The organism is Mycobacterium sp. H4Y (assembly GCF_000364405.1).
GTDB classification, from domain to species: Bacteria; Actinomycetota; Actinomycetes; order Mycobacteriales; family Mycobacteriaceae; genus Mycobacterium; species Mycobacterium intracellulare.
In genome coordinates this window covers 1,253,142-1,368,484 of record NZ_AKIG01000002.1, presented here as the reverse complement: position 1 = coordinate 1,368,484, position 115,343 = coordinate 1,253,142, and the positions used below count along the sequence as shown (strand labels likewise).

101 protein-coding genes and 1 pseudogene (2 of these 102 cut by a window edge) are annotated in these 115,343 nt (G+C 69.2%); 55 read left to right on the top strand and 47 right to left on the bottom strand.

Annotated features, from left to right (window positions below; genetic code table 11):
• Positions 1-271: the 3' portion of a dihydrodipicolinate reductase N-terminus domain-containing protein gene (locus tag W7U_RS20265; RefSeq protein WP_008261939.1), read on the top strand. Its footprint begins 863 nt before the window's first position; 271 of the gene's 1,134 nt are visible here — the last part of the coding sequence; its start codon lies beyond the left edge, outside the window; its stop codon occupies positions 269-271.
• Between the two features lie 37 nt (positions 272-308).
• On the opposite strand, the gene W7U_RS20260 is transcribed toward W7U_RS20265, so the two are convergent.
• Positions 309-1,721: an alpha/beta hydrolase domain-containing protein gene (locus W7U_RS20260; protein ID WP_008261937.1), complete on the bottom strand. Its 1,413-nt coding sequence runs from the start codon at positions 1,719-1,721 to the stop codon at positions 309-311.
• 13 nt (positions 1,722-1,734) lie between these two features.
• A pseudogene (locus W7U_RS20255) lies at positions 1,735-2,791 on the bottom strand (sigma-70 family RNA polymerase sigma factor).
• Between the two features lie 31 nt (positions 2,792-2,822).
• On the opposite strand from W7U_RS20255, the gene W7U_RS20250 reads away from it, so the two are divergent.
• The 4 genes from W7U_RS20250 to W7U_RS20235 all read left to right on the top strand — a co-directional run bounded on the left by W7U_RS20250 (position 2,823) and on the right by W7U_RS20235 (position 7,173).
• The gene (locus W7U_RS20250) at positions 2,823-3,656 is read left to right on the top strand and encodes an alpha/beta hydrolase (protein ID WP_008261933.1); all 834 of its coding nucleotides are present in this window, start codon (positions 2,823-2,825) and stop codon (positions 3,654-3,656) included.
• Between the two features lie 144 nt (positions 3,657-3,800).
• Positions 3,801-4,550 carry a DUF2786 domain-containing protein gene (locus W7U_RS20245; protein WP_008261931.1) on the top strand — a complete coding sequence of 250 codons (750 nt, stop codon included), beginning with the start codon at positions 3,801-3,803 and terminating at the stop codon, positions 4,548-4,550.
• On the top strand, positions 4,547-5,059 hold the full coding sequence (locus tag W7U_RS20240) for a TIGR04338 family metallohydrolase (protein WP_014386021.1): 513 nt from the start codon (positions 4,547-4,549) through the stop codon (positions 5,057-5,059). The genes W7U_RS20245 and W7U_RS20240 overlap by 4 nt, the downstream gene beginning before the upstream one ends.
• A complete protein-coding gene (locus W7U_RS20235; RefSeq protein ID WP_036429559.1) occupies positions 5,056-7,173 on the top strand; it encodes a beta-glucosidase in 2,118 nt (705 codons plus the stop codon). The genes W7U_RS20240 and W7U_RS20235 overlap by 4 nt, the downstream gene beginning before the upstream one ends.
• Positions 7,174-7,215: 42 nt before the next feature.
• On the opposite strand, the gene mymT is transcribed toward W7U_RS20235, so the two are convergent.
• Positions 7,216-7,362, bottom strand: coding sequence for a metallothionein MymT (gene mymT, locus W7U_RS25780; protein ID WP_008261926.1), 147 nt, complete (start codon positions 7,360-7,362; stop codon positions 7,216-7,218).
• Between the two features lie 158 nt (positions 7,363-7,520).
• Between mymT and W7U_RS20230 the strand changes: the two genes are divergently transcribed.
• On the top strand, positions 7,521-8,177 hold the full coding sequence (locus W7U_RS20230) for an O-methyltransferase (RefSeq protein WP_008261924.1): 657 nt from the start codon (positions 7,521-7,523) through the stop codon (positions 8,175-8,177).
• A gap of 1 nt (position 8,178) precedes the next feature.
• On the opposite strand, the gene W7U_RS20225 is transcribed toward W7U_RS20230, so the two are convergent.
• The gene (locus W7U_RS20225) at positions 8,179-9,162 is read right to left on the bottom strand and encodes a nitronate monooxygenase (protein ID WP_008261922.1); all 984 of its coding nucleotides are present in this window, start codon (positions 9,160-9,162) and stop codon (positions 8,179-8,181) included.
• 116 nt (positions 9,163-9,278) lie between these two features.
• Here W7U_RS20225 and W7U_RS20220 point away from each other — a divergent pair, with 116 nt between their 5' ends.
• A complete protein-coding gene (locus tag W7U_RS20220) occupies positions 9,279-9,719 on the top strand; it encodes an SPW repeat protein (protein ID WP_008261919.1) in 441 nt (146 codons plus the stop codon).
• 64 nt (positions 9,720-9,783) lie between these two features.
• Here W7U_RS20220 and ilvD read toward each other — a convergent pair whose 3' ends face one another.
• The gene (gene ilvD, locus W7U_RS20215; protein ID WP_008261918.1) at positions 9,784-11,496 is read right to left on the bottom strand and encodes a dihydroxy-acid dehydratase; all 1,713 of its coding nucleotides are present in this window, start codon (positions 11,494-11,496) and stop codon (positions 9,784-9,786) included.
• Positions 11,497-11,603: 107 nt separating this feature from the next.
• Between ilvD and W7U_RS20210 the strand changes: the two genes are divergently transcribed.
• The 6 genes from W7U_RS20210 (at position 11,604) to W7U_RS20185 (ending at position 18,542) form a co-directional block, all read left to right on the top strand.
• A complete protein-coding gene (locus W7U_RS20210) occupies positions 11,604-11,894 on the top strand; it encodes a metal-sensitive transcriptional regulator (RefSeq protein WP_008261917.1) in 291 nt (96 codons plus the stop codon).
• Positions 11,895-12,013: 119 nt separating this feature from the next.
• Positions 12,014-13,258: an MFS transporter gene (locus tag W7U_RS20205; protein ID WP_008261916.1), complete on the top strand. Its 1,245-nt coding sequence runs from the start codon at positions 12,014-12,016 to the stop codon at positions 13,256-13,258.
• 118 nt (positions 13,259-13,376) lie between these two features.
• A complete protein-coding gene (locus tag W7U_RS20200; protein ID WP_008261915.1) occupies positions 13,377-14,417 on the top strand; it encodes a L,D-transpeptidase in 1,041 nt (346 codons plus the stop codon).
• Positions 14,418-14,460: 43 nt separating this feature from the next.
• The gene (locus W7U_RS20195) at positions 14,461-15,546 is read left to right on the top strand and encodes an IS630 family transposase (protein WP_036429555.1); all 1,086 of its coding nucleotides are present in this window, start codon (positions 14,461-14,463) and stop codon (positions 15,544-15,546) included.
• 147 nt (positions 15,547-15,693) lie between these two features.
• Complete coding sequence (locus W7U_RS20190) at positions 15,694-16,293, top strand: TetR/AcrR family transcriptional regulator (RefSeq protein ID WP_008261912.1); 600 nt, start codon at positions 15,694-15,696, stop codon at positions 16,291-16,293.
• The gene (locus W7U_RS20185) at positions 16,290-18,542 is read left to right on the top strand and encodes a molybdopterin-dependent oxidoreductase (protein WP_008261911.1); all 2,253 of its coding nucleotides are present in this window, start codon (positions 16,290-16,292) and stop codon (positions 18,540-18,542) included. The genes W7U_RS20190 and W7U_RS20185 overlap by 4 nt, the downstream gene beginning before the upstream one ends.
• Here the strand turns inward: W7U_RS20185 and W7U_RS20180 are convergent.
• Entirely contained in the window at positions 18,526-20,514 is a 1,989-nt protein-coding gene (locus W7U_RS20180) for a M13 family metallopeptidase (protein WP_008261910.1), read from the bottom strand. The two genes, W7U_RS20185 and W7U_RS20180, sit on opposite strands and share 17 nt — an antisense overlap.
• Positions 20,515-20,555: 41 nt before the next feature.
• Between W7U_RS20180 and W7U_RS20175 the strand changes: the two genes are divergently transcribed.
• Together W7U_RS20175 and W7U_RS20170 are read left to right on the top strand one after the other, a co-directional pair.
• A complete protein-coding gene (locus W7U_RS20175; protein ID WP_008261909.1) occupies positions 20,556-21,251 on the top strand; it encodes a hypothetical protein in 696 nt (231 codons plus the stop codon).
• Entirely contained in the window at positions 21,248-21,931 is a 684-nt protein-coding gene (locus W7U_RS20170; protein ID WP_008261908.1) for a hypothetical protein, read from the top strand. The genes W7U_RS20175 and W7U_RS20170 overlap by 4 nt, the downstream gene beginning before the upstream one ends.
• A gap of 1 nt (position 21,932) precedes the next feature.
• Here W7U_RS20170 and W7U_RS20165 read toward each other — a convergent pair whose 3' ends face one another.
• A complete protein-coding gene (locus W7U_RS20165) occupies positions 21,933-22,481 on the bottom strand; it encodes a helix-turn-helix transcriptional regulator (protein WP_008261906.1) in 549 nt (182 codons plus the stop codon).
• Positions 22,478-25,534, bottom strand: a complete 3,057-nt coding sequence (locus W7U_RS20160) for an MMPL family transporter (protein ID WP_008261904.1) — start codon at positions 25,532-25,534, stop codon at positions 22,478-22,480. Before W7U_RS20160 ends, W7U_RS20165 begins: the two co-directional genes overlap by 4 nt.
• Positions 25,535-25,875: 341 nt before the next feature.
• On the opposite strand from W7U_RS20160, the gene W7U_RS20155 reads away from it, so the two are divergent.
• Complete coding sequence (locus tag W7U_RS20155; RefSeq protein WP_008261902.1) at positions 25,876-26,427, top strand: hemophore; 552 nt, start codon at positions 25,876-25,878, stop codon at positions 26,425-26,427.
• Here the strand turns inward: W7U_RS20155 and W7U_RS20150 are convergent.
• Complete coding sequence (locus W7U_RS20150) at positions 26,424-27,602, bottom strand: YbhN family protein (RefSeq protein WP_008261900.1); 1,179 nt, start codon at positions 27,600-27,602, stop codon at positions 26,424-26,426. The genes W7U_RS20155 and W7U_RS20150 overlap by 4 nt on opposite strands.
• A gap of 167 nt (positions 27,603-27,769) precedes the next feature.
• Here W7U_RS20150 and W7U_RS20145 point away from each other — a divergent pair, with 167 nt between their 5' ends.
• Complete coding sequence (locus W7U_RS20145; RefSeq protein ID WP_008261889.1) at positions 27,770-28,912, top strand: AI-2E family transporter; 1,143 nt, start codon at positions 27,770-27,772, stop codon at positions 28,910-28,912.
• A 31-nt stretch (positions 28,913-28,943) separates the two neighbouring features.
• Here the strand turns inward: W7U_RS20145 and W7U_RS20140 are convergent, their stop codons facing one another.
• Genes W7U_RS20140 through trmB form a run of 3 tightly spaced genes read right to left on the bottom strand, consistent with a single transcriptional unit; the run spans position 28,944 to position 33,374 of the window.
• A complete protein-coding gene (locus tag W7U_RS20140; protein ID WP_008261885.1) occupies positions 28,944-31,796 on the bottom strand; it encodes an MMPL family transporter in 2,853 nt (950 codons plus the stop codon).
• Between the two features lie 58 nt (positions 31,797-31,854).
• The gene (locus tag W7U_RS20135; RefSeq protein ID WP_008261879.1) at positions 31,855-32,577 is read right to left on the bottom strand and encodes an NYN domain-containing protein; all 723 of its coding nucleotides are present in this window, start codon (positions 32,575-32,577) and stop codon (positions 31,855-31,857) included.
• Between the two features lie 14 nt (positions 32,578-32,591).
• Positions 32,592-33,374: a tRNA (guanosine(46)-N7)-methyltransferase TrmB gene (trmB, locus tag W7U_RS20130; RefSeq protein ID WP_170320636.1), complete on the bottom strand. Its 783-nt coding sequence runs from the start codon at positions 33,372-33,374 to the stop codon at positions 32,592-32,594.
• Between the two features lie 156 nt (positions 33,375-33,530).
• On the opposite strand from trmB, the gene W7U_RS20125 reads away from it, so the two are divergent.
• From W7U_RS20125 to W7U_RS20115, 3 genes are all read left to right on the top strand, one after another.
• Complete coding sequence (locus W7U_RS20125; RefSeq protein ID WP_008261876.1) at positions 33,531-34,631, top strand: hypothetical protein; 1,101 nt, start codon at positions 33,531-33,533, stop codon at positions 34,629-34,631.
• Positions 34,628-36,184, top strand: coding sequence for a hypothetical protein (locus W7U_RS20120; protein WP_014383464.1), 1,557 nt, complete (start codon positions 34,628-34,630; stop codon positions 36,182-36,184). The genes W7U_RS20125 and W7U_RS20120 overlap by 4 nt, the downstream gene beginning before the upstream one ends.
• Positions 36,185-36,323: 139 nt before the next feature.
• Positions 36,324-38,150 (top strand): phosphoenolpyruvate carboxykinase (GTP), encoded by a 1,827-nt coding sequence (locus tag W7U_RS20115; protein ID WP_008261874.1) that lies wholly within the window; start codon positions 36,324-36,326, stop codon positions 38,148-38,150.
• On the opposite strand, the gene W7U_RS20110 is transcribed toward W7U_RS20115, so the two are convergent.
• Positions 38,151-39,236, bottom strand: a complete 1,086-nt coding sequence (locus W7U_RS20110; RefSeq protein WP_008261873.1) for a sensor domain-containing diguanylate cyclase — start codon at positions 39,234-39,236, stop codon at positions 38,151-38,153.
• Between the two features lie 191 nt (positions 39,237-39,427).
• On the opposite strand from W7U_RS20110, the gene fadD4 reads away from it, so the two are divergent.
• Together fadD4 and W7U_RS20100 are read left to right on the top strand one after the other, a co-directional pair.
• A complete protein-coding gene (fadD4, locus tag W7U_RS20105; RefSeq protein WP_008261872.1) occupies positions 39,428-40,957 on the top strand; it encodes a fatty-acid--CoA ligase FadD4 in 1,530 nt (509 codons plus the stop codon).
• A gap of 3 nt (positions 40,958-40,960) precedes the next feature.
• A complete protein-coding gene (locus tag W7U_RS20100; RefSeq protein ID WP_008261871.1) occupies positions 40,961-41,902 on the top strand; it encodes an enoyl-CoA hydratase/isomerase family protein in 942 nt (313 codons plus the stop codon).
• Between the two features lie 40 nt (positions 41,903-41,942).
• On the opposite strand, the gene W7U_RS20095 is transcribed toward W7U_RS20100, so the two are convergent.
• Complete coding sequence (locus tag W7U_RS20095) at positions 41,943-42,440, bottom strand: CD225/dispanin family protein (RefSeq protein WP_008261870.1); 498 nt, start codon at positions 42,438-42,440, stop codon at positions 41,943-41,945.
• Between the two features lie 85 nt (positions 42,441-42,525).
• Entirely contained in the window at positions 42,526-43,671 is a 1,146-nt protein-coding gene (locus tag W7U_RS20090; protein ID WP_008261869.1) for an acyl-CoA dehydrogenase family protein, read from the bottom strand.
• 124 nt (positions 43,672-43,795) lie between these two features.
• Between W7U_RS20090 and W7U_RS20085 the strand changes: the two genes are divergently transcribed.
• The 3 genes from W7U_RS20085 to W7U_RS20075 are packed head-to-tail and all read left to right on the top strand — an operon-like array spanning position 43,796 to position 47,333.
• A complete protein-coding gene (locus tag W7U_RS20085; RefSeq protein WP_008261868.1) occupies positions 43,796-44,812 on the top strand; it encodes a MaoC family dehydratase in 1,017 nt (338 codons plus the stop codon).
• A gap of 23 nt (positions 44,813-44,835) precedes the next feature.
• Complete coding sequence (locus W7U_RS20080) at positions 44,836-46,026, top strand: CoA transferase (protein WP_008261867.1); 1,191 nt, start codon at positions 44,836-44,838, stop codon at positions 46,024-46,026.
• Positions 46,020-47,333, top strand: coding sequence for an amidohydrolase family protein (locus W7U_RS20075; protein WP_008261866.1), 1,314 nt, complete (start codon positions 46,020-46,022; stop codon positions 47,331-47,333). Before W7U_RS20080 ends, W7U_RS20075 begins: the two co-directional genes overlap by 7 nt.
• An 8-nt stretch (positions 47,334-47,341) precedes the next feature.
• On the opposite strand, the gene W7U_RS20070 is transcribed toward W7U_RS20075, so the two are convergent.
• Complete coding sequence (locus W7U_RS20070) at positions 47,342-48,241, bottom strand: alpha/beta hydrolase (protein ID WP_008261865.1); 900 nt, start codon at positions 48,239-48,241, stop codon at positions 47,342-47,344.
• A 129-nt stretch (positions 48,242-48,370) separates the two neighbouring features.
• Here W7U_RS20070 and W7U_RS20065 point away from each other — a divergent pair, with 129 nt between their 5' ends.
• The 5 genes from W7U_RS20065 (at position 48,371) to W7U_RS20045 (ending at position 53,764) form a co-directional block, all read left to right on the top strand.
• Positions 48,371-49,144 (top strand): alpha/beta hydrolase, encoded by a 774-nt coding sequence (locus tag W7U_RS20065; protein ID WP_071196530.1) that lies wholly within the window; start codon positions 48,371-48,373, stop codon positions 49,142-49,144.
• Between the two features lie 226 nt (positions 49,145-49,370).
• The gene (locus tag W7U_RS20060; protein ID WP_008261863.1) at positions 49,371-50,033 is read left to right on the top strand and encodes an SAM-dependent methyltransferase; all 663 of its coding nucleotides are present in this window, start codon (positions 49,371-49,373) and stop codon (positions 50,031-50,033) included.
• 168 nt (positions 50,034-50,201) lie between these two features.
• A complete protein-coding gene (locus W7U_RS20055; RefSeq protein WP_014385999.1) occupies positions 50,202-51,407 on the top strand; it encodes an alpha/beta hydrolase in 1,206 nt (401 codons plus the stop codon).
• 44 nt (positions 51,408-51,451) lie between these two features.
• The gene (locus W7U_RS20050; protein WP_008261856.1) at positions 51,452-52,861 is read left to right on the top strand and encodes a wax ester/triacylglycerol synthase family O-acyltransferase; all 1,410 of its coding nucleotides are present in this window, start codon (positions 51,452-51,454) and stop codon (positions 52,859-52,861) included.
• A gap of 126 nt (positions 52,862-52,987) precedes the next feature.
• Complete coding sequence (locus W7U_RS20045; RefSeq protein ID WP_008261853.1) at positions 52,988-53,764, top strand: crotonase/enoyl-CoA hydratase family protein; 777 nt, start codon at positions 52,988-52,990, stop codon at positions 53,762-53,764.
• Here W7U_RS20045 and W7U_RS20040 read toward each other — a convergent pair.
• The gene (locus W7U_RS20040) at positions 53,761-54,351 is read right to left on the bottom strand and encodes a TetR family transcriptional regulator (RefSeq protein WP_008261850.1); all 591 of its coding nucleotides are present in this window, start codon (positions 54,349-54,351) and stop codon (positions 53,761-53,763) included. The genes W7U_RS20045 and W7U_RS20040 overlap by 4 nt on opposite strands.
• Positions 54,352-54,449: 98 nt before the next feature.
• Between W7U_RS20040 and W7U_RS20035 the strand changes: the two genes are divergently transcribed.
• The 3 genes from W7U_RS20035 to W7U_RS20025 all read left to right on the top strand — a co-directional run bounded on the left by W7U_RS20035 (position 54,450) and on the right by W7U_RS20025 (position 57,005).
• On the top strand, positions 54,450-54,992 hold the full coding sequence (locus tag W7U_RS20035; protein WP_008261849.1) for an isoprenylcysteine carboxylmethyltransferase family protein: 543 nt from the start codon (positions 54,450-54,452) through the stop codon (positions 54,990-54,992).
• A 178-nt stretch (positions 54,993-55,170) separates the two neighbouring features.
• The gene (locus W7U_RS20030; protein WP_008261848.1) at positions 55,171-56,688 is read left to right on the top strand and encodes a fatty acid--CoA ligase family protein; all 1,518 of its coding nucleotides are present in this window, start codon (positions 55,171-55,173) and stop codon (positions 56,686-56,688) included.
• Positions 56,689-56,708: 20 nt separating this feature from the next.
• Complete coding sequence (locus tag W7U_RS20025; RefSeq protein WP_008261847.1) at positions 56,709-57,005, top strand: hypothetical protein; 297 nt, start codon at positions 56,709-56,711, stop codon at positions 57,003-57,005.
• Between the two features lie 5 nt (positions 57,006-57,010).
• Here the strand turns inward: W7U_RS20025 and W7U_RS20020 are convergent, their stop codons facing one another.
• The 3 genes from W7U_RS20020 to W7U_RS20010 all read right to left on the bottom strand — a co-directional run bounded on the left by W7U_RS20020 (position 57,011) and on the right by W7U_RS20010 (position 60,425).
• Positions 57,011-57,676 (bottom strand): TetR/AcrR family transcriptional regulator, encoded by a 666-nt coding sequence (locus W7U_RS20020; protein WP_172417544.1) that lies wholly within the window; start codon positions 57,674-57,676, stop codon positions 57,011-57,013.
• 405 nt (positions 57,677-58,081) lie between these two features.
• Positions 58,082-59,551 (bottom strand): aldehyde dehydrogenase, encoded by a 1,470-nt coding sequence (locus tag W7U_RS20015; protein WP_008261845.1) that lies wholly within the window; start codon positions 59,549-59,551, stop codon positions 58,082-58,084.
• Between the two features lie 103 nt (positions 59,552-59,654).
• Positions 59,655-60,425 (bottom strand): class I SAM-dependent methyltransferase, encoded by a 771-nt coding sequence (locus W7U_RS20010; protein WP_008261844.1) that lies wholly within the window; start codon positions 60,423-60,425, stop codon positions 59,655-59,657.
• A gap of 117 nt (positions 60,426-60,542) precedes the next feature.
• On the opposite strand from W7U_RS20010, the gene W7U_RS20005 reads away from it, so the two are divergent.
• The 3 genes from W7U_RS20005 to W7U_RS19995 are packed head-to-tail and all read left to right on the top strand — an operon-like array spanning position 60,543 to position 63,638.
• Positions 60,543-61,772, top strand: a complete 1,230-nt coding sequence (locus W7U_RS20005; protein WP_008261842.1) for a TerC family protein — start codon at positions 60,543-60,545, stop codon at positions 61,770-61,772.
• A gap of 41 nt (positions 61,773-61,813) precedes the next feature.
• The gene (locus tag W7U_RS20000; protein ID WP_008261841.1) at positions 61,814-62,425 is read left to right on the top strand and encodes a DedA family protein; all 612 of its coding nucleotides are present in this window, start codon (positions 61,814-61,816) and stop codon (positions 62,423-62,425) included.
• 46 nt (positions 62,426-62,471) lie between these two features.
• Positions 62,472-63,638, top strand: coding sequence for a glycosyltransferase family 4 protein (locus W7U_RS19995; RefSeq protein WP_008261840.1), 1,167 nt, complete (start codon positions 62,472-62,474; stop codon positions 63,636-63,638).
• Here W7U_RS19995 and W7U_RS19990 read toward each other — a convergent pair.
• Positions 63,622-65,340, bottom strand: a complete 1,719-nt coding sequence (locus W7U_RS19990) for a hypothetical protein (protein WP_008261839.1) — start codon at positions 65,338-65,340, stop codon at positions 63,622-63,624. The genes W7U_RS19995 and W7U_RS19990 overlap by 17 nt on opposite strands.
• A gap of 20 nt (positions 65,341-65,360) precedes the next feature.
• Entirely contained in the window at positions 65,361-66,674 is a 1,314-nt protein-coding gene (locus tag W7U_RS19985) for a porin PorA family protein (RefSeq protein WP_157884951.1), read from the bottom strand.
• Between the two features lie 119 nt (positions 66,675-66,793).
• On the opposite strand from W7U_RS19985, the gene W7U_RS19980 reads away from it, so the two are divergent.
• Positions 66,794-68,029 carry an acyltransferase gene (locus W7U_RS19980; RefSeq protein ID WP_085976860.1) on the top strand — a complete coding sequence of 412 codons (1,236 nt, stop codon included), beginning with the start codon at positions 66,794-66,796 and terminating at the stop codon, positions 68,027-68,029.
• Positions 68,030-68,117: 88 nt separating this feature from the next.
• Positions 68,118-68,561: a hypothetical protein gene (locus W7U_RS19975; protein ID WP_008261835.1), complete on the top strand. Its 444-nt coding sequence runs from the start codon at positions 68,118-68,120 to the stop codon at positions 68,559-68,561.
• Positions 68,562-68,614: 53 nt separating this feature from the next.
• Here W7U_RS19975 and W7U_RS19970 read toward each other — a convergent pair whose 3' ends face one another.
• The 3 genes from W7U_RS19970 to W7U_RS19960 form a co-directional block, all read right to left on the bottom strand.
• Positions 68,615-69,637, bottom strand: coding sequence for a methyltransferase (locus tag W7U_RS19970; RefSeq protein ID WP_008261834.1), 1,023 nt, complete (start codon positions 69,635-69,637; stop codon positions 68,615-68,617).
• A 192-nt stretch (positions 69,638-69,829) separates the two neighbouring features.
• The gene (locus tag W7U_RS19965) at positions 69,830-71,311 is read right to left on the bottom strand and encodes an AMP-binding protein (RefSeq protein WP_008261833.1); all 1,482 of its coding nucleotides are present in this window, start codon (positions 71,309-71,311) and stop codon (positions 69,830-69,832) included.
• Positions 71,304-72,284, bottom strand: a complete 981-nt coding sequence (locus W7U_RS19960; protein WP_008261832.1) for a phosphotriesterase — start codon at positions 72,282-72,284, stop codon at positions 71,304-71,306. Before W7U_RS19960 ends, W7U_RS19965 begins: the two co-directional genes overlap by 8 nt.
• A gap of 124 nt (positions 72,285-72,408) precedes the next feature.
• Here W7U_RS19960 and W7U_RS19955 point away from each other — a divergent pair, with 124 nt between their 5' ends.
• The 3 genes from W7U_RS19955 (at position 72,409) to W7U_RS19945 (ending at position 75,932) form a co-directional block, all read left to right on the top strand.
• Entirely contained in the window at positions 72,409-74,118 is a 1,710-nt protein-coding gene (locus W7U_RS19955; protein ID WP_008261831.1) for an acyl-CoA dehydrogenase family protein, read from the top strand.
• Positions 74,119-74,307: 189 nt separating this feature from the next.
• Positions 74,308-74,994 carry a TetR/AcrR family transcriptional regulator gene (locus W7U_RS19950; protein WP_008261830.1) on the top strand — a complete coding sequence of 229 codons (687 nt, stop codon included), beginning with the start codon at positions 74,308-74,310 and terminating at the stop codon, positions 74,992-74,994.
• The gene (locus tag W7U_RS19945; protein ID WP_008261828.1) at positions 74,991-75,932 is read left to right on the top strand and encodes a R2-like ligand-binding oxidase; all 942 of its coding nucleotides are present in this window, start codon (positions 74,991-74,993) and stop codon (positions 75,930-75,932) included. The genes W7U_RS19950 and W7U_RS19945 overlap by 4 nt, the downstream gene beginning before the upstream one ends.
• A gap of 4 nt (positions 75,933-75,936) precedes the next feature.
• Here the strand turns inward: W7U_RS19945 and W7U_RS19940 are convergent, their stop codons facing one another.
• Positions 75,937-77,355, bottom strand: a complete 1,419-nt coding sequence (locus tag W7U_RS19940) for an NADP-dependent succinic semialdehyde dehydrogenase (protein WP_036429637.1) — start codon at positions 77,353-77,355, stop codon at positions 75,937-75,939.
• Between the two features lie 80 nt (positions 77,356-77,435).
• Here W7U_RS19940 and W7U_RS19935 point away from each other — a divergent pair, with 80 nt between their 5' ends.
• Positions 77,436-79,085: an acetolactate synthase large subunit gene (locus W7U_RS19935; RefSeq protein ID WP_008261824.1), complete on the top strand. Its 1,650-nt coding sequence runs from the start codon at positions 77,436-77,438 to the stop codon at positions 79,083-79,085.
• Between the two features lie 18 nt (positions 79,086-79,103).
• Complete coding sequence (locus W7U_RS19930) at positions 79,104-79,577, top strand: DUF309 domain-containing protein (RefSeq protein WP_008261822.1); 474 nt, start codon at positions 79,104-79,106, stop codon at positions 79,575-79,577.
• A 35-nt stretch (positions 79,578-79,612) separates the two neighbouring features.
• Here W7U_RS19930 and usfY read toward each other — a convergent pair whose 3' ends face one another.
• Together usfY and W7U_RS19920 are read right to left on the bottom strand one after the other, a co-directional pair.
• On the bottom strand, positions 79,613-79,888 hold the full coding sequence (gene usfY / locus W7U_RS19925; RefSeq protein WP_008261820.1) for a protein UsfY: 276 nt from the start codon (positions 79,886-79,888) through the stop codon (positions 79,613-79,615).
• Positions 79,889-79,904: 16 nt separating this feature from the next.
• Positions 79,905-80,309: a hypothetical protein gene (locus W7U_RS19920; protein ID WP_008261818.1), complete on the bottom strand. Its 405-nt coding sequence runs from the start codon at positions 80,307-80,309 to the stop codon at positions 79,905-79,907.
• Positions 80,310-80,509: 200 nt separating this feature from the next.
• Here W7U_RS19920 and W7U_RS19915 point away from each other — a divergent pair, with 200 nt between their 5' ends.
• Entirely contained in the window at positions 80,510-81,214 is a 705-nt protein-coding gene (locus tag W7U_RS19915) for a helix-turn-helix domain-containing protein (RefSeq protein ID WP_008261816.1), read from the top strand.
• Positions 81,215-81,259: 45 nt separating this feature from the next.
• Here the strand turns inward: W7U_RS19915 and W7U_RS19910 are convergent, their stop codons facing one another.
• Both W7U_RS19910 and W7U_RS19905 read right to left on the bottom strand, forming a co-directional pair.
• Positions 81,260-81,817 carry a DUF488 domain-containing protein gene (locus tag W7U_RS19910; RefSeq protein WP_008261815.1) on the bottom strand — a complete coding sequence of 186 codons (558 nt, stop codon included), beginning with the start codon at positions 81,815-81,817 and terminating at the stop codon, positions 81,260-81,262.
• A gap of 19 nt (positions 81,818-81,836) precedes the next feature.
• Complete coding sequence (locus W7U_RS19905) at positions 81,837-82,049, bottom strand: DUF2945 domain-containing protein (RefSeq protein ID WP_008261813.1); 213 nt, start codon at positions 82,047-82,049, stop codon at positions 81,837-81,839.
• Positions 82,050-82,137: 88 nt separating this feature from the next.
• On the opposite strand from W7U_RS19905, the gene W7U_RS19900 reads away from it, so the two are divergent.
• Together W7U_RS19900 and W7U_RS19895 are read left to right on the top strand one after the other, a co-directional pair.
• Positions 82,138-83,049: a LysR family transcriptional regulator gene (locus tag W7U_RS19900; RefSeq protein ID WP_008261812.1), complete on the top strand. Its 912-nt coding sequence runs from the start codon at positions 82,138-82,140 to the stop codon at positions 83,047-83,049.
• 109 nt (positions 83,050-83,158) lie between these two features.
• Positions 83,159-84,313, top strand: coding sequence for an NAD-dependent formate dehydrogenase (locus W7U_RS19895; RefSeq protein ID WP_008261811.1), 1,155 nt, complete (start codon positions 83,159-83,161; stop codon positions 84,311-84,313).
• A gap of 24 nt (positions 84,314-84,337) precedes the next feature.
• Here the strand turns inward: W7U_RS19895 and W7U_RS19890 are convergent, their stop codons facing one another.
• The 8 genes from W7U_RS19890 to W7U_RS19860 form a co-directional block, all read right to left on the bottom strand.
• Positions 84,338-84,688 (bottom strand): DUF732 domain-containing protein, encoded by a 351-nt coding sequence (locus W7U_RS19890; protein ID WP_008261810.1) that lies wholly within the window; start codon positions 84,686-84,688, stop codon positions 84,338-84,340.
• A gap of 19 nt (positions 84,689-84,707) precedes the next feature.
• A complete protein-coding gene (locus W7U_RS19885) occupies positions 84,708-86,078 on the bottom strand; it encodes a PPE family protein (RefSeq protein ID WP_008261809.1) in 1,371 nt (456 codons plus the stop codon).
• Positions 86,079-86,092: 14 nt separating this feature from the next.
• Complete coding sequence (locus tag W7U_RS19880) at positions 86,093-87,343, bottom strand: PPE family protein (RefSeq protein WP_008261808.1); 1,251 nt, start codon at positions 87,341-87,343, stop codon at positions 86,093-86,095.
• 622 nt (positions 87,344-87,965) lie between these two features.
• Positions 87,966-88,970: an ABC transporter substrate-binding protein gene (locus tag W7U_RS19875; protein ID WP_008261807.1), complete on the bottom strand. Its 1,005-nt coding sequence runs from the start codon at positions 88,968-88,970 to the stop codon at positions 87,966-87,968.
• Positions 88,971-89,208: 238 nt separating this feature from the next.
• Entirely contained in the window at positions 89,209-90,657 is a 1,449-nt protein-coding gene (locus tag W7U_RS19870) for a lipase maturation factor family protein (RefSeq protein WP_008261794.1), read from the bottom strand.
• 98 nt (positions 90,658-90,755) lie between these two features.
• A complete protein-coding gene (locus tag W7U_RS19865) occupies positions 90,756-94,964 on the bottom strand; it encodes an alpha-(1->3)-arabinofuranosyltransferase family protein (protein ID WP_008261791.1) in 4,209 nt (1,402 codons plus the stop codon).
• A 58-nt stretch (positions 94,965-95,022) separates the two neighbouring features.
• Entirely contained in the window at positions 95,023-95,196 is a 174-nt protein-coding gene (locus W7U_RS25100) for a DUF2613 domain-containing protein (protein ID WP_007769006.1), read from the bottom strand.
• Positions 95,197-95,282: 86 nt separating this feature from the next.
• Positions 95,283-95,477, bottom strand: a complete 195-nt coding sequence (locus tag W7U_RS19860) for a DUF2613 family protein (protein WP_008261786.1) — start codon at positions 95,475-95,477, stop codon at positions 95,283-95,285.
• 87 nt (positions 95,478-95,564) lie between these two features.
• Here W7U_RS19860 and W7U_RS19855 point away from each other — a divergent pair, with 87 nt between their 5' ends.
• From W7U_RS19855 to W7U_RS19845, 3 genes are all read left to right on the top strand, one after another.
• The gene (locus W7U_RS19855) at positions 95,565-96,716 is read left to right on the top strand and encodes a glycoside hydrolase family 3 N-terminal domain-containing protein (protein ID WP_008261785.1); all 1,152 of its coding nucleotides are present in this window, start codon (positions 95,565-95,567) and stop codon (positions 96,714-96,716) included.
• A 365-nt stretch (positions 96,717-97,081) separates the two neighbouring features.
• Positions 97,082-97,726, top strand: coding sequence for a TetR/AcrR family transcriptional regulator (locus W7U_RS19850; protein WP_008261784.1), 645 nt, complete (start codon positions 97,082-97,084; stop codon positions 97,724-97,726).
• A 25-nt stretch (positions 97,727-97,751) separates the two neighbouring features.
• Positions 97,752-99,005 carry a chloride channel protein gene (locus W7U_RS19845; protein WP_008261783.1) on the top strand — a complete coding sequence of 418 codons (1,254 nt, stop codon included), beginning with the start codon at positions 97,752-97,754 and terminating at the stop codon, positions 99,003-99,005.
• 20 nt (positions 99,006-99,025) lie between these two features.
• On the opposite strand, the gene W7U_RS19840 is transcribed toward W7U_RS19845, so the two are convergent.
• Both W7U_RS19840 and W7U_RS19835 read right to left on the bottom strand, forming a co-directional pair.
• Positions 99,026-99,868 carry a MaoC/PaaZ C-terminal domain-containing protein gene (locus W7U_RS19840; RefSeq protein ID WP_008261782.1) on the bottom strand — a complete coding sequence of 281 codons (843 nt, stop codon included), beginning with the start codon at positions 99,866-99,868 and terminating at the stop codon, positions 99,026-99,028.
• Positions 99,869-99,877: 9 nt separating this feature from the next.
• Positions 99,878-101,242: a 3-oxoacyl-ACP reductase gene (locus tag W7U_RS19835; protein WP_008261780.1), complete on the bottom strand. Its 1,365-nt coding sequence runs from the start codon at positions 101,240-101,242 to the stop codon at positions 99,878-99,880.
• 151 nt (positions 101,243-101,393) lie between these two features.
• Here W7U_RS19835 and W7U_RS19830 point away from each other — a divergent pair, with 151 nt between their 5' ends.
• Positions 101,394-102,740, top strand: coding sequence for an acetyl-CoA C-acetyltransferase (locus W7U_RS19830; protein ID WP_008261765.1), 1,347 nt, complete (start codon positions 101,394-101,396; stop codon positions 102,738-102,740).
• Between the two features lie 287 nt (positions 102,741-103,027).
• Here W7U_RS19830 and W7U_RS19825 read toward each other — a convergent pair whose 3' ends face one another.
• On the bottom strand, positions 103,028-104,863 hold the full coding sequence (locus tag W7U_RS19825; protein WP_008261764.1) for an acyl-CoA dehydrogenase: 1,836 nt from the start codon (positions 104,861-104,863) through the stop codon (positions 103,028-103,030).
• Positions 104,864-105,023: 160 nt separating this feature from the next.
• Between W7U_RS19825 and W7U_RS19820 the strand changes: the two genes are divergently transcribed.
• Together W7U_RS19820 and W7U_RS19815 are read left to right on the top strand one after the other, a co-directional pair.
• On the top strand, positions 105,024-106,085 hold the full coding sequence (locus tag W7U_RS19820; RefSeq protein ID WP_170320617.1) for a 2-oxoglutarate and iron-dependent oxygenase domain-containing protein: 1,062 nt from the start codon (positions 105,024-105,026) through the stop codon (positions 106,083-106,085).
• Between the two features lie 81 nt (positions 106,086-106,166).
• The gene (locus tag W7U_RS19815; protein WP_008261762.1) at positions 106,167-106,655 is read left to right on the top strand and encodes a flavin reductase family protein; all 489 of its coding nucleotides are present in this window, start codon (positions 106,167-106,169) and stop codon (positions 106,653-106,655) included.
• 20 nt (positions 106,656-106,675) lie between these two features.
• Here W7U_RS19815 and W7U_RS26545 read toward each other — a convergent pair whose 3' ends face one another.
• From W7U_RS26545 to W7U_RS19795, 5 genes are all read right to left on the bottom strand, one after another.
• Positions 106,676-106,840 carry a hypothetical protein gene (locus tag W7U_RS26545; RefSeq protein WP_008261761.1) on the bottom strand — a complete coding sequence of 55 codons (165 nt, stop codon included), beginning with the start codon at positions 106,838-106,840 and terminating at the stop codon, positions 106,676-106,678.
• Positions 106,841-106,964: 124 nt separating this feature from the next.
• Positions 106,965-107,711: a succinate dehydrogenase/fumarate reductase iron-sulfur subunit gene (locus tag W7U_RS19810; RefSeq protein WP_003874034.1), complete on the bottom strand. Its 747-nt coding sequence runs from the start codon at positions 107,709-107,711 to the stop codon at positions 106,965-106,967.
• Positions 107,712-109,655 (bottom strand): fumarate reductase/succinate dehydrogenase flavoprotein subunit, encoded by a 1,944-nt coding sequence (locus W7U_RS19805; RefSeq protein WP_008261758.1) that lies wholly within the window; start codon positions 109,653-109,655, stop codon positions 107,712-107,714.
• 46 nt (positions 109,656-109,701) lie between these two features.
• Positions 109,702-110,529 carry a hypothetical protein gene (locus W7U_RS19800; protein WP_008261757.1) on the bottom strand — a complete coding sequence of 276 codons (828 nt, stop codon included), beginning with the start codon at positions 110,527-110,529 and terminating at the stop codon, positions 109,702-109,704.
• 95 nt (positions 110,530-110,624) lie between these two features.
• Positions 110,625-110,930 (bottom strand): hypothetical protein, encoded by a 306-nt coding sequence (locus W7U_RS19795; RefSeq protein WP_008261755.1) that lies wholly within the window; start codon positions 110,928-110,930, stop codon positions 110,625-110,627.
• Between the two features lie 105 nt (positions 110,931-111,035).
• On the opposite strand from W7U_RS19795, the gene W7U_RS19790 reads away from it, so the two are divergent.
• A complete protein-coding gene (locus W7U_RS19790; RefSeq protein WP_008261753.1) occupies positions 111,036-111,809 on the top strand; it encodes an isocitrate lyase/phosphoenolpyruvate mutase family protein in 774 nt (257 codons plus the stop codon).
• Positions 111,810-111,874: 65 nt separating this feature from the next.
• Here W7U_RS19790 and W7U_RS19785 read toward each other — a convergent pair whose 3' ends face one another.
• Entirely contained in the window at positions 111,875-112,315 is a 441-nt protein-coding gene (locus W7U_RS19785) for an Hsp20/alpha crystallin family protein (RefSeq protein WP_008261751.1), read from the bottom strand.
• A gap of 228 nt (positions 112,316-112,543) precedes the next feature.
• Here W7U_RS19785 and nirB point away from each other — a divergent pair, with 228 nt between their 5' ends.
• Positions 112,544-115,138, top strand: coding sequence for a nitrite reductase large subunit NirB (gene nirB, locus W7U_RS19780; RefSeq protein ID WP_081490142.1), 2,595 nt, complete (start codon positions 112,544-112,546; stop codon positions 115,136-115,138).
• Positions 115,135-115,343, top strand: the 5' portion of a protein-coding gene (gene nirD, locus W7U_RS19775; RefSeq protein ID WP_008261748.1) for a nitrite reductase small subunit NirD. The gene runs 160 nt beyond the window's last position; only the first 209 of its 369 coding nucleotides appear in the window; it begins with the start codon at positions 115,135-115,137; its stop codon lies beyond the right edge, outside the window. The genes nirB and nirD overlap by 4 nt, the downstream gene beginning before the upstream one ends.

The following is a 115,343-nucleotide window of genomic DNA, read 5'->3' as shown; positions in this document are numbered from 1 at the left end:
GGACCTCGGTTACGGCCCGGCGTCCGGCCGCGGGTTGTACCGCGTGGAGATCGAGGGTTCTCCGAGCATGCGCTGCGAATTCGAGATGGCCGAAGACCACGACCACGATCTGGGGGCGCGCATCGCGGGCTCCTCGAGGATGGTCAACGCCATCCCCGCCGTGTGCGCCGCCGCGCCCGGGCTGCTCTCCGCGCTGGATCTGCCGCTGATCACCGGGAACGGCCTGGTGCGTCCGGTGCCGGGCCCGCCGCCCGACAGCCGGCTGTTCTAGTTGGTGACGGCGCGAGTGAGGAGGCGGGCAATCTTGCCTAGGACCGCGCGCCGGGGTACGTCGCGGCGGCGAGCTCCAGGATCTCGGCGCGGTCGGCCGCCAGAATGAATCCGGAGCGGATCGCCGCGTCGAGCGCGCCGGTGAAGCGCTCCAGGTATTCCGTGTTCCCGCCGGGATAGAGCCGGCGCAGCGTGGCGGCGTCGAAAAGCTCGCCGGAGCCGAAGATCATGGACATGATGCTTTCCTCGCCACCCAGCCCCGACGTCCGGGCGACCGGCACGTCCACCCAGGGGGTCCTGAGCCCTCCGCGGGCGAGGCCGTTGCCATCCAGAACCGGTTGCGGCCCTTCGGTTTCCCGGGCCTCAAGGGGTTCCGCGCTCGGCGCCGGCTCGCCGCTGGCGACCCACGTGTTGAGGGCGGTGAGCGCGGCCTGCACCACATAGTGGTGTTGCGGCCCGAAGTTGATGCAGTGCGCCAACTGCTGGCCCATCAGCATGTTGGTCGGCGTGTAGGCGGCGGCGATGTCCGCGAGCGGCGCCGACCCGCTGTCGATGAACGCGACCTGGATGGTGTAGTTGTCGGCGTGGGCGGCGCCGGCGATCTCCCAGACCCGCAGGTATTGGTTGTCGGGCTGGCGGGCGAAGTAGTAGCCCTGCCGGGCTCCGCCGAACACGTCGGTTTCCGTGACGACCGTCAGCAGCGGGACGCGCAGCTCCGGGCGGAACGCAACCCCTTGCGGCTCTTCGGTTTCCGCGAAGATCGAGGTTCCGTCGAGCGGGGCGGCTGAGCCGAAACGGGAATGGACGAGGAACCCGTCGTAGCTGCGGGCCAACGGGTCGACGGCGTTGATGTAGGTCGTGAGGAACATGGCCGATTGCGATTCGCCCAGAGCGATGACGCGCCGCACGGGCAGATCCCCCAGCAGGGCCCGGCCTTCGTCGCTTTTGAGCAGGCCGCCGATCTGGGAGAAGATGTCGTAGCAGAAGGCGTCGCCCGGGTGGTGTAGGGGCGCATACCGTTGTGGGTCCTGGGTTTTCAGCGACATGTCCGCGCCGAGCAGGCTGTCGCCGCCCTCGACCCCCACCCGCTGCGCCGAGACCCCGACGTAGGCGTAGCCCGACCGGATGATTTCGCGGTGCGCCATCATCCATACCGCGGGAGCGTCGATGCCGCCGCTCACGTTGAGCCATTCGACCAGCACTGTTCCGTTGAATCGGGCCGGATCGGTGGGTGTCAACACCACGATCCGCGTCGTGAAATCGGCGGAGCCCGAGGGTGTTACGTCCCAGCGGCCATCGGGTCCCAACTCGGTCACCGGGGTATAGGACGAGGCCGTCGCGGAAACGAAGAATTCCTTGACGCGGTAGCCCACGTCGGCGAGGTCATAGGCGCTCAGCAGCAGCAGCGGCTTTCCGGGCGCGGCTGTGACCAGGGCGGTGGAATTCGTCATGTGCGCAACCTTCTTACTCCTGACCGGCGGACAGTGAACCGGGCAGCCCGAACTTCGTGAACAACGTCTCATCGAGGAACGCCACCACGTGAGACACCTTCTCGCCGTGCACATCCAGCACATGCAACTGGAAGGGGACATGCACGTCGCCGGCGCGCATGTACATCGCGGCGGCGAGCTGACCGTTGGCGACCAGCGGCAGCAGCCGCATGTCTCCGCCCGCCTCGGCCGGGCATTGCTGGTGGATCAGGGTCACGATGTCCGCCGCGCCCCGATACCAGCCGGCGTACGGCGGCATTTCCCAGATCGCCTCCGCGGTGAACAACTCCACCAGGCGGTCGATGTCGTAGGTCTCGAACGCGGCGATGTAGCGGGCCAGCAGGTCTTGGGCCTCGGGCGAATCCGGCGGCGCCAGTTGGTCGTCGGCGCTGGGACCGACGGCATCCAGTTGCGACCGGGCCCGCTGCAGCAGGCTGTTGACGGCGGTCGTGGTGGTGCCGACCGCCTCGGCGACCTCGGCGGAGCGCCACTGCAGCACGTCGCGCAGCAGCAGCACCGCCCGCTGCCGCGGCGGAAGGTATTGCAGCGCAGCCACGAACGCCAGCCGTACCGACTCCCGCGACCCGACGACCACCGACGGGTCCGCCGGGTGATCGGTCAACTCCGGCAGCGGCTCGAGCCAGGGCACTTCGCGGCGCTCCACCAGCTCCGCGGTCGGGTCCGAGCTCGGGGCGCCCAGGCCCACCGGCAACGCCCTGCGCCCCTTGCCCTCCAGCGCGCTCAGGCAGGTGTTGGTGGCGATGCGGTGCAGCCAGGTCCGCAGCGAGGACTTGCCTTCGAAACGGTCGTAGGACTTCCAGGCCCGCAGCAACGTCTCCTGCACCAGATCTTCGGCGTCGTGCAGCGACCCGGTCATTCGATAGCAGTGGGCGAGCAGCTCGCGGCGATAGGGCTCGGCCTGGGCCGAGAAATCGGTCCCCAGCACCGCGTCGCCTTCGGGGTCTTGGGCGAGAAGACTCACGCGGATGAGCCTACGCAGTGTCCGCAACCCCGGCCGGGATCCCAGCCATTACGCTGCACCTCAATGACTAGGACCAGCCGATGAACCGCACCGAACGCAGTTTCGACGGATTCGGCGGTGTGCGTATCGTCTACGACGTCTGGACCCCCGACACGCCGCCACGGGCGGTCGTGGTGCTGGCGCACGGTCTCGGCGAGTACGCCCGCCGCTACGACCACGTCGCCCAGTGCTTCGGGGCGGCGGGCCTGGTCACCTACGCGCTGGACCATCGCGGGCACGGCCGCTCGGGCGGCAAACGGGCGGTGGTGCGTGACATCCACGAGTACACCACCGACTTCGACACCCTGGTCGGCATCGCCGCGCGCGAACACCACGGCCTCAAGTGCGTCGTGTTGGGCCACAGCATGGGCGGGGGGATCGTCTTCGCCTACGGCGTCGAGCGCCCGGACAACTACGACCTGATGGTGCTGTCGGGGCCCGCGGTGGCGGCCCAGGACCAGGTGTCACCGCTGCTGGCCCTGGCCGCCAAGGTGCTGGGGGCCCTCGTGCCCGGCCTGCCGGCGCAGGACCTCGACGTCGACGCCATCTCGCGCGATCCCGCGGTGGTGGCGGCCTACAAGAGCGATCCGCTGGTGTACCACGGCAAGGTTCCGGCCGGCATCGGCCGCGCGTTGCTGCAGGTCGGCGAGACGATGCCGCAGCGGGCGCCGGCGCTGACGGCGCCGTTGCTGGTGGTGCACGGGTCCGAGGACCGGTTGATTCCCGTCGCCGGCAGCCGTCGGCTCGTCGAGTGCGTCGGGTCCACCGACGTCGAGCTGAAGGTGTATCCCGGCCTGTATCACGAGGTCTTCAATGAGCCCGAGCGCGAGCAGGTGCTCGACGATGTCGTCTCCTGGATCACCGCTCGGCTGTGAGCGGGCGTGTCGGACCGCTCCCGTACGTTGGCGCTAATGACCCGCACGGGCGATGAGGCGCAGAGCGCAGCGATGAGGAGGAACGGCGCTAATGACTCGCGCCGGTGACGATGCAGAGCGCAGCGATGAGGAGGAACGGCGCTAATGACTGACGACAAGATGCTGGCGCGCATCGCCGCGCTGCTGCGTCAGGCCGAAGGCACCGACAACTCCCACGAGGCCGACGCGTTCATGTCGGCCGCGCAGCGGCTCGCGACGGCCGCGTCCATCGACCTCGCGGTGGCGCGCTCCCATTCGGCCCAGCGTTCGGCCGCGCAGGCCCCGACGCAGCGCACCATCACCATCGGCGCGGCGGGCACCAAGGGGTTGCGGACCTACGTTCAGCTCTTCGTGCTGATCGCCGCGGCCAACGACGTGCGGTGCGACGTCGCGTCCAATTCGACGTTCGTCTACGCCTACGGGTTTGCCGAGGACATCGACGCCAGCCACGCCCTGTACGCCGGCCTGGTCGTGCAAATGGTGCGCGCGTCGGACGCCTACCTCGCCTCGGGCGCGCACCGTCCCACGCCGACGATCACCGCCCGGCTCAACTTTCAGCTGGCCTTCGGGGCGCGCGTGGGCCAACGGCTGGCCGAGGCCCGCGACGAGGCCCGGCGGGAAGCCACCAAGGACCGGCAACGTGCGCCGGGAACCGCTATCGCCTTGCGGGACAAGGAGGTTGAGCTCGTGGACTACTACCGCGGTGCGTCCAAGGCGCGCGGCACCTGGCAGGCCAGTCGAGCCTCGGCCGGGTATTCCTCGGCGGCGCGGCGCGCGGGCGACCGGGCCGGCAAGCGAGCGCGGCTCGGCAACAGCCCGGAACTCCCCGGGGCGCGGAGCGCGCTGAGCGGGTGACTCCCGGGAACTTCCCGCGGCGGGATTCTCAACGCTCCAGGGTCTATGCGGCCGAGGAATTCGTCCGCACGTTGTTCGACCGCGCCGCCCAGCACGGTTCACCCGCCGTGGACTTCTTCGGCACACAATTGACGCTGCCGCCGGAGGGCCGCTTCGGCTCGGTGGCCTCCGCCCAGCGCTACGTGGACGACGTGCTGGCGCTGCCGGCGGTGCGCAGCCGGTGGCCGGGGGTGGCCCCGTTGCGGGTCCGGCCGCGCCGGGCCGCCACCGCCGCGCACTACGAAAACCAGGACGGCGCAGGCGTTATCGCGGTCCCCGACCGTGACACCGCCGACTGGGCGCTGCGTGAGCTGGTGATGTTGCACGAAGTGGCGCATCATTTGTGCCGGGCCGAGCCGCCGCACGGCCGCGAGTTCGTCGCGACGATCTGCGAGTTGACGGAGCTGGTGATGGGACCCGAAGTGGGGCATGTGCTGCGCGTCGTCTACGCCAAAGAGGGTGTGCGGTGAGCGATCCCGACGAGAGGGCCCGCGAGATCGAAGCCCAGATGACCGACGACGAGCGGTTCTCCCTGCTGGTCTCGGTGATGGGCGCCGGCGACCTGTGGCCGGTGCGCGACGAACGCATCCCGGCGGACACGCCGATGAGCGCGGGGTACGTGCCCGGGATTCCCCGCCTCGGGGTGCCGCCCCTGCGGATGAGCGATGCCGGCCTGGGCGTCACCAACCCCGGCTACCGTCCGGGCGACACGGCCACCGCGCTGCCCGCCGGGCTGGCGCTGGCCGCGGGTTTCGATCCGGCGCTGGCCCGGTCCGCAGGCGAAGTGATCGGCTCAGAGGCGCGCAGCCGCGGATTCAACGTGCAGCTCGCCGGGGCGATGAACCTCGCGCGCGACCCGCGCAACGGCCGCAACTTCGAATACCTTTCCGAGGACCCGCTTTTGACCGCCGCGATGATCGCGGAGTCGATCGACGGCATTCAGCGCCACGGCGTCATCTCGACGGTCAAGCACTACTCGCTGAACTGCAACGAGACCAATCGGCACTTCCTGGACGCGGTCATCGATCCCGACGCGCACCGCGAGTCCGACCTGCTCGCCTTCGAGATCGCGATCGAGCGGGCGCAACCGGGCGCCGTGATGACCGCCTACAACAAGGTCAACGGCGTCTACGCCGCGGCGAACGATGTCCTGATCAACGAGGTGCTCAAGGGCGCCTGGGCGTATCGCGGTTGGGTCATGTCCGACTGGGGCGCCACGCCGAGCTGGGAGTGCGCGCTGGCCGGCCTCGATCAGGAGTGCGGCGCCCAGATCGACGCGCTGCTGTGGCAGGCCGAGGCCTTCGGCGCGCCGCTGCGCGACGCGTACGCCGAGGGCAGGCTACCCAGGGAGCGGTTGTCGGACATGGTCCGACGGATCCTGCGGTCCATGTTCGCCGTCGGTATCGACCGCGACGCCGCGCCGCCGGAGCCGGATCGGGCCGCGCACAACGAGATTGCGCTGCGCATCGCCCGCCAGGGGGTCGTGTTGCTGACCAACCGGGGAGCGCTCCCGTTGACGCCCGAGCCGGGCACGCGCATCGCCGTCATCGGCGGATACGCGCACCTGGGCGTGCCGGCCGGTTATGGTTCGAGCACCGTCGTTCCCGACGGCGGCTACGCGGGCGTGGTCCCGATCGGCGGCGCGGGGCTGGAGGCCGGGCTGCGCAACCTGTACCTGCTGCCGTCGTCGCCGTTGCAGGAGTTGCGAAACCAGTTGCCGCGGGCGCAGATCGAATTCGACCCCGGCATCAGTCCGGCCGAGGCGGCGCTGGCGGCGCGGCTCGCCGATGTCGCGATCGTGTTCGCGGTGCGCGCGGAAGGGGAGGGATACGATCTCGCCGACCTGTCGCTGCCCTGGGGCCAGGACGAAATGATCGCGGCGGTGGCGGCGGCCAACCCCAATACCGTGGTGGTGCTCGAGACCGGCAACCCGGTGAGCATGCCGTGGCGCGACGCGGTGAATGCCGTTGTGCAGGCGTGGTATCCGGGTCAGGCCGGCGCCCGGGCGAGCGCCGAGATCCTCACCGGCCGGGTCAATCCTTCGGGCCGGCTTCCGATCACCTTTCCCGCCGATCTGGACCAGACGCCTCGCCCGCGGCTACCCGGTGTCGGCACGCCGTGGGGGACCGCGAGCACGATCGAATACTTCGAGGGCGCCGATGTCGGCTATCGATGGTATGCGGCCAACGGCCACGTCCCGATGTTTGCCTTCGGTCATGGCCTGTCCTACACCAGGTTTGACTACCGTGACCTGGTGGTCACCGGCGGGGAGACCATCACGGCCAGTTTCACCGTCGTCAATGCCGGCGACCGCGCCGGGGCCGACGTGCCGCAGCTGTATGTGACGGCGGAGCCCGGCGGACCGTGCCTGCGGCTGCTGGGATTCGAGCGGATCGAGTTAGAACCGGGCGCCAGCCGCCGGCTGAGGATCGAGGCCGATCCGCGCCTGCTCGCACGCTACGACGGCGGCGCCGGATGCTGGCGGATCGAGGCGGGCGATTACACGGCGGCCGTGGGCATTTCGGCGTTGGCCATGCGGCTCGCGGCGGGGGTCGAACTGACCGGCCGTACGTTCGGGCGATGACCCCCTCGGGCTGACGCCCGAACGTACGACCGGCCCGAGGCGTTACTCGACGGGGGTCAGCGCGTCGCCGCACGTGCAGCGGTAGCCCTCGCCGGCGCCCGAGCAATGGCAGGGCACCTCGATGCGGACACGGCAGCCGCAGCCTTCGTGACCGCACGTCAGCAGGGTCCCGGCTTCGTAAGTTGCCATTTGACTCACCCTTTTTCTCCTGGTGTGACTCGTGCGGCGCGGTTCGGCCGCACCCCCACTATATACCCCCCATGGGTATGCGTAAACGGTCGCGACGGGTTTCGTGGCGGGGACGGCTGTCGTGCGGGGGCCCGGCGGGCGCGGCTAGCGTTGACGTCATGAGCGAGAAACCGACCCCCCACGACGTCGACGCATTCCTGGACAGCACGGTGGTGGGCGACGATCCGTCCTTGACCGCGGCGCTCGAGGCCAGCAACGCGGCCGGCCTACCGCCGATCGCGGTGTCGGTGCAACAGGGAAAGTTCCTGAGCCTGCTCGCCGGCGCCATCGGCGCGCGGCGCATCCTCGAGATCGGCACCCTGGGCGGCTTCAGCACCATCTGGTTGGCGCGTGGCGCCGGGCCGCAGGGCCGCGTGGTGACGCTGGAGTACGAGCCGAAGCACGCCGAGGTGGCGCGGGGCAACTTGAAGCGCGCCGGCGTCGACGATCGGGTGGAGGTGATCGTCGGCGCGGCGCTGGATACACTGCCGACGGTCACCGGACCCTTCGATCTGATCTTCATCGACGCCGACAAGGAGAACAACCTGGCCTATGTGGAGTGGGCGGTCCGATTGGCCCGGCCCGGTGCGGTGGTGGTGGTGGACAACGTGATTCGCGACGGGCAGATTCTGCGGCCGCATTCCGACGATGCCAGGGTGCGGGCGACCCGCGAGACGCTGCAGGCGATGGGCGAGCACCCGCGGCTGGACACCGCGGTGATCCAGACGGTGGGGGCCAAGCACTGGGACGGCTTCGCCTTGGCGCTGGTGCAGTAGCTCAGCGCGGGGACAGGTCGGCGACCGCCTGCGCGGCGGAGGTGAGTTCGCCGATCCGCAGGGCGGCTTCACCGGCGTACAGGGCGGCGCCGTCCAGCCAGGAGTCGGGCACACCGGCCACCGGTGCCAGCGGCGTGAAGAACGGGAGGGCCGGCGACTGCAGGCGCATCAGTGCGCCCGCATCGAAATAGCCCAGCGCCGACAGGGGACGACTGGCCGCGTTGAGCGCCGCCGGCACCGCCTTGGCCCGCCCGTCGGCGCGGCACCACCGGCGCGTCGCCTCGTTGGGCACGACGCGGTGCCGTAGCGGCCAGCTCAGGCCGAACAGGTTTGTCTCGATCGTCCTGTCGGCCCGAAGGATTCGCCGCTGATACTCGCGGCTCGCGTTGGCCTCGTGCGTCAACAGGAATCGCGTGCCCGCGATGACACCGCTGGCGCCGCCGTCGAGCGCGGCGCGAGTGTCGGCGGCGGTGGCGACGCCGCCGGCCAGGAACACCGGTCGGTTCCCGGCCGCGCGCAGGGCGTGCGGGAGAAAATCCAGGGCCGGCACGGTCCCCACGAGGTGCCCGCCGGCCTCGCGCCCCTGAGCGATCAAACCGTCAGCGCCGCAGGCGATCGCGGCCCGAGCCTGCGCCTCGGTGCCCACCATCACGAAGACGAAGACCCCGGCGTCGCGCAGATGCTCGACGAGGCCCCGCTTGTCGCCGAACGCCAACACCACCGCGTCCACCCGGGCGTCGACGCAGGCCGCGACGTGATGGCGATGCACAAAGGGCAGCAACAGGTTTACCGCGACGGCACGACCCGGCGCCTGCTCGCGCACCTCGTCGATCGAGGCGCGCAGCCGGCGCGGGGTGTCGATGCCCAGCGTGCCGAGCCCGCCCGCGTTGGCGACCGCGGCCGCCAGGGCCGCCCCCGCAAGACCGCCGCCCATGCCGGCCTGTCCCACCGGGTGATCGAGCCGCAATCGATCCGCGAGGTCCATGCCTCAAGAGGCTACGCGGTTTCTCGAACTGGGCCGCGATCGAGCGTAATGTTGATCACAGATGGATGGGTGCAGCCCAGCTCAAAAGGCTTGCTGCATAACAGAAAGGTCACAAAATGAGTACAGTCCATTCATCAATCGATCACCACCCCGATTTGATGGCGTTGCGCGCCCGCTACGAGCGTGTCGCCGAGTCGATGAGTGCGCATTTCACCTTCGGCCTGGCGCTGCTGACGGGTCTGTATGTGGCCGCGTCGCCGTGGATCGTGGGGTTCAGCGCGACGAGGTCGCTCGCCACGTCTGACCTGATCGCCGGTATCGCGGTGGCGTTCCTGGCGTACGGGTTCGCCACGACGCTGGATCGCGCGCACGGCATGACATGGACGCTGCCGGTACTCGGCGCGTGGGTCATCGTGTCGACGTGGATCCTGCCGGACGTCACGCTGACCACCGGCATGACCTGGTCGAATGTCGTCGCGGGCGCGTTGCTGACCTTCCTGGGTCTCAACGCCACCTACTTCGGCATGCGCACGCGCGCCACGGGAACGCACGCCTAGCCCCGAACTCGGTTAGGGCACAGGTCGATTCGCCGCCTGGCCGGGCGATCCGGTCAGGCGGAGATCAACCGCAGACTGCGCCGATGGCGGCCGAGCTGACCAGCTTGACGTACTTGGCCAGCACCCCGGTCTTGTAGCGCGGCGGCGGCGGTGTGAAACCCTTTCGCCGCGAATCGAATTCAGCCGGATCGGCGAGCACGTCGAGCACCCGGTTGGCGACGTCCAGCCGGATGCGGTCGCCGTCGCGCAGAAACGCGATCGGTCCGGCGTCCACCGCCTCCGGGGCGATGTGACCGACGCACAGCCCCGTCGTCCCGCCGGAGAACCGGCCGTCGGTCAGCAACAGCACGTCCTTGCCGAGACCGGCGCCCTTGATCGCGCCGGTGATGGCGAGCATCTCGCGCATGCCGGGTCCGCCCTTCGGGCCCTCGTAGCGGATCACCACCGCGTCGCCCTTGGTGATGGTGCCGTCCTCGAGGGCATCGAGCGCGGCCCGTTCACCGTCGAAAACCCTTGCGGTGCCCTCGAACACGTCGGAATCGAAGCCGGCGGACTTCACCACCGCGCCCTCGGGAGCCAGCGATCCGCGCAGGATGGTGATGCCGCCGGTGGGGTGAATAGGATTGCTCAGGGCCCGCAGCACCTTGCCGTCGGGGTCGGGCGGGGCGATCTCGGCCAGGTTCTCGGCCACGGTCGCACCGGTGACCGTCAGGCAATCGCCGCGCAGTAGGCCGGCATCCAGCAACGCCTTCATCATCACCGGCACGCCGCCGATGTGGTCGACGTGCGACATCACGTGGCGGCCGAACGGCTTGACGTCGGCCAAATGCGGAACCTTCGACCCGATCCGGCTGAAGTCGTCGAGCGTCAGCGCGACGTCGGCCTCGTGGGCGATGGCCAGCAGGTGCAGCACCGCGTTGGTGGACCCGCCGAACGCCATCACCACCGCGATGGCGTTCTCGAACGCCTCCTTGGTGAGGATGTCGCGGGCGGTGATCCCGCGCCGCAGCAGTTCGACGACCGCCGCGCCGCTGCGCCGCGCGAACCCGTCGCGGCGGCGGTCGGTCGCCGGCGGCGCCGCGCTGCCCGGCAACGACATCCCGAGCGCCTCGGCGGCGCTGGCCATCGTGTTGGCGGTGTACATGCCGCCGCAGGCGCCCTCGCCGGGGCAGATCGCCCGCTCGATGGCGTCGACGTCCTCGCGCGGCATCAGCCCGCGGGCGCAGGCCCCCACCGCCTCGAACGCGTCGATGATGGTGACCTCGCGCTCGCTGCCGTCGGAGAGCTTGGCCACCCCCGGCAGGATCGAGCCCGCGTAGAGGAACACCGAGGCCAGGTCCAGCCGCGCGGCGGCCATCAGCATCCCGGGCAGCGACTTGTCGCAGCCGGCCAGCAGCACCGAGCCGTCGAGGCGTTCGGCCTGCATCACCGTCTCGACGCTGTCGGCGATCACTTCGCGCGACACCAGGGAGAAGTGCATCCCCTCGTGGCCCATCGAGATGCCGTCGGACACGGAGATGGTGCCGAACTCGAGGGGGTACCCGCCGGCCGAGAACACCCCCTCCTTGACGGCCTTGGCGAGCCGGTCCAGCGAGAGGTTGCACGGCGTGATCTCGTTCCAGGACGACGCGACGCCGATCTGCGGCTTGGCGAAGTCCTCGTCTCCCATGCCTACTGCCCGCAGCATGCCACGGGCGGCGGCCTTCTCCAGGCCGTCGGTGACGTCACGACTACGCGGCTTGATGTCGGCGGTCCGAGCCGAATCGGTGGTGGGCATCGTTCAAGTATGCGCTGGCCAGTCGCGATGCCCGTTCCCGGGGTGATACCCCGTCGGGGTATAAGCTGGGATGGGCGGGCCAGACGGAGCGGCAGGGTGAATCGACGATGACAGACGAACACGGGTACTCGCAGCAGAAGGACAACTACGCCAAGCGGCTGCGGCGCATCGAGGGCCAGGTGCGGGGCATCGCCCGCATGATCGAGGAAGACAAGTACTGCATCGACGTGCTGACCCAGATCAGCGCCGTCAACAGCGCGTTGCGGTCGGTCGCGCTGAATTTGCTCGACGAGCACCTGAGCCACTGCGTCACCCGGGCCGTTGCCGAGGGCGGCGACGAGGCCGACACGAAGCTCAGCGAGGCCTCCGCCGCGATCGCTCGCCTCGTCCGCTCCTGATCGCAGGGCGTGTTGCCGCGCCAAGTTGGAGGAACCGGTAGCCGGTGTGCGTACGGTATGGGGAGCGTGACCTCGGCGACGTTGCTCAGCCGATTGCGCACACCCAAGCGATGACTGTGATGACTGCCGAAACCGCCAACGCAGCCGCGCGAACGTGGACGCCACGGATCGCGGCTCAGCTCGCCATCCTCGCGGCCGCGGCCTTCACCTATGTCACCGCCGAGATCCTGCCGGTGGGGGCGCTGCCGGCGATCGCCCGCAACCTCAACGTCAGTTTGGTCCTGGTGGGGACCCTGCTGTCCTGGTACGCCCTGGTCGCGGCCCTGACGACGATCCCGCTGGTGCGCTGGACCGCGCACCTGCCGCGCCGCCGCGTGCTGGTCGCGAGCCTGACCTGCCTGACCGCCTCCCAGCTCATCTCGGCGCTGGCGCCCAACTTCGCGGTGCTGGCCGCCGGGCGGGTGCTGTGTGCGATCACCCACGGGCTGCTGTGGTCGGTCATCGCGCCGATCGCGACCCGGCTGGTGCCGCCCAGCCACGCCGGGCGAGCCACCACATCGATCTACGTCGGCACCAGCCTGGCGCTGGTCGTCGGCAGCCCGCTGACCGCGGCCCTGAGCCTGATGTGGGGATGGCGCCTGGCCGTCGTGTGCGTCACCGTCGCGGCCGCGCTCGTCACGGTCGCCGCCCGGCTGATGCTGCCGGAGATGGTGCTCACCGAGGATCAGCTGGCCCACGTCGGGCCCCGGTCCCGCCATCACCGCAACCCGCGGCTGATCATCGTGAGCGTGCTGGCGATGATCGCGGTCACCGGCCACTTCGTGTCCTACACGTTCATCGTCGAGCTCATCCGCAACGTCCTGGGCGTGCGTGGGCCGAACCTGGCCTGGGTGCTGGCCGCCTACGGGCTGGCCGGCCTGCTATCGGTGCCGCTGGTGGCGCGGCCCCTGGACCACCGCCCCAAGGGCGCCGTCATCCTGTGCATGACGGGTCTGACGGCCGCCTTCGTGGTGCTGACGGCGCTGGCGTTCGGCGGCCGGTCCGGCGCGACGACCGCGCTGATCGGCACCGCCGCCATCGTGCTGTGGGGGGCCATGGCCACCGCCGTATCGCCGATGATGCAATCCGCCGCCATGCGCAACGGGGCCGACGACCCCGACGGGGCCTCGGGCCTCTACGTGACGGCATTCCAGGTCGGCATCATGGCCGGCTCGCTGGCGGGCGGGCTGCTCTACGAGCACAGCGTCACGATGATGCTGATCGCTTCGGCGATCCTGATGGCGGTCGCGCTGGTCGGCATCGCCGCCAACCGGCGGATGCTCGACGTCCCCCCGCCGCGGCCGACAAGCTCACTCGATTCATAACCGTCCAGCTCAGAGGCGTGTTCTTGGCTGCTCCGGGGCAGCGGACGCCCGCCGGCGACGGTCGACGGCGCCCGCCCTATGCCAGACTGTGTCGGAGTAGACGAGTGGAGGTATGCATATGTCGGGCTGGACGAAGGCCTGGACTTTCAAGGGTCTCTTCGCCGCTCTGAACGTCACCGGCTGGGGCGCAGTGTTGACCCTGGCGCTGGTGCTGAGCGCCGCCCCCGCGCTGGCCGACCCGGACCCGGCTCCCGCCGACCCGGGCGCCGTCGCCGCCCCGCCCGGCCCGCCCGCGCCGCCGGATCCCTTCGCGCCGCCACCCCCGCCCGACCCGCTGGCACCGCCGCCCCCGCCCGACCCGGCGGCGGCGCCACCATGGCTCCCGCCGATGGCGGAACCCGCGGCGGCCTCGGCCGCCGGGCAGAACCCCACCCCGTTCACCGGGACGGCCCCGTTCGGGCCCCCCAAGATCCAGCCCGCCAACGGGTCGACCGTCGGCGTCGCCCAGCCGATCATCATCAACTTTCCGGGACGCGTCGACGACGCCGGCGCCGCGGAGGGCGCGGTCCACGTCTCGTCGGTGCCCGCGGTCCCGGGCAAGTTCTACTGGATGACCCCGACGCAGCTGCGCTGGCGGCCGTTGAGCTTCTGGCCCGCCCACACCGCGGTGACCGTCGACGCCGGGGGCACCGTGTCGAGCTTCCGCACCGGAGACACGCTGGTCGCCACGGCCGACGACGCCACGCATCAGCTGACCGTCACCCGCAACGGCACGGTGGAGAAGACGATCCCGATGTCGATGGGCATGACGTCCGGCAACCACCAAACCCCCAACGGCACCTACTACGTGCAGGACAAGAAGGCGTCGGTGGTGATGGATTCGTCCACCTATGGGGTCCCGGTCAACTCGACCTACGGCTACAAGGTGACGGTGGAGGACGCGGTCCGGTTCGACAACGTCGGCGACTACGTGCACAGCGCCCCCTGGTCGGTGGACGACCAGGGCAAGCGCGACGTCAGCCACGGCTGCATCAACATCAGCCCCTCCAACGCGAAGTGGTTTTTCGACAACTTCGGCGCGGGAGACCCGATCATCGTGAAGAACTCCACCGGCGGCAACTACAAGAAGAACGACGGCTCCGCCGACTGGATGAACTAGTGTCGTGAGTCGTTAATCCGCATCCGGATAGTAGACTTGGCCTGTGCCGGGTCCGATTGCTGTGCCTGTGGTGTTGTCCGATGAAGAACGCGATCAGTTGCGGGGATGGGCGCGCCGCCCGAAGAGCGCCCAGGCGCTGGCCCTGAGGTCACGGATCGTGCTTGCCTGCGAAGGGGATTCGAGTAATACCGCGATAGCACACGATCTGGGTATCACGCGGGGAATGGTGACCAAGTGGCGCAATCGATTCGCCACCGATCGCCTCGACGGGTTGCTCGACGAGCCGCGGCCGGGTCGGCCCCGGGTGGTCGGTGATGAGCGGATCGAAGCGTTGATCACCGCGACGCTGGAGACCGCGCCGCTCGATGCCACGCACTGGTCGACGCGGTCGATGGCCCAACATTTGGGGTTGAGCCAGTCGATGGTGTCGCGGGTGTGGCGGGCGTTCGGATTGGCTCCGCACAAACAGGATTCGTGGAAACTTTCCAAGGACCCGTTATTTGTCGACAAGGTGCGTGACGTCGTCGGGTTGTATCTGAACCCGCCCGAACGTGCGGTCGTGCTCTGCGTGGACGAGAAGACTCAGATCCAGGCGCTCAACCGCACCGCACCGGTGTTCCCGATGCTGCCCGGCACCCCGGCGCGGGCCAGCCACGACTATGTGCGCCACGGCACATCGAGCCTGTATGCCGCCCTGGATCTGGCCACCGGCCAGGTCATCGGCGCGCTGCACTCGCGTCACCGCGCCCAGGAATTTCTGGCCTTCCTGAAAAAGATCGACGCCGAAGTCCCCGCCGACCTCGACTGCCACGTCGTGCTGGACAACGCCTCCACGCACAAGACGCCCCAGGTCAAACGCTGGCTGACCGCCCATCCACGGTTCGTCCTGCACTTCACCCCGACCAGCTCGTCCTGGCTCAACCTCGTCGAGCGCTGGTTCGCCGAACTGACCACCAAGAAACTGCGCCGCGGCACCCACACCTCGGTACGCCAACTCAACACCGACATCCGCGCCTGGATCCAAAACTGGAACGACAACCCGCGCCCCTACGTCTGGACCAAAACCGCCGACCAAATCCTCGAATCCGTCGCCAACTACTGCAAGCGAATTAACGACTCGCGACACTAGCTGCCCGCGAGCAGTCGCAGAATCGCCCATTTCCCTGCGAAATCGGGCGATTTTGCGTCTGTTGGCCATCTCCTTGTCGAGGGGCCTTCCGCGGGCGCGGCGGTTATGTATAGCATCATATATAACTTCGGCCCCTGAGGAGCGGCGATGCGCGGTCCACGCGACCGGATGGTGGTATCTGCCGCCCTGCTGATCAGGGAGCGCGGCGCCCACGCCACCGCCATCTCCGACGTCCTCGAGCACAGCGGCGCGCCGCGCGGATCGGCCTACCACTACTTCCCGGGCGGGCGCACGCAACTGCTCTGCGAGGCCGTGGACTACGCCGCGGACCACGTCGCCGCGATCATCGCCGACGCCGCGAGCGGCCTCGACCTGATCGACACCCTGATCGACAAATTCCGCCAGCAGCTGCTCGACAGCGACTTCCGCGCCGGCTGCCCCATCGTCGCCGTGTCCGTGGAGGCGGGCGAGCAGGACGCCGAGCGCATGGCGCCGGTCGTCGAGCGCGCGGCGGCGGCGTTCGACCGCTGGACCGACCTGATCGCCCAGCGCTTCATCGCCGACGGCGTAGCCCGGGAACGGGCGGGCGAATTGGCGGTCCTGGCCACCACCGCGCTCGAGGGTGCGATCCTGTTGGCCCGGGTGCGCCGCGACCTGATGCCCCTCGACGTCGTCCGCCGCCAGGTGCGCGAACTGCTCTTGGCTACGTCGTCGTATCGGGTGACCGGAGAGGATGTCCCACAGTGACCACAGACACGACCGGTGAATGGCACTCCACCGCATGCATCCTGTGCGAATGCAACTGCGGCATCGTCGTTCAGCTCGACGATCGCCGGCTGGCCCGCATCCGCGGTGACAAGGCGCACCCGGCATCGCAGGGCTACACCTGCAACAAGGCGTTGCGGCTGGATCACTACCAGAACAGCCGCACCCGGCTGACCGCCCCGCTGCGCCGACGCGCCGACGGCAGCTACGAGGAAATCGACTGGGACACCGCGATCGTGGAGATCGCCGAGGGATTCAAGCACATCCGCGACACCTACGGCGGGGACAAGATCTTCTACTACGGCGGCGGCGGGCAGGGCAATCACCTGGGCGGGGCGTACAGCGGCGCCTTCCTGAAGGCGCTCGGCTCACGGTACCGCTCAAATGCGTTGGCGCAGGAGAAAACCGGCGAGTCCTGGGTCGACGGGCAGCTGTACGGCGGTCACACCAGGGGAGAGTTCGAGCACGCCGAGGTGGCGGTGTTCGTCGGCAAGAACCCGTGGATGTCGCAGAGCTTTCCGCGCGCCCGGGTGGTGCTGAACGACATCGCCAAGGATCCGGCCCGGTCGATGATCGTCATCGACCCCGTCGTCACCGACACCGCCAAGATGTCCGACTTCCACCTGCGGGTGCGGCCCGGCACCGACGGGTGGTGCCTGGCGGCGCTGGCCGCCGTCCTCGTCCAGGAAAACCTCTGCGACGAGACGTTTCTCGCCGAGCACGTGCGCGGCGCCGACACCGTCCGCGACGCGTTGCGCGACGTCGCGGTCGCCGACTACGCCCAACACTGCGGGGTCGACGAGGAACTGCTGCGCGCGGCGGCGCGGCGCATCGGCGCCGCGGCGAGCGTCTCGGTCTTCGAGGACCTCGGCGTGCAGCAGGCACCCAACAGCACGCTGTGCTCCTACCTGAACAAGCTGCTCTGGGTTCTCACCGGCAACTTCGCGAAAAAGGGCGGCCAGCACCTGCATTCGTCGTTCGCACCCCTGTTCGGGCAGTTCTCCGGCCGCACCCCGGTCACCGGCGCGCCCATCATCTCCGGGCTGGTGCCCAGCAACGTGGTCCCCGAGGAAATCCTGACCGACCATCCGGACCGCTTCCGCGTCATGATCGTGGAAAGCAGCAATCCCGCTCACTCGCTGGCCGATTCGACCGCCTGCCGCGAAGCCTTCCAGTCGCTGGAACTGATGGTGGTCATCGACGTCGCGATGACCGAGACCGCCAGGCTCGCCCATTATGTACTTCCGGCCGCATCCCAATTCGAGAAGCCGGAAGCCACCTTCTTCAACCTGGAGTTCCCGCACAACACTTTCCAATTGCGCCGTCCGCTGCTCGAGCCGTTGCCGGGAACACTGCCCGAGCCCGAGATCTGGGCCCGGTTGGTGCGGGCGCTCGGCGTGGTCGACGACGCGGATCTGCGGCCCCTGCGCGAAGCCGCCCAGCGGGGTCGGCAAGCGTACGCCGAGGCCTTCCTGTCCGCCGCCACCAATCCCACGGTGGCTCAGCTACTTCCGTACGTGCTCTACGAGACGCTCGGACCGACCTTGCCGGACGGGCTGCGCGGCGCGGCCGCCCTATGGGGCCTGGCCCAGAAGACCGCGATGAACTATCCCGACGCCGTGCGGCGCGCCGGTCACGCCGACGGCAACGCGCTGTTCGACGCGATCCTCGACAACCCCTCGGGCGTGACGTTCACCGTCCACAACTACGAGGACGACTTCGCGTTGATCAGCCACTCCGACCAGAAGATCGCGCTGGAAATCCCGTCGATGCTCGACGAATTGGCCGCGCTGGCCCGGACCCCGGCCGAGCTGACCACGCCCGATTTCCCGATCGTGCTGTCGGTGGGGGAGCGGCGCGCCTACACCGCCAACGACATCTTCCGCGACCCGTCCTGGCGCAAACGCGACGCCGACGGCGCGCTGCGGGTGAGCGTGGAAGACGCCCAGGCCCTAGGGCTCGTCGACGGATGCCGGGCCCGCATCAGCACCGCGGCCGGCAGCGCCGAGGCCACCGTCGAAATCACCGAGACCATGCTCGCCGGACATGCCGCCCTGCCCAACGGTTTTGGGCTCGACTATCTCGACGACGACGGTCACACCGTGGTGCCCGGAGTGGCCCCGAACGCCCTGACCTCGATCGGGTGGCGCGACCCCTACGCGGGCACGCCGTGGCACAAGCACGTGCCCGCGCGCATCGAGGCGCTGACGCCGGTCAGTTCCAGATCTTGACCCGGCGCTCCGGTTCCAGGAACAGCGCGCCGGTGTCGGCGCCGTCGAACGCGTCGTAGAAGGCGTCCATGTTGCGCAGCACGCCGTTGCAGCGGAATTCCGGTGGCGAGTGCGGGTCCACCGCCAGCCGCCGGATCGCTTCGGCCTCGCGGGATTTGGTGCGCCACACCTGGGCCCAGCCGTAGAACACGCGCTGCACGCCGGTCAAGCCGTCGATCACGGGGGCGGGTTGGCCGTTCAGTGACAGCTGATAGGCCAGCAGCGCGATCGACAACCCACCCAGATCCCCGATGTTCTCCCCGACAGTGAACGCGCCGTTCACGTGGTGGCCGCTCGACAGCCCCCTCGGGATGTACGTGTCGTACTGCGCGATGAGGGCCTTTGTGCGAGCACCGAATTCGGCGCGGTCGGCGTCGGTCCACCAGTCGACCAGGTTGCCGTCGCCGTCGTACTTGGCGCCCTGGTCGTCGAAGCCGTGACCGATCTCGTGCCCGATCACCGCGCCGATGCCGCCGTAGTTCGCGGCGTCATCGGCCTCGGCGTCGAAGAACGGCGGCTGCAAAATGGCCGCCGGGAAGACGATTTCGTTCATCCCCGGGTTGTAGTACGCGTTGACCGTCTGCGGGGTCATGAACCACTCGTCCTTGTCCACCGGGCCGCCGAGCTTGGCCAGCTCGCGGTCGTGGTTGACGGCGTACCCGCGCTGGTAGTTGCCGTAGAGGTCGTCGCGGTCGATCACCAGCGTGGAGTAGTCCCGCCATTTCGCCGGGTAGCCGACCTTGGCGGTGAACTTGTCGAGCTTGGCCAGCGCCCGCTCCCGCGTCTGGGGCGTCATCCACTCCAGGTCGTTGATGCTCATCCGGTAGGCCGCCTGCAGGTTGGCCACCAGCTCGTCGATGCGCGCCTTGGCGCCGGGCGGGAAATGCCGTTGCACGTACAGCTTTCCGACGGCGTCGCCCATCAGGCTCTCGACCAGCGAGACCGCCCGCTTCCACCGGTCCCGGATCTGCTCGGTGCCGGTCAACCGGCGGCCGTAGAAGTCGAAGTCCGCGGCCACCACCTCGTCGGTCAGCCAGGCGGCCCGCGCGCGGATCACCCGCCACCGCGCCCAGCTCTTCCACACCTCGAGGTCCTCGCTGCGCCACAGCTCGGCGAATGACCGAACGTAATCCGGTTGGCGCACAACGACTTCCGCGAGCGCTTCGGGCTGGGTGCCCAGCGCGGCGACCCACGTGCCCCAGGCGAAACCCACCGACTCGTCGCGCAGTTCGGCGAACGTGCGCAAGTTGTAGGTGAGGTCGGCGTCGCGGCGCTTGACCACATCCCAGTGCGCCTCGGCCAGCCGGGTCTCGAGCGCGACGATGCGCTCGGCGGTCCGGATGTGGCTTTCCGGGTCGCCGCCGAAGACCAGGCCGAACATCCGGGCGATGTGCCCGGGGTACGCCTCGAGCACCTCGGCGTGCTGTTCTTCGCGGTAATAGGACTCGTCGGGCAGCCCGAGTCCGGACTGGGTGAAGTGCACCAGGTAACGGGCCGAGTTCTTGGCGTCGGTGTCCACATACATCGCGACACCGCCGCCCACCCCGGTGCGCTGCAGGGCGCCGAGGGCGGCGGCCAGCGCGTCGGCGTCGGCCGCGTCGTCGATCACGGCCAGTTCGTCGAGCAGCGGGCGCACGCCGCGCCGCTGGACGGTCTCCTCGTCGAGAAAGCTCGCATACAGGTCGCCGATGCGTTGCGCGTCCGCGTCGCCGGCGGCCGCACCCCGCTCGCTGGCCTCGACGATCAGGTCCCGCACCTGCTCCTCGGCGCGGTCGTACAGCTGCCGGAAGGCGCCGTCGGTGGCCCGGTCCGCCGGTATCTCGTATTCGGCCAGCCAGCGGCCGTTGACGTGACCGAACAGGTCGTCTTGGGGGCGGATGCTGTCGTCTACGTAGCTCAGGTCGATGCCCGAGCGGAGGGCCGTATTCGTCACCCCGCCATCCTTCCATCTTTCCCGGGTGCGACGATCGGGCCATGTCCGAGGGCGCGCGCACCGAGCCACCTGCCGAAGAAGATGTCGTCGACGCCGGCGACGACGCCGAAGAGGGCGGCCACCCGACCGCCGACGACGCTGACGACGGCGAACCCGGCCCCGAATCCGACCCAGCGGTCTTCTCGCATTACGGGGTGGCGTCAACGGTTCTCGGCGTGCTGTCGGTGGCCGCGGTCGTGCTCGGGGTGATCATCTGGTCCGGCCACCGCGACCAGGTCGCCGAGCGCGGTTATCTGAGCCGCGTCATGCAGACCGCCGCCGGGTGGACCAACGTGCTGATCAACATGAACAGCGGCAACGTCGACGCCAGCCTGCAGCGGCTGCACGACGGCACGGTCGGCGAACTCAACACCTACTTCGATGCCGCCGTGCAGCCCTACCGGGCGGTGGTGGAAAAGCTGCAGTCCAAGAGCGCCGGGCGGATCGACGCGGTGGCGATCGAAACCGTGCACCACGAGCTGGACGCCCAGCCCGGCGCCGACAGGCCCCCGGGGTCGGAATCGGTGACGACCAAGCTGCCGCCGTTCGCCAGCCGGACCGACTCGGTGCTGCTGGTCGCCACGTCCGTCAGCGAAAACGCCGGCGCCAAGCCGCAGACCGTGCACTGGAACCTGCGGCTGGACGTGTCCGACGTCGACGGCAAGCTGATGATTTCCGGACTGAGTTCGATCCGATGAGAAACATCTGGCGACTGTTCGCATTCGACATCGCGGCCCCGCTGGCCGCGATCGCCGCGTTGGTGGCCATCGGGGTGGTGCTCGGCTGGCCGCTGTGGTGGGTGTCGGCCTGCTCGGTGCTGGTCCTGCTGACCCTCGAGGGCGTCGCGGTCAACTTCTGGCTGCTGCGCCGCGATTCGGTCAGCCTCGGCACCGACGACGACGCGCCGGGGCTGCGGTTGGCGGTGGCCCTGCTGTGCACGGCCGCCCTGGCGGCGGCCGTCGCGACCGGATACACGCACTGGACGAAGACGGACCGCGACTTCACCGACGACTCCCGCAAGGTCGTGCGGATCGCCACCGGCATGGCCGAGGCCATGGCGTCGTTCAGCCCCACCGCCCCGACCGATGCGATCGACCGGGCCACGGCCATGGTCGTCCCCGAGCATGCGGCGGCGTTCAAGGAGCAGTACACCAAGTCCAGCGCCGAGCTGGGCCAGCACAAGGTCACCGCCCAGGCCGCCACGGTCTCGGCCGGCGTCGAGGCGCTCGGGCCGACGGCGGCCAGCGTCGCGGTGATCCTGCGGGTGACCCAGAACGCGCCGGGCCAGCCACCCAGTCAGGTGGCGCCGGCGCTGCGGGTGACGCTGACCAAGCGCGGTAGCGACTGGCTGGTCGCCGACGTGCTGCCGATCAGGTAGCTCAGTTGGATTCGGCCGAGGGGCCGGACTTCACCTTCACGAACCGGTCCGACAACCGGCGGATGCGGATCATCAGTGCGGCCGTCGGGCTGGTGCTGCCGTCGAGGTAGCCGCCCAGCTCCTCGGGGCTGACCCCGATGCGGGACGCGAACTCCTGCTGCGCGAGTCCCGAGCGGTCGATCAGTAGCCGCACGTGGCGGGCCACCTCGGCGCGCTCGTTGGCGTCCAGGTGGGTGCGGGCGCGCTCGAGCACCTCCCACAGCGCCTTGGCGATGCCGTAGGGGCGGGTGCCGCCGAGGACCTCTTCGACCTGGCGGGCGGTGCGCCCGTACGGGTCGCGCTTCAACGCGCCGGCGATGCGCTTCCAGGTGGCGATGTCACCGCCCTGCAGGGCCGACCGGATGGCGGCGGTCGGCCAGAACTCCACCGGCTGGTCCAGGTCCGGAACGGATCCGGACGGCCCCTCGGACGGGCCACCGCCGCGGTTGCGCTGTTCGGGGGCCGGCCGGCGGGGCGGCGGTGGGGGGCGTCGGTCGGATGCCAACGTCACCTCGCCTCCTCCAGCATCGCTACCGCCACGGACAGGCAGCGTTCCCTGATCCCCTCCCAGTCCGAGTTCGCGTCGGCTTCCGACCCCTGGTCTTCCGGGTAGTCGCACGGATCGGGATCTGCGAGTCGACGGACCAACTGGGTGGCGATGCATTGCCGCCTGGACGATTCACAACAGTAATACCTGTCCATTCCGGCCAGCACCACCGCGGCGGTCTCGGGTTCCATCGCATCCACCATGTCTGCAAAGTCGGCATAATCGCGGCGACTGTTACGGCACATGATGAGGTAGCCCTTGAGCCGCAGGGTCTCCGCGCCGGTCGGGACCAGCAACCGGTCGCCGGTGGGCAGCTGCACATGGGTCGTCTCCACCGGGCTGCGCCGCGCGTACCTCGGACGGTCGGTGGCCCCCGCCGGTGCGGCGTCCGGGTCGGTCTCGAGCGCGTCGATCGCCACCGACAGGCGGCCCCGCCACAGCGTCACCGGATGAACGGGCCGGTCCGACCCGGAAATGGCCTTGGCGATCCCGTTGCGCGCCGCCAGCCCGCCGACGAGCTTCTTGGGGCCCGACGAACCGTTGGCATGGCCGTTGGTGGCGGTCTTCCTGTCGCCCGCGGTCACCCCGACGGCGACCTTCTCCTCGCCCAGCGCTACCTGGTGGGGGATCTGCCCGGGCCCCAGGCCGCGGGTGCGTTCCTCGTCGGGGCCCGACGAAGCCTGACCGCGGCCGCGACCGCAGCCGCTGAAGGCCAGTGGATCGGTCACGCAGATGGCGTCGGGCGCCAGGTGCTTGAGCTTGGCGGCGGACTTGAGCACCATCCGCAGGTCCGCGCTGGGCGCCACCAGCGCCGAGATGTCGTCGGGAATGACGACGACGTCGCCGAGGTCGACCTCCGGCAGCGGCCGGTCGAAGTCGACCGACGGCAGCACGCGGGACAGCCACGGCGGCAGCCACCAGTTCCACTGCGCGAACATCGCCATCAACGCCGGAACCATCACCAGCCGCACCACGGTGGCGTCCACCGCGATCGCCACGGCACAGGCCACGCCGATCTCGGCCACCAGCGGCATGCCGGCGAAGGCGAACCCGACGAACACCGCGATCATGATCAGCGCCGCGCTGGTGATGGTGCGGGCGCTGGTGCTGACGCCGTAGGCCACCGCGTCACGGGTGTTGCCCGAATGCAGGAACCGTTCCCGGATGCGGGTGAGCAGGAAGATCTCGTAGTCCATCGACAACCCGAAGGTCATCGCGAGCACCAACGGGGGAACCGTGCTGTCGATCGAGCTGATCTGGGCGAAGCCGAGATCCTTCAGCCATCCCCACTGGAACACCATCACCAAACTGCCGTAGGCGGCCGCGACCGACAGCAACGTCATCAAGACGCCCTTGAGCGCCAAGAACACCGAGTGGACGGACACCAACAGCATCACGAACGCGATCAGCGCGACGAAGCCCAGCACCAACGGTTCGGTCGCCGACACCTGGTCGTCGAAGTCCTTGATCAGCGCGGTCGGGCCGCCGACGTCCACGCGCGCGGTCCCCAACTGTTGGACCTTGGGGAGCTCCGCGCGCATCCAGCCCACGGTTTCGCGGGCCCGCATGTCCTCGGGGTCCACCGACAGCACCGCGGACAGCAGCGCGCTGCCGTTGTCCTCGGCGTACTGGGGCGGTGACACCGAGACGATGTTCGGCGCCTGCGTCATCCGCTGGCGGACCGCGCCGACGGTGTGGCTGTGCTCGGGCGAGGCCGCCCCGCCCTCGGGGAAGTTGATCAGCACCCGGATCGGCCCGAGCGCGCCCGGACCCAACGCCTGGGCGGCGGCGCCGACGCCGGCGCGGATCTCGTGGGACGAGTCGAACTGGCGTAACAGGCTGTTGCCCAACACCATTGACGCCGCGGGCGCGGCCATCACGAGCAGCACCAGCGACGCCGCCAGCGCGGACATCCACGGCCGGCGCATCACCCATCCGATCCACCGGTTCCAGAACCGCGACTGGGTGCTTTCGGGCCGACGGGACCAGTGCAGGAAGCCCGACCGCTTGGCGGCCGCCCGGCCGAACGTCGCCAGCGCCGCCGGTGTCAGGGTGGTCGAGGTCAGCATCGCGACGGCGACGGCCAGGATCGCGCCGGTGGCCATCGACTTCAGCGCCGGGGTGTTGATCACGTAGATCCCGGTGAGGGACGCGACGACGGTCGCGCCGGACAGCACCACGGCCAGCCCGGAGGTCGCCATCGCGGCGTCGACGGCCTCGCGGGGCTGGCGCCCGCTGCGCAGTTCCTCGCGGAAGCGCATCAAGATGAACAGCGAATAGTCCACGGCCAGCGCGATCCCGAACATCGACACCGTCGAGGTCACGAACACCGACATGGTGGTGTACGCGGAGAGCAGGTACACCAGGCCCATCGTCACCACGACCGTGCACACGCCCAGTGCCAGAGGGATCGCCGCGGCGGCCAGTGAGCCGAACACGGCGAGCAGGACGATGAGGATCACCGGCAGGTTCCACCGTTCCGCGGCGGCGATGTCGTGCTTGGTGTTGGCGGCCGCGGCGGCGCTCAGCGCGCCCTGGCCGATGACGTAGAGCCGCACCCGGCCGTTGGCGGTCTGGCCGGGCTGGTCGCCCTTGATGCCGACCTTCGTGCGGAGCTTCTTGGCGACGTCGCTGGTGTTGCGGGAATCGAGCCGCACCGACAGCACGTAGGGGCGGTCGGGTTGCGGCGGCCGCTGGGTGGGGTTGGGGATCTCCGAGGTGCCGGGGACCTCGGCGGTGAGCCGTCGCAACTGTGCGACCGCCTCGTTCATGTCCTGGTAGGTGGCGTCGGCGCGGGGCGCGGCCACCAGCGCCAGCGATGACCCGCCCTGGTCGTGGTAGAGCTCCTCGAGCTGGTCGTGGACCGCCAGCGATTGGGAACCGGCCACGTCGAAACCGCCGCCGGTGAGGTTGCCGGATTGCGTCAGCGCCAGGTAGACCGCAGGAACCAACGCCAGCAACCAGCCTGTGAAGACCAACCAGCGGTACTTACGCAGGCTGCGGCTGAGGCGCATCATCAACTGCTGGATTTTTCTCGCTCCCCGGTTCTCGCGTAACGCGTGCAGGCGAGGATACCGGAGCACGCTGTGGTTTATGTGGGGTTATGTAGTTCCTGAGCTGCGGTGACGGCGTCGTTGCCAAGAAGCTGCGGAGTCGTTGTGAACCGGTGACCAAGCGGGATCTCGGTCACATCCGCAGTTCGCGGCTGGCCGGGCGATATCGGCGGTGGCAGGATGTCGGTTGGCCTGGCGGGTCCTCGGGGGATTCAGGGGGACCCGGCCATCGGTAAGGCCGTCCATTGCAGCTGTTTGCGACGCGCTCATCCGTGGCGGTCCGCGCAAACTGTGAGGAGTTCTCGATGACGACAGGCAGCGCTGGACGGCGTGGCAAAATCTTGGCCGGCCTGATCGCCGCCGCCGCGCCCGGCGCCGCCCTCGCGGTGCTCGCCGGTCCGCCGGCGACCGGCGCCAACGATCCGTGCGCGGCCAGCGAGGTCGCCCGCACCATCGGCTCGGTCTCGAAGTCGATGGGTGACTATCTGGATTCGCACCCCGAGACCAACCAGACGATGACCTCGATGCTGCAGCAGCAGGCGGGGCCGCAGTCGCTGAGCGGGCTGAAGAGCTACTTCGACGCCAACCCGAAGGTCGCCGGGGACATGACGTCGATCGCGCAACCCCTGACCAGCCTGTCGCTGCAGTGCAAGCTGCCGATCTCGATCCCGCAGATGATGGGCATGATGCAGCAGGCGCAGGGGGCCGCGGGCGCCCTGCCCGCGCTTCCCGGTAACCCCCCGGGCGCCTCCCCGCTGGGCGGAACGGGCGCCCCGCCCGCCGCGCCGCAGCCCGCTCCTCTCCCTGCCGGCACCAACCCGCTCTCGGGCCCGCCGCGCGGAAACACCGTCGGCTAGGCGTCCCGGCCGTCGGTCTCCGGGTTTCGGTCGGGCGGCAGCGGCCCCTGCAGGGCGGCCTCGGTCGGGTCGGCGGAAGCGTCGCCCGGCTGCGGCACGATCGGCAGCGGACCGGTGATCGGGTCGTCGTCGGAGTCGTCGACGTTCTCGGTGCGGAACACGAAGAAGAACACCACCCAGCCGACCGCGGCGATGAGCAGCCAGCTGATCAGCCGGTAGATCAGCATGGCCGAGATCGCGCTCGACAGGGACATCCCGCTCGAGACCAGCCCCGGCACCAGCACCGCCTCGACGACCAGCAGCCCGCCGGGCATCAGCGGGATGGTGCCGACCGCGCGGGCCGCGGCGTAGGCGACGGTCAGCCCGGCCACCGACGCGTGATCCCCGGCGGCGTACGCGGCGAAGCCGAGGCAGGCGACGTCGGCGACCCAGTTGAACATCGACCACCCGAACGCCACCCCCAGGTCGCGGCGGCCCAGGCTCACCGATTCGAGCTGCATCAGCGTCTCGCGCCACTTGTCCAGGCCGGTGTCGGCGGGCTTTCCGCGCACCGAGTTGACCCACGTCAGGACCCGGCTGCCGATGCCTTCGATCAGCTCCGGCCGCGAGGCCACGGCCTGCGCCAGCAGCAGCAGGGCGACGAAACCGCCGAGCGTGAACAGCAACGAGAACGGGTTGTTCTTCGCGCCCAGCAGGAAAGCGCCGCCCAACCCGAGCAAAGCCAATCCCACCGCCTGCAGCACGCCCGACATCACCAGCTGCCACGACGCCACCACCGTCGAGGCACCCCAGAGCCGTTGCTGGCGGAACAGGAACGTCGCCGACAGCACGGGCCCGCCGGGCAGCGTGGTGCTCAGCGAGTTGGCCGCATAGAACGCGGCCTCCGAGCGCAGTTGCTTGACGTGCACCCCGGCCGACTTGAGCAGGGTGCGCTGGATCTGGGCAAAGCTGTGCATGGACGCGGCCGCCGCCACGACCGAGGCGAGCAACCACCACCAGTTCGCCTCGTACAGGCTCATCCACGCTTTGGCCAGCTGATCCCAGCCCAGGGAAACCTCGACGGCAAGCACGATGGCAACCATCCCCAGGATGACCCAGCGCACCCACCAGTACTTCCCGCGCGGGGTTTGTTCGCGCGGGAAGTCGAGATTGCGGGCGGGTGCGTCGTGCGACACGTGATTTAGGGTAACGGTGCAGGTGGCGCCGCGATCGCTGCGCGCCGCCGACTGTGTCGCCGTCGTAACCGGATCGTGCCGGCTCCGACGGCTGCGGGCGACGCGTAGGCCTTTGGCAGGCGCTGCGAACCGATTCGGGGCCGCGCCGCTACCGATAGGCTGGCCAGATGTCAGCAAACGTCGACGACGCGTCGGTTGAACCCGTAGTACGCAAGACCGCGGCCTGGGCGTGGCGTTTGCTCGTCATCCTGGCCGCCGCGGTCGCCCTGTTGTGGGTGGTCAAGAAGCTCGAAGTCATCGTCGTTCCGGTGCTGGTGGCGCTGCTGCTGAGCGCGCTGCTGGTGCCGGTGGTCGATTGGCTGGACCGGCGGGGCCTGCCCCGCGGCGGCGCGGTGGCGCTGGTGCTGCTGGGCGGCTTCGCGATCCTGGGCGGCATCCTGGCGTTCGTCATCCTGCAGTTCATCGACGGCCTGCCCGGCCTGACCGAACAGGTGACGCAGAGCATCGAGTCGACCCGCCGGTGGCTGATCAACGGGCCCGCGCATCTGCGCAGCGAACAGATCGACAGCGCGGGCAACGCCGCCATCGAGGCGCTGCACAACAACCAGGCCAAGCTGACCAGCGGCGCGCTGTCCACCGCGGCGACCGTCACCGAGCTGGTGACCGCGGCGGTGTTGGTGCTGTTCACGCTGATCTTCTTTCTCTACGGTGGCCGCAACATCTGGCGGTACGTGGTGCAGATCATCCCCGCCCACGTCCGCGACCGGGTGCACGAAGCCGGCAACGCCGGGTACGGGTCGCTGATCGGGTACGTGCGGGCCACCTTTCTGGTGGCGCTGACCGACGCGGCCGGGGTGGGCGCGGGCCTGGCGATCATGGGCATCCCGCTGGCGCTGCCGCTGGCCTCGCTGGTGTTTCTGGGTGCCTTCATCCCGCTGATCGGTGCGCTGATTTCCGGCCTGCTGGCCGTGGTGGTCGCCCTGTTGGCCAAGGGCATCGTGTACGCGCTCATCACGCTGGGGGTGTTGATCGCGGTCAACCAGATGGAGGCCCACCTGCTGCAACCGCTGGTGATGGGCCGCGCCGTCTCGATCCACCCGCTCGCCGTGGTGCTGGCCATTTCCACCGGCGGCGTGCTCGCCGGGATCGTCGGCGCCCTGCTGGCCGTCCCGACGGTCGCGTTCCTCAACAACGCGTTCCAGGTGCTGCTGGCGCCCAATCCCGAGGCGGAAGCCGAGAAGCAGACCGAGGAGGCGGACGAGAAGAACGCCATCCTGCAGGCCGAGCCGGACAAACCGGGCTCCGACTGATACCAGCGTCAGGGGGCGCCGGGGCGCTTTCCTATAACCGTCCCTCGCGGCGCAGCAGATCCGCCGCGGACAGCCCGCCGCCCGAGCGGCGCCGCTGCCGCGCCGGGTCGCCGTTCTCGCCCTGGCCGCGGGGGTTCACCGCGTTGCCGGGGGCGTCGTTGTCGGGGTCGTCGGGCCGGTTGCCGGGGACGGGGATGGCCCGGGTCTGATCGCCGGACGGCGGCGCCGTCGGCGGACGCTGGGGTGCCTGCGGGGCCGGCGGCGAGGGCTTGGCCGGGGGGCGCGGTTCGGCCGGCCGGTCCCGGCCCGGGGCGCCCTGCGCGGCGAAACGTGTGGTCTTGGCTTCGGTCGGCTGGTTCGGCCGCGCCGGGATGCGGGTGGTGTCCACGCTGTCGTCGGCCCGGGTGGTCGACGCGCTCGGGGTGGGTTCCTTTGCGGGCCTGGGTTCCGGCGCCGGGCGCGCCGGTCGCGACGGCTCCAGCGGCGCGGGGTGGGTGGGGTCGTGCGGCGGACGCGGCGCGGCGGCGACCAGGCTGGCCGCCACCGGCGGCCGCGCGGGGCGCCCGTTGAGCGTCGGCCGCTTGCGCTCGTCGGGCAGATCGATCTCGCCCAGCCCGATCTTGTTCTGCAGGCGCCGGGCCCAGCGCGGCGCCCACCAGCAGTCGTCGCCGAGCAACTTCATCACCGACGGCACCAGGAACATCCGGACGACCGTCGCGTCCAGCAGCAGCGCCGCCATCAGACCGAACGCCAGATACTTCATCAACACCAGGTCGGAGAACACGAACGAGCCCGCGACCACGGCCAGCACCAGCGCGGCGGCCGTGATCAGGCGGCCGGTGGTCGCGGTGCCGATCCGGATGGCCTCGGCGGTCGACATGCCGCGTTCGCGCGCCTCGACCATGCGCGAGACCAGGAACACCTCGTAGTCGGTGGCCAGGCCGAAACCGACGGCGACAACCAGCGCGATGACCACCACCATCAGCGGGGTCGGCGTGAAATTCAGCACCCCCGACAGGTGACCGTCGACGAAGATCCACGTCAGGATTCCCATCGTGGATCCCAGCGTGAGAGCGCTCATCACCGCGGCCTTGACGGGCAACACCACCGAGCCGAACGCCAGGAACATCAACAGCATGGTGGCGCCGAGCAACAGCACCAGCATCAGCGGAGCCTTGTCGAACAGGCTGTGGATGCTGTCCTGCTCCAGCGCCGGGGTGCCGCCTACATAGAGGTTCAGCCCCTTCGGGGGGTTGACCGCCCGCAGTTCGGTGATCTTCTTGGCGGCGTCATTCTTGTTGACCAGGCCGTTCTGGATCACCCGCACCGAGCCGTCCTTGGGCACCGTGGTGCCGTTCGGGCCGGCGACGCAGGGATTGCCGGCGATGGTCGGGCAGGCCCGCTCCTCCCATTGCTTGTCGGTGAACCCGCCGATCGAGGAGATCCTGTTGCGGATGTCGGCCACCTGCTGGTCGGTGACCTTGCTGTGGTTGTCGCTCTGGATCACCACCGTCAGCTGCTCGGTGCGGTAGCCGGGGAATCGCTTGTCGAAGTGTTCCTGCGCCAGGCGCACGGCGTTGTCGGGCGGCAGATACTTCTCGCTCATGCCGCCGAACGAGAGGTTGCCGAGCGGGATGACCAGCAGGATCATGCCGACGGCGATCGGGATGGCAAACGCCAACGGCCGCTTCATCACCCAGTTGACGAGTTTGCCCCAGAAGCCGGCCTCGACCTCCTCGCGGGTCTTGGTCTTCTGCAGCCGGTCGGCGAGCCAGTTCAGGTAGGCGCGTGAATACTTCCAGTTGCGCAGGAACGGCACCCGGAACGCGGTCCGCACGCCCAGCGCATCGACGTGGCGGCCGAGGATGCCCAGGCACGCGGGCAGGAACGTGATCGACAACAGCGCGGCAAGCCCTACCGCCGCGAAGATCGCGTAGGTCAGCGAATGCACGAAGCCCTGGGGCAACACCAGCAGGCTGGCGCTCGAGGCGATGATCAGCACCGCCGAGAACGTCACTGTGCGCCCGGCCGTCATCACGGTTCTTCGCACGGCGGCCTCGGTGTCGTAGCCCTCGGCGATCTCCTCGCGGAACCGGCTCACGACGAACAGCCCGTAGTCGATGGCGATACCCAGGCCGATCAGCGAGACCACCGGCTGGGCGAAGAAGTGGACCGGCCCGAACAGGGAGACGAGCCGCAGGATGCCCAGCGAGCCCGCAATGCTCAGCCCGCCGACGATGGCCGGCAGGCCGGCGGCGACCGCGCCGCCGAACACCAGGAACAGGACCACTGCCACCAGCGGCACCGCGAGGACCTCCATGCGGCGCTGGTCGGTCGCGATCGTGCCGGTCAGGGCGTTGGCGATTGGCTCGAGGCCGGCCAGCTCCACGTTGCCGCCGCCGAGCTTCTGCAGGCCGGGCGCGATGGCCTTGTAGTTGTTGAGGATGCTGTCGTCGTCGTCGCCCTTGAGCGGAACGCTGACGAAGGTGTGCTTCTTGTCCTCGCTGACCATCCCCTTGATCACGGGGTTGTCGCTATTGGGGGCCGCCAGCCAGCCCGCCCACCCGACGACCTGGTCGGGATGATCGGCCTTGAACTTGTTGAGCTCGGCGACGACCTTGTCCCGCCACGCCGGGTCCTCGACCGTCTTGCCGTCGGGGGCGGTGAACGTCGCGACCACGTGGCTGGTGCGGTCGCGGCCGTAGGTCTCGTCCCCCAGCACCGAGGCTTTGACGGATTGACTGCCGTCGTCGTAGAAGCCGCTCTGTGTAACATGCTTGCCCAGGCTGATGCCGAAGACGCCGCCGAGCAGACACAGAGCTACCGTGACCCCGATCACGATGTACCGATACCGGTACACAGTTCGACCCCACCAGGCGAACACGCAAGCTCCTTACTGGATCGTCTTAGTCGTCAACGACCCGCGCACTGGTTTTTCAGTGTCACACACGCGCGGTCAACAGCGCTGACAGCGGCCGGAATGGCTGCAGCCATGCGCCCTGGTCAGGCAGCGAATCTAGGCCGATCCGCGGCAATGGTTCCCGGAAGACGCCGGCGATCTCCTCCAGGTCAACGAAGTCCAAGGTATCCGACGCTAGCGCCCAACTCGCATGTTCGCGAAATCCGATCACTTGGACGCTGGTGCCGCTCCGGGCGATCTCCTCGAGCGGTTGGCGGAACGCCTGTCCGTCGGCCGAGGCCACCACCAGGGCCGCCAGCCCTTCGGTCCGCCGGAGTTCGATATGGGCCAGCATGTCGCGGTCGACGTCGCTGTCCTCATCGATCTTCGGCTTGGCGAACACCGCGAACCCAACGTTACGCAATGCGTCCACCCAAGGCCGGACGACGTCGGCGCTGCCCGGCGCGATGTTGGTGAACACGGTGGCCTCGGGCTCGACGACGACGCCCGGTCGCTGCGCGCTGATCTCGGCCGTGCGCGACAGCAGCCAGCGTCCCAGGGCGTCGAACCGCGGGCGTTCCAAGGCGGTCGGCCGGCGACCCAGGATCGAGCCCAGACCCATGTCGAGGTTGGGGGCGTCCCACACCAGCAACACGCGTCCGCCGGACGGCGAAAAGCCGCCCAGGGCGCCCACGCCGTCGTCCGGCAGCACCGCCGGCGGCGCGACGGGTTCCGCTCCGGCGTTGGTCGTCTCAGTCAGGCTCATCACTCATCGCCTACTCATCGTTTAAGCCAAACGAACTCGGTGACGGCGCTGCCCGCTTCTTGGGCTTTCGTCTCGTACTTGGTGGTCGGGCGGACAGTCGAGATGGGCAGCGGGGTTTCGGGCTCCGCCCGGCGCAACCGGGACTCGCCCGCGCCGACTTCGGCGATGTGCTCGGCGTAGCCGGCGTGGTCCGTCGCAACGTGGAGGACACCACCAGGGAGTAGCCGGTCGGCTATCAAGCCAACCGTGCCCGGCTGCAGGAACCGGCGCTTGTGGTGCCGCGCCTTGGGCCACGGATCGGGGAAGAAGACGCGGACCCCGGTCAGCGAAGCCGGGGCGATGAGCCGCTGCAGCACGTCGAGCGCGTTGCCGCGGACCAATCGGATGTTGGCCACCGCGTCGCGGTCGATCGCGCACAGCAACTGCGCCAGCCCCCGCCGGTAGATCTCGACCGCGATCACATCGACGTCGGGCTCGTCCTTGGCCATCGCCAGCGTCGATGTGCCGCTGCCACAACCGATTTCGAGCACCAGCGGCGCCTGGCGCCCGAACCACGAGCGGGTGTCCAGCGGCGGCTCGTCGCCGACGGTCCCGTCGGCGGGGGCGCCCACCGACAGGCCGAGGTCGGGCCAGCGCCGCTCCCACGTCTGGCGCTGCGCGTCGGACAGCGCGGATCGTCGCGACCGAAACGCCGTCGCGGGCAGGTAGCGCTGGTCGGGGCGGGCCGATTCCCCGATCGGCGTGTCGGCAGACATCGCCACCCCGCGCTGCGCATGCATTTGTCCATGGTGGCCTATAAACCTCGGATGTAGCCGCCCCTGGTCCGGATTGATACCCAACAGTTGCCTTGAACTGGTAACTGATTAACGGTGGCTCGCTTCTTGGCGACGTGAATGCCACCATTCGGTGGGACCGACGGGGCGATCGGGTCATTCGGACCGAACAGGCGGGGTATGAGGGGACAAGGACACCAGATTTTCGTCGACGAGCTGACGCGGTTTGCCGACGGCGTCGTCGATCCGCGCGTGACGGCGATCGCCAGGCGAACCGCCGCACCCCTGCGCGTCGTGGTTCGCGGCCGCCGGGGGGTCGGCCGCCGCACGGTGGCCCGCGCGCTGGACCGCGCGGGAACCGCGTCGGGGATCGCGGCCGACCTCCAGCTGAGCGCGTCGGCGCCCGATCCCGGCGCGGACGCGGTGGTCTACGTGGTCGCCGAGGTGGTCAAGCCCGAGGACGCCCACGCCATCGCGGCCGCCGCGCAGCCGGTGGTGGCGGTGCTGAACAAGGCCGACCTGTCGGGCCGGCGCGGCGACGGGCCGATCGCGGCGGCCCGGGCGCGGTGCGCCGATCTGTCGGCGCTGATCGGCGCTCCCATGGAACCGATGATCGGCCTGCTCGCGGTCGCGCTCGACGAACTCGACAAAGCCGACGACCACGCGCTGTGGGCGGCGCTGCACACGCTCGCCACGCACCCCGGTGCCGCGGCGTGCCTCGACGGCTCGTTCGCCGGGTTCCTGGCGGCGGACGGCCCGGTGCCGACCGGCGTGCGTCAGCGCCTGCTGGACACCCTCGACCTGTTCGGCACCGCGCTGGCCGTCGCCGCGATCCGCCAGGGCAGAACCCCGGCGCAGGTGCGCGCCCTGCTGCGCCGGATGAGCGGCGTCGACGCCGTCCTGGCCAAGGTCGGCGCGCTGGGCGCCGAGGTGCGCTACCAGCGGGTGCTCGGGGCCGTCGCGGAATTGGAGGCGCTGGCCGCCGGTGGCGGCCTACTCGGCGAGCGGATCGGCGGGTTCCTGTCCCGCGACGACACGGTGGTCGCCCGGATGGCGGCCGCGGTGGATCTGGCCGAGGCGGCCGGGCTGGACCCGGGCGGCCCCGGGCCGGCCGGCGTGGACCGCGACCCGTCCGCGCACCTGCCGCGCGCGGTGCGGTGGCAGCGCTACAGCCGCGCCTCGGCCAGCGAACTGCACCGCGCCTGCGGCGCGGACATCGCCCGCGGATCGCTGCGGCTGTGGTCGCAGGCCTGCGCGTCACTGCCGGGGGAATCCTGGTGAGCGGCGGCGATCCCATCGCCCAGGTGGACGCGCTGGTGGCCGCGGTCGCGCCGGACCTGGATCCGCCGGCCGTGCACCGCTGCGACGTGGTCCTGGTGACCGGCCCGTGGATGGCCGGGGTCAGCGCGGTGGCCACGGCGCTGCAAGGCCGCCTGCCGCAGCACAAGTTCGTGGAGTCGACGGACCTGGGACCCGGCGAGGTGCCGATGGCGGTGGTGTTCGTCGTGTCCGCGGCGGCCCACCTGACTGCCTCCGACTGCGCGCTGCTGGACGCCGCGACCGAGCACACCGACGCGGTGGTGGGGGTGGTGTCCAAGATCGACGTGCACCGGGGTTGGCGTGAGGTGGTCGACGCCAATCGCGAAGCGCTGGCCGCACATTCGCCGCGCTACGGCCGGGCGCCGTGGGTGGGCGCGGCCGCCCTGCCCGATGCCGGTGAGCCGGACGTCGACGCCCTGGTCGCCGCCGTTTCGGCGCAACTCGACGACCCCGACCTCGCCCGGCGAAACAGGTTGCGGGCGTGGGAATCTCGCCTACAGACGGTCAAACGGCGGTTCGACCGCGACGTCGAGGGATCCGGTCGTCGCGCGCGGGTCGAGGCGCTGCGCGAGGAACGCAGCACGGCGTTGCAGCGGCGGCGTCAGGCGAAGAGCGAACGCACCATCACCCTGCGGGGTCAGATCCAGCAGGCTCGGGTGCAGTTGTCGCACTCCGCGCGCAACCAATGCGCGACGGCGCGCACCGAGCTGCAGGAACACGCGGCCGGGTTGTCGCGGCGCGACATGTCCGGGTTCGAGGCGCACACCCGCGCCCGCCTCGACGAGGTGGTGGCCGAGGTCAGCGACGGCACGGACACGCAGCTGTCCGACGTCGCGCAGGCGGTGGGTGTGCCGGTGGACCTGCCGGCCCTCGAGAAGATGCCGGAGGTCGACGTCTCGGCGCCGCCGCTGAAGTCGCGCCGGCAGGAAACCTGGCTGATGATCGTGCTGGGCGTCGGCTTCGGGCTGGGGGTGGCGCTCACGCTGAGCCGGCTGATGAGCGGCGTGGTCTCGCGGCTCAACCCCGCGCTGGCGGTCGTCGCGGCGGTGGTGTGCGTGGCGATCTCGGTGGCGCTCACCTTCCTGGTGATCAACATTCGCGCCCTGCTGCATGACCGGGCGCTGCTGGACCGCTGGGCGGGCGACGCGACGGCATCGCTGCGCTCGGTGGTCGAGGAACTGGTCGCGACCCGGGTGCTGGTCGCCGAGTCGGTGCTCAGCAAAGCCTTGCTCGCCCACGACGAGGCCGAGAACGCGCAGGCGTCCGCCGCCGTCGGCGTCATCGACACCGAACTGCGCGAGCACGCCCTGGCCGCCGCGCGGGCCGCGGCCGCGCGGGATCGGGAGATGCCCGCGGTCGCCGCCGCCCTGCGGGCGGTGCGTGCAGAACTCGGAGAACCGGGTATACAACCGGCTGAAAGTCCCGCCGAAACCGGCGACGGTGACGAAACCGAAAAACCCGCTTCGAGGAGCGAAGATGGCGACCCGTCGGGAGCTTCTGAATCGTTGTTGTGAGAAGGCTTATACCTGCCCGAGACTTCCCCGACAAGTTCCTCACGATAACCTGTAGTTAACGCCACCAAGTCCTTAATTATGTGGGCGACGGCATACCGAGCAACACAAGCCCGATACGCAACGGATCCAGGAGAGTTCGATGACCTCAGCGACCATTCCCGGTTTGGACACAGCACCCACGAAGCACCAGGGCCTGCTGTCATGGGTGCAGGAGGTTGCCGAGCTCACCCAGCCCGACCGGGTGGTGTTCGCTGACGGCTCCGACGAGGAGTTCAACCGGCTGGCCGCGCAACTGGTCGAGGCCGGCACGCTGAAGAAGCTGAACGAGAAGAAGCACCCCAACTCCTACCTGGCGCTGTCCGACCCGTCCGACGTGGCGCGCGTGGAGTCGCGGACATTCATCTGCACCGAGCAGGAGAGCGGCGCCGGCCCGACCAACAACTGGATGGACCCGTCCGAAATGCGGTCCATCATGACCGACCTGTACCGCGGCTGCATGCGCGGCCGCACCATGTGGGTGGTGCCGTTCTGCATGGGCCCGCTCGGCGCCGACGACCCGAAGCTGGGTGTGGAGATCACCGACTCCGAGTACGTCGTCATCTCGATGAAGGTGATGACCCGGATGGGCAAGGCCGCGCTGGAGAAGATGGGCGACGACGGGTTCTTCGTCAAGGCGCTGCACTCGGTGGGGGCTCCGCTGGAGGAGGGCCAAAAGGACGTTCCGTGGCCGTGCAACGACACCAAATACATCACCCACTTCCCGGAGACCCGCGAGATCATGAGCTACGGCTCGGGTTACGGCGGTAACGCGCTGCTGGGCAAGAAGTGCTACTCGCTGCGGATCGCCTCGGCCATGGCCCACGACGAGGGCTGGCTGGCCGAGCACATGCTGATCCTCAAGCTCATCTCCCCGGAGAACAAGGCGTACTACTTCGCCGCGGCGTTCCCGTCGGCCTGCGGCAAGACCAACCTGGCCATGCTGCAGCCGACCATTCCGGGCTGGCGCGCCGAGACGCTCGGCGACGACATCGCCTGGATGCGGTTCGGCAAGGACGGCCGGCTGTACGCGGTCAACCCCGAGTTCGGTTTCTTCGGCGTCGCGCCCGGCACCAACTGGAAGTCCAACCCCAACGCCATGCGCACCATCGAGGCCGGCAACACCGTCTTCACCAACGTCGCGCTCACCGACGACAACGACGTGTGGTGGGAGGGCCTCGAGGGCGACCCGCAGCACCTGATCGACTGGAAGGGCCGCGACTGGACGCCGGACTCCGACGAGAAGGCCGCCCACCCGAACTCGCGCTACTGCACGCCGATGTCGCAGTGCCCGATCCTCGCGCCGGAGTGGGACGACCCGCAGGGCGTGCCGATCTCGGGCATCCTGTTCGGCGCCCGCCGCAAGACCACGGTCCCGCTGGTGACGCAGGCCCGCGACTGGCAGCACGGCGTGTTCATGGGTGCGACCATGGGCAGCGAGCAGACCGCCGCCGCCGAGGGCAAGGTCGGCACCGTCCGCCGCGACCCGATGGCCATGCTGCCGTTCCTGGGCTACCACGTCGGTGACTACTTCCAGCACTGGCTCGACCTGGGCAAGAACGCCGACGAGTCGAAGATGCCGAAGGTGTTCTTCGTCAACTGGTTCCGTCGCGGCGACGACGGCGGCTTCCTGTGGCCGGGCTTCGGCGAGAACAGCCGCGTGCTCAAGTGGATCGTCGACCGCATCGAGCACAAGGCCGGCGGTCAGGACACCCCGATCGGCATCGTGCCGAAGGCCGAGGACCTCGACCTGGACGGGCTCGACGCCAGCAGCGACGAGGTCGCCCAGGCGCTGGCGGTCAACCCGGCCGAGTGGCGCGAGGAACTGCCGCTGATCGAGGAGTGGTTCGAGTTCGTCGGCGACAAGCTGCCGACCGGCGTCCGCGACGAGTTCGAGGCGCTCAAGCAGCGGCTGTCCGAAGCGGGCTGATCAGCCCGCCAGCCGCGAATTGGGGCTGGCTTTCTTCTGCGCGTACATCAGCTCGTCGGCGCGGGCGAGTAGTTCGCCCACGTTCGCGGTGTCGGAAACCGGCGCCCGCACGAAGCCGATGCTGGCCGAGAGACGGTAGGGCCGCTCACTCGTCTTGTTGAAATTCCCGAACGCGAGCGCGAGCCGCTCCTCGAGCGACGGGGTGTCGCCGTCGCTTTCGGTGATCATCACACAGAATTCGTCGCCGCCGATGCGGGCGAGGATGTCGGACTCGCGCCGGATGGTGCGCAGCACCCCGGCGACGTCTTTGATCAGTTTGTCGCCCATGTCGTGGCCCAGCTCGTCGTTGACCTTTTTGAGGCCGTCGACGTCGAGAAAGGCGAGCACGCAATTGTGGCCGAGGTGGTGTGACCCGCGCAGTTTCTGCTCGGCCAGCAGGTAGAAGCCGCGACGGTTGTTCAACCCGGTCAGCTCGTCGGTGACCGACAGCCGGCGGATCTCCTCGTTGGCGTCCTCCAGGGCGGCGGTGCGGTCGCGCACCCGCCGTTCCAGCTCGGAGTACACCCGCACGTTCTCCATCGCGATCGACGTCGAGTCCGCCAGGGCCTGCAGCAGGTGGACCTCCTGGTCGGCCGGCTGGTGCCGGCTGGCCCAGTAATTGCCGATCGCGCCGATCGGCTCGAGCTTGCGGATGGGCACCATCACCAGGCTCTTGACGAAGGTGGGGCGGTACAGGGCGTGCGGGATGCGCGGGTCGCCGTAGATGTCGGGGATCACCGCCGCGTCGCGGTTGAGCATCGCCCAGCCGCTGATGCAGGACCCGATGGGGAAACGGCTGCCCTTCCACAGCGGGGCGATCGCGTCCTCGTCGGCGTAATAGCAGCTGTCGTTGTCGCGGAGCACGAACGTCGCGCCGTCACAACCGGTGAGCTCGCGCGCCGAGGAGCGGACGATGCGCTGCAGGTCGGGCAGGGTGCGCGCCAGCGACAGCTCCTGAATGGCGTGCACGAGCCGCTCCATGCCGTCGACATAGTCGGAATCGGCGAACGAAGATGCGGCAGGCTCCGATTCTTGCTCGGCGGTCATGCGCACCTCCGTGCGGCAGTGGCGTATCCCGCCGCGCGTTGCTGACCAAGGTCGGGTTCCAGGGCCCACGGCGCTCTACTTGACTGCATTATGGCTGGCGCCGCGCGCCCCGCGCCGGGATTGACGCAGAAACTCGCCGGGTCCACCCACCACTTAACACCCGTCAAGTTTGGCGGCGGTACAGTCTGCGCATGCAGATCCGCCCGTATATCGGCGCCGACAAACCTGCTGTCATCCTGTACCCGTCCGGCACGGTCGTCACCTTCGATGACCTCGAGGCCCGCGCCAATCGCCTGGCGCACCGGTTCCGTCAGGCGGGCCTGCGCGAGGGTGACACGGTCGCCATCCTGATGGAGAACAACGAGCACATCCACGCGGTGATGTGGGCTGCTCGCCGCAGCGGTTTGTACTACGTGCCCATCAACACCCATCTGACCGCGGCGGAGGCCGCCTACATCGTCGACAACAGCGCCGCCAAGGCGATCATCGGCTCGGCCGCGCTGCGCGAAACCTGCGCCGGCCTCGCCGAGCAGCTGCCGCGCGGGCTACCGGAACTGTTGCTGATCGCCGCCGAGAAGCAAGACGAGGGCCTGCCGGGCTGGGAGCGCTACCCGGAATGCGTTGCCGGCCAACCGGATACCCCGATCGACGACGAAATCGAGGGTGACCTGCTGCAGTACTCGTCCGGAACCACTGGCCGGCCCAAGGGCATCAAGCGCGAATTGCCGCACGTTCCCCCGGCCGACGCCCCCGGCATGATGTCGGCGCTGGTCGGCTTCTGGATGACGCCCGATTCGGTCTACCTGAGCCCCGCGCCGCTGTACCACACGGCGCCGTCGGTGTGGTCGATGAGCGCGCAGGCCGGCGGCATCACCACGGTGGTGATGGAGAAGTTCGACGCGGAGGGCTGCCTGGATGCCATCCAGCGGCACCGGGTCACCCACGGACAGTTCGTGCCGGCGATGTTCACCCGGATGCTGAAACTGCCTGATGCGGTGCGTCATTCGTACGACCTGAGCAGCCTGCAGCGGGTGATGCACGCCGCGGCGCCGTGCCCGGTGGAGATCAAGAAGCAGATGATCGACTGGTGGGGTCCGATCATCGACGAGTACTACGCCTCCTCCGAGGCACACGGGTCGACGCTGATCACCGCCGAAGATTGGCTGGCGCATCCGGGTTCGGTCGGCAAGCCCATGGGCGGCGCCGTGCACATCCTGGACGAGAACGGCGACGAGCTCCCGCCCGGCCAGGCCGGCGAGATCTACTTCGAGGGCGGGTATTCGTTCGAATACCTCAACGACCCAACGAAAACCGCGTCATCGCGCTCCAAGCACGGCTGGGCCACCGTCGGCGACATCGGCTACGTCGATGACGAGGGCTACCTGTACCTGACCGACCGGCGCCACCACATGATCATCTCCGGCGGGGTCAACATCTACCCACAAGAAGCCGAGAACCTTCTGGTCACCCACCCCAAGGTGATGGACGCGGCGGTGTTCGGCGTTCCCGACGACGAGATGGGCCAGCGCGTCACCGCGGTCGTGCAGACCGTCGACCCCGCGGACGCCACCGACGCGTTCGGCGATGAGCTGCTGGCCTGGCTGCGGGATCGCCTGGCGCACTACAAATGTCCGCGATCGATCGCCTTCGAAGCGCAGCTGCCGCGCACCGACACCGGCAAGCTCTACAAGAATGGGCTGATCGAGAAGTACTCGGTGTGACCGATGCTCCGGGTGGTCGACCTGTCGAGCGCGCCGGAGGACGGTCCGGCGTCGCCGCCCGGCGTGATCATCGCCGTCGGCTCGGCCGACGACATCGCTAGGGCCGGAACCTGGCTTGACGCAGCGACTTTCACGCTGACCGAGGACGCCTGCGCCGACCGCCGGGTCATCACCGTCGATTCCGTGTCCGACGCGCTGGTCGAGCTGACCGATCGCTGTCGACGTTGGCCGCACGCCGGCGGGATCTGTGACGACGTATTGCGCGCGGTGGATCCCGAGGGGCCGACGCTGGCCGGGGTGGTGGCCGAGTCGCTGGGGTATTCAACGCTGCAGTCCGGCCCGGAGTTCGCGCGGTGGCTACAGGAGCGCGGCCGGGTCCGCATGCCCGACATCGCCGACCCGGTACTGGCGGACCGTGACGGCGACATCCTGCGCATCGCCTTCAACCGGCCGCAGCGCCACAACGCGTTCTCCACCGACGCCCGCGCGGCGCTGTTGGAGGCGCTGTCCGTCGCGCAGCTGGATCCCTCGGTCACCGGCATCGTGTTGAGCGGCAACGGCCCATCGTTTTGCAGCGGTGGAGATCTCGCCGAATTCGGCACCTTCGCCGACCCGGCGAGTGCCCACCTCGCCCGCACCCGGCACAGCCCCGCCCTCGCGCTCGACGCGCTGACCGCGCGACTCGGCCGCGCGTGCCGCGCCGAGGTGCACGGCCGGGTGATGGGCAGCGGACTGGAGATGGCCGCGTTTTGCGGGTGGGTCACCGCCCGCGGCGACGCGGTGTTCGGGCTACCCGAATTGGCGCTCGGCCTGATCCCCGGCGCCGGCGGCACCGTCAGCGTCACCCGGCGGATAGGCCGGTGGCGCACGGCGTATCTCGTGCTGTCCGGCCACACCGTGGACGCCGAGACCGCGTTGGCCTGGGGGTTGGTGGACGAGGCCTAGCGACCGCGCCGCGGCACGCTCGACGTGGCCCGGGTCGGCGTCAGAAGCCCGAATACGTGGTCGTCGTCGTCGAGGGCAGATGGGAGACGACAAGCACCCCGGCGACGACGTAGATCAGCACGAAGATCACCGCCGCGACGACGCCCACGATGGCGCCGATGATGGCCCACTTCTTGGCGTTGTTGGCCGCCTCGTGCGCCTCGGCGTAGCGGCCCTGCGCCCACAGCCCGGAGACCTTGTTGGAGTACACAATCGAGACGATCCCCAGCGGCAGGCAGCACAGCACCGTGCACAGGATCGCCCAGACCAGATAGTTCTCGGGTTCCGGCTGGCCCTGCCAGCCCGGCTGGGCCGCGGGCCATCCCGCGGGCGGCTGACCCGGCCACGCCGGCGGCGGCTGCGGCGGATACCCCGGCGGCGGCTGACCTTGCCAGTCCGGCGGCGGTTGGCCTTGCCATTCCGGTTGTTGCCCTTGCCATTCCGGTTGTTGCCCGGGCCATTCAGGCGAACCGCCGGGCGGCGCGGGAGGATAACTCATGGCGGCTGCCTTTCCCTTTGGTTCGGAAGTCAGGCAAATATACTCCCAAACGCCGTTCTGCCGCCGCGCGATTGACAAGCCCGCGTCAGATCCCGCCGCGGGTCACCAGTTGCCGGGCGATCACATTGCGCTGGATCTCGTTGGTGCCTTCACCGACGATCATCAACGGCGCGTCCCGAAAGTAGCGTTCGACGTCGTACTCGGTGGAATAGCCGTAGCCGCCGTGGATTCGCACCGCGTTCAGCGCGATCTCCATCGCCACCTCGGAGGCGAACAGCTTGGCCATCCCGGCTTCCATGTCACAGCGTTCACCGCTGTCGTAGCGCTCGGCGGCGTAGCGGGTGAGCTGGCGGGCGGCGGTGAGTTTGGTCGCCATGTCGGCCAGGTAATTGCCCACCGACTGGTGCTGCCAGATCGGCTGCCCGAAGCTCTCCCGCTGCTGGGCGTAGGCCAGCGCATCCTCGAGCGCGGCGGTGGCCACGCCCAGGGCGCGCGCCGCCACCTGGATGCGGCCCGTCTCGAGTCCCTTCATCATCTGTGAAAAGCCCTCGCCCGCAACGCCACCCAGTATCGCCGTTTCCGGCACCCGGTAATTGTCGAAGGACAGCTCGCAGGACTCCACGCCCTTGTAGCCCAGCTTGGGCAGGTCCCGCGACACCGTCAGCCCCGGCCCGTGCTCGACGAGCACGATCGAGATGCCCGTGTGGCGCGGCTTGGCGTTCGGGTCGGTCTTGCACAACAGGGCGATCAGCCCGGAGCGGCGGGCGTTGCTGATCCAGGTCTTGGACCCGTTGATCACCAGGCCGCCCGCGTCGTCGCTCAGGGCGGTGGTCGCCATGTTCTGCAGGTCCGAGCCGCCGCCGGGCTCGGTCAATGCCATGGTGGCGCGCACCTCGCCGCCGGCCATCGGCGGCAGGTAGGTCCGTTTCTGCTCCTCGGTGCCGAACAGCGTCAGCAGCTTGGCGACCACGGTGTGCCCGCCCATCGCGCCGGCCAGGCTCATCCAGCCCCGCGCCAGTTCCTCGGTGACCCGGACGTAGCAGGGCATGGACACCGGCGAGCCGCCGTACTCCTCGGGCACGGCAAGCCCGTAGATGCCGATCCGCTTCATCTGCTCGATCCACGCCTCGGGATAGGTATTGGCGTGTTCGGTCTCGCGCACGCTCGGCTTGACCTCGCGGTCGATGAACGCCCGCACCGTCGCGACCAGCATGTCCTCTTCGTCGTTCACCTATGAGCACCTCGTCGATTCGCGCCGAACGTCGACTTGCTGGGGAAAATCGGCACCAGCAGGTCGACGTTGGGGCCTGATCCGGATTGACCCTCGATTCCACAGCCTGCCAGCATGTGGCGTTGTGACTAGTGACGGGTATGCGCGGATTCGCGAGGGTGGGCCGTACTTCGACGACCTCTCGGTGGGGCAGGTGTTCGACTGGGCGCCGTCGATGACGCTGTCGTCCGGCCTGGCGGGCGCGCACCAGGCGATCGTGGGCGACCGGCTGCGCCTGGCGCTCGACGCCGATCTGTGTGGGGCGGTGACGGGGCTGCCCGCCCCGCTGGCCCACCCGGGGTTGGTGTGTGACGTGGCGATCGGCCAGTCGACGCTGGTGACCCAGCGGGTCAAGGCCAACCTGTTCTATCGCGGCCTGGTGTTTCACCGGTTCCCCGTCATCGGCGATTCCCTCTACACCCGCACCGAAGTGGTTGGGCTGCAGGCCAATTCACCCAAGCCGGGCCGGGCCCCGACGGGCTTGGTGGCGCTGCGGATGATCACGATCGACCAGGCCGACCAGTTGGTACTCGACTTCTACCGTTGCGGGATGCTGCCCGCCGGACCGGATTTCGATGCCGACAACGCACCGCACGACGATCTGTCCACCATCGGCGCCGACGTGCCCGGCCCGGCCCACGATCCCACCGCGCAATGGGACGGTGAGGTTTTCCGCACCAAGGTGCCCGGGCCGCACTTCGATCCCGCTCTGGCGGGATCGGTGCTGCACAGCACCGCCGACGTCGTCACCAATGCCCCCGAGCTCGCCCGGCTCACCCTGAATAACGCTGCGACCCATCATGATTCGCGGGTCGGCGGGCGCCGGCTGGTGTACGGCGGACACACCATCGGGCTGGCGCTCGCGCAGGCCGGCAGGCTGCTGCCCAATCTGGTGACGGTGCTGGGCTGGGAGTCGTGCGATCACACAGGTCCCGTACACGAGGGCGACACCCTCTACAGCGAGCTGCACATCGAATCCGCCGAGCCGACCGAGCATGGGGGAGTGCTCGGGTTGCGGTCGCTGGTGTATGCCGCCGGTGACGCCGACGGCGGGCCGGACCGGCCGGTGCTGGACTGGCGGTTTCGCGCGCTGCAGTTCTAACGACGATGCGCGCCACGAGCACAATGGGGGGCGTGAGCTCGGCCGCAACCGCCTGGGGAAGCAGCGGGCTGGCCTACCTGACCGGCCCGCCCGACGGACCCGCCGACTTCTCCCGCGCCCGCGTGCTGTCCCGCGCGCACGAGGTGGCCGCGGCGATCGGCGGCCGCTGGGGCATCGACGTCGACGCGGCCGGGCTGCTGACCGGCCGGGCCGCCCTACGGGGCCTGACCCGCGCCGGCCGGGTGTCGCCCGGCGGCGCCACCCGCCTGCTCGCGGCGCGGGACGGCTGGTGCGCGCTCACCCTCTCCCGCGCCGACGACCTCGCCGCCGTCCCGGCGCTCCTGCAGGTCGACGACGCCGCGGTCGACCCGTGGCCGCAGCTGCGACGGTGGGCCGCCACCCGTGCGGTCCCCGACATCGTCGAGCGGGCGGCGCTGCTCGACATCCCGGCGGCGGGCCTGGGTGAGGCGACGGCCGCGCCGTCGCACACACGCCGCATCGGACCGCCGGCGCCACCGCGCGCGCCGCGGGGGCTGCTGGTGGCCGATCTGTCCTCGATGTGGGCGGGACCGCTGTGCGGTCGGCTGCTGGCCCACGCCGGGGCGACGGTCGTCAAGGTCGAAAGCCCTCGCCGCCCGGACGGCACCCGCGCCGGGGACCGAACCTTCTTCGACTGGATGAACCACAAAAAGCTCTGCTATGGCATCGATTTCGACAGCCAGACCGACGAATTACGCGAGCTCCTCACGGTCAGCGACGTCGTCATCGAGGGCTCCCGCCCGGCCGGGCTGGCGCGCCGGGGCCTCGGGCCCGACGACGTCGCGCCACGACCGGGCCGAATCTGGTTGCAGATCACCGCCTATGACGGGCGCCGGCCGGGATTCGGGGACGACGCCGCCGTCGGTGGCGGCCTGGTCGGGACCAGCGCCGAGGGGCCGGTGTTCTGCGGCGACGCCATCGCCGACCCGCTGACCGGCCTGCAGGCGGCGCTGGCGGTGGCCGAATCCCTGGCGCGCGGCGGCGGCGAATTGATCCGCCTCTCCATGGCGGCCGTCGCCGCGACCTACGCGGCGCTGCCCACGGGGCCCTCGGAGTCGCCCGCGCCGGTGTCACCGCCGCTAATGCCGCCGGCGGCGCCTCCCGCGTCCGGGCTGGGCGCCGACAACGCGGCGGTGCGCCACCTCGTCGGCCAAAGACGTTGCCTGTCATGCTGATTCGTCAGGCGACCCTGCTGGATGGGACCGTGACCGACATCCGCGTTGGCGCGCAGATCGAGGAGATGGCGCCCTCGGGCGAGGGCCTGACGCCGCGGGCCGGCGAGGGCGTGCTGTACGCGGGCGGCGGAACCGTGCTGCCCGGGCTGCACGACCACCACGTGCACCTGCGCTCGGCGGCCTCGGCGCTCGATTCGTTTTTCGTCGGACCGCCCGGGGTCAGCACCGAAGCCGAGCTCACCCAGTTGCTGGCGAACGCCACGCCCGGGCCCGACGGGTGGATTCGCGCCGTCGGCTACCACGATTCGGTCGCCGGGGAACTCGACCGGACCGCTCTGGACGCGATGGTCCGCAGCGTGCCCGTGCGCATCCAGCACCGCAGCGGCGCGCTGTGGATCCTCAACTCCGAGGCGCTGGGCCGGATCGGCCTGGCCGAACACCCCGACGGGCGACTGCGCAGCGCCGACGACGGCTGGTCGCAGGCCCTGGACCGACGCGAAACCGACCTCGCCGAACTCAGCCGCCGCATCACGGCGACCGGCGTCACCGGGGTCACCGACGCCACCCCCGACCTCGACGCCGACGACAGGGCCTCGCTGGCGGCGGCGCACGGCCGCGGCGAGTTCCGGCCACGGGTCAGCTTCCTGTCCCCGGGCAAGAAAATCCTGCACGACGACCGCCTCGACCTCGACGGTCTCACGGAATGGATTGCCGGGCAGCACAACACGGGCCAACCGGTCGCCGTGCACTGCGTGACCGCGGCCCAGCTGGTGGTGACCATCGCCGCCCTGCGCGCGGCCGGCGGCCACCCGCAGGACCGCATCGAACACGCCGCGGTGGTGCCCGACGACAACGTGGCCGACCTCGCCGAGCTCGGGGTCACCGTGGTCACCCAGCCCAACTTCGTCGCCGAGCGCGGCGATCAGTACCTCGCCGAGGTTCCCGCCGCCGAGCACGATCAGCTGTGGCGCGTCGCGGCGCTGCGCGACGCGGGGGTGCCGGTCGCGCTGTCCACCGACATGCCGTTCGGCCACGGCGACCCGTGGACGGCGATGCGCGCCGCGGTGCACCGCACCACACCGAGCGGTGCCGTTCTGGGCGCCGACGAATGTGTCTCGCCGTCAACGGCTTTGACGATGTTTCTGGGGTGCGCGGATCGACCGGACCGGGTGCGCGCGGTGCGCACCGGGCAGCCGGGCGACCTGTGCGTGCTCAGCGAGCCACCGGCGACGGCGCTGGCCGAGCTGGACGCCGGCATGGTGGCCGCCACCGTCATCGGCGGCGAGCTGGTGTACTTCGCGATGTGACCCGGCGGTCAGGACGCCGGGGCGAGCGCGGCGCGCAGGATGTCGCATTGGCTGCCGAAGAACTGTTGTGACACTTGAAGTTTCGGCGCGATCAGGTCGAACCCGTGGAAGGCGCCGGGAACGATTTCGACCTGGCACGGCACCCCGGCGGCTTTCAGCCGTTCGGCGTAGGCCAAGTCTTCGTCGTGGAACAGGTCATGGGTGCCCACACCGATCCATGCCGGGGGCAGCCCGCTCAGGTCGTCGCGCCGGGCGGGCACCGCGACCTGCGGGTCCGCGCCGCCCAGGTATGCGGCCCAACCGAATCGGTTGCTGCGGTTGTCCCAGAGCCGGTAGTTCGCGCTGGGCTCGGTCGCCGAACTGCGGTCGTCGAGCATGGGATAGGTCAGCAGCTGAAACGAGGGGCTCACCTCGGCGCGGTCGCGGGCCAGCAGGGCCAGGGCCGCGGCGAGGCCACCGCCGGCGCTGGCACCCCCGATGGCCACCCGGTACCGGTCCACCGACGGCAGCCCGGCGAGCCAGGTCAGCGCCGCGTAGCAGTCTTCCAGCGGTGCGGGGTACGGATGTTCGGGCGCCAGGCGGTATTCCACCGACGCCACGGTGATGCCCAGCCGCCTGCTGAACCCGCTGCACAACCGGTCGTCCTGCTGGGCGGTGCCGATCACGTATCCGCCGCCGTGAATCCACAGCAGCGCGGGCGTCGGCTCGCTGACACCGGCGGGCCGGAACAGCCGGACGCCGGCCCCGGACTCGAGGGTGATCACCTCGACGTCGCGGACGGGCTTGCCCAGCCGCGCCCGCCAGTCCATCGCCGCCCGCATGATGGGCAGGGTGCGTGGGCCGACGAGCCGCCGGGGAGCGAAGCGGGCGAGTTTTTGCAGGTCAGGATGAACAGCGTCGTTCGTCACCGATCCAGTATCACCGACGGGGAAAATGAAGGGACCGCTATCGGTGTTCTGCCGTTCATGACACGAGGAGGCCGCGTGCCCGCAAACGTCCCCCACCTCGCCACGCGATTGGTCGACACGACGCTCGGGATGCTTCGGGTCCAGGTGAGTGGCGGAACCGGTCCCGCGGTCCTCATGTGGCCGAGCCTGCTGATGACGGGCGACCTGTGGGCCGGGCAGGCCGCCCGGTTCGGCGACAGCCATCGCCTGGTGCTCGTCGACCCGCCCGGCCACGGCAGCAGCGCGCCGCTGAGCGGGCCCTTCAGCTTCGCCGACTGCGCGCGCTGCGTCGTCGACCTGCTGGACGGGCTCGGCATCGACCGCGCCCACTTCGTGGGCAACTCCTGGGGCGGGATGATCGGCGGCACCTTCGCCGCGCTGCACCCCGAACGGCTCGACCGCGCCGTGCTGATGAATTGCACCGCCTCCAAAGCCGGTGTCGCACAAAAGATTCAGTACGCCGCCATGCTGTGGCTGGCGAGACTGCTCGGCGGCATCCGGCCGCCGCTGACCCGGTCGGGCATCCGCGCCTTCCTGGGCCCGACCACGCTGCGCACCCGCCCGGACGTGGTCGAGGCCGTGCGGACGAACGTGGCTGCGGTGAACGCCGATTCGGTGCGCTGGGCGGTGCGCAGCGTGGTCTCGGCCCGGCCCGATCAGCACGCCCTGCTGGCGCGCGTCACGGCGCCGGTGCTGGTGGTCGCCGGCGCGGAAGACGCCACCTTCCCGGTGGCCGAAACCCGGGCCATGGCCGAGTCGATCCCTACCGCGTCCTTCACCGTCCTGGACGGGGTCGCGCACCTCGCGGCGCTCGAGGACCCCGCCCGGGTGAACGCGCTGCTGGAGTCGTTTCTGTTCGGGTGACGCGGCGCCGCTATCGAACCGAAACACGCGTTGCCACGTAGCCCTAACGGGCCCGTGCAGGGCCCACAAGGCAGTGGATTAACCGAACCGCGATCGGGGTATCGGTGCAATGCTGGCGAACGTGCTTGCCGTCAGCTTGTGGGGTTTGTCGGCTCGTGTTCGCTACGTCCCGCCTGGGGCCGCGCGTCGCAGGCCGCCCGATCGGCCGCGACGCGAGGGGCGAGACATGCTGGGGCAGCTATACGATCGGGCACTCGGCGGGGAGCGATGTTGGATCCGCCATGACGACGGCGAACTGCGGCCGCTGCCGGCGCACCGCTGGTTGGGGGTGCGATGTCCCCCCGACGGCTCAGGCGGATCCGGTGACGCCGTCGACGAGGTTTTCGACGAGGCCGTCACCCAGATGTGCACCGGGCCGACCATCGAGCTGGGCTGCGGTCCGGGGCGGTTGGTGGCGAGACTGATCCAGCGGGGCATCCCCGCACTCGGTATCGACCGATCCGCGACCGCGATCCAGCTGGCGGGCCGGGGCGGTGCGCCGGCCCTGTTGGGTGACGTGTTCGAGGAGCTGCCCGGAACGGGCTTGTGGCAGACGGTGTTACTGGTCGACGGCAACGTCGGGCTCGGTGGAGACCCGCTGCGGATTCTCGCGCGCGCCTTCGAGTTGTTGGCCCGCGGCGGCCGTTGCATCGCCGAATTCGAAGCCGAGACCATCGGCATCCGGTCGCGCTGGGTCCGCCTCGAGTCGTCGTGCGAGGTCGGGCCCTGGTTTCGCTGGGCCACCGTCGGGGTGGACAGCGCCGCCGCGCTGGCCGCGCAGGTGGGGCTGACGCTGACCGGCGTCCGCCTGATCGGCGACCGGGTGATCGCCAGCCTGGCGGCGGTCTGAGCGTGTCGCGCGCAGCTAAATCAGGCGCACGTAGCGAACCGCCAAATGCGTTCCAAACAGGGTGAATAACCCCGTCAGCGACACCCCTGGGCAAAGCGTGAGCGCAACCATAGCCGGTTCTACGTAAACACCGGTTTCGGCGACCTGCCCGGGGGTACAGTTCCCGACATGACGGCGAACCGACCGGGTTTCACACCGTGGATGAAGTGGTTGCTGCGGGCCGGTCCCGCCGACTATGCGCTGGCGCTGAGCGTGGCCGGGGCGTCGCTGCCGGTTGTCGGCAAACACCTCGAGCCGCTGGCCGGCATCACCGCCATGGGCGTGTGGGGCGCGCGGCACGCACCCGAGGCGATCTCCGCGGCGAAAAAGGACTGGTTCACGCCGGGGATCAACGACGCGCGGCGCCGGGACCGTGAGAGCACGCGGCAGGTCTCCCTCGCGGCGTTGCGGGGGGTCGTGTCGGCGGCGGACCTCGAGATGGATTGGCCGGCGGCCGAACGGACACCGCCGATCTGGGACGGCCTGCGCCAGCGGCGCCACCTTTATCGCCGGGGCGTCCACTACGGGGACCACCCCGCACAGGTGCTCGACGTCTGGCGCCGCAAAGACCTGCCCGCGCAACCCGCGCCGGTCCTGATCTTCCTGCCGGGCGGCGCCTGGGTGCACGGCAGGTGCATGGGTCAGGGGTCCGCGCTGATGTCGCGGCTGGCCGAGCAGGGGTGGGTGTGCCTGGCGGTCGACTACCGCGTCGCGCCACACCACCGCTGGCCGCGCCACATCGTCGACGTCAAAACCGCCATCGCGTGGGCGCACGCCAACGTCGACAAGTTCGGCGGCGACCGCAATTTCGTTGCGATAGCGGGGTGTTCGGCCGGCGGCCACCTGTGCGCGCTGGCCGGGCTGACCCCCGACGACCCGGAGTACCGGGCGAAGCTGCCCGAGGGTGCGGACACGTCGGTGGACGCGGTCGTCGGAATCTATGGCCGGTACGACTGGGAGGACCGCTCCACGCCGGAGCGCGCCCGGTTCGTCGAATTCCTGGAACGGGTCGTGGTGAGAAAGTCGATCGCCCGTCATCCCGAAGTATTCCGGGCCGCCTCGCCGATCGCCCGAGTGCACCGTAATGCGCCGCCCTTCCTCGTGATTCACGGCAGCAAGGACAGCGTCATCCCGGTGGAGCAGGCGCGCAGCTTCGTCGAGCGGCTGCGGACGGTGTCGCATTCGACGGTGGGCTACCTGGAGTTGCCGGGCGCGGGCCACGGATACGACCTCATCGACGGCGAGCGCGCCGGCGCGGCGGCACACGTCGCCTCCCTGTTCCTCAACCAGGTTTATCGCACCAAGACACGGATCGGGGCAAAAGAGGTTATCTGAGCCGGCGCCGCTGAGTATGGTCCCTCTATGGGTAAGGGGCAGCGGTGAAGAGGCTTAGCGGCTGGGACTCGGTGCTGCTGTACAGCGAAACGCCGAACGTGCACATGCACACCATCAAAGCCGCCGTCATCGAACTGGACGTTGATCGGCGTTCCCTGGACGTCGACGCGTTCCGGCAAGTCATCGCCGGCCGGCTGAACAAGCTCGATCCGTTCTGCTACCAGCTCATCGAGGTCCCCCTCAACTTCCACCACCCGATGTGGCGGGAAAACTGCGAGGTCGACCTCGACTATCACATCCGTCCCTGGCGAGTGTCGCCGCCCGGGGGCCGCCGCGAGCTGGACGAAGCCATCGGGCAAATCGCCAGCACCCCGCTCGACCGCGGCCGCCCGCTCTGGGAGATGTACTTCGTGGAAGGGTTGGCCAACAACAGGATTGCGGTCGTCGGCAAAATTCACCACGCGCTCGCCGACGGCGTCGCATCCGCGAATTTGTTGGCCCGCGGCATGGACCTGCAGCCGTGCCCGGACGGCGGACCGTACATGTGCGACCCGCCCCCGACCACGCGGCAGCTCGTCGCCTCGGCGCTCGCCGACCACGTCCGCCACGTTGGGCGGCTGCCGCACACGATCCGCTACACCGCGCAGGGTTTGGGCCGGGTGCGCCGCAGCACACGCAAGTTCTCCCCGGAACTGACGCGGCCGTTCGAGCCGCCGCCGACGTTCATTAACCACAAGCTCACCCCGGAACGCCGGTTCGCCACCGCCACACTGGCCCTGGCCGACGTCAAGGAGACCGGCAAGCGGCTCGGGGCGACGATCAACGACATGGTGCTGGCCATGTCGACGGGCGCGTTGCGCACCCTGCTGTTGCGCTACGACGGCAAGGCCGAGCCGTTGTTGGCTTCGGTGCCAATGAGTTTCGACTTCTCGCCCGAGCGGATCTCCGGCAATCGTTTCACCGGCGTGCTGGTCGGCCTGCCGACCGATTCCGACGATCCGCTGGAGCGGGTGCGGTGCAGCCACGAGAACGCGATCGCCGCCAAGGAAAGCAACCAGCTGATGGGACCGGAGTTGGTCAGCCGGTGGGCGGCCTACATGCCGCCGGGCCCCACACAGGCCTTCTTCCGGTGGGCGTCCGGCCGCGATGGCCACAACAAGATCCTCAACCTGAACATCTCCAACGTCCCCGGGCCGCGCGAGCGCGGCCGCGTGGGCGGTGCGCTGGTCACCGAGATCTATTCGGTGGGCCCGTTGACCGCCGGCAGTGGGCTCAACATCACCGTGTGGAGCTATGTCGATCAGCTCAACATCTCGGTGCTCGCCGACGGGGCCACGTGCGAGGACCCGCACGAGGTCACCGACGCCATGGTCAACGATTTCATCGAAATACGCAGGGCCGCAGGGATTTCGGAGAAGCTCACCACAATCGAAGCCGCGATGGCGCCGGCCTGACCGGGTCGGCACGGTCGCTGACCGCGCGCGGGCGGTAACCCGAATCTCGCCGGGCCGTTAACGCCATTCCCGTCGACCGTTACCATCGGTCCGACAAGTCAGTAGCGTGACGAACAAGGGAGCACCGTGAGCGAAGAGGCCAACGAACCCGAAGTCCTGGTCGAACAGCGGGACCGGATCCTCATCATCACGATCAACCGGCCGAAGGCCAAGAACGCGGTCAACTCCGCGGTGGCCAACGGCCTGGCCGCCGCCGTCGACCGGCTCGACGACGAACCCGGCCTGTCGGTCGGCATCCTCACCGGCGCGGGCGGCTCGTTCTGCGCGGGCATGGACCTCAAGGCCTTCGCCCGCGGCGAGCTCCCGATCGTCGAGGGCCGCGGCATGGGCTTCACCGAACGTCCGCCGGTCAAGCCGCTGATCGCGGCGGTCGAGGGCTACGCGCTGGCCGGCGGCACCGAGCTGGCGTTGGCGACCGACCTGATCGTGGCCTCCAAGGACTCGGCGTTCGGCATCCCGGAGGTCAAGCGCGGCCTGGTCGCCGGGGGCGGCGGGCTGCTGCGGCTGCCGCAACGCATCCCGTCCGCGATCGCCATGGAGCTGGCACTGACCGGTGAAAACCTGAGCGCCGAGCGCGCGCACGCGCTGGGAATGGTCAACGTCCTCGCCGAGCCCGGATCGGCGCTGGACGCGGCGATCGAGCTGGCCGAGAAGATCGCCGCGAACGGGCCGCTGGCGGTGGCCGCCACCAAGCAGATCATCGTCGAGTCCCGCGGCTGGAGCCCCGAGACCATGTTCGCCGAGCAGAACAAGCTGCTCGCCCCGGTGTTCTCCTCCAACGACGCCAAGGAGGGCGCGATCGCCTTCGCCGAGAAGCGCCCGCCCAAGTGGACGGGCACTTAATCGGTCAGGTAGCGCTGCAGCGTCGGCCCCAGCCGGCCGACCAGGTCCTCGATGCTGGTCGACGCGAGCGGCTCGATCTTCAGCTGGTAGCGCGCGAAGGCGAGCCCGGCCAGGTGGCTGGCCACCAGCTCGACCCGTAGCTCGGCATCGGCAACCCCGAATTCCGTCGCGACCCGCTCGGCGATCGGGCCGGCGAGGCTGTCGTGCAACACCTTTCGCGCCTCGGGGTGGATCGCCGCCGAACGCCACAGCGTCAGGAAGGGCTCGAACACGGCGCCTTGTTCCCAGTGCTCGAGGAAGCGGCGCGCCAGCCGTTCGCCGACCCGTTCGGTCCCCTCGTCGAGCAGCGTGGCCAGCTGGTGCAACGGGTGCTCGGGACCGGTCAGCGTGGACGCGGTGAACAGACCTTCCTTGTTGCCGAAAAAGTAGTAGACCATCGCGACGTCCACACCGGCGTCGGCCGCGATTGCGCGGACGGTGGCCCGTTCGTACCCGTCGCGCATGAAGCGTTCGCGCGCCGCATCGATGATGCGCTGTCTGTTCACTTGGCCGGTGCGCCACCGGCCGGCGCGCCGCGCTGCTGGCATGCGCACCAGAATACTTCAACAAGCGTTGGCGAATGCCGTCGCGCGGCGTACCTTAGTTGTTGAACGAAGGTTGAAGTATTAGCTGAAGGAGGCCTTCAATGGTGACGAGGACGCGGCGACGCCTGTGGTGGCGCCACCTGATGTCGGTCCTGTTGTTCCCGGCGACGATGACGCTCGTGGTGCCGGCCCTGATCGTCGGCACGGCCGGCGTGCACGAGCCGCGCCTGGATGCCGCGCCGACGATCGCGCTGATCACGGTCGGCTGCGTGCTGATCGCCGCCGGCCTGGCCCTGATGATCTGGACGAATGTGCTGTTCGACCGGGTGGGCGAGGGGACGCTCGGGCTGGGCAACGTGATGGGGGAGCCGGTCCATCTGGTGGTGCGGGGCCCGTATCGGCACGTGCGGAACCCGATGATCACCGGCGTGCTGTGCATCCTGCTCGGCGAGGCGGCCATCATTGCATCGGGCCCGCTATTGCTTTGGTTCGCAATCTTTTTCACGTTCCAGGCCATCGCCATCCGGTTCTGGGAGGAACCCCATCTCGCCGAGCGCTACGGCCGTGAATACGTCGACTATCGAAGCAACGTGCCGCGCTGGATCCCGCGGGTCTCGGCCTGGGATCCGCCCGCCCGCTCCTGAGGCGGTGGCAAGCGCCGGCACCGATCGCAACTCGGGGTTCCCGTCCCACCGTTGCCGTCGAGGGACCCGCCGTGACCAGGGCGCCCGTCGCGCGGCAAGCTCGGCATCGAGGGACAATCCGGCTGAGTTACACTGCAGACGAGATTTGTAAAGGGCCGGGAATCCAGAAGGATCGAGGATGAGCATTTCGTTGCTGCTCGAGATGGCCGTGTCCGGCGACGCCGAGCGCACCGCGGTGGTGTCCGGCGATTTGCGGCTGACCACGCAGCAGCTCAGCGATCTTGCCGACGGCGGCGCGGGGGTGGTCGCGGCCTCGGGAGCCAAGCACCTGGTGTACGTGGGCACCGGCGGCGCGATGCTGCCGGTGTTGATCTTCGCCGCGGCGCGCGCCGGGGTGGCGTTCACGCCGATCAATTACCGGCTCTCCGCCGAGGGCATCCAGGCGCTGATCGAGCGGCTGCCCGAGCCGTTGGTGGTGGTCGACGGTCGCTACCGGGAGATGATCGGCGGCGTGTCGGACCGGGTGATGGTGTCCGACGACTTCCTCGACGCCGCCGGCGGTGCCGAGCCCGCGGCGGAATTCCCCGATCCGGACGCCGTCGCGATCGTGCTGTTCACGTCGGGCACCACCTCGCAGCCCAAGGCCGTCGAGCTCTCGCACAACAACCTGACCAGTTACGTCACCGGGACGGTGGAATTCGGGGCGGCCGCCGACACCGATGCCGCGCTGATCTGCGTGCCGCCGTACCACATCGCCGGGGTCAGCGCCGCGCTGTCGAATCTGTATGCCGGCCGCAAGATGGTGTACCTGCCCAATTTCGATGCGCAGGAATGGGTTCGGCTGATCAACACGGAGAACGTGACCACCGCGACGGTGGTGCCGACCATGCTCGACCGCATCGTCACGGTGCTGGAGAACGGGGACGGGCCGGCCATCGAGTTGCCGTCGCTGCGCAACCTCGCCTACGGCGGCTCCAAGGTCGGTTTGCCGCTGGTTCGCCGGGCCCTCGAGCTGCTGCCCGACGTGGGCTTCGTCAACGCCTACGGCCTGACCGAGACCAGCTCGACGATCGCGGTGCTGACACCCGACGACCATCGCGCGGCGCTGGCGGCGTCGACTCCGGAGGGCGCGCGGCGGCTGGGGTCGGTCGGGCAGGCGGTGGCGGGCATCGAGCTGCAGATCCGCGACGAGGCCGGCAACGTGCTGCCGCCGGGCGAGACCGGTGAGCTGTTCGTGCGGGGCGAGCAGGTCTCGGGCCGCTATACCGGGATCGGTTCGGTGCTCGACGAGAACGGCTGGTTCCCGACCAAGGACATCGCCATGCTCGACGACGAGGGCTACCTGTTCATCGGTGGGCGCAGCGACGACACGATCATCCGCGGCGGCGAGAACATCGCGCCCGCCGAACTCGAAGAGGTCCTGGTCGAGCACCCCCACGTGCGGGACGTCGCCGTGGTCGGGGTCGAGGATCCGCAGTGGGGCCAGGCGATCGTCGCGGTGGTGGTGCCGGCGCCGGGCGTCGACCCCGACCCCGCGGAACTGCGCGAATTCGTCCGCAAGAGTTTGCGCGGATCACGCACCCCCGACGAGGTAGTGTTTCGCGACGAGCTGCCCACCACCGCCACCGGCAAGGTGTTGCGGCGGGAGATCATCCAGACCCTCACGGAATTGCGCTCCGCGCCGGCCCAGCAGTAAGCGATCAAGGACGGAAATCAATGATCAAGAACGGAACTCGTCTCGCCAGCCAGGTATGCGACACCCAGGTGATCGTCGTCAGAAGCGCGGACAGCCTCGACGACCTGCGGTGTGGCGGTGCGCCGATGGTGCCGGTGGGCGCCGAGCGCTCGGGCGAACTGGACCCGGCGTTCTCCGACGGCACGGTCATGGGCAAGCGCTACGTGGACGAATCCGGCGCCGAGGTGCTGGTGACCAAGCCCGGCGCCGGAAGCCTGAGCATCGGGCAGACCGCGCTGCACCTCAAAGAGGTCAAGCCGCTACCCGCGAGCGACTGACGACGTCACTGCGAGCCGGCAGGCTTGCCCGGGATCTTGTTCCGGAGAACGAATTCCTTTGCCTTGATCAGGAATTCGAGCTGCTCACCCACTTGGTGTAGTGGGCCTGCGTTGCGGGTCGACCGCGACAGGACGATGGCGCCCTCCAGCGCGGAGATCGACATCACGGCCAGCGACGCGGCGTCAGCGTCGTCGAAGCCGTCATTGACGAACGCGCGGGTGAGCGCGGTGCACCAGCGGCCCAGGATCGCGCCGGCCTCGGTGGAGAGCTTGGGCCCGTCACCGTCGGAACACCCGATCGCCGCCGCCACCACCGGGCAGCCGGCGGTGAAGCCGCCCTCGGTGAGCAGCCGCTCCCAGTACCCGACGAACTCGGCCAACAACTCCCGGGCGCCGCGCCCGGCGGCGTCGTCGATCAGGGCGGTGATGGAGTCGCCGGAGTAGCGCAGCGCTTCGGTCAGGATCTGATTGCGCCCGTCGGGAAAGTGGTAGTAGACCGAGCCACGCGGGGCGCCACTGCGGGCGAGCACCGCGTCGATCGTCACGCCCGCGGCGCCGCGCTCACGCATCACCTCGGCGGCGCTGGCCAGCATTTTTGTCCGGGTGTCCCCGCGCTTCGTCGGGGCGTCACCGATAGTCGGCACTGTCGTACCTCCCGAGGCTGGCGTCATGCAGCGTGCGAGTGGCGCAGCGCCGGCCAGTGCATATGACGCGGGCTGAAGCGGAATGTCCGGCGCCGCAACTCTGGCATCTCGCGGGTGAATTGATAGCCGGCGACGTTGAGCTCAATGATCCACATGGTGTTCTCCCGGCCTGTGTGCGGCCCTTGATTATGCTAAGAACCATATAAGACATCCGTAAATTAAGCAATTTCTCAGGCGAAATGTGACGTACGCCGCACAAACAGGGCGCGTCGGCGCGGCGGTCCGCACTTGCGGCCGCGTGAACCGGCCGAAAATATGCTCTATTGCATAACCGCTAGAACGCGGCCAGGGACGGCCCCCCAAACGCCGAACGCGCACCCACGGCGAAAAATCGGCAGATATCTCGCCCTGCGTGCACGTTCGACGCGGGATTTAGCTTTCGATCGTGTGGCCCATCGGCATCAGCACGCTCTTCTGCTGGGTGAAGTGCTCGACGCCCTCGGGTCCGTTCTCGCGGCCGATGCCGGAGTTCTTGTAGCCGCCGAACGGGCAGCACGGGTCGAACGCGTACCAGTTGATCGCGTACGTCCCGGTGCGGATCTTCTCCGAGACCTCGATGCCCCGCTGCACGTCGGCGGTCCACACGCTGCCGGCCAGCCCGTACACCGAGTCGTTGGCGATCTTGATCGCATCCTCCTCGGTGTCGTAGGGGATGATCGAGAGCACCGGCCCGAAGATCTCCTCCTGGGCGATCGTCATCTTGTTGTCGACGTCGGCGAACACCGTCGGCTGCACGAAGAAGCCGCCGTCGAGGCCCTCGGGACGGCCGCCGCCGCACACCAGCCGCGCACCCTCCTCGATGCCCTTGGCGATGTAGCCCTCCACCCGGGCCCGCTGCTTCTCCGAGATCAGCGAACCGATCTGGGCGGCCGGGTCCGACGGCAGGCCCACCGGCAGCGCCTGCACGAAAGTGCTTACCGCGTCCACGATTTCGTCGTACCGCGAGCGCGGAGCCAGGATGCGGGTCTGGGCCACGCAGGCCTGCCCGGTGTTCATGATCCCGGAGAACACCAGCATCGGGATCGCCGAAGGCAGGTCGACGTCGTCGAGGACGATGGCCGCCGACTTCCCGCCCAGCTCCAGGGTGCACGGCTTGAGCATGTCGGCGGCGCGACGGCCGATCTCCTTGCCCACCGCCGAGCTGCCGGTGAAGGAGAAGATGTCGACGTCCGGGTTGGAGGTCAGCGCCTGCCCGGTCTCGATCCCGCCGGGCACCACCGACAGCACGCCATCGGGCAGCCCCGCCTCGGCGAAGGCCTCCGCCAAAGCGTTTGCGCTCAGCGGTGTTTCGGCCGCCGGCTTGAGCACCACCGTGCAGCCGGCCAGCAGCGCCGGGCCCAGCTTGTTGACCGCCAAAAACAGCGGCACGTTCCAGGCCACGATCGCGCCCACCACACCGATCGGCTCGCGGTGGACGATGCTCTGCCCGTAGCCGCCGGTGCGGACCTCTTTCCACTTGACCTGGTCGACGGCCGGGCCGGCGAAGAAGTTCAGCGCCCCGATCGAGCTCATCCAGTGCATCGTTTCGACGGTCGTCGGCGGCTGGCCGGTCTCGGCCGCGAGCAGCTGGGTGAACAGGTCCTTGCGCTCCTCCATCACCTTGAGCGCGTTGGCGATGACGGCGGCGCGCTCCTTCGGCGGCGTGGTCGGCCACGGGCCGTTGTCGAAGGCCGCGCGGGCCGCGGCGACGGCGGCGTCGACGTCGGCCGCGGCGGCCAGCGGCACCTTGCCGACGTAGTCACCGGTGGCCGGACAGGTCACCTCGATCACCTCGGAGGTCGACGGTTCCGTCCACTTGCCGCCGATGAAAAGCTTGTCGTATTCGGTCTTAGCGTCTGTCATCTTCCGCCACTCCTCCTGCTTGTTCAGATCGCACTGCCCTGTCATCGTCGTCGGCGGGCATGCGCGCCACCCTACCCAAGCCAGGGCAAAACGAGAACACGTTTCACTCTTGGGGTTGCAGGACCAGCACCAGATTGCTCACCAGGAACTCGCGCAGCACCGGCACGCCCGTCAGCCACCACGCCCATCGCGGGTGGTAGCGGGGAAATGCGGCCAGCGCGGCGCCGGTGTTCGCGGCCCACGTCAGGCCGTCGGCCGCCGACACCTCGAACAACGACGACCCGTAGTTGTTTTTGGCGGGATGGCCGTGCTTGCGCGCGTAGCGCGCCGCGGCGCGCTCGCCCCCCAGGTAGTGGGTCAGGCCCATCTCGTGTCCGCCGAACGGGCCCAGCCAGACCGTGTAGGACAGCACGGCCAGCCCGCCGGGCCGGGTCACTCGCAGCATCTCGGCGCCGAGTTGCCAGGGCCGCGGCACGTGTTCGGCGACGTTGGACGACAGGCAGATGTCCACCGAATCGTCGGCGAACGGCAGCGCCATGCCCGACGCGCGCACGAAGGTTCCCCCGGCCGCCGCGTCGGCGGGTCCGGCCGCGTGCATCTCGCCCGGGTCGGGCTCGACGCCGACGTAGTCGAGTCCGGCGCGGGCGAAGGCCGTCGCGAAGAAGCCCGGCCCGCCGCCGACGTCGAGCAGCGTGCGGCCGGCGGGGGAGTCCGCGTGGGCGGCGCGCCACAGGTCGCTCACCATCGCCACGGTGTCGGCGGCCAGCGCGCCGTAGAAGCGGGCGGGATCGGTCTGCTCGTAGCGAAACTCCGACAGCAACCGCACCGAGCGGGCCAGCGTCGCCCGGCGAGCGAAGAGGTCGGTCACGGCCACCGGCCAACCCTACGGCCGGGCGCGCAACCGGGCGCGCACATAGTGTGGCGGCAAAGAGGGTACGGAAGCGACGAAGACCCAGACGACGGCTCCGACGAAGGTGGCTCAGGCAGCGAAATGGATGTTCCCGATTGGGTGTGGGCCCTGACCGTCTTGGCCATCGTCGGGCTGTTGGCCTTCGACTTCTTCTTCCATGTCCGCAAGGCGCACGCCCCGACGCTGCGGGAGGCCGCGCTGTGGTCGATGGCCTACGTCGGCATCGCGCTGCTGTTCGGCGTCGGCCTGCTCGCGTTCGGAGGCCACGAGGAGGGCCCGGAATACTTCGCCGGGTACGTCACCGAGAAGGCGCTCTCGGTCGACAACCTGTTCGTCTTCTTGATGATCATGGCCAGCTTCCGGGTGCCGCGCGAGGATCAGCAGAAGGTGCTGCTGTTCGGGATCGTCTTCTCGCTGATCGCGCGGACCGGCTTCATCTTTCTGGGCGCCACGCTGATCAACACGTTCGCATGGGTCTTCTACCTGTTCGGGCTGATCCTGCTGCTCGCCGCCGGCGGCGTGCTGCGGCCCGACGAGCGCGAGGAATCCCACAAGGCCGACAACGTCGTCATCCGGATCGCGAAGAAGGTCCTGCACACCACCGAGCACTATGACGACGACAGGTTGTTCACGATGGTGGATGGCCGGCGCGCGATGACGCCGATGCTGCTGGTCATGGTGGCCATCGGTGGAACGGACATCTTCTTCGCGCTCGACTCGATCCCGGCGATCTTCGGCCTCACCCAGAACGTCTACATCGTGTTCACCGCGACGGCCTTCTCGCTGCTGGGCCTGCGCCAGCTGTACTTCCTCATCGAGGGCCTGCTGGACCGGCTGGTCTACCTCTCGTACGGCCTCGGGGCGATTCTGGGCTTCATCGGCGTCAAGCTGATCCTGCATGCGCTGCACGAGAACAACGTCCCCTTCATCAACGACGGCGAGCCGGTCTCGCTGGTCGAGATCAGCACCTACCTGTCGCTGGCCGTGATCGTCGGCGTTCTGGTCGTCACCGTCGTCGCCTCGTTGCTGAGCCCCATGGGCAAGGCCCGGACGGCCATCGCCGGCGCCCGGCGGCACGCGACGGCCTATCTCGACTCCGAATACACCCACGACGCGGGCGAACGCGAGCGCATCTTCCGCAAGCTGCTGGACGAGCGCGACCAGATCCTCGCGCTCGGTCCCAAGTACCGCCAGCTGGTCCGCGACGAGCCGGCGCTGATCGACCTGTTCGACCGCGCGGCCGCCAAGCACGACGAAGCCGTCGGCCGCGGCGAGGCCGAGCCGTTCGTCAGGATGGGCCTGACCTCCTGAGAAGCCGGCCGCCGGCGCGCGCTGTGTAGTGTTGCGCTCTAGTGTTCGATTCCCTGCTTGATGCGCTCGGCAACTCGTGGTGGGCGTATCCGCTGATCCTGGCCTCGTGCACTTTCGACGCCATCCTCCCCCTGTTGCCGAGCGAGACGGCGCTGCTGACCGGCGGCATCCTCGCGGCCAACGGTTCGATGCTGCTGGGCTGGGTGATCGTCATGGCGGCCATCGGCGCGTTCGTCGGCGACAACCTCGCGTACGCGATCGGCCACTCGGCCGACGACTTCGCCCGCCGCTGGATCACCCGCGGCGAGAAGGGACAGCGCAGCCTGGACTGGGCCCACCGGGAACTGGAGCGGCACGGGGGCCCGCTGGTGATCGTGGCCCGGTTCCTGCCCGGGGGCCGCACGGCCACCACCATCGCCTGCGGCGTGCTGGACTTCCCCTATCGCCAGTTCGTGGTGTTCGACGCGATCGGCGCCGTGGTGTGGGCGACGCTCAACACCCTGATCGGCTACATCGGCGGCAACGCGTTCGCCGATAACACGGTCGCGGCGTTCGCGGTGGCGTTCGGGACGGCGCTGGCGCTGGCCGGGATCATCGAACTGATCCGGTGGGTGCGCCGTCGCGCCCGGCAGGAAGGGCGGGTGCGGCGCTAGCGGTCCCGCATGGCGCGCCGACCGATTCCCATTAGGCTGACCGGTGATGTCTGCTCTGCGCTCGGTCCTGCTGCTGTGCTGGCGCGATACCGGGCACCCGCAGGGCGGCGGCAGCGAAGCCTATCTGCAGCGCATCGGTGCGCAGCTGGCCGCCTCGGGGATCGACGTCACGCTGCGCACCGCCCGCTATCCCGGCGCGGCGCGCCGCGAAGTCGTCGACGGCGTGCGGATCGACCGCGCCGGTGGCCGGTACTCGGTGTACGTCTGGGCGTTGCTGGCGATGGCGGCGGCCCGGCTCGGGGTGGGCCCGCTGCGCAAGGTGCGGCCCGACGTGGTCGTCGACACCCAGAACGGGTTGCCCTTTCTGGCGCGGCTGGTCTACGGCCGCCGCGTGGTGGTGCTGGTGCATCACTGCCACCGCCAGCAGTGGCCGGTGGCCGGCCCGGTGCTCGGCCGGCTCGGCTGGTTCGTCGAGTCGACGCTGTCGCCCCGGGTGAACCGGCGCAACCAGTACGTGACGGTGTCGCTGCCGTCCGCGCGGGACCTGGTCACCCTGGGCGTCAATGGCGCGCAGATCGCGGTGGTGCGCAACGGCCTGGATCTGGCGCCGGCGCAATCGTTGTCGGGCCCGCGCGCGGCCGCGCCGCGCGTGGTCGTGTTGTCGCGGCTGGTGCCCCACAAGCAGATCGAGGACGCGCTCGAAGCGGTCGCGGCGCTGCTGCCGCGGACGCCGGGCCTGCATCTCGACATCGTCGGGGACGGCTGGTGGCGCGAGCGGCTCGTCGAGCACGCGCGACGGCTCGGCATCTGCGCCGCGGTGACGTTCCACGGTCACGTCGACGACGTGACGAAACACCATGTGCTGCAAGCGGCTTGGGTGCACGTGCTGCCCTCGCGCAAGGAGGGCTGGGGGCTGGCGGTCATCGAGGCGGCCCAGCACTCGGTGCCGACCATCGGCTACCGGTCCTCGGGCGGCCTGTCGGACTCTATCGTCGACGAGGTGACCGGGATCTTGGTGGACACCCACGCCGAGCTGGTGGACCGTCTCGAGGAACTGCTCGCCGATCCGGTGCTGCGCGACCAACTCGGCGCCAAGGCGCACACCCGCAGCGGCGAGTTCTCCTGGGCGCAAAGCGCCGACGCGATGCGCGGCGTGCTGGACGCGGTGCACTGCGGCCGCACGGTGCACGGACTAGTCACCGGGCGGGGCTGACCGAGGCGCGGCGCCGCCACGCGCCGATTCCCGCGCCGGCGCCGCCCGCGACCAACAACGCCAGCCACGCCGCATGGGCGATCACCGTCGCCGCCCGGCGATCGGCCGACACCCCGGCGCTTTGCCCGCCGACCCGGTAGAGCGCGATCGCGTCGTCCCGGTAGACCGGCGCCAGCGCGCCCAGGGTGCGGGCGGCCGCCCCCATGTCGCCGGCGCTGTCCGATTCCACCACCAGCCATCCCACGCCCGCCGCCGCCAGCGCCGACGGATCGGGCCCGGCCAGAAGCAGCCGCTGCACTTCGCGGGCGTGCGCGCCCTCGCCTGCGATGGTGGACCCCGAGATCACCAGGTCGCCGCTGCTCAGCACCTCGGCGCGCACCCAGCGCGGCAGCGGGTCCAGCACCGGCGCGGCGCCCGACCAGAAGAAGAGCCGCATCGTCCCGGCCGGCAATACCGCCACCGCGGCCGGCCGTGCGTTGATCGCCGCGGCGACGGCGGTCCAGCCGTGCGGGTAGTGAACCGGCGACACCTTGCCCCACACCCCCCAGGCCAGGTCGGGCAGCGCCAGGAGCAGCGCCAGGCAGCAGACGAGCGCCGCCGCAACGTCCGCAGGCGGCGGCGTCCGCCGTCGCAACGTCACCACCGCGCCGGCGCCCGCCACCGTGTAGCCGGGCACGGCGAGCGCCACCCACTTCTGCCCGTCGCGCAGCACGCCGAATCCCGGCACGGCGTCGACCACCGCGCCCAGCAGGTGCAGGCCCGGCCCGGTGGCCAGCGCCGCGGGAACCAGCACCGACACCGCGGCCAGCACCAGCAGCGGAACCGCCACCGACCGGCGGGCGACCGCCGGCAGGCCCGCCGCCACGATCCCGAGCAGCACCACGGCCGAGGACACCGCGAAAAGCGTGGCGCGCGAAGCGGGTACGGCGTCGCCGTTCCAGATTCCGCCGAGGCTGGCCAGGCTGGCGAGCGTGCCCAGGCCGGGCTCGGCGCGCGGCGCGAACGCCTCGACCCCCAGCCGGTTCGCCGCGGTGTGGGCGGTCAGCGAAGCGCCCAGCGCCGACGCGACCAACCACGGCAGCGCGGCCACCAGCGCGACGCCCAGCGCCGCCGCGGCGCACCACCGGCGCGGCCAGGGCCCGGCCGTGCCGTCACCCGGGGCGGCCACGCAGACCAGCGCCACCGTCGCGGCCAACAGCAGCCCGGTCGGGGTCAGACCGGCCAGCGCGATCCAGAAGGCCAGCCCGAACAGCGAGCCGGATCCCGCGCGCAACGTCAGCATGGCCGTCGCCACCCAGGGCAGGCAGCCGTAGCCGACCAGCAGGCTCCAATGGCCCTGCAGAAGTCGTTCGGCGACATAGGGATTCCAGATCGCCAGCGTGATCGCGACGAACTGCCCGGGCGCGCCCGCAGGCGGCAGGGCCACCTCGACGAGCCGGGCCGCGCCCCAGCCCGCCAGCCACAACCCCACCACGAGCAGCGCTTTGACCACGATGCCGCCGTCGACCACATGCGAGGCGAGCGCCACCGCGAAATCCTGGGGGGTGGCGCGCGGCGCCGAGGTCAACCCCAGGGCGGTGTCGGACAGGTATGACCGCGGCGTCGAGACGGCGTCACGCAGCAGCAGGTACCCCGGGGCCAGCAGCGGCCCGACCACCAGCAGCGCCAGGACCAGTGCGTACCCGGGTCGGGTCCAGCGCACGGTTACCGCATCCGGGCCGGCTATTCGCGGTCGTGCGGGCCGGGCGGATTCGACTCGGTGGGCCCGGCCTCGGTGGGCTCGTCGGGGCCGGACGGTCCGGGGGCCCCAGGCGAGCCGGCCGAGCCGGGCGGATCCCCGCCGGACTCCTGGCGCAGATCGGGACGCTGGGTGGGCAGCTTCTCCGTCTCGGCCTCGGCCCCGGGCACCGGCTCCTCGAGGCCGCTGCGGCCGAAGAAGTCCTGATCGCCGCGATCCAGGCCAGGGTCGGTCAACGCGCTCTCGCTGCGCAGGCTGAACGAGGCGAGCAGCCCCCCGCCCACCAACGCGATCAGCCCCACCGCGGTGAACGTGATCGGCAGCACCCGCGACCACAGCGCCAGCCGGTCGCGCTCGTCGCGGGCCGCGTTGACCTGGGATTCGACCGTGTCCTCGTTCGAGGTGACCTTGTAGTCGGCCAGCGTGAGCTCCGGCTTGAGCGGGTCCCGGGCGAAGTAGTGGTCGGCGTGCTCGGTCTGCTTGACGATGGTGCCCGACACCGGGTCCACCCAGAACGTGCGCTGCGCCGCGTAGTAACGGGTCATGGTGATCTGTTCGTTCGGATCGCCGCCCTGGACGCCCCACATCGACGCCGACGTGGTCTGCTTGGCGTCCTCGTTGCCGGCCAGCAGCGACGGGTACGCCACCGGGGCCACCAGCTTGCCATCGCCGTTGTAGCCGACGTTCTGCGTGAACTTGTAGGTGGTCAGCCCGTTGACGTCTTCCTCGGCGTCGTAGTTGACGTCGAACGGCTTCTGGGCGATCGGATCGAAGTAGGGATAGGTCTTCTTCTCGGTGTGGAACGGGAACCGGTACGACAGCCCGTCGTGCCGCAGCGGCATCGCCGTGGGCGGGTTCTCGTCGTTCACGGCGCGCGGCTTCTGGACCGAGCCGCCGGTGTGGGTGTCGTCGGAGACGGCCAGCGCGGTCTTGCGGTTGAGCGTGACGGTGTCGACGATCGCCAGCAGCAGCCCGCTGTCCTTCTGCTTGTCCGTGCGCCGCAACGAACTTCCGACCTGCAGGGTGACCACGTCGGCGTTGGCGGGCGACTCGACGCTGATCTGCTGCTGGGAGACCAGCGGCACGTTCTGGTTGACGACGACGTGGTCGGTGGACAACGACGCGGAGTCCAGCGCCGTCCCGGTACCGTCGCCGACCAGCGTGGCGTCGAGGTCCAGGGGGACCTTGGTGATCCTGCTGGTGGTGTACGTCGACAACAGCAGCGCGGCGATCAGCAGGGCGGCTCCGAGTCCGATGATCCCGCATGCGGCGAACCGCAACATGACTGCTCGGTTCACGTCGCTGTGCCCTCCTCATGTCCTTGCATTTCTCAGCCGCGACCCGACCCGAGCGAGCAGCCCGGGGCAAACTCGTTTGACCCTAACAGCAGAAAGTAAGGCGGCGGCTTACGAACCTGATGCTCGTGCGGGCGGGTCCTTCGGGTGTACCCATTCGCCGGGCAACCCAGCACGGGCACACTGTGGTGGTGGGCGACGACCAGCGGGTGGGCGGGGTGCGCAGCTTCCTGCCGGCGGTGGAAGGGATGCGCGCCTGCGCGGCGATGGGCGTGGTGGTCACCCACGTCGCCTTCCAGACCGGGCACTCCAGCGGCGCCGCCGGCCGGCTGTTCGGCCGGTTCGACCTCGCCGTCGCGGTGTTCTTCGCGCTGTCGGGTTTCCTGCTGTGGCGCGGGCATGCCGGGGCGGCAAGGGATCTGGGACCCCGCCCCCGCACCGGCCACTACCTGCGGTCCAGGGTCGTGCGCATCATGCCGGCCTATGTGGTCGCCGTCGTCGTGATCCTCACTCTGTTGCCCGACGCTGACCACGCCAGCCCGACGGTGTGGCTGGCCAACCTGACCCTCACCCAGATTTACGTGCCGCTGACGCTCACCGGCGGGCTGACCCAGATGTGGAGCCTGTCGGTCGAGGTCAGCTTCTATCTGGCGCTGCCGGTGCTCGCGCTGCTGGCCCGCCGGCTCCCGGTGCGCGCGCGGGTGCCGGCGATCGCCACGCTGGGCGCCCTGAGCTGGGCGTGGGGCTGGGTGCCGGGCCACGCGGCCGAGGGCGTCAACCCGCTCAACTGGCCGCCGGCGTTCTTCTCCTGGTTCGCCGCCGGCATGCTGCTGGCCGAGTGGGTCCACAGCGGCGTCGGGTTCCCGCACCGCATCGCGCGCCACCGCCTGGTGATGGCCGTCGTCGCGGCGGCGGCCTACCTGGTCGCGGCGTCGCCAGTGGCCGGCCCGGAGGGTCTGGTGCCCGGCACGCCCGCGCAGTTCGCGGTGAAGACCGCCATGGGCGCGCTGGTGGCCTTCGCGTTGGTCGCGCCGCTGGTGCTGGACCGGCCCGACACGCCGCACCGGATCTTGGGGACCGCCGCGATGGTCACCCTGGGCCGCTGGTCCTACGGCCTGTTCATCTGGCACCTGGCCGCGCTGGCCATGGTGTTTCCGGTCGTCGGGACGTTCCCGTTCACCGGCAACATGCCGACGGTGTTGGTGCTGACCTTGGTCTTCGGGTTCGCGATCGCCGCCGTCAGCTACGCGCTGGTGGAGTCGCCCTGCCGAGAAGCCTTGCGGCGCTGGGAGAAACGCGAGCGACCCGCAGATTCCGCGCAGGCCGTCGATGCGGAGGCGGACGCGATCGCGCCCTAGCCGCTGCGGTCCGTCCATCGTTCCAGCGCGTCCGCGGCCAACCTAAGGGCAGGTTCACCGGCGGTGACGAGCTGATACGTTCGTCGGGGTGCGCACAAGATTCGACTTCGACTTCGTGACAACGGCATCGCCTCATGAGGTCGTCGAACTCATGACCGATTTCTCGCCCAACCGACCGCACCGCTGGCCGGCATTGTCGGCCAAGGCGTTCGAGGTGTACCACGTCGGCGAGACCGAGGCCGACGTGCGCGAGGGCCAAGACTTTCCGAAGGTGTGGGCCAAATGGCACTACGACTGGACGAAGCCGAATTCGGTCACACTGACGGTCGTCGAAAGCGATGCGCAGGCGCCGGGCAGCTTCATGACGCTCGAAGCCACGCCCAGGCCCGCGGGTGGCAGTTCCGTGCACGGCGTGTGGGAACAGACCTCGGCGAATCTGACCGGCCTGATCGCTGTCGCGATGATGCGGTTCGCCGGACCACGATTGCTGTCGTCGTACTACAAGAAGGTCTACGACGGGTTGGCGGCCTGACGTCTATCGGTGTCCACCTAGACGTCTGCTGGTGCTACTGGCATGACACACCGCTAGCTGGGCACGGCTTCGATGACGCAGAGCGGGCCTGCCGTCTGCACCACGCGCTGCAGTCGGAAGCCGCCCTGCCGGAGTAGGTCGGTCCACTGCGTGAGGCTGCGCTCCAGTGCGCCCGCCATTACGAGCATCTCCATATCGGCGTAGTGGCCCAGGAATTCGCGGTCGTGATCGGGGACGACCATCTCCAGCAGCAGCAGCGTCGCGCCCGGAGGGGCCGCGGCTTTGATGGTGCCCAGGATCGCGATGGCCGTGTCATCGGGCCAGTCGTGGATGACGTTCTTCATCACATAGGCGTCAGCGGCCGGCACGCTTTCGAAGAACGACCCGCCCGTCACAGTGACTCGGTCGGCGACACCGTGCGCGGTCAACACCGGTTGCGCCCCCTCGACTGCCTCGGGGAGGTCGAACAGCACGCCGCGGGCATCGGGGGCGGCGGTGAGAATCGACGACAGTAACCGGCCGTGGCCGCCACCGATGTCGGCGATGACACCGAATTGGGTGAAGTCGTAGGCGGCGACCACCGCCGCCTCCAGCACCGACGACGTGGAGGTCATGGCGCTGTTGAAGATCTCCGCGAACTCCGGGTCGTCGCGGAGATAGTCGAAGAAGTCCTTACCGAACACTTTTGAGGGGTTCGGCTCTCCGGTGCGCACCGCGTCGGCCAGCCGCGTCCAGTTCGCCCGGTGCTGCGGCGAGCCGAATAGCAGGGCGGCCCCACGCGTCGAGACCGGCGAATCGGTGCGCAACGTGTCGGCCAGCGCGTTCAGTGCGAAACGGCCGTCGCGGCGCCTGCGAAACACGCCGCGGCTGATCAGCAACCGCATCAGCCGCGCCACGCTGTCCGGGTCGGCCCCGATGCGCCCCGCCAGTTCCTCCTTGGTCAGCGGGCCCGCGGCCAGCGCGTCGGCGATACCCAGCTGCGCGGATGCCGAGATGGCCTGCGACAGAAAGGCTCCGAAGATGAGATCGATGACCGCGATCGGCGGAGGCGCCAGTCGCTGGTGTAGCCGCCCCACGTGATGACGGACTCGTTCGACCGCGCGAGCCACCCGGGCGGGCGGCAGTTTCGGGGTCGATGTCGGTGACTTAGGCGGCATCGTTCTCCATTACCCGGTGATGACAGGACTCGACAAGTATCACTTCTTGCTCTCGAGCGCCCCCCGCCGCCTCATATCGGGTGGCTTGCCGTCGATTTCGAAGGTGTCGGGTCAGCGGGCTTCCGCGGTCTGAAGCCGTTGCAGGATCCGGTCCCGGACCGCCGAGCGGCGGGCCTTGCCGGCGTCGTCACGCAACGGGGTGTCGACGAATTCAATGAAGTCGGGGCCGGGTGGAACCTTGTACGCCGCCAGGTGTTCGCGCAGGAAAGCCTGCACGCCAACGGAATCCAGGGTGGAGCCGTCGGCCGTGTGCACCAGGGCGTAGGGCACCTGGCCCAGGTCCCCGTGCGGAACTCCGACGACCAGACACGACAACACCTCCGGGTGCGCCGACAGCGCGTTCTCGATCTCGGCGGGGTAGACGTTGCGGCCGCCGACGGTGAACATGTCGACGCGGCGGTCCGACAGGTACAGGAAGCCGTCGTCGTCGAAATACCCGAGGTCGCCCAGCGAGTCCCAGCCGTCGCGGCTTTTCGCCGTGGCGCCGACGTAGCGGTAGGTGGGCGCGCTGTCGGGCCCGGGCCGCATGTAGATCTCGCCGACCACACCGGGCGGGCACGGGTTGCCGTCGTCGTCGAGCACCTTCATCTCGCCGGCGACGACCACGCCCACCGAACCCCGGTGCGCCAGCCACTGGTCGCCGGAGATGAAGGTCAGCGCCTGTAATTCGGTGCCGCCGTAGAGTTCCCACACTTTCTCCGGGCCCAGCAGGTCGATCCACGCCTGCTTGATGGCCGGCGGGCACGGCGCCCCCAGGTGCCAGAACCGCCGCAGCGAGGACAGGTCGTAGGAGCCGGGGTCGGCGTGATAGACCGGCAGCGTCCGCTGCATGATCGTCGGCACCGTCGTCAGGAACGTGACGCGATGATCGGTGATCAGCCGGAGGAACTGAACCGGATCGAACCGGCTCATCAGCACCAGGTGATGGCGCATCAGCAGGGCGATGGTGGCCGTGGTGAAGCCCGTGTTGTGGCTCAGCGGCACCGGCACCAGCGTGGTGTCGCCCTCCTGGGCGCCCAGCGGGTAGCCGATCAGCGGCGGTATCCGGCTGTCGCCGCCGGATTCGATCAGCTTGGGCCGCCCGGTGCTGCCGCCGGATCCCATCGCCTTCCACACCGGCGACACCGCCTCGGGCAGCGCGCCGTCCGGCAGCGCCGGATTGGGCACGAAACCCGCTGGCACACAGGGGAATTCGACATGATCACGCCCCACCAACAAGGCCGGTGGCCGCAATTCGAGCAGGCCCGCCAACTCCGCGTCGGGCAGCCGAGCCGACAGCGGCTGGGGCACCGCGCCCAGCTTCCAGCAGGCCACGGCGGCCTGGATCCACTCGATCGAGTTCGGCAGCACCATGGTCACGTAGTCGCCGACACCCACGCCCCGCTCGGCGTAGGCCCGGGCCAATCGATTCGTCGAGCGGTCGAGCTCGGCCCGGGTCAGGGTCACCCCGTCACAGGTGACGGCCGGCTCGTCGGGGGCGAGTTGGGCTAGCTGCGAAATCTGGGTGCCGATCGGCGGGACCGGCTCACTCATAGCCACCCTGACGCTCGAAGATGCGGCGCGGATTGTCGACCAGCATGGTGTGCAGCTGCTCGTCGGTGACGCCGCGCTCCTTGAGCGCGGGGATGACGTCGTTGTGGATGTGCAGGTAATGCCAGTTCGGGGCCATCTGCGGCACCAGCTCTTCGGGGAGCGCGTCGAAGTAGCAGTTGGCGTCGTGGGAGAGCACCATCCTGTCGGCGTGCCCACGCTCGCACATCTCCGCCACGATCCGCACCCGCTCCTCGAACGGCGAGATCACGTCGAGGCCGAACCGATCCATGCCGAGGTAGGAGCCGGCGGAGATCAACTCCTCGAGGTAGCCGATGTCGGTGCTGTCGCCGGAATGGCCGATCACCACCCGGGTCAGGTCGACGCCCTCCTCCTCGAAGATGCGTTGCTGCTCGAGGCCGCGTCGCAGTCCGGCGTGGGTGTGCGTGGAGATCGGCACCCCGGTGCGTTTGTGCGCCTGGGCGACGGCGCGCAGCACCCGCTCGACGCCGGGGGTGATGCCGGGCTCGTCGGTGGCGCACTTGAGGATTCCGGCCTTGATGCCGGTGTCGGCGATGCCCTGCTCGATGTCGCGGACGAACATCTCGGTCATGATCTCCGGGCCGCCCAGCAGCCCGCCGGGGCCCTCGTAGTGGAACCGGAACGGCACGTCGTTGTAGGTGTAAAGCCCGGTCGCCACAACGATATTCAGCTCGGTGGCCGCCGCGACGCGGGCGATGCGCGGGATGTAGCGGCCCAGGCCGATCACCGTGAGGTCGACGATGGTGTCCACGCCGCGGGCCTTGAGCTCGTTGAGCCGGTCGATGGCGTCGGCCACCCGCCGTTCTTCGTCGCCCCAGGCTTCGGGATAGTTCTCGGCGATCTCGGTGGTCATGATGAACACGTGCTCATGCATGAGCGTGACGCCCAGTGCGGCGGTGTCGATGGACCCGCGGGCGGTATTGAGTTCTGACACGCCACTGATGCTAGGTCGACGGGCACGTGACGAACAGGGTCGTTTTGTTCCGGTGCGCCCCGACGGCCGCGCCGTTGCAGTACCGTCACCCTCGTCTGCGTCGAGAACCGCTGGGAGTCCCGCCATGTTGCTCAATCCCAATCACCTGCAACGCCAGTACCCGGACCGCCGCTCCGCGGAGATCATGGCCTCGACGGTGGACTTCTTCGAGTCCCGGGGCAAGGCGCGGTTGAAGTCCGACGACCACGAACGGGTCTGGTACTCCGAGTTTTTGGACCACATCGGCCGCGAGCGCATCTTCGCGTCGCTGCTGACGCCCTCGGACTACGGGGTCGACGATTGCCGCTGGGACACCTACCGGATCAGCGCGTTCGCCGAGATCGTCGGCTTCTACGGGCTCAACTACTGGTACCCCTTCCAGGTCACCGCCCTGGGCCTGGGCCCGATCTGGATGAGCGCCAACGCCGACGCCAAGCGCAAGGCCGCCGGGTTGCTCGAGGCCGGCGAGGTGTTCGCGTTCGGCCTGTCGGAGCGGACGCACGGTGCCGACGTCTACCAGACCGACATGAACCTGGCGCCCTCCGACGGGGGCTGGGTCGCCAATGGGGAGAAGTACTACATCGGCAACGCCAACGTCGCCCGGATGGTCTCCACCTTCGGCAAGTTCGCCGGCACCAACGAGTACGTGTTCTTCGCCGCCGACTCCCAGCACGAGCGCTACGACCTGATCAAGAACGTGGTGAACTCGCAGAATTACGTCGCCAACTACGCGCTGCGCGACTACCCGGTGACCGAGGCCGACATCCTGCACCGCGGCACGGAGGCCTTCCACGCCGCGCTCAACACCGTCAACGTCTGCAAGTACAACCTCGGCTGGGGCGCGGTCGGCATGTGTACCCACGCGATGTACGAGGCGGTCACCCACGCGTCCAACCGCATCCTGTACGGGACCGTCGTCACCGACTTCACGCATGTGCGGCGACTGCTCACCGACGCGTATGCGCGGCTGGTCGCGATGCGGATGGTCGCCACGCGCGCCTGCGACTACATGCGCAGCGCGTCGGGCACCGACCGCCGCTACCTGCTGTACAGCCCGCTCACCAAGGCCAAGATCACCAGCGAGGGCGAGCGCGTCATCACCGCGCTGTGGGACGTCATCGCCGCCAAGGGCGTGGAGAAGGACACCATCTTCGAGGCGATGACCCGGGAGATCGGCCTGCTGCCCCGGCTGGAGGGCACCGTCCACATCAACATCGGGCTGCTGGGCAAGTTCATGCCCAACTTCCTGTTCGCGCCCAGCACCGAATTGCCGGTGCTTCCGCGCCGCGACGACGCGGCCGACGACTCGTTCCTGTTCGACCAGGGCCCGACGGGCGGCCTGGGCAAGGTGCGCTTCCACGACTGGCGCGCGCCGTTCGAGAGCTTCGGCCACCTGCCCAACGTCGCGCTGCTGCGCTCGCAGGTCGACGTGCTCGCCGAGATGCTGGCCAGCGCCACTCCGGATGCCGCGCAGCAGAAGGACATCGACTTCGCGTTCGCCGTCGGTCAACTGTTCGCCACGGTGCCCTACGCCCAGCTCATCTTGGAGGAGGCCGGGCTCTCGGGCTCCGACAAGAGCATCGACGAGGGATTGCTCGACGAGATCTTCGCCGTGCTGGTCCGCGACTTCAACGCCTACGCCGTGGAGCTGAGCGACAAGCCCGCGACGACGGACGCCCAGGCACGCTACGCGATGCGGATGATCCGCCGCCCGGTCCACGACCCGTCGCGGTACGCGCAGATCTGGAAGGAGCACGTCCTTCCGCTCAGCGGCGCCTACCAGATGCGCCCCTAGGTTCGTTGCGCCCCTGAAGTTCGCTCGCCGAGCGCCCGGCCGGCCGGGCGTTGGGATTCGAGCGCCCGGGCCGCCGGGCACTCGGCGGGGCGGCTGGACCCGAGACCCGACACCCGAGACCCGACACCCCTTGACTGTGACGCAGGTCACCGTAGTATGACCAGTGGTCATCGAAGCGAGGAGCCAGCATTGCCGACGGTCACCTGGGCGCGCGTCGACCCCGCTCGTCGCGCCGCGATCATCGAAGCCGCGGAGGCGGAATTCGGGGCGCACGGCTTCTCCCGCGGCAGCCTCAACGTCATCGCGCGCCGCGCGGGCGTCGCCAAGGGCAGCCTGTTCCAGTACTTCGCCGACAAGCGCGACCTGTACGCGTTCATCGCCGACATCGCCAGCCAGCGGGTGCGGGCCTACATGGAGGGGCGCATCCGCGAACTCGACCCGAGCCGGCCCTTCTTCGAGTTCCTGACCGACTGGCTTGACGCCTGGGTGGCCTACTTTGCCGACCACCCGCACGAGCGCGCGCTGCACGCCGCGGCGACCCTCGAAGTCGACACCGAGGCCCGCGTCAGCGTGCAGAACGTCATCCACCGCCACTACCTGGAAGTGATGCGCCCGCTGGTCCGCGACGCGCACGTGCGCGGCGACCTGCGCGCCGAGTCGGACACCGACGCGCTGTTGTCGTTGCTGCTGTTGATCTTTCCGCACCTGGCGCTGGCGCCCTACATGCGCGGGCTGGACCCGGTCCTCGGGCTCGACGAGCCCACCCCCGAGCAGCCGGCGCTGGCCGTGCGCAGGCTCGTCGGCGTGCTGGCCGCGGCGTTCTCGGAGGACTCCTCCGTCAATTCAGCCCCCCAACGATCTGAGGAGGTCTCATGAATCGAACCCGAATCGCCTCGATGGCCGAGGGCGGCCTCAACTGGGACAGCTTGCCGCTCAAGCTGTTTGCGGGCGGCAACGCGAAATTCTGGAATCCGGCCGACATCGACTTTTCCCGCGACCGGGAGGACTGGGAGCGCCTCACCGACGACGAACGCAGCTATGCGACGCGGTTGTGCGCCGAGTTCATCGCCGGCGAGGAATCGGTGACCCAGGACATCCAGCCGTTCATGGCCGCGATGCGGGCCGAAGGCCGGCTGGGTGACGAGATGTACCTGACGCAGTTCGCCTTCGAGGAAGCCAAGCACGTCCAGGTGTTCCGCATGTGGCTCGACGCCGTGGGCATCACCGAGGACCTGCACTACTTCCTCGACGACGTCCCGACCTACCGCACCATCTTCTACGAGGAACTGCCGGAGTGTCTGAACGCGCTGACGCTCGATCCGTCGCCGGCCGCCCAGGTGCGGGCGTCGGTGACCTACAACCACATGGTCGAGGGCATGCTGGCGCTGACCGGCTACTTCGGCTGGCACAAGATCTGCGTGGAGCGCGGCATCCTGCCCGGCATGCAGGAGCTGGTCCGGCGGATCGGCGACGACGAGCGCCGCCACATGGCGTGGGGCACCTTCACGTGCCGTCGCCACGTGGCCGCCGACGACGCCAACTGGGGCGTCTTCGAAACGCGCATGAACGAACTCATGCCGCTCGGGCTGCGGCTGATCGAGGAGGGCTTCGCCCTCTACGACCCGATGCCCTTCGGCCTGTCGGTCGACGAGTTCATGGCCTACGCCTCCGACAAGGGGATGCGGCGGTTCGGCACCATCTCCAGCGCCCGCGGCCGGCCGCTCGGCGAGATCGACCTGGACTACTCGCCGCTGCAGCTCGAGGACACGTTCGCCGACGAGGACGAAAAGGCGCTGGCGGGCGCGTCGGCCTAGCAGCTCACTCGACCTTGTCGTCGCCCGACGAGGAGCCGCTTTCGGATTCGCCGACCCAGACGGTCTTGGCGTTGACGAACGCGCGGATGCCCAGGCCCGCGAGTTCGCGTCCGTAGCCGGACCGTTTGACGCCGCCGAACCCCAGCTCGGGGTAGGACACCGTCATCCCGTTGATGAAGACCTGGCCGGCCTCGATGTCGTCGATGAAGCGCTGCTGCTCGGCCTCGTCGTTGGTCCAGGCGTTGGACCCCAGGCCGAACGTGGTGGCGTTCGCGATCTCGATGGCCTCGTCGATGTCTTTGGCGCGGTACATCGACGCGACGGGGCCGAACACCTCTTCGGTGTAGAGGCCCATGTCCTTGGTGATGTCGGTGACCACCGTCGGTGGGTAGAACCAGCCCGGCCCGTCGATGGGCTTGCCGCCGAGGCGGATGGTGGCGCCCGCGGCGGCGGCGTCGTCGACCTGCTTGGCGATCTCGTCGCGGCCGGACTCGGTGGCCAGCGGGCCCACGTCGGTGTCGGGGTCGGTCGGGTCGCCGACGGTGAGCGCGGCCATGCGCTCGGTGAACTTGTCGACGAACGCGTCGTAGATGTCGGTGTGGACGATGAACCGCTTTGCGGCGATGCAGGATTGGCCGTTGTTCTGCACCCGGGCGGTGACCGCGGTCTTGGCGGCCTCGTCCAGGTCCGCCGAGGGCATCACGATGAACGGGTCGCTGCCGCCGAGCTCGAGCACCGTCGGTTTGATCTCGTCGCCGGCGATGGCCGCCACCGACTGGCCGGCCGGCTCGCTACCGGTCAGGGTGGCCGCCGCGACGCGCGGGTCGCGCAGGATGCGCTCGACGGCGCTGGAGGAGACCAGCAGGGTCTGGAAGCAGCCCTCGGGGAAGCCCCCGCGGGTGATGACGTCGGAAAGATACAGCGCGCTCTGGGGGACGTTCGAGGCGTGCTTGAGGATCCCGACGTTGCCGGCCATCAGCGCCGGGGCGGCGAACCGCACGGCCTGCCACAGCGGGAAGTTCCACGGCATCACCGCCAGCACGACGCCGAGCGGTTGATAGCGGATGTAGGCCTTCTTCGCGCCCACCGCCTTGGCGTCGGCCGGCTCGTCGGCGAGCAGCTGCTCGGCGTGCTCGGCGTAGTAGCGAAAACCCTTGGCGCACTTCAACACCTCGGCCTTGGCCGATTTCAGGGTCTTGCCCATCTCCAGCGTCATCATGGCGGCGACGTCGTCGGCCTCCGCTTCCAGCAGGTCGGCGGTGGCGTTTGCCCACCCCGCGCGCTGGGCAAACGTGGTGTTGTGGCGGTAGTCGAGGAAGCGTTCGTAGGCACGGGCGATCGCGGCATCGACTTCTTGATCGGTGGCCGGGGTGAAGGTTTTCACTGTCTCGCCGGTAGCCGGGTTAATGGTGGCGATGGGCACCTGGCCCTCCTTCATCGGATGAGTAGCTGAAAAGTCCAACACCCACCCTGCCACTATCGTTCCTTCAAGGGAGGTGCCGGATGAGCAGAGCCGCCGAGTTGATCGTCAAGTGCCTGGAAAACGAGGGTGTTTCCGTCGTGTTCGGGGTGCCCGGCGAGGAGAACATCCGATTCGTGCAGGCGCTGGCGGCGTCGCCCATCCGCTACGTGCTCACCCGGCACGAACAGGCCGCGTCCTTCATGGCCGAGATGTACGGCCGGGTCACCGGCCGGGCGGCGGTGGTGTCGGCCACCCTGGGGCCCGGCGCGATCAACATGCAGCTCGGCGTCGCCGACGCCACCACCAACAGCACCCCGCTGGTCGCCATCTCCGCGCAGGTGGGCCACGACCGGGAATTCAAGGAGTCGCACCAATACGTCGACCTGGTGTCGATGTTCGCCCCGATCACCCGGTGGGCGGCCGGCATCCCGACCCCGCGCGCCATCCCGGAGATGGTGCGCAAGGCGTTCAAGCTCGCCGAGTCCGAACGCCCGGCCGCGGTCTATCTCGCGGTGCCCGAGCACATAGATGCAGATGCCGCCGACTATTCCGACCTGGGGCCGTTGCCGCGCAACGTCGTGCGCCCCGACGCTCCGGCGCCCCGCCAGGTGGAACGCGCCGTCGCAATCCTGCGCAACGCCAAGCGCCCGGTGGTGCTGGCCGGGCACGGCGCCGCGCGCGCCGACGCCACCAAAGCCCTGGTGCGCTTCTCCGACGAGTTCGGCATCCAGGTGGCCAACACCTTCCACGGCAAGGGCGTCATGCCCGACGACCACCGCAACAGCATCGGCACGCTGGGCTTCATGCGGCACGACTACGTCAACTTCGGGTTCGACAACGCCGACGTCGTCATCGCCGTCGGCTACGAGTTGCAGGAATTCGACCCGGTCCGCATCAACCCCCAGGCCGATAAGAAGATCATCCACATTCACCGGTTCCCCGCCGAGGTCGACGCGCACTACTCGGTCGACGTGGGGATCATCGGGGACATCAGCGATTCGCTGAACGCCCTCACCGACGCGCTGTCCGGTCACAGCTTCAGCCACGCCGCCGACGTGCCCGGGTCGGGCCTGCTCGCCGAGGAATTCGCCCGGGGGCAACAGGATTCGCGCTACCCGCTGGCGCCGGCGCGGGTGGTCGCCGACACCCGCGCGGCGCTGGGCCGCAGCGACGTCGTCCTGGTCGACACCGGCGCCACCAAGATGTGGATGGCCCGGCTCTACCCGACGTACGAAAAGAACACCTGCCTGATCTCAAACGGCCTGTCCACCATGAGCTTCGCCCTTCCCGGGGCGCTCGGCGTCAAGCTGGCGCAGCCGGAGTCCAAGGTGCTGGCCGTCGTCGGCGACGGCGCGTTCCTGATGAACTCGCAGGAGATCGAGACCGCCGTGCGCGAGCGGATACCGCTGGTCGTGCTGATCTGGGAGGACGGCGGGTACGGCCTCATCGAATGGAAGATGGATCTCGAACTCGGGGCGCACTACTACGTGAAATTCAACAACCCGGACGTGGTGACGTACGCGGAAAGCTTCGGCGCCAAGGGATATCGGATCACTCATGCCGACGAACTGCTCCCGACGCTGCGCGCCGCGCTCGACGACGAGGGCGTCTCGTTGATCAGCTGCCCGGTCGACTACTCGGAGAACCTGCGGCTGACCGACCGGCTCGGCGAGCTGGACGAAACGCTGTGATTCGGGAATCCATTGCCGATGACCGAGCGTGATCGCGACGAATCGGGCCGGCCGCGCAGCGCCCGACCCCGCGACGCCCTGGGCCGGCCCCTGCCGCCGGGCAGCGAAGGCGTTCCACGCATTCCGGACGACCTGGCGCTGGCGCCGGTCGAGACGCTGGCATACGCCCAGGATCTGCTGGACCGAGGCCTCGCCTTCAACGCCCATGAGGTGCTCGAGGCCGCCTGGAAGAACGGACCGGCCGACGAGCAGGCCCTGTGGCAAGGCCTGACGCAGCTCGCGGTGGGGATCACCCACGCGCAGCGTGGCAACGTCAAGGGTGCGACCACGCTGCTCAGCCGTGCCCGCGCCCATCTGGCGCAGCAGGATCGGCCGGCGCCGCACGCCGTTGATGCGGCCGGGCTGGTGGACTTCGCCGATGCGCTGATCGACGCCCTCGCCGCCGGGGCGGATATCACCGCATCGCGGCTACGGCCCCGCCTGACGGCCTGAAATGGCCGGCTCGCCAACGGGATCGGCGCGTCCCGTTACCCGTCTTGTTGATTCTCCAACAGCGTGACCCGGCGAAGTTCCACAACGAACCACAAGGTTGCGGCGACGGTGGCGAGTAGCGCGATGATCGCCACCGTGCTGAGCCATTCGTAATGCTGGTAGGCGGCGACGGCCAAGCTGGCGATGATGCCGCACAATGCGACCCCCAGCAGAATGAACCCGGGCCAAAAGAAGTTGTCCTTCATCGTGAGACCGGCGCGTGGGTGTGCCGTCCGATGACGATCGGTCGGGTCGTGATGTGTGTCTCCCATGGTTCCCTCTCGTCGGTCAATTCCGCAGTGACTCGGCAACTTTGGGGAAGCCGATATCACGGGGAACGTAGACGTCGAACAGCAGGATCGCGCCGATCGTCGTCACGAGCCAGACCATGACCGTCGCGGCGAGCCACGATGCGCCGCCGTAGATGCTGAGTCCGTGCGTCGACACCGAAGCCAGGCTCATCGCGCCGATGGTCAGGGTCAGGCCGGTGCAGCCCAGCAGCAGCGACGCGTATCCATGGGGCAATTTCAAGATCTTCACCGACAGGGTCGTCTGCGTTACCGAGAAGAACACCACGGCAACGATGAGGCCCGATGCCGTCAGCACAACGTGGGGAACGGTCCTCGCCGCCAGCGCCAGCCCGATGGTCCAGGTGGCCGACCGCGCGGCGGTCCGGAGCACAAAGTGCTTCACGACACCGGGCGCTTTACCACGGCGATATCGCATCGTGGTCGGCGATGCGCGCGGGTAGCCTGATCGTCGAACCGATGGATGTGGGCGGCGCTGGTTGGCAAGGTGACCATGGCGGCTCCTGAAAACTAACAGATAAGTAATTAAACTTTAGAAATTATTCGCTGTAACGTCAAGACTTTTGTGATTTAGAAGTGGGCGCGATGGACCAACTGCAACGCGATGCCGCCGGAATCGGCGCCCTCGCCGACCCCGTGCGCTACGAGCTGTATCAGTTTGTGTGTTCGCAGCCCGGACCGGTGAGCCGCGATCAGGCGGCCGAAGTGGTGGGAATCGCCCGGCACCAGGCGAAGTTTCATCTCGACCGGCTGACGGCCGAAGGCCTGCTGGAATGTGACTACGCCCGGTTGACCGGCCGGACCGGCCCGGGAGCGGGGCGCACCTCGAAGCTGTACCGACGTGTCCGTCGCGACATCGCCGTGAGTTTGCCGCAACGTCAGTACGAGTTGGCCGGGCGGCTGATGGGCCGGGCCATCGTCCAATCCCAGCAGAGCGGCGCGCCCGTCGTAGAGGTGTTGCACCGCAACGCCCACGACTACGGCCGGAGCATCGCGGAGAGCGCGCTGAGCGCGGCCCGCCGGCGGCCGGCCGACGCGCGTGCGGCGCTGAAACTGGTGGCCAGCTTGTTGCGGGAGTATGGCTATGAACCGGGTCACGACGACGACGGCGTGTATCTGGTCAACTGCCCGTTCCATGCGCTGGCTCAGGAACAGACCGAATTGGCCTGCGGCATGAACCACGCGCTGATCAACGGGATGGTGGACGCGATGACCCCGCGTTGCCTGGATGCCCGGCTGCAGCCGACGCCGGGCCGGTGCTGTGTGGTGGTCGCGGCAAGCGCTGACTAGCTCACGGCGCTGCCGCGTGCCAAACCCGTTGCCTCAGTGTGTTATTCAGGCACCGCCGGCGTCCGCCGGGTACGTCACCCGCCCGCGCTCGTCGACGACGGGTGTGGCGCCCCATTGTCCGAGTCGATGCTCACGCGGCGCGGATCCGCTGATGAGGTGCCATACCGTCCAGCCCTGGGCGACAAGGCTGTTCGCGATCAATTGCCGATGGCATCGCCACGGCACGGGCTCACCGCACATGATCGCCACGCGGTGGGAGCGGGCGAGCGTGATCAGTTCCGCCAGGCCGCGCTGGTATTCGTCGGTGAGGGTGTAATCGGCGTAATTCTTGAAGCTGGCGTTCTGCCAGCCCGCGTTGATGGTGGGGTCGACGCTTTGCCGGCCGCGTCGTCCCCCGAGCGCGGGAAGGTGGAGGTAGCCGATGCCGGCGTCGCCGAGCCAGCGCGCCATCTCCGCACTGCCGAACTGGGGATTGCGTCGCGAGCCGGGCTGGGCGCGCACGTCGACGAGCAGGTCGATGCGGGCCTGATCGAGGGGTTCCAGGAAGGTGGGCACCGGGCATGTCCAATGCCCGATCGTCCAGATCTCGCCGTCGTCGCTCATGGTGGTGTCGCGGCGTGTCCTAGTCGATCTTCTCCAGGGCGTCGCCCTTGTGCATCGCGATGTGGTCGGTTTTGTCGCTTCTGATCTCGTATTGCGGGTCGTCTTTCGTGCAGTGCCGTTTGTGGCCCTTGTACTCGGTGTCGCGGGTGTGCTTCTTGACCACGATGCCGCTGACGTGACCGGCTTCCGAATTCCATCGGACGTGGTCCCCGACCTCGAACTGTTTGGCCACCGTGCGCCTCCTTCGCGTGCGTTGTGGTTCGCTGCGTGGGTTCCCCCACCACTGCGACGAGTAACCGTGCGCGTGGTCGAATGGGCGCATGCTGTTTCGTCAGCTGGAGTACTTCGTCGCGCTCGCGCAAGAGCGCCACTTCGCGCGCGCCGCGCGGGCGTGCTACGTGTCGCAGCCCGCGCTGTCGGAGGCCATCCGCAAGCTCGAATCCGAACTCAACGTCCCGCTGGTGCGGCGGGGGCAGCGGTTCGAAGGCCTCACCCCCGAAGGCGAGCGGCTGGTGCCCTGGGCGCGGCGCATCCTGGCCGACCGCGACTCGCTCAAACGGGAGGTCACCGCGCTGCAGGCCGGGCTGACCGGCGAGTTGCGGCTGGGGGTGGTCCCGGCCGCATCGACCACCGTTGCGCTGCTTACGGATCCGTTCTGTGCCGCGCATCCCCTGGTGCGGGTCCGGCTCGAGGTCAATCTGCGATCGGCCGGCATCGTCGAACGCGTCCGCAAGTTCGAATTGGACGCCGGCATCCTCTATCCGGACCAACAGGACACGGCCGACCTGCTGGTCACCCCGCTCTACCACGAACAACCGGTGCTCATCGCCGCCGCCGAGCTGCTGGGCGGCGAGTCGGACACCATCGCGTGGTCGGATGCCGTGCAGCTGCCGCTGTGCCTGCTCACCCAGGGCATGCGCGGGCGCCGGGTCATCGACGACGCGTTGGCCACCCACGGCCTCGAGGTGACACCGCAGCTGGAAACCGACTCCGTGGCAGCGTTGTTCGCGCACGTGCGCACCGGCCGGTGGGCGAGCATCGTGCCCCAACCGTGGATCCACACCCTGGGCATCCCCGCCGGGGCCAGCGTGCTGCGACTGCGCCGGCCCTCGGTCACCGCGCTGATCGCGTTGGTCACCAACCGGGCCGAGCCGGGTTCGTTGCTGGCGCGGGCGTTGCGGCGGACCGCGCGCGAGGCCCGCATCGGCGCCACGCTCTCCGAGCGGTCCTAGCCCCCGTCTCCACTGATCGGCGTCGCCTATCAGCCAGTCGGAATCGCGTCTTGGACAGCCCGTGGCCGCGCCGTGAGACTGGGGTTGATCGCCAGTTAAGGAGAATTCAATGGCCAAGTGTGTGATGGTGCTTTATCCCGACCCCGTCGACGGATACCCGCCGGCCTACGCGCGCGACAGCATCCCGACGATCCACGGATATCCCGACGGCAGCACCGTGCCGACTCCGTCAACGATCGATTTCACGCCCGGTGAGTTGCTTGGCTGCGTGTCGGGCGCCCTCGGGCTGCGCAAGTTTTTCGAAGACGCGGGCCACGAACTGGTGGTGACGTCGGACAAGGACGGACCCGACTCGGAGTTCGAACGCGCGTTGCCCGACGCCGAAATCGTGATCTCGCAACCGTTTTGGCCGGCCTACCTGACCAAGGAGCGCATCGCCAAGGCGCCCAAGCTCAAGCTGGCCCTGACCGCCGGCATCGGCTCGGACCACGTGGATCTGGATGCGGCCAAGGAGCGCGGGATCACCGTGGCCGAAGTGACCTACAGCAACAGCATCAGCGTCGCCGAGCACGCGGTGATGCAGATCCTGGCACTGGTCCGCAATTTCGTCCCGTCCCACCGGTGGGCCGTCGAGGGCGGCTGGAACATCGCCGACTGCGTCGAGCGCGCTTACGACCTCGAGGGCATGGACGTGGGTGTGATCGCCGCCGGACGGATCGGGCGTGCGGTGCTGCGCCGGTTGGCGCCGTTCGACGTCAACCTGCACTACACCGACACCCGCCGGTTGGCACCGGAGGTCGAAAAGGAACTGAACGTGACGTTCCATCCCACGGTGCAGGAGCTGGTGCGGGCGGTCGACGTGGTCTCGATCCACTCGCCGCTGTACGCGGACACCCGCGCGATGTTCGACGAGAAGCTGATCTCGACGATGCGGCGTGGCTCCTACATCGTCAACACCGCCCGCGCCGAGGAGACCGTCCCGGAAGCGATCGCCGACGCGCTGCGCAGCGGGCAACTCGGCGGTTACGCCGGCGACGTGTGGTACCCGCAGCCCCCGCCGGTCGCCCATCCGTGGCGGACGATGCCGAATAACGCGATGACGCCGCATGTTTCGGGGACGACCCTGTCGGCGCAGGCGCGCTACGCGGCCGGCACCCGGGAGATCCTGGAAAGCTGGTTGGCCGGCACGCCGATCCGTCCGGAGTACCTGATCGTCGAGGGCGGCAGGCTCGCGGGCACCGGGGCGCTGTCCTACCAGAAGTAGTCGCGGGCATCGGCCAGTTGGCGCTCAGCCCCCGCCTTTGCCCTTGCTCTCTTCGAGTTGTCCGGGGCAGTAGGCCTTCGCCGATATCGTGGCGAATTGGGCGGCGCCGTGGGTGGTCAGGGCGGGGTTGTTGTCGCGTATGTCGGTGAGGAGTTGCAGGCCGGATACGCCGCGAGTGATCATGCCGCACACCGACTTTCCCGCGGCGACGGCCTGGCCGGGGTCCTTGAAGCTGATCCCGACGGTGTGGAGGTCGGACAGGAAGGATCCGTTGTTGTCGTCGGCGGGTGCCTCGTCCTCGCCCGGCGTGGCGTGTGCGGGTGCCGCGAGCGTGATGCCCAGCGATACGGTGAGAAGCGCGAGCAGCCGTGTCATGGAGCCTCCTTCGGTGTGGTTATCCCAGCTGGGATTCGGGGTGTGCGGCGGCGGGCGTCGGTTCGTCGTTGACGTGCACGGCGTGCACTCCGGGTGTGGTTCTGAGTTGGGCGACCAGGTCGTCGAGGCCGGACTCGTCGACGTTCCAGTGCTGCACCTGGTCGGGCATTTCTTGTAGTTGGGCGATGATGCGGTCGAGTTTGACCGGTTGGGTGCGGCGCTGGCCGGCGATCGCGCGGGTCTGGATCCCGGTGGTGGTGTTGATGACGCGGGCGGCGGGGCCGCCGAGTGCGCCGCCGGCCAGGCTGCCCAGGGTGGCGTCGTTGACCAGCTCGGCCGGGAAACCCGCCGCGGCGGCCGCGGCCGCGCTGGTGGCCGGCAGTGCGGTGGAGGCCAGCCGGATGGCGGGGGCGGCGGTGGCCCAGCTCGAGGGCACCGACAGCTTTCCCACGGTCGGCGCGGTGCCCAGCACCGCCGATACGGGACGCACCGGGACGCCGGCGCCAAGGCCTCCGGGGGAGGCCAGACCCGCGCCCAGCGAAGCTTTGGGCAAGCCGGCGCTCCAGGGGGCATAGACGAAGGCCCCCTTCCATTCCGAGACGCCCAGGCCGCCACTGGCGCCGACGACGTTGGTCCAGGTGGCCTGCCCGCCGACGCCCTTGACGCTGGAGAACAGCGCCTCCCACAGCGGCGCGACCTCCTTACTGCCGGTCATGCCCTCGATCAGCTTCTGCCACGATTGGGTGTATCCCGTGGTAAGCGAGTTGATGTAGTCCTGCAGCTGTTGCGTCCACGAGGACGACGAGCTCGACGCCGCGGCGGCCGTGGTGCTCGCCTGAGCCGCCGACCCGGTGTCCTTGCTGACAGCGGGCGCCTGCTCGAACGGCGCCAGCTCCCCGGCGGACTGGGAGGCGGCGGCGTAGCCGAACATCGCGGTGACGTCTTGGGACCACATCTGGGCGTATTCGGCTTCGGTGGCCGCGATCGCCGCGCCGTTTTGCCCCAACAGGTTGGTCGCCTGCAGCGCTGCCAGCTGGGTGCGGTTGGCGGCGATCAGCGCGGGCGGGACGACGGAGGCCAGCGCGGCCTCATAGGCGGCAGCCGCGGCTTGGGCTTGGGCGGCAGTCTGCTCAGCGAGGCCCGCCGTGGTCGAGATCCAGTTCACGTACGGTGCCGCGGCGGACGCCATGGAGTCCGACGACGGGCCCTGCCAGTCCTCGCCGATGAGTTCGGAGATCGCCGCGCCGTACGAGGATGCGGTGGAATGCAATTCGGCGGCCAGCGCCTGCCATGCGGCGGCCGCGGACAGCATGGGCGCCGCGCCGGGGCCGGCGTAGAGCTGGATGGAGATGACCTCTGGTGGGAGCGCTGCGAAATCGGTGAAAACCATGGCGGTGCCTTTCCTTATTTCGGGTTCGGCGGGATCACGATGACCGTGGAGGTGGTGGCGATGTCATCAACGGCCACCGCCCCGGGCACCCGGACCGCCGGCCCGGCCACCGCGCGGGTGGCGCTGCCCCCGACGGCGCGTCCGGCCAGGCTCGACAAGGCGGTGGGGCCGAACAGGCCCTGGCCGGGGTTCATCGTCATCGCGGGTGCGGCGTCCAGCATCGTCTCGGGCAGCTCGGCGGCCAGGGTCCTGATCGCGGGCGCGGCCGAGGCCCAGTTCGCGGGAACCGACAACGATCCGACCACACCGGCACGACCCACCGCCGCCGACACCGTTCCCGCACTCGGTGCCTGAAAGGAGGTGGCGCCGGTCAGCAGATCGCTGTGCAGCAACGGGGCCAGAACCCCATGGAGACCCTTGGGATGCAGTGTGGGGTCGACACTTTGAACGTTGCCGCCCATCGCCTTGGTGTTGAGCGCAAGCTGATAAAAACCCTTCCCCGCGTCTGCGACCCCGAGCGGCGAGTAGGGCCCGGTCAGGGTGCTGAGGAAGCTGTTGAAACTTTTCAGGCCTCCCGTGGCTTCCCCGAGACCGAGCGAGATTCCCGGCGACGTCGTCGCCGCGGTTTGTGCCGCGGCCGGGGCCTGCGAGAGCGCCTGGGAGACCGCGGTTTCCACATTGGAGCTCGCCGAGGACTGAGTCGCGGCGGCGACCGCGGTGGTCTGGTTGGTTTCCGCGCTGCCGTCGGTGGTCGTCGGCGGCGTGGTGAACGGTGCCAGTTGAGTCGCGGCCGCCGAGGAACCCGCATAGCCATACATCGCGGCCGCGTCTTGGGCCCACATCTCGGCGTACTGGGCCTCGGTGGCCGCGATGGCCGGGGTGTTTTGGCCCAGGATGTTGGTCGCGACCAGTGTCGCCAACAACGCCCGGTTGGCCGCGATCACCGGCGGCGGCACCGTGGCCGCGAAGACGGCCTCGTACGCGCCCGCCGCCGCCTTCGCCTGACTTGCCGACTGCTCGGCCTGCGCGGCGCTGCCGATCAGCCACGCGACGTACGGCGCGGCCGCGGCCGCCATCGACGTCGACGAGGGGCCATTCCACGCGGTTCTCAGCTCTGCGACGACGGACCCGTAAGACGCTGCCGTGGCGCGTAATTCGGACGCTAATCCGTCCCAGGCGGCCGCGGCGGCCAACAACGGGGCCGGCCCGGGGCCTGAGTAGATCCTGCCGGAGTTGATCTCCGGCGGTAACGCTCCGAATTCCATTTGTTTCCTCCGCCTCCGGCCGCGAACACCACGGACCCCGCGCTCGTCCTTGCCGATAAGGTTGGTCTTCAACAACATTGAGCAACTTCGGTCGGCACCCGCCAGTGGATGCCAGTTGCTTGAAATGTTCGGGTGCTCAGAAGACTAGCCAGCTCTGCCCGAAGAGCTCGTGGCAAATGCAGGCCGACGCCGGGGGAACACCGCGTTCGAATGGCAAGGCCTGCAACGCAGCGGTTTGATTGGCAAGGCGCCGATAGCCCCGTCTACCTCGGGCGAATTCGTACACGTCCCAGAGTGAAAACACGATCAACACCCGGCAAACATGAGCGTGCCAGGGGGTTTCCTCAATAAAAATCTCACCATCCAAAATTCGCTGCCCCGCACCGGGCGCGGTCATCCGCGTGCGCTTGACCAGAGTCCACTGGCAACACGACGTCGCCGTCGCGGCCCGGAATCACCGGCGCAGCGACGACCGCGAATGTTGTTTCGCTCCACAGCCTCCGGTGCCTGAGCCGGCCGCCCCGGCGGCGTCAACCGATGCGAACACCACTACGTCGGCCTTGCCGCGCCCACTATCGCGGGGCGGTCTGGCCTCGTCATCAGAAGTCCCACCTCATGCGGGTCAGTGAGTTTCGGCGGCGGTGGCGGCAAAGCGACGATCCACCCAGTTGCCGAAGCGCGGTGCGGACTTGATCTGGCCCGCCGCCGCCAGTAGGTCGGTGAGGCGCTGTTCGGCGTCAATCACGGTGTCGTCGAGGGGGATCGGCTGTCGCAGAGTGCGCCCCTGCGCGACGGCGGCGACGGCGGGGTCGATGCCGGCGGACCCGGCGTACTGAGCGGCCCACTCCTGCGGGTGCTCGCGCGCCCAGACCGCGGCTCGGGTGTATCGCGCCAGCAGATCCGCCAGGGCGGTGTTCCGTTTGGCGTCGGCCAGCGTTTGGTCGGAGGCGATCCCGAACGAGTACTTGTACTTGCGTGTGACCAGGCCCCGCACCGGGAGTTGCTGTTCGGCCTGCGCGGTATAGGGATCCCACACGGCCCACGCGTCGACCTGGCCATTGCGGAATCCCGACAGGGCGTCGGCCGGTTGCAGGAACACCAGGTGGACGTCGTCGGGTTTGAGTCCGGCCTTGTCGAGCTGATCAAGCACATTGGCGTGCGCCGAACTGCCCTTGGCCAGCGCGATGGTTTTGCCTCGCAGGTCGGTGACGGAGTGAATAGGCGAATCGGCGTGAACCAGAATCTGATCACCGGGGCCCCCACCGTCGAATGCGGACACCACCTTGATGCGGGCGTTGGCGACCGCGCCGAAAATCGGTGGGGTGTCACCGGTGATGGCGAAATCGATCTTGCCGGCGGCGGCGGCCTCGACCATCGGTGGTCCCGAGGTGAAGGTGGAGAATTCGATCCGGTACGGAAGGTTCTGCAGCTCGCCGGCGGCCCTCAGCATGGCTTCGGTGCCAACGCTCTTTTGATCGCCGACCTTGAGAGTCAGGTCGGCCAGCTGTGACAGCGGAACTCGGTCCGGCACCGCGCCGGGGCCGGCGGCCTGTTGGCGGGAGACGCACGCCGGCAGCAGCAGAGCGATGGCAGCCAGCAGTAGCGCGGTATGGCGTCGTGTCGACATCGAGCTCCTCAGATCAGGACACCGAGCTGGCTGAGCACGTCGGTGCGGTACCCGGGACGGGGCCGGTTGGCACGGGATTCGCGCAGGCAAGGCTGCGGCGCTGTGGAAGGCGAGGCTATGGCAGATCGGTTGGGCGGACAACGGTTTGAATTTCCGTGAACGCAACCGCGCCTAGAGGGGGTTCACGCGGCCTTGCGTCGCGTCCTGGCCGATACGACCGGTGACGCCGAGATTGGCCTCAATTGGTGGTGGTAGGTGTCGACAACGTCATGGGCGGCGCATAGCCACCCACCAGGGCGCGATGCCACCACGCCCGGTCGCGGCGCAGCTCGGCCGGGGTGGTGAAGCGGTACTGGTACAGCTGGGCGCGCACAAACCGCGGTGGCGCATCCGGGAACGGGTTGTGGCGCAACAGACGCAGGGTCGGCCGGTCGTTGCGCAGCAGCCGCTGCAGGAACGGCCGCAGCCAGGGCTGCGCGTAGCCCGGCGAGATCGCGGCGAACCACATCAGCCAGTCCAGGCGCAGATGATAGGGGGCCCACTGTCGCGGCAGCCGGCGCGGCCCACCCGGCTTGCCTTTGAATTCATATTCCCGCCAGACGGTCTGGTCGCTGAGCTGGTCATCGTCGGTGCCCTCGATCACCACCTCCCGACGGATCCGCCCGATGCTGCCGAAGGCCCCGTAGGTGTTCACCAAGTGAAATGAGTTGAACGACATGTTCATTCGCTGGCGCGACGACAACATGTTCCGTATCGGCCAGTAGCTCATGAACAGCACCGCCGCCGACACCGCGGCAACCAGGACCGCAAACCACGCGGGCGCCGCCGGGCCGTCGTGCGCCGGGACCAGCCCCCCGGGAAGCAGCGACGCGACCGACGCGTCGTCGATGGCGCTGCACGCCAACAGAATCGTCACCCAGTTCAGCCAGGCGAAGTTGCCCGACGCGACCAGCCACAGCTGCGTGATGACGATGATCGCCGCGGCCACGCTGGCCACCGGCTGCGGCGCGAACAGTCCGAACGGCACGATCAGCTGCGCGAAATGGTTGCCCGCCACCTCGACCCGGTGCAGCGGTTTGGGTAGGTGGTGGAAGAACCAGCTCAGCGGCCCGGGCATGGGCTGCGTCTCATGGTGGTAGTACAGACACGTCAGGTCGCGCCAGCACGGATCGCCGCGCATCTTGATCAGCCCCGCACCGAATTCGACTCGGAACAACAGCAATCGGACCATCCACAACGTCAGCACCGGGGGCGCCACGTCTTCGTTGCCGAGAAAGATCATCAAAAACCCGGTCTCGAGAAGCAACGACTCCCAACCGAACGAGTACCAGGTCTGCCCGACGTTCACGATCGAGAGATAGAGCACCCACAGCACGAGCCACATCGCCATCGCGGCCCACAGCGGCGCCGCGTCGGCCGCGCCGGCGGCGACGGCCGCCGACAGTGCCGCGCCGAACCAGGCGACCGCCGCGAACAGCCGATCGGAGTAGCGCAGATGAAAGATGCTCGGCGTGCGCCAAAACGACTGCGCCGCCACAAACCGCGGAATGGGCAGCATCCCGTGTTCGCCGATGAGTGCGCGGAATTGCGCGGCCGCCGCGACGAACGCCAGCAGATAGATCGCCGCGGCGCCGCGCTCGAGGACCAGTCTGCCCACCCAGTATTCGGGCGCGGAAAACCAGGTCATGGCGCTCACTCCCCGATCGGCGGCTGTCGCACCGACCGCATATCCAGTCAATCAGCCGATAAACGGGGGTAGCCACTACGCGCCAAAACTATTCGGCACTATTCGTCGCCGGACCGGCGCTCCCGGTCGGGCATGACGATCACCGAGGCGGTCAGCACCGCGAGCGAAACCAGCGCCAGCAGTTGGACGTTCGCCGAATGACCCGCGTAGCCGTCCGCCGAGCGCCAGGGCTGGCGCGACAACGCCGCCCCCGCCACAATCAGCCCGCCGGCGCTGCCCACCAGGGCGAGGCGTTCCCAGCGCCGGGCGCGCAGCGCGTAGCGCAACCCCAGGGCGGCGCCCATCACGACGACGCCGCCGGCGCCGGCGATCAGCGCCCCGGCGGCCAGCGCCGGGACCGCCGCCCATGCCCCGGGCCGCCATGGTTGCGTGGGGGCGCCCGCGTCGCGGGTTCGGGTGCGCCAGAACGCCAGCAGCGCCAGCAGCGGCAACAAGGCCAGTCCCACCACCAGTCCCGCGCGGTAGAGCGGGTTGGAGGCGAACGTCAGCGTGATGGTGCCGGGGTCGCCCGCGGGGACCACCCACCCCTGCTGCCAGCCGTTGACGGCGATCGGCGTCAGCCGGGCCCCGCTGCCGGTGCGCGCCACCCAGCCGGGGTTGATGCTTTCCGGGATGACCATCACCCGGGGGGTGGCCGACGGGGGAGCCTGGACCTCGCGCCGGGCCGGTCCCCATGCCCGCCAGGACGAAAGACGTTCGGCCCGCGCGCTTTCGGGGGCCCGCGAGGTCGACAGTTGGGCCCCGTCGACGACGAACTGCGCCCCCGGGCTGATCAGCAGCTCCTGGTCGCCGGCGGGCAGCGCGATCGGATCGCGGTCGCACGGCACCGCAGCCAGGGGCTGATCGTCAAGTATCGCCCCGACGGTGGTGTGGATCGCGGTGTGCACGAACCGGCCCGCGACCGCGATGACCGGGCCGCGATCGCACCCGAGGAAGATCTCCCGGCCGCGGTTGCGGGCGGCGTCGGCGGGCGCGATCGCGTTGCCGTCGGCGCCGAGCGCGGCCACCTCGGCCAGCCCGGGCGGCTTGAGCTGGTCGAAGCCCAACGCGTTGCGGTCGATGACGTCGTCCCAGTCCAGCAGGCTGAGCGTCACCGTGTCGGTCACCCGGGGCTTCAGCGCGAGCGTCTGCGCCCCGCCTGAATCGGCCTTGACCGCCGCCACTTGCGGGCCGTCACCGAGGTTGACGGCCACCATCGTCGGACGCACGGGCAGCGCCGCCCGGCTGGGCACCAGCCGCAACCCGGTGACCTCGGTGGGTCGAGGCAGCCTCAGCGTCAGCGTCGGCGGGGTCTTGTGCTGCACCACCCGCTGCGGCGCCGTCCAGGCGGTGGCCGGGTCGCCGTCGGTGCCCGCGTAGGCCGAGCCCAGCACATCGACCGCATCCGAATCACCCTGGGCAACAGTCGCATCGGGCTCGGCGATCAGGGCGGCCAGCTTCGGGCCCTGCCGGGGCCGCACCCACACCGTCGGGGTCACCGACACCGGCGCCGGCACGGTCAACGTCCGGCTGAAGTTGACCGGCTCCTCCGGGGTGAGCGCCATCGACGGCGCGCAGCGCACGGTGTCGGGCGCCGGGGCGCAGCCGGGCCTGCCGAGCAGTTCCGAGCCCAGGTCCCACCCTGCGATCGGGGCGCCGGGGGGCGGCCCGGGCACCCGCACGGTGTGCCGCAGGTCGACCTGGTGGGCGAACCCGGACGCGTCGTACTGGGTGATCGTCAGGTCGGTGATGCCGAATTGCACGCCGGCGGACCCGTCATCGGTGCCCGCGGCGGTGATCCGGACCCACGGCGTTTCACCGTAGGGGAGCGCCGCGGCGAGCGGCTTGCCCGGCTCGTCGAACCGCAGCGTGGTGCTGCCGGTGGCGGTTTCGATCAGGATGCGGCGGACCTGGGCGCCGACGGCGGTTGCACTGGGGGTCAACGTGATTGCCGCATTCGTCACGGGGTGGTCGAAATCGATCCGCATCCACTGGCCGACGGCGGCCTGCAGCGAGTTGGACACCCAGGCGGTCGCGGAGTCCCCGTCGATCGCGGCGGCCGGGGAGGTCGCCGGGGCGACGTCGGGCATGGCGGTGGAATCCGACGACGAGCTCGACACGGTGATCCGCCCGCCGGTCCACGCGCCGGCCACCGGCTCCGCGCCCGGGACGGGATAGTCCGGCACCCGGTTGTAGGTGTGCCGCGCGTCGCCGGGGGCCCGGATCGCCGACGAATGTTGGTCCACCCGACCGTAATCCGTCTCCCGGGTCACCGGGGTGTCGGTGACGGTCACGCCGCCTCCCGGCGGCAGCGGCAGCCCGGCGGCGCCCGCGTCGGCGGTCAGCAGCGCCGGGCCGAGCGGCGGCTGGCCCAGCAGCCGCCGCCGTTCGTCCAGGCGCAGCAACGCTTCCGGGCCGCCGTCGACGCGGGCCAGCCGGTCGGCGTCGACGAGGTAGGGCGCGGCGGGGTCACTGACGTCACCGCGGCCGGTGACCCGGTAGATCTCGACCGCCGGGTAGCGCGGCCGCAACCCGCTGTCGGCGACGAAGCCGGCCAGCGTTCCGGGGCCCACCGGGGCGCCGAACTGCGCCACCTTCCGCAGCCCCGGCGAGCCGTCCACGGCGCGGTGCACCAGGATCGGGCGCGCCGAGCGCGACGTGTCGGGATCCAGGTCGTTGCGCACCGCAAGGTAGGAAATACCTTGGCGCGCAAGGGTATCGGCCAATCCCGCCGAGGGCCGGCCGGCGGCGAACAGGCGCTGCACCGAATCCAGCGCCCGGATGGTCTGCGGCGGGGTCAGCGGGATCGAATCGCGCACCCCCCACGGGCTGCTGCCCAGCACCTGCAGCGGCTCGTCGTGGCTGGTGCCCCACACCTGCGTGGCGAACGGCGCCCCCGGCACGACGAGCACCCGCCCGGGTGTGGGGGCGCCCGTGTTGTGCTCGGTGAGCCAGTCGGCGGCCTCATGCCAATACGGCGGGATGGCGGTGAACGTCCCCGGCGGCGCCAGCCGACCGGTCCACGCCAGCGAGGTGCTGACCATCAGCGCCGTCAGGACCACCATCGCGGCCGCCACCCGCCTGTCGCGCTCCGGGTGGGCGAACGCGCGCAGCCACACCGGCGTCGGGGCGGCGCCCGGCAGCGGTATCCGGCCGAGCAGGTGGGCGATGCCCAGCGCCACCGGGATGCCGATCACCGACCCCAGCTTGTGCACGTTGCGCAACGGGGCGCCGCCGGCGTCCAGGAAGGCCTGCACCGCGTGCGCCACCGGAGAGCCCAGCCCGCCGCTGTAGCCGACGGCCATCAAGACCGCCCCGACCAACAGCATCGTGACCAGGCGGCCACGCGCCGGCATGGCGGCCGAGGCCAGCCCCGCCAGCCCGGCCGCGGCGACCAGGCAGGTGCCCAGGATGGCCGCCGATCCGGTCACCAGCGGGGCGCCCGCGGTGGCGTTGGGCGCCACGTACGGGGTCCAGCTGTCGGTCCCGCGCAACATCTCGGTCAGTGACGACCATTGCGTTGTCACACCGGAGGATTCGATGAAGTCCAGGAACGGCGGGCTGATGGCGCGCAGCATCACCAGCGCCACCACCCACCACAGCGTGGCCAGCAGCAGCGCCAGCAGCCACCACCCGGTGTAACGCCACCACCGCCGGTTCGGTCGGTGGCATGCCCACCAGATCACCGCGGGCAGGCAGCCGGCCAGTGTCGCGATGGCGTTGACCGCGCCCATCAGCGCGACGGCCAGGCCCGCCCGGGCGGCCAGCGCTCGCACGGACCGATCCGTCGACGCCCGCAACGCGAGGATCGTGGGCAGCAACACCCAGGGCGCCAGCATCATCGGCAAGGTTTCCGACGAGATCGATCCGAGGGTGGTCAGCACCCGCGGCGACAGCGCGAACGCGGCCGCGGCGATCACCCGCGACGCCGGGCTGCCGATCCGCAGCGCCTCGGCGACGCGCATCAGCCCCCAGAAGCCCGCCGTGAGCAGCAGCGCCCACCACAGCCGCTGCGTGATCCAGCCGGGCACGCCCAGCGCGTGACCGATCAGGAAAAAGGTGCCGTGCGGAAACAGGTAGCCGTAGGCCTGATTCTGCGCCTGCCCGAACGGCAGCTCGCTGTTCCACAGGTTGGTCGCGCGCGCCAAAAAACGCAGCGGGTTGGCGGTCAGGTCGAGCTTCGTGTCGGGGGAGATCCGCCCCGGCGACTGGGCGAACGTCAACGCCAGCGCGATCGCGCCGACCAACCACAACCAGCGGCGCGACACAGCCGACGAAGTGAGGGTCGTCTCCGCGGGCTCCGGCCGCGCTGCCCCTACCTCGCCGCTAGCTACGGTTGCCGTACTCGACCCGGTTGAGCACTGACGACTGCGGATCGCCCCCGGGAAGTGGCGGCTTCGTGTCTTGCTGGACCATCAACGTGATCCCGAAGATCGCGGCCGCGCCGAGCAACAGGCCAACCACAACGCTCGCTGCGGCGGGCGCAACGATCCGGTTCATCGACGGCTCCTGGGTAATTGCGGGGCTTGCGGTCGTGACTTCAACCTAGCGCCAACCTAGCAGAAGAGCGTTCGACCGAGCGCTCGTCACCAGTGCAGACAGTGTCCGTGGAAACAGCGGTCGCCGTATTGCACCTGATAGGGCAACGCCGGGCGCGCCGGCGCCTGCACGGGGACGGCGGTGTCGTCGGCCACCGCGAGCGTGATGCCGACCGTCGTCGCGATCCCGACGGCCAACCCCGCCGCGATGCTGGCCGCGGCCGCCACCGTGAAACCGCTCATCGCCTGCTGACCTCCCCTGATGGGCAACCTACCGCTTGTGCCCCCTGGGGCCGGGGACGAAACGCCCCCCTGTGAAAGCATGGCCCGATGGCATTTTCGCGCACCTTCGCCGTGCTTGCGGCCGCGTCGGCGCTGGTGGCCGGCTGCGGCCACCACCCCGCGCCACCCGCCCACTCGTCGACGTCGAGTAAGCCGGCGGCCGCGCCCGCGCCCCCGGTGTGCGCCGACCCGGCGGCGGTGCCGGCCGCGCTGGGCATCCGCGACAAGCTGGCCCAACTCCTGATGGTGGGCGTGAAGAACGCCGATGACGCCCGGGCCGTCGTCAACGGCTACCACGTCGGCGGGATCTTCATCGGCAGCTGGACCGACCTGACGATCTTCCAGGGGCCGTTGGCGGACATCAGCGCCCAGGCGGGACCGCTGCCGCTGGCGGTCAGCGTCGACGAAGAGGGTGGCCGGGTGTCGCGGCTGAAGACCCTGATCGGCACGTCGCCGCCGGCCCGGGAGCTGGCGCAGACACAAACCGTCCAGCAGGTCCACGATTTGGCCGCCGACCGCGGCCACAAGATGCGCGACCTGGGCATCACCGTCGACTTCGCTCCCGTGGTCGACGTCAGCGACGAGGACGACGACGCCGTCATCGGCAACCGTTCCTTCGGCGCGGACCCGCAGACGGTGACCGACTACGCCGGGGCGTACGCGCAGGGCCTCCGCGACGCCGGGCTGCTGCCGGTGCTCAAGCATTTCCCCGGGCACGGGCACGGCTCGGGTGATTCGCACACCGGCGGGGTAGTCACGCCGCCGCTCGCCGACCTGCAGACCAGTGACCTGGTGCCCTACCGGTCGCTGGTGGCCGCGGCGCCGGTCGCGGTGATGGTGGGCCACCTGCAGGTCCCGGGCCTCACCGGCGATGTCCCCGCCAGCCTGAGCCCCGAGGCGGTGCAATTGTTGCGCAACGGCGTCGGCTACAAGGGTCCGCCGTTCACCGGCCCGGTGTTCAGCGACGACCTGTCCAGCATGGCCGCCATCTCCGACCGGTACGGGGTGTCGGAGGCGGTGCTGCGCAGCCTGTTGGCCGGCGTCGACGTCGCGCTGTGGGTCACCACCGACGAGGTGCCCGCGGTGCTGGACCGCTTGCAAAAGGCCGTCGCCTCAGGCGAACTGCCGACACGACGGGTGGATGAGGCGCTGGTGCGGGTGGCGAAGATGAAGGGCCCCGGCCCGACCTGCGGGCACTAGCGGCGATCGCGAGCGCGGCGTGAGCCGGCCGCCGCAACCTTGAGTGTGAACTGACGGCTTTGAGTGTGCAGTGGCGGCGCGCCCGATCGGCGTGTCGCCGCCGCAGATTCACACCGAAAGCCAACGATTCACACTCGACGGGCCAAGGCGAGGCGAAGACGGGGCAAGGCGCGGCGAAGACGGGCCGAGGCGCGGCGAAGACGGGCCGAGGCGCGGCGGCGAAGAGGGGCGCGGCGGGGCCGGCGAAGCGGGTCGCCGCATAGTCCACCCCGGGCGAAGCGGGTCGCCGCCGTGGGCACTAGTGCTGTGCGGTCCGGCCGCATTGCTTACTCTTGAGTCAGATAGACGGGCTAGAGAGGCGAGCGATGGCGGGTGGTACCAAGCGATTACCGCGCGCCGTGCGCGAGCAGCAGATGCTCGACGCCGCCGTGCAGATGTTCTCGGTCAACGGCTACCACGAGACCTCGATGGACGCCATCGCCGCCGAGGCGCAGATCTCCAAGCCCATGCTGTACCTGTATTACGGCTCCAAGGAGGACCTGTTCGGTGCCTGCCTGAACCGGGAAATGACCCGGTTCATCGACGTGTTGCGCGCCGACATCGACTTTCGCCAGAGCCCGAATGACATGCTGCGCAACACGATCGCGTCGTTCATGCGCTACATCGACGCGAACCGGGCGTCGTGGATCGTGATGTACACCCAGGCCACCAGCTCGCAGGCGTTCGCCCACATGGTGCGCGAGGGACGCGAGCAGATCATCGACCTGGTCGCCGGGCTGATGCGGGCCGGCAGCCGCGCGCCGCGGCCGGACATCGAGCACGAGATGATGGCCGTGGCGCTGGTGGGCGCCGGCGAGGCGGTGGCCAATCGGTTGTCCACCGGCGATATCGATGTCGACGAGGCGGCCCAGCTGATGATCGACCTGTTCTGGTACGGCCTCAAAGGCTCACCGGAGGAGCGGGAAGCGGCCCGGTCCCAGTCGGACGGCTCGGACGCCGCCGGCGACTAGACCCCTCCTTCGTCAGGTGGCCCCGATGCCCGTCGCCCGCACGGACCGCGGCAACCTCGACTTCTTTTGCGCGGTCGTCATCGTCGGGTTGCTGGCCGGCGTCGCCGGGTTGGCGACGACGCTCGTGCTGCGGGCGGTCCAGCACGCGACCTACCACTACAGCTTCGGCACCCTGCTGGCCGGGGTCGCCGCCAGCAGCCCGATACGCCGCGTGGTCGGCCCGATGATCGGCGCCGCGTTGGCCGCGCTCGGGTGGTGGCTGCTGCGGCGCCGCACGGACGTGCCGCCGCTGGCGGAAACCATCGCCCGCCGAGAACGCGTGCCGCGGCTCTCGTGGAGCATCGACGCCATGCTGCAGGTGGTGCTCGTCGGGTCGGGAGCATCGCTCGGCAGGGAAGGGGCGCCACGCCAATTCGCCGCGGTTCTAAGCGATTTGGGAACCGGATGGCTCAAGCGGCTCTCCGGGCGCGACCGTGAGATCCTGCTGGCCTGCGCGGCCGGGGCGGGGCTGGGCGCGGTGTATGCGGTCCCGCTGGCCGGGGCGCTCTTCTCGACCCGGATCTTGCTGGGCACCTGGCACCCGCGCGCGGTGGGCGCGGCGTTCCTGTCCTCCGGCCTGGCGGTCGCCATCGGCTCGGCCATCACGCGCGATCAACCCAACCTGCAGTGGCCGATCGAGGAATCGACCTATCTGTTGACAGCGCACGGATTGCTGTTGGCGCCGGTGGCTTTCGCGGCGGGCTGGGCCTTCAACCGGTTGATGGCCGCGGCGCGGCCGCCGCGCCCGGTGCGAAGCTGGGTGCTGATCCCGGCGCTGGCCGGGGCGGGCCTGGTAATGGGCGTCTGCTCGCATTGGTGGCCCGAGTTACCCGGCAACGGCCGCAGCATCCTGACGGTCAGCCTGGCCAGCGGCATGACCCTGGTGTCCGCGCTGGCGATCCTGGCGTTGAAACCCCTTCTGACAGCGTTGTTCCTGCGCGCCGGGGGTACGGGCGGGCTGCTGACGCCGTCGCTGGCCACCGGCGCGGCGGCGGGGGCGGCGCTGGTGCTGGCGATCAACTGGGCGAGCGGGACGCACCTGCACGTGCCGGCGGTGTCGCTGGCCGGCGCCGCCGGTGTGCTCGCGGTGACCCAGGGCTCGCCGATCTGGGCGGCGATTTTCGTGTGGGAACTCGCCCGCCCGCCGCTGTGGTTGTTTGCGCTGTTCCTGCTGACCGCGACCGCCGCCCACGCGCTGAAAGTGCTTGCCTGCGGGCGCGGTTCGACGCACGCCGGCTAGCCGGTCGCCACCGGTAGAAGCTAAAGCGGCCGGACTGTGCCGGTCAGGTGCGGGTATCCCTTGGCGATGTTGCGCAGCGAAAGGTCCCAGCCGTCGTCGTTTTCGTCGATGTAGAGACCGGCCGTCGCGGGCAGCACCAGCGGCTTGCCGAAGCGCACCGAGTACCGAGCCGCGTCCGGGATGGCCGCCTCGATGTTGGCCAATACGGCCGCGGCGCTGAACATTCCGTGCGCGATCACGGTGGGGAATCCGAACAGCTTGGCCGCGATCGGGTTGGTGTGTATCGGGTTGTGATCGCCCCCGACGACGGCGTAGCGCCGGATCAGGCCCGGGCTGATGCGCAGCACGGTGGGCGGTGGCGGCAGCTTGGGCTGTTTCTGCGGGGGCGGTTTGGGTTCGTCGGACAGGCTGGTGCGTTGCTGGTGCAGGAAGGTCGTGACCTGGTGCCACGCGGTGTCGTTGCCGACGCTGACATCGGTCACCAGGTCGACCAGCAGACCTTTGCGGTGTTCGCGCAGGTTCTCGGCGTGCACGTGCACGCCGACGGTGTCGGTGACCGCGATGGGGCGGTATTGGGTGATGTGGTTTTCGGTGTGCACCGAACCCATTGCGGCGAAAGGAAAGTCGAACCCGGTCACCAGCGACATCAGCGCCGGAAAGGTCAGCGCGAACGGGTAGGTCAGCGGCACGCAGTTGCCGTAGCGCAGGCCGGTCACCGCCGCGTACTCGGCGACGTTCGTGCGGTCGATGGGCAGTTCCTCGATGGTGACCGTGCGGGTGGGCAGTCCGCCGCCGCGGGACACCACCGGCAGGGCTCCCGCGGCCGCGCGCAGCAGATTCTTCAGGCCGCTTGGCTGGTTCATCAAGTTCTCCTATGCGCCCAGCATGGCCTGGCCGCATACGCGAATGACGTTGCCGGTCACCGCGTTCGAGGCCGGGCTGGCGAAGTAGGCGATGGCCTCCGCGACATCCACCGGCTGGCCGCCCTGCAGCAGTGAGTTCATCCGGCGGCCGACCTCGCGGGTGGCCAGCGGGATGGCGGCCGTCATCTGGGTCTCGATGAATCCCGGTGCGACGGCGTTGATGGTGATGCCCTTGTCGTAGAGCTCCGGGGCCAGCGCCTGGGTCAGGCCGATCATCCCCGCCTTGGTGGTGGCGTAATTGGTCTGGCCGCGGTTGCCCGCGATGCCGGCCATCGACGACAGGCCGATCACCCGGCCGCCCTCGCCGATGCTGCCGTTGCCGACCAGCCCCTCGGTAAGGCGCAGCGGGGCAAGCAGATTGACGGCCAAGACGGCGTCCCAGCGCGCATCGTCCATGTTGGCCAGCAGCTTGTCGCGGGTGATCCCGGCGTTGTTGACCAGGACGTCGGCGTGGCCGCCGTGATGCTCGCGCAGGTGCTCGGTGATCTTGTCGACGGCGTCGGGGGCGGTGACGTCGAGCCACAGCGCGGTGCCCCCCACCCGGCTGGCCGTCTCGGCCAGCGCCTCGGCGGCCGATTCGACGTCGATCGCGACGACGCGCGCACCGTCGCGGGCGAACACCTCGGCGATCGTCGCGCCGATGCCGCGGGCCGCGCCTGTCACGATGGCGACCTTGCCGTCCAGCGGCCGTTCCCAATCACCCGGCGGTGTGGAGTCCGCCTCCCCGACGTAGAACACCTGGCCGTCCACGTACGCCGACTTGGCCGACAGGATGAACCGCATGGTCGATTCCAGGCCCGTCGCAGCGGGTTTGGCGTCCGGCGACAGGTACACCAGCGCGACCGTGCTGCCGTTGCGCAGCTCCTTGCCCAGCGAGCGGGTGAAGCCCTCCAACGCGCGCTGGGCGATCCGCTCGTGCGGGTTGGCGGCGCCGTCGGGCGTGGTGCCGACCACCGCCACGCGGGCCGAGTGGCCCAGGTTGCGCAGCAGCGGGGTGAAGAACTCGTACAACCCCTTGAGCCCTTCGGGCGTGGTGATGCCGGTGGCGTCGAAGACCAGCCCGCCGAACTTGTCGGCCCAGCGCCCGCCCAGGTTGTTGCCGACCAGGTCGTAGTCGGCGTCCAGCGCCGCGCGCAGCGGCTCGACGACTCTGCCCTGCCCGCCGATCAGCAGCGCCCCGGCCAGCGGCGGATCACCGGCGCGATAGCGGCGCAGCGTCTCGGGTTGGGGAACACCGAGCTGCTTGGCGAGAAACGAACCAGGACCGGAGTTGACGATCTGAGAGAACAGATCGGACGAGACCTTGGGAGCCACCGGAGCTACCTTCCATGTTCTTGCGAAGTCGGGGTATGCCTACAGCACAACCGTATCGAGGACGAACTTACTGCAGAGTAAGAACAGTGGGTAGTATGGCCCCAGACGGGCGAATCCCAAACCGATAGACCGCACGAGCACGGAGAAAACAGTGGCCCCTGCAAGTTCTGAGGCAAGTACACCGGCTGCTCAGCGCAGCTCCGAGCGGCGGCGCGTCGCCATCCTGGGCGGCAACCGCATCCCGTTCGCCCGGTCCGACGGCGCCTACGCCGAGGCCTCCAACCAGGACATGTTCACCGCCGCGCTGGGCGGGCTGGTGGATCGCTTCGGGCTGGCCGGCGAGCGGCTCGGCGTGGTGGTCGGCGGCGCCGTGCTCAAGCACAGCCGGGACTTCAACCTCACGCGCGAATGCGTGCTCGGTTCGCAGCTGGCGTCGTACACGCCGGCGTTCGACCTGCAGCAGGCGTGCGGCACCGGCCTGCAGGCGGCCATCGCCGCCGCCGACGGCATCGCGGCCGGCCGCTACGAGGTGGCCGCCGCCGGCGGGGTGGACACCACCTCCGACGCGCCGATCGGCCTCGGCGACAACCTGCGCCGCACCCTGCTGAAGTTGCGCCGCGCCAAGTCCAACGTGCAGCGGCTGAAGCTGGTGGGCACTCTGCCCGCGACCCTGGGCGTGGAGATCCCGGTCAACAGCGAACCGCGCACCGGGCTGTCCATGGGGGAGCACCAGGCGATCACCGCCAAGCAGATGGGCATCTCGCGCGTCGCCCAGGACGAGCTGGCCGCCGCCAGCCACCGCAACATGGCCGCCGCCTACGACCGCGGCTTCTTCGACGACCTCGTCACGCCGTTTTTGGGGCTGTACCGCGACGACAACCTGCGAGCGGACTCGTCGGCCGAGAAGCTGGCCAAGCTGCGGCCGGTGTTCGGCGTCAAGGCCGGCGACGCGACGATGACGGCCGGCAACTCGACCCCGCTGACCGACGGCGCCTCGGTCGCCCTGCTGGGCACCGACGAGTGGGCGGAGGCCCACTCGCTCACACCGCTGGCGTACCTGGTGGACTCCGAAACGGCGGCGGTCGACTACGTCAATGGGCGGGACGGCCTGCTCATGGCGCCCACGTACGCGGTGCCGCGGCTGCTCGCCCGCAATGGCCTGAGCCTGCAGGACTTCGATTTCTACGAGATCCACGAGGCGTTCGCGTCGGTTGTGCTGTGTCATCTGCAGGCGTGGGAATCCGAGGAGTACTGCAAGGGGCGGCTGGGGCTGGACGCCGCGCTGGGCTCGATCGACCGGTCCAAGCTCAACGTCAACGGCTCCTCGCTGGCCGCCGGCCACCCGTTTGCCGCCACCGGCGGGCGGATCCTGGCTCAGGCCGCCAAGCAGCTCGCGCAGCGAAAGGCCGAGCAGAAGGGCGCGGGCAAGCCGGTGCGCGCCCTGGTCTCGATCTGCGCGGCGGGCGGCCAGGGAGTGGCCGCGATCCTGGAGGCCTGACCGTCGGGCCCATGAGATGGGTCACATCGGGTTAGCGATCGAAGGCGGCGGGTATCCGTGACCCCGGATGGCCCCGTGTTGTGGTCTGACCCCCCGACCCCGACGGCAATACGGGGCATCCCCCGGAACGACCGCCTGTCGGTCTTGGCCGATGGGCGTCCGAAAAGGGCCGCCGCTGGAGTGAGGGGATCCAGCGGCGGCCTTTTTGGTGTTCTGACGGTCAGACCGACGCAAAATCCCCCGCCTCGCACGCGAGGCGGGGGATTTGTGCGTCCCTACGAAGCGGCCTAGAAGGCGGCCTCGTCGAGCTCCATGATGTCGTTGTCCAGCGTCTCGATGACCTCGCGGGTGCTGGTCAGCATCGGCAGGAAGTTCTTCGCGAAGAACGACGCCACCGCGACCTTGCCCTCGTAGAAGGCCTTGTCGTCACCGCTGGCGCCGGCGTCGAGCGCCGCCACGGCCACCGCGGCCTGACGCTGCAACAGCCAGCCGATGACCAGGTCACCGACGCTCATCAGGAAGCGCACCGAACCCAGACCCACCTTGTAGAGGCTGGTCACGTCCTCCTGCGCCGCCATCAGGTAACCGGTCAGCGAGGTCGCCATGGCCTGAACGTCGGTCAGGGCCTTGGCCAGGTACTCCCGTTCCGTCTTCAACCGCCCGTTGCCGGACTCGCTGTCGACGAACTTCTGGATCTGCTCGGACACGTGGGCCAGCGCCACACCCTTGTCGCGGACGATCTTGCGGAAGAAGAAGTCCTGCGCCTGGATGGCGGTGGTGCCCTCGTAGAGCGAGTCGATCTTGGCGTCCCGGATGTACTGCTCGATCGGGTAGTCCTGCAGGAAGCCGGACCCACCGAACGTCTGCAGGCTCTCGGTCAGCTTGGCGTAGGCCTGCTCCGAGCCGACACCCTTGACCACCGGCAGCATCAGGTCGTTGACCTTCACGGCCAGCTCGGCGTCCACACCGTGCAGGGCCTCGGCCACCGAGGCGTCCTGGTAGGTCGACGTGAACAGGTACAGCGCCCGCAGACCCTCGGCGTAGGCCTTCTGGGTCATCAGCGACCGGCGCACGTCGGGGTGGTGCGTGATGGTCACCCGCGGTGCCGTCTTGTCGGTCATCTGGGTCATGTCCGCGCCCTGGACCCGGGACTTCGCGTACTCCAACGCGTTCAGGTAACCCGTCGACAGGGTCGCGATGGCCTTGGTGCCGACCATCATGCGGGCCTGCTCGATCACGTCGAACATCTGCGCGATGCCGTTGTGCACCTCGCCGACCAGCCAGCCCTTGGCGGGAACGTCGTGCTGGCCGAAGCTCAGCTCACAGGTCGCCGACACCTTCAGGCCCATCTTGTGCTCGACGTTGGTGACGAACACGCCGTTACGCTCGCCCAGCTCACCGGTCTCGAAGTCGAACAGGAACTTGGGCACGAAGAACAGCGACAGGCCCTTGGTGCCGGGTCCGGCGCCCTCGGGGCGCGCCAGCACCAGGTGGAAGATGTTTTCGAACAGGTCGCCGGAGTCGGCCGAGGTGATGAATCGCTTCACACCGTCGATGTGCCAGGACCCGTCGTCCTGCTTGACAGCCTTGGTCCGCCCGGCGCCGACGTCGGAGCCGGCGTCCGGCTCGGTGAGCACCATGGTCGAACCCCAGCCGCGCTCGGCGGCCAGGACGGCCCACTTCTTCTGCTCCTCGGTGCCGAGGTGGTACAGGATGTTCGCGAAACCCGCGCCGCCGGCGTACATCCACACGGCGGGGTTGGCGCCCAGGATGTGCTCGTGCAGCGCCCACAGCAGCGACTTGGGCATTGCCACGCCGCCGAGGGCCTCGTCGATGCCGACCTTGTCCCACCCGGCCTCGATGACGGCGTGTACGGACTTCTTGAAGGATTCCGGCAGCGTCACCGAGTGCGTCTTCGGGTCGAAGACCGGCGGGTTGCGGTCGCCCTCGACGAACGAGTCGGCGATCGGCCCCTCGGCCAGCCGGCTCATCTCGTTGAGCATTTCGTTGGCGGTGTCTACGTCCAGGTCGCTGTATTCGCCCTGGCCCAAGGCCTTGTCAACGCCCAATACCTCGAACAGGTTGAACGCCTGGTCGCGGACGTTGCTCTTGTAGTGGCTCACTACGGTCCTCCTCGTTGAGAATGCCACTTGTGGTTGGGTACTAGGTCTAAGTTACCCACCAGTAACAACACCTAAAATATCGTTAGCGTCAGTGGGATGCAAGCGGATGTGAGCTAGATTTCATTGCCTAATTAACCAACCGGTTGGGAAGGGTGCGCCGATGCCGTCGAAAACCCGCGCTACCTGCGGAGACGGGCGCGGGACGGGCGATGTGCCGGGCGTCACTGCGGTGCCGGTCGTCGACCTGCGGGCCGATCCGGCGCGGTTGCGGGACGGTCTGCGCGAGGCCGCCCACCGGGTCGGATTCTTCTATCTGACCGGCCATGGGGTCGCCCCGGAATTGGTGACGCGGATGCTCGAGGCCGCGCGCCGGCTCTTCGCGCTGCCGCAGCACGACAAGGACTCGGTCGCCATGGTGCGCAGCCCGCATTTCCGCGGCTACACCCGCCTGGGCGGCGAGGTGACCCGCGGCGAGGTGGATTGGCGCGAGCAGATCGACATCGGGCCGCAACGTCCGCCGATCGGCGGGCTGGGCAAGTCCGACTACCGGTGGCTACAGGGTCCCAACCAGTGGCCGGCCGCGCTGCCCGAGCTGCCCGGACTCGTCGAGGAGTGGGACGCCGCGCTGTCGGCGGTGGCCCGCACCCTGCTGCGGCACTGGGCGGCCTCGCTGGGCAGCCCGGCGGACGTGTTCGACCCCGCCTTCGCCGAAACCCCGGCCACGCTGATCAAGATCATCCGCTACCCGGGGCGCGCGGCCGGCTCCCAGGGCGTGGGCGCGCACCGGGACGCCGGGGTGCTCACGCTGCTGCTGGCGGAGCCGGGCAGCCGGGGCCTGCAGGTGCGGCGGGCGTTCGACGACGCCTGGATCGACGTCCCCCCGCGCGAGGGGGCGTTCATCGTCAACATCGGTGAACTGCTGGAGGCGGCGACGCGCGGCTACCTGCGGGCCACCGAGCACCGGGTCAACCTGCAGGGCCCGGCGACCGACCGGATCTCGGTGCCCTACTTCTTCAATCCGCGCCTCGACGCGCGGATACCCGTGCTCGCGCTGCCTCGCGAACTCGCGGCGGGCACCGGGACTGACTGGGCGGCGTCGCAGGATCCCGCCGACCCCATCTTCTCGGTCTACGGCCGCAACGCCTGGAAGAGCCGGCTGCGCTCGCACCCGGATGTCGCTTCCGCGCATGGGTATTCGGCAGAGCGCTTAGAAAACGAGTAAGGGTGTCCGCGCCGGGACGATGCGCGCCGGGTAGGGTCGGACCCGAAAATACGTCTGGCGCTCTAGGGGCGAAAAAGTCCGGTGAACTCGAACAACAAGCTGACAGCGTCGTCACTTCGTGAGGCCTTCGGTCATTTTCCGTCTGGTGTGGTGGCCATCGCCGCCGAGGTGAACGGAACCCGGGAAGGGCTGGCCGCCAGCACCTTCGTGCCGGTCTCGCTGGACCCGCCGTTGGTGTCGTTCTGCGTGCAGAACACCTCGACGACCTGGCCCAAACTCAAGGACCTGCCCATGCTGGGCATCAGCGTGCTCGGCGAGGCGCACGACGAGGCCGCCCGCACGCTGGCCGCCAAAACCGGCGACAGGTTCGCAGGCCTGGAGACCGTCTCCCGGCCCACCGGGGCGGTGTTCATCAAGGGCACCGGCCTGTGGCTGGAAAGCGCCATCGAGCAACTCGTTCCCGCCGGTGACCACACGATCGTCGTGTTGCGGGTCAGCGAGGTGACCGTGGACGCCGACGTGGCGCCCATCGTGTTCCACCGGAGCAATTTCCGCCGCTTGGGCGCCTGAACCGGGGCCGCCGGCGCGCGCTAGGGCCGGTGGCTGAGTTCTTCCCGGAAGCCCTGGATGCGGCTCTCGAGTTCGGCGGCGTCGTTGTGCCGCCCCTCCTTCTGCGCGAGCTGGGCGCGCACGGACAATTGCCGGATTGCGGTCCGAATGTTGTTGATGCTGGCGGTTTCTCGCCTGGGTTCCATGAGCTGCCTTTCCGGTCGTTGGTACAGCGGCCGTCCATCCGGACGGCCCGACAGGATGCAGGTTGGTTACCCGGGTACCGCGACGCCCTAACCCCGCCAGCCGGTGAGGGCGCGGCGGGAGCGCTCAGCGACGGAACAGCTTGTTACCGAGCCAGACCACCGGGTCGTACTTGCGGTCGGCGACGCGCTCCTTCATCGGGATCAGCGCGTTGTCGGTGATCTTGATGTTCTCCGGGCAGACCTCGGTGCAGCACTTGGTGATGTTGCAGTACCCCAGGCCGTGCTCTTCCTGGGCGTCCTTGCGCCGGTCCCGGGTGTCCAGCGGGTGCATCTCCAGCTCGGCGATCCGCATCAGGAAGCGGGGGCCGGCGAACGCCTTCTTGTTCTCCTCGTGGTCGCGGACCACGTGGCACACGTTCTGGCACAGGAAGCATTCGATGCACTTGCGGAACTCTTGGGAGCGCTGGACGTCCTCCTGCGCCATCCGGTACTCGCCGGGTTGCAGGTCCTTGGGCGGCGCGAAAGACGGTATCTCGCGGGCCTTCTCGTAGTTGAACGAGACGTCGGTGACCAGGTCCCGGATCACCGGGAACGTCCGCAGCGGCGTGACCGTGACGACCTCGTCCTCGGCGAACGTCGACATCCGGGTCATGCAGAGCAACCGCGGATAGCCGTTGATCTCCGCGGAGCACGAGCCGCACTTGCCCGCCTTGCAGTTCCACCGGACCGCCAGGTCGGGCGTCTGGGTCTGCTGCAGGCGGTGAATGATGTCGAGGACGACCTCACCCTCGTTGACCTCGACGGTGAAGTCCTGCAACGCACCGTTGGCGTCGTCGCCGCGCCACACCCGCATCGTCGCGTTGTAGGTCATTTACTTCTCCGTCCTGGGTGTCCGCCCTGGATGCCCGGCGAGCTCCTCGTCGGTGTAGTACTTCTCCAGCTCGGCGATGTCGAACAGTTCCAGCAGATCGGGCCGCATCGGCGTCTGCTCTTTCTTCGTGATGGTGATGTCGGGGATCACCGCGCCTTCAACGTCGCCTGGCTCGGCGACTGCCTCGCAGACCAGCAACAGCTTGCGCCACGACGAGTCCATCGACGGGTGGTCGTCGCGGGTGTGCCCGCCCCGGCTCTCGGTGCGCTGCAGCGCGGCCTTGGCGACGCATTCGCTGACCAGCAGCATGTTGCGCAGGTCGATGGCCAGGTTCCAGCCCGGGTTGTAGCGGCGCTGCCCCTCCACATGCAGGTTCTTGAACCGCTCCCGCAGCTTGTCGAGCCGGGCCAAAGCCTCGGAGATCTCGTCGGCATTGCGGATGATGCCGACCAGGTCGTTCATCGACTGCTGCAGCTCGAGCTGCAGGGTGTAGGGGTTCTCGCCGGGGCCGCCGCCCGCCGGCGCCTCGAAGGGGGACAGGGCCCGCTTCGCCGCCGCCTCGACGGCGCCGTCGCCGACCGTCGGACGGCTGCTCAGCGCCCGCACGTAGTCGGCGGCGCCCAGGCCGGCGCGCCGGCCGAATACCAGCAGGTCCGACAGCGAGTTGCCGCCCAGCCGGTTCGAGCCGTGCATGCCGCCGGAGCATTCGCCCGCGGCGAAGAGCCCGGGCACGGTGGCCGCCCCGGTGTCGGCGTCGACCTCGACGCCGCCCATCACGTAGTGGCAGGTCGGCCCGACTTCCATCGGCTCCTTGGTGATGTCGACCCCGGCCAGCTCCTTGAACTGGTGGTACATCGACGGCAGGCGGCGGTTGATCTCCGCCGGCGTCAGCCGCGACGCGATGTCGAGGAAGACGCCGCCGTGTGGGCTGCCCCGGCCGGCCTTGACCTCGGAGTTGATCGCGCGCGCGACCTCGTCGCGCGGCAGCAGGTCAGGGGTGCGGCGGGCCGAGTCGTTGTCCTTGAGCCACTGGTCGGCCTCTTGCTCGGTCTCGGCGTACTGGCCTTTGAAGACCGGCGGGATGTAGTCGAACATGAACCGCTTGTCGTCGGAGTTCTTCAGCACCCCGCCGTCGCCGCGAACGCCCTCGGTGACCAGGATCCCCTTCACGCTCGGCGGCCACACCATGCCCGTCGGGTGGAACTGGACGAACTCCATGTTGATCAGGGACGCGCCCGCCCGGAGCGCCAGGGCGTGCCCGTCGCCGGTGTACTCCCAGGAGTTCGAGGTGACCTTGAACGACTTGCCGATGCCGCCGGTGGCCAGCACCACCGCGGGCGCCTCGAACAGGATGAAGTTGCCGCTTTCGCGGATGTAGCCGAACGCCCCGGCGATCGCGTCGCCGTCCTTGATCAGTTCGGTGATCGTGGTTTCGGCGAACACCCGGATGCGGGCCTCGTAGTCGCCGAGCTCGGCGTAGTCCTCCTGCTGCAGCGAGACGATCTTCTGCTGCATGGTGCGGATCAGCTCCAGGCCGGTGCGGTCACCGACGTGCGCCAGCCGCGGGTAGGTGTGCCCGCCGAAGTTGCGCTGGCTGATCTTGCCGTCCTTGAGGCGATCGAACAGCGCGCCATAGGTTTCCAGCTCCCAGACGCGGTCCGGGGCCTCCTTGGCGTGCAGTTCGGCCATCCGCCAGTTGTTGAGGAACTTCCCACCGCGCATCGTGTCGCCGAAGTGGGTCTTCCAGTTGTCCTTCGGGTTGGTGTTGCCCATCGAGGCCGCGCACCCACCCTCGGCCATCACGGTGTGTGCCTTGCCGAACAGGGACTTGCACACCACCGCGACCCGCAGGCCGCGTTCGCGCGCCTCGATGACCGCGCGCAATCCCGCGCCGCCGGCGCCGATGACGACTACGTCGTAGGCATGCCGCTCGACATCAACCATGAAAACCCTCGCTAGCTACGTTCTGATTTGTAAGTCAAATGGCTTTTCAGCCAACGAATCTCAGGTCGCTGATGGCGCCGCTGGCCACCAGTGCGATGTAGAAATCGGTGAGCATCAGGGTGCCCAGCGTGATCCAGGCGAACTGCTTGTGCCGGGTGTTCATCGCGCTGACCTGCGTCCAGATCCAATACCGCACAGGGTTTTTGGAGAAGTGCTTGAGTCGCCCACCGGTGACGTGCCGGCAGGAGTGGCAGGACAGCGTGTAGACCCACAGCATGATGACGTTGCCCAGCAGGATCAGGTTGCCCAGCCCGAAGCCGAATCCGCCCGGCCCGCTGTCGGAATGGAACGCGACGATCGCGTCGTAGCTGTTGACGATCGAGATGAGGCAGGCGATGTAGAAGAAGTACCGGTGGGTGTTCTGGATGATCAGCGGGAACTTCGTCTCGCCGCTGTAGTGCACGCGGGGCTCGGCCACCGCACACGCGGTGGGCGACTGCCACACCGTGCGGTAGTAGGCGCCGCGGTAGTAGTAGCAGGTCAACCGGAACAGCAGCAGGAACGGCAGCGACACCGCCGCATACGGCAGCCACCACACGTCGGGCAGGAACTGCGGCCAGATGTCGCCGGCCTCACCGCAACCCTTGCTGACGCACGGCGAGTAGAACGGCGTCAGGTAGTGGTATTTGGGGACAAAGAAGTAGTTCTGCTGGAACGCTCGTGCCGTCGCGTAGATGACGAATGCGGCGAAGCCGAGGTCGATCCTCAGCGGCGACATCCACCACCGGTCGGTACGGAGGGTCCGCTGCTGGATACGGGCGCGCGTGGGTGAAAAGACACCGGACGCAGGACGGTTCGCCGTGGGTGCGCTCATCTAGTTGTTCCTCTTCGAACGGGCTGTCTGTCGAAGGGTACACAGAGAGAAGGCCCCCTCCAGCGGGGGGCATGGAGTCGGGGCGCTCGGGTTGTTCAGGCCCTGTTGTGACCGCCGACGCCCTCGTCGTCGACATCACGCCAGAATTCGCTGTCGTACTGGGTGTCGGGGATGACGATCTTCTCGCCCGACTGCTGCACGGTGGCGCCCGCCAGGTCCAACTCGGACACGTCGGTGTCGAGCAGATCGACGTCGGACAGGATGCGGTCGGCGTCGATGACGATGCGACGCATCGCGGGGCTGTCGCCGTATCGCGACCGCAGCGAGCTCACGCACCGCCGCAGGCCGCCGATCAGATCGTGCAGTTCGGCGAATTCTGTCGTGCCAGTCGTGCTCGTCAACGCATCTCCTCGGCAGTGTTTCGGATCACAGTACGTCCCCAATACTATCCACGGCACAGGCGAACGTCAGACCATTGAGCTCCGACGCCAAGGGAGCAAACACTGATGACGGGCCCCAACACGCCGGCCGAGCGCGCCGCCACCCTGTTGAAGCTGCACCGGCCGGGCAACCCGGTCATCCTGCCGACCGTGTGGGACGCCTGGTCGGCGCGACTGGCCGTCGGCGCGGGATTCGCCGCGCTGACCGTGGGGAGCCATCCGATGGCGGACTCGATCGGCAAATCCGACAACGAGGGCATGTCGTTCGACGACGTGCTCACCCGCGTCGCGCAGATCACCGCGGCGGTCTCGGAAACGGAAGGCGTCCCGGTCTCGGTGGACATCGAATCCGGCTACGGACTTCCGGCCGACCGCCTGATCGAGGGCCTGCTCAGCGTCGGGGCCGTCGGGCTGAACATCGAGGACACCGTGCACTCGGAGGGCGGACGGCTGCGGTCCGCCGAGGAACACGCCGAGCTGGTCGGCGCGCTGCGGTCGGCCGCCGACGCGGTGGGGGTGCATGTGGTCATCAACGCCCGGACCGATCTGTTCCTGCGCCAAGACGGCGAGGAGTCCGATCGCGTCGACCGCGCCGTGGCACGGCTGAATCAGGCGGCCGCCGCCGGCGCCGATGTCCTGTACCCGGTCGGCCGCCACCACCCCGACACGTTGCGGCGCTTGGCCGCGGAGTTGGTGTTGCCGGTCAACGCGATCGCGCTGCCCGACCAGGACGACCCCGCGGCCTTCGGTCCGCTGGGCGTGGCGCGAATCAGCTTCGGGCCCTTCCTGCAGGCCGCGCTGACGGGCCGGGCCAACGAGCTGCTCGCCCGCTGGGGCTGACGCGCAGCGACGCAAAAGCCCCCGACACGCGGTGCGTGCGGGGGCTGTTGCGTCTCGTCGGCGCCTTACTTGGTGATCGCGATGCGTTGCGCCTGGTTCCCGGCGTACGCGCCGCTGACCCGCACCGTCAGCACTCCGGCGTCATAGGACGCCGTGATGGCGTCGCCGGTGACGTGGGCGGGCAGCTGGAACGACCGGCGGAACGAGCCGTACCGGATCTCGCGCAGCGTCCGGCCGTCCTTCTCCTCCGCGTGCTCGTCGCGGTGTTCGCCGTGGATGACCAGGCGACCCCGGTCGACCTCGACGTTCACGTCCCGGTCGACGTCAACGCCCGGGAGCTCGACACGTACGACCGCGTCGTCACCGTCCTTGACGATCTCGGCGGCGGGGCGCCAACCGCTGCTCAGCGGGTTGTTCCAGTCCGCCGCGGCGGCGGGGCCGAAGAAGTCGCGCAGCCACCGGTCGGTGTCCCAGGCCGGTCGCGACCACAGTGCGAGGTTGCTCATGGTGCTTCCCCTTTCGATTCCTTGATCTTCGTTGTGAGATTCCTGTGACCGGCGCTCCGATGACCGGCTACTAGTACAAACATGAGTCGACCACGCTTAAGTTCCAACTGGCCGTTCGCCGGCAGCGAACGATCAATCACAGCCGTCCCTGTGAGTTGTGAGATCCTCGTCATAGGACTGTCACATTGCGCGAAAAAGACGTAATTTCTGGCCGTTACTCTCAAAGCCATGTCTGCAGACGGGATTTCGCGCGCAAGCTGTGCGCCGCGTCACATCATCGTAGTCGGACATGGCATGGTGGGCCACCGGTTCGTCGAGGCGCTCCGCGCCCGCGACACCGAGGGCCGTTGGCGCATAACGGTTTTCGCCGAGGAGACCGACGCCGCCTATGACCGCGTGGGGCTGACCTCCTACACCGAAAGCTGGGACCGCAAGCTGCTCGCGCTGCCCGGCAACGAGTACGCGGGCGACGACCGGGTCCGGCTGGTGCTGAACCAGCGGGTCACCGAAATCGACCGCGCGACAAAGTCGGTGCTCACCGCCGACGGGCGGCGCCACGACTACGACACCCTGGTCCTGGCGACCGGCTCCTACGCGTTCGTGCCGCCGGTGCCCGGCCACGACCTGCCCGCCTGCCACGTGTACCGCACGCTCGACGACCTCGACGCCATCCGCGCCGACGCCCAGCGCGCGGCGCAAAGCTCACACGCGACCGCGGGCGTGGTCATCGGTGGCGGCCTGCTGGGGCTGGAGGCCGCAAATGCGCTGCGCCAGTTCGGGTTGCGGACCCACGTCATCGAGATGATGCCGCGACTGATGGCGCAGCAGATCGACGAGGCCGGCGGCGCGCTGCTGGCCCGGATGGTCGGGGACCTGGGCATCTCCGTGCATGTCGGCACCGGCACCGAGTCGATCGAATCGGTCGACCACCCGGACGGGTCGACGTCGGTGCGGGTGCGCCTGACCGGCGGGCAGGTGGTCGACGCCGGCCTGGTGATCTTCGCGGCCGGGATCCGGCCGCGCGACGAACTGGCGGTCGCCGCCGGGCTGACGCGCGCCGAGCGCGGCGGTGTGCTCACCGACGTGTCCTGCCGGACAAGCGATCCCGACATCTACGCGATCGGCGAGGTCGCCGCGATCGGCGGCCGGTGCTACGGCCTGGTGGGTCCGGGCTACACCTCGGCCGAGGTGGTGGCCGACCGCCTGCTGGACGGCGTCGCGGAGTTCGGCGAGGCGGACCTGTCCACGAAGCTGAAGCTGCTGGGCGTCGACGTCGCCAGCTTCGGTGACGCGATGGGCGTCACCGAGAACTGCCTCGAGGTCGCCGTCAACGACGCGGTGAACCGGACGTACGCGAAGCTGGTGCTCTCCGACGACGCCAAGACCCTGCTCGGGGGCGTCCTGGTCGGCGACGCCTCCTCCTACGGGGTGCTGCGGCCGATGGTCGGCAGCGAGCTGCCCGGGGATCCGCTCGCGCTGATCGCGCCGGCCCAATCCGGCGGCGGCGAGGCGTTGGGCATTGGGGCGCTGCCGGATTCGGCCCAGATCTGCTCGTGCAACAACGTCACCAAGGGCGATCTGAAGTGCGCGATCGCCGACGGCTGCGCCGATGTGCCCTCGCTGAAGTCGTGCACCTCGGCCGGGACGTCGTGCGGGTCGTGCGTGCCGCTGCTCAAGCAGCTGCTGGAAGCCGAGGGCGTCGAGCAGTCCAAGGCGCTGTGTGAGCACTTCAGCCAGTCGCGCGCCGAGCTTTTCGAGATCATCTCCGCCACCGAGCTGCGGACCTTCTCCGGACTGCTGGAGCGCTTCGGTCGCGGAAAGGGTTGCGACATCTGCAAACCCGTGGTCGCCTCGATCCTGGCGTCCACCGGTTCGGACCACATCCTCGAGGGCGAGCAGGCGTCGCTGCAGGACTCCAACGACCACTTCCTGGCCAACATCCAGAAGAACGGCAGCTACTCGGTGGTGCCGCGGGTCCCCGGCGGCGACATCAAGCCCGAGCACCTGATCCTGATCGGCCAGATCGCCCAGGACTTCGGCCTTTACACCAAGATCACCGGGGGCCAGCGCATCGACCTGTTCGGCGCGCGGGTGGACCAACTGCCCGAGATCTGGAAGCGCCTGGTCGACGGCGGCATGGAATCCGGGCACGCGTACGGCAAGGCGCTGCGCACGGTGAAGAGCTGTGTGGGCACCGACTGGTGCCGTTACGGGCAGCAGGATTCGGTGCAGCTGGCCATCGACCTCGAACTGCGCTACCGCGGCCTGAGGGCGCCGCACAAGATCAAGATGGGCGTCTCGGGTTGCGCGCGGGAGTGCGCCGAAGCCCGCTCCAAGGACGTCGGCGTCATCGCCACCGAAAAGGGCTGGAACCTCTACGTCGGCGGCAACGGCGGGATGACCCCCAAGCACGCGCAGCTGCTGGTCAGCGACCTCGACACCGAGACGCTGGTCCGGTACGTCGATCGGTTCGTCATGTACTACATCCGCACGGCTGACCGGCTGCAGCGCACCGCGCCGTGGGTCGAGTCGCTCGACGGCGGTCTGGACCACGTGCGCGAGGTCGTCTGCGAGGACTCACTGGGCCTGGCAGCCGAATTCGAGGCCGCGATGGAGCGGCACGTGCGCAACTACAAGTGCGAATGGAAGGGGGTGCTCGACGACCCGGACAAGCTCTCGCGCTTCGTTTCGTTCGTCAACGCCCCCGACGCCGTCGATTCGACGGTGACGTTCACCGAGCACGCCGGGCGCAAAATCCCTGTGTCCATTGGCATGCCGACGGTTCGCGAGCACAACTCCGAAGGAACGAGGAAGGTATCATGACGCTTCTCAACGACATTGCCGTGTGGACGAGCGCGTGCGCGTACGACCACCTCATTCCGGGCCGCGGCGTCGGCGTGCTGCTCGACGACGGTTCCCAGGCCGCGTTGTTCCGGCTCGACGACGGGTCCGTGCACGCGGTGGGCAACGTCGACCCGTTCTCCGGGGCGGCCGTGCTGTCCCGCGGCATCGTCGGCGACCGCGGAGG

Bases quoted from the DNA above. Each gene is read 5' to 3' on its own strand.
- W7U_RS20260 (WP_008261937.1), bottom strand. From the start codon at position 1,721: ATGACGAATTCCACCGCCCTGGTCACAGCCGCGCCCGGAAAGCCGCTG.
- W7U_RS20250 (WP_008261933.1), top strand. From the start codon at position 2,823: ATGAACCGCACCGAACGCAGTTTCGACGGATTCGGCGGTGTGCGTATC.
- W7U_RS20245 (WP_008261931.1), top strand. From the start codon at position 3,801: ATGACTGACGACAAGATGCTGGCGCGCATCGCCGCGCTGCTGCGTCAG.
- mymT (WP_008261926.1), bottom strand. From the start codon at position 7,362: ATGGCAACTTACGAAGCCGGGACCCTGCTGACGTGCGGTCACGAAGGC.
- W7U_RS20230 (WP_008261924.1), top strand. From the start codon at position 7,521: ATGAGCGAGAAACCGACCCCCCACGACGTCGACGCATTCCTGGACAGC.
- W7U_RS20225 (WP_008261922.1), bottom strand. From the start codon at position 9,162: ATGGACCTCGCGGATCGATTGCGGCTCGATCACCCGGTGGGACAGGCC.
- W7U_RS20220 (WP_008261919.1), top strand. From the start codon at position 9,279: ATGAGTACAGTCCATTCATCAATCGATCACCACCCCGATTTGATGGCG.
- ilvD (WP_008261918.1), bottom strand. From the start codon at position 11,496: ATGCCCACCACCGATTCGGCTCGGACCGCCGACATCAAGCCGCGTAGT.
- W7U_RS20210 (WP_008261917.1), top strand. From the start codon at position 11,604: ATGACAGACGAACACGGGTACTCGCAGCAGAAGGACAACTACGCCAAG.
- W7U_RS20205 (WP_008261916.1), top strand. From the start codon at position 12,014: ATGACTGCCGAAACCGCCAACGCAGCCGCGCGAACGTGGACGCCACGG.
- W7U_RS20200 (WP_008261915.1), top strand. From the start codon at position 13,377: ATGTCGGGCTGGACGAAGGCCTGGACTTTCAAGGGTCTCTTCGCCGCT.
- W7U_RS20190 (WP_008261912.1), top strand. From the start codon at position 15,694: ATGCGCGGTCCACGCGACCGGATGGTGGTATCTGCCGCCCTGCTGATC.
- W7U_RS20175 (WP_008261909.1), top strand. From the start codon at position 20,556: ATGTCCGAGGGCGCGCGCACCGAGCCACCTGCCGAAGAAGATGTCGTC.
- W7U_RS20170 (WP_008261908.1), top strand. From the start codon at position 21,248: ATGAGAAACATCTGGCGACTGTTCGCATTCGACATCGCGGCCCCGCTG.
- W7U_RS20160 (WP_008261904.1), bottom strand. From the start codon at position 25,534: ATGATGCGCCTCAGCCGCAGCCTGCGTAAGTACCGCTGGTTGGTCTTC.
- W7U_RS20155 (WP_008261902.1), top strand. From the start codon at position 25,876: ATGACGACAGGCAGCGCTGGACGGCGTGGCAAAATCTTGGCCGGCCTG.
- W7U_RS20145 (WP_008261889.1), top strand. From the start codon at position 27,770: ATGTCAGCAAACGTCGACGACGCGTCGGTTGAACCCGTAGTACGCAAG.
- W7U_RS20135 (WP_008261879.1), bottom strand. From the start codon at position 32,577: ATGAGCCTGACTGAGACGACCAACGCCGGAGCGGAACCCGTCGCGCCG.
- W7U_RS20125 (WP_008261876.1), top strand. From the start codon at position 33,531: ATGAGGGGACAAGGACACCAGATTTTCGTCGACGAGCTGACGCGGTTT.
- W7U_RS20115 (WP_008261874.1), top strand. From the start codon at position 36,324: ATGACCTCAGCGACCATTCCCGGTTTGGACACAGCACCCACGAAGCAC.
- W7U_RS20110 (WP_008261873.1), bottom strand. From the start codon at position 39,236: ATGACCGCCGAGCAAGAATCGGAGCCTGCCGCATCTTCGTTCGCCGAT.
- fadD4 (WP_008261872.1), top strand. From the start codon at position 39,428: ATGCAGATCCGCCCGTATATCGGCGCCGACAAACCTGCTGTCATCCTG.
- W7U_RS20100 (WP_008261871.1), top strand. From the start codon at position 40,961: ATGCTCCGGGTGGTCGACCTGTCGAGCGCGCCGGAGGACGGTCCGGCG.
- W7U_RS20095 (WP_008261870.1), bottom strand. From the start codon at position 42,440: ATGAGTTATCCTCCCGCGCCGCCCGGCGGTTCGCCTGAATGGCCCGGG.
- W7U_RS20080 (WP_008261867.1), top strand. From the start codon at position 44,836: ATGGGGGGCGTGAGCTCGGCCGCAACCGCCTGGGGAAGCAGCGGGCTG.
- W7U_RS20075 (WP_008261866.1), top strand. From the start codon at position 46,020: ATGCTGATTCGTCAGGCGACCCTGCTGGATGGGACCGTGACCGACATC.
- W7U_RS20065 (WP_071196530.1), top strand. From the start codon at position 48,371: ATGCTTCGGGTCCAGGTGAGTGGCGGAACCGGTCCCGCGGTCCTCATG.
- W7U_RS20060 (WP_008261863.1), top strand. From the start codon at position 49,371: ATGCTGGGGCAGCTATACGATCGGGCACTCGGCGGGGAGCGATGTTGG.
- W7U_RS20055 (WP_014385999.1), top strand. From the start codon at position 50,202: ATGACGGCGAACCGACCGGGTTTCACACCGTGGATGAAGTGGTTGCTG.
- W7U_RS20040 (WP_008261850.1), bottom strand. From the start codon at position 54,351: ATGCCAGCAGCGCGGCGCGCCGGCCGGTGGCGCACCGGCCAAGTGAAC.
- W7U_RS20035 (WP_008261849.1), top strand. From the start codon at position 54,450: ATGGTGACGAGGACGCGGCGACGCCTGTGGTGGCGCCACCTGATGTCG.
- W7U_RS20030 (WP_008261848.1), top strand. From the start codon at position 55,171: ATGAGCATTTCGTTGCTGCTCGAGATGGCCGTGTCCGGCGACGCCGAG.
- W7U_RS20025 (WP_008261847.1), top strand. From the start codon at position 56,709: ATGATCAAGAACGGAACTCGTCTCGCCAGCCAGGTATGCGACACCCAG.
- W7U_RS20020 (WP_172417544.1), bottom strand. From the start codon at position 57,676: ATGACGCCAGCCTCGGGAGGTACGACAGTGCCGACTATCGGTGACGCC.
- W7U_RS20015 (WP_008261845.1), bottom strand. From the start codon at position 59,551: ATGACAGACGCTAAGACCGAATACGACAAGCTTTTCATCGGCGGCAAG.
- W7U_RS20005 (WP_008261842.1), top strand. From the start codon at position 60,543: ATGGATGTTCCCGATTGGGTGTGGGCCCTGACCGTCTTGGCCATCGTC.
- W7U_RS19995 (WP_008261840.1), top strand. From the start codon at position 62,472: ATGTCTGCTCTGCGCTCGGTCCTGCTGCTGTGCTGGCGCGATACCGGG.
- W7U_RS19980 (WP_085976860.1), top strand. From the start codon at position 66,794: ATGCTCGTGCGGGCGGGTCCTTCGGGTGTACCCATTCGCCGGGCAACC.
- W7U_RS19965 (WP_008261833.1), bottom strand. From the start codon at position 71,311: ATGAGTGAGCCGGTCCCGCCGATCGGCACCCAGATTTCGCAGCTAGCC.
- W7U_RS19955 (WP_008261831.1), top strand. From the start codon at position 72,409: ATGTTGCTCAATCCCAATCACCTGCAACGCCAGTACCCGGACCGCCGC.
- W7U_RS19945 (WP_008261828.1), top strand. From the start codon at position 74,991: ATGAATCGAACCCGAATCGCCTCGATGGCCGAGGGCGGCCTCAACTGG.
- W7U_RS19935 (WP_008261824.1), top strand. From the start codon at position 77,436: ATGAGCAGAGCCGCCGAGTTGATCGTCAAGTGCCTGGAAAACGAGGGT.
- W7U_RS19930 (WP_008261822.1), top strand. From the start codon at position 79,104: ATGACCGAGCGTGATCGCGACGAATCGGGCCGGCCGCGCAGCGCCCGA.
- usfY (WP_008261820.1), bottom strand. From the start codon at position 79,888: ATGGGAGACACACATCACGACCCGACCGATCGTCATCGGACGGCACAC.
- W7U_RS19915 (WP_008261816.1), top strand. From the start codon at position 80,510: ATGGACCAACTGCAACGCGATGCCGCCGGAATCGGCGCCCTCGCCGAC.
- W7U_RS19910 (WP_008261815.1), bottom strand. From the start codon at position 81,817: ATGAGCGACGACGGCGAGATCTGGACGATCGGGCATTGGACATGCCCG.
- W7U_RS19900 (WP_008261812.1), top strand. From the start codon at position 82,138: ATGCTGTTTCGTCAGCTGGAGTACTTCGTCGCGCTCGCGCAAGAGCGC.
- W7U_RS19895 (WP_008261811.1), top strand. From the start codon at position 83,159: ATGGCCAAGTGTGTGATGGTGCTTTATCCCGACCCCGTCGACGGATAC.
- W7U_RS19890 (WP_008261810.1), bottom strand. From the start codon at position 84,688: ATGACACGGCTGCTCGCGCTTCTCACCGTATCGCTGGGCATCACGCTC.
- W7U_RS19885 (WP_008261809.1), bottom strand. From the start codon at position 86,078: ATGGTTTTCACCGATTTCGCAGCGCTCCCACCAGAGGTCATCTCCATC.
- W7U_RS19880 (WP_008261808.1), bottom strand. From the start codon at position 87,343: ATGGAATTCGGAGCGTTACCGCCGGAGATCAACTCCGGCAGGATCTAC.
- W7U_RS19875 (WP_008261807.1), bottom strand. From the start codon at position 88,970: ATGTCGACACGACGCCATACCGCGCTACTGCTGGCTGCCATCGCTCTG.
- W7U_RS19870 (WP_008261794.1), bottom strand. From the start codon at position 90,657: ATGACCTGGTTTTCCGCGCCCGAATACTGGGTGGGCAGACTGGTCCTC.
- W7U_RS25100 (WP_007769006.1), bottom strand. From the start codon at position 95,196: ATGAACCGGATCGTTGCGCCCGCCGCAGCGAGCGTTGTGGTTGGCCTG.
- W7U_RS19860 (WP_008261786.1), bottom strand. From the start codon at position 95,477: ATGAGCGGTTTCACGGTGGCGGCCGCGGCCAGCATCGCGGCGGGGTTG.
- W7U_RS19855 (WP_008261785.1), top strand. From the start codon at position 95,565: ATGGCATTTTCGCGCACCTTCGCCGTGCTTGCGGCCGCGTCGGCGCTG.
- W7U_RS19850 (WP_008261784.1), top strand. From the start codon at position 97,082: ATGGCGGGTGGTACCAAGCGATTACCGCGCGCCGTGCGCGAGCAGCAG.
- W7U_RS19845 (WP_008261783.1), top strand. From the start codon at position 97,752: ATGCCCGTCGCCCGCACGGACCGCGGCAACCTCGACTTCTTTTGCGCG.
- W7U_RS19840 (WP_008261782.1), bottom strand. From the start codon at position 99,868: ATGAACCAGCCAAGCGGCCTGAAGAATCTGCTGCGCGCGGCCGCGGGA.
- W7U_RS19820 (WP_170320617.1), top strand. From the start codon at position 105,024: ATGCCGTCGAAAACCCGCGCTACCTGCGGAGACGGGCGCGGGACGGGC.
- W7U_RS26545 (WP_008261761.1), bottom strand. From the start codon at position 106,840: ATGGAACCCAGGCGAGAAACCGCCAGCATCAACAACATTCGGACCGCA.
- W7U_RS19810 (WP_003874034.1), bottom strand. From the start codon at position 107,711: ATGACCTACAACGCGACGATGCGGGTGTGGCGCGGCGACGACGCCAAC.
- W7U_RS19805 (WP_008261758.1), bottom strand. From the start codon at position 109,655: ATGGTTGATGTCGAGCGGCATGCCTACGACGTAGTCGTCATCGGCGCC.
- W7U_RS19800 (WP_008261757.1), bottom strand. From the start codon at position 110,529: ATGAGCGCACCCACGGCGAACCGTCCTGCGTCCGGTGTCTTTTCACCC.
- W7U_RS19790 (WP_008261753.1), top strand. From the start codon at position 111,036: ATGACGGGCCCCAACACGCCGGCCGAGCGCGCCGCCACCCTGTTGAAG.
- W7U_RS19785 (WP_008261751.1), bottom strand. From the start codon at position 112,315: ATGAGCAACCTCGCACTGTGGTCGCGACCGGCCTGGGACACCGACCGG.
- nirB (WP_081490142.1), top strand. From the start codon at position 112,544: ATGTCTGCAGACGGGATTTCGCGCGCAAGCTGTGCGCCGCGTCACATC.